At 66.8% G+C, this 109,723-nt stretch carries 114 protein-coding genes and 1 pseudogene (2 of these 115 cut by a window edge); 58 read left to right on the forward strand and 57 right to left on the reverse strand.

All coding sequences use genetic code 11. The features are described from left to right. Both Q8M85_RS11510 and Q8M85_RS11515 read left to right on the forward strand, forming a co-directional pair. On the forward strand, nt 1-260 hold the 3' end of the coding sequence (locus Q8M85_RS11510; RefSeq protein ID WP_305544457.1) for a M17 family metallopeptidase. It extends 1,135 nt beyond the left edge of the window; the window shows 260 of its 1,395 coding nt (coding positions 1,136-1,395); its start codon lies beyond the left edge, outside the window; the stop codon is at nt 258-260. A 47-nt stretch (nt 261-307) separates the two neighbouring features. Next, nucleotides 308-1,123 carry an NlpC/P60 family protein gene (locus Q8M85_RS11515; protein WP_305544460.1) on the forward strand — a complete coding sequence of 272 codons (816 nt, stop codon included), beginning with the start codon at nt 308-310 and terminating at the stop codon, nt 1,121-1,123. Nucleotides 1,124-1,212: 89 nt separating this feature from the next. On the opposite strand, the gene Q8M85_RS11520 is transcribed toward Q8M85_RS11515, so the two are convergent. Together Q8M85_RS11520 and Q8M85_RS11525 are read right to left on the reverse strand one after the other, a co-directional pair. Continuing rightward, nucleotides 1,213-1,557, reverse strand: coding sequence for a DUF2794 domain-containing protein (locus Q8M85_RS11520; protein WP_305544462.1), 345 nt, complete (start codon nt 1,555-1,557; stop codon nt 1,213-1,215). A gap of 30 nt (nt 1,558-1,587) precedes the next feature. Then, the gene (locus tag Q8M85_RS11525) at nt 1,588-2,595 is read right to left on the reverse strand and encodes an asparaginase (RefSeq protein WP_305544465.1); all 1,008 of its coding nucleotides are present in this window, start codon (nt 2,593-2,595) and stop codon (nt 1,588-1,590) included. A 168-nt stretch (nt 2,596-2,763) separates the two neighbouring features. Here Q8M85_RS11525 and Q8M85_RS11530 point away from each other — a divergent pair, with 168 nt between their 5' ends. The 11 genes from Q8M85_RS11530 (at nt 2,764) to Q8M85_RS11580 (ending at nt 12,183) form a co-directional block, all read left to right on the forward strand. Beyond that, entirely contained in the window at nt 2,764-3,294 is a 531-nt protein-coding gene (locus Q8M85_RS11530) for an invasion associated locus B family protein (protein ID WP_305544467.1), read from the forward strand. Between the two features lie 121 nt (nt 3,295-3,415). Further along, the gene (rlmN, locus tag Q8M85_RS11535; protein ID WP_305544470.1) at nt 3,416-4,591 is read left to right on the forward strand and encodes a 23S rRNA (adenine(2503)-C(2))-methyltransferase RlmN; all 1,176 of its coding nucleotides are present in this window, start codon (nt 3,416-3,418) and stop codon (nt 4,589-4,591) included. A gap of 61 nt (nt 4,592-4,652) precedes the next feature. After that, nucleotides 4,653-5,051, forward strand: coding sequence for a DUF6173 family protein (locus Q8M85_RS11540; RefSeq protein WP_305544473.1), 399 nt, complete (start codon nt 4,653-4,655; stop codon nt 5,049-5,051). Between the two features lie 73 nt (nt 5,052-5,124). Continuing rightward, nucleotides 5,125-5,274 carry an aa3-type cytochrome c oxidase subunit IV gene (locus tag Q8M85_RS11545; protein ID WP_305544476.1) on the forward strand — a complete coding sequence of 50 codons (150 nt, stop codon included), beginning with the start codon at nt 5,125-5,127 and terminating at the stop codon, nt 5,272-5,274. Nucleotides 5,275-5,291: 17 nt separating this feature from the next. Continuing rightward, complete coding sequence (locus Q8M85_RS11550) at nt 5,292-5,900, forward strand: hypothetical protein (protein WP_305544479.1); 609 nt, start codon at nt 5,292-5,294, stop codon at nt 5,898-5,900. Nucleotides 5,901-5,962: 62 nt separating this feature from the next. Next, nucleotides 5,963-6,550 carry a molybdenum cofactor guanylyltransferase MobA gene (mobA, locus tag Q8M85_RS11555; RefSeq protein ID WP_305544481.1) on the forward strand — a complete coding sequence of 196 codons (588 nt, stop codon included), beginning with the start codon at nt 5,963-5,965 and terminating at the stop codon, nt 6,548-6,550. Continuing rightward, on the forward strand, nt 6,547-7,038 hold the full coding sequence (gene mobB, locus Q8M85_RS11560) for a molybdopterin-guanine dinucleotide biosynthesis protein B (protein ID WP_305544484.1): 492 nt from the start codon (nt 6,547-6,549) through the stop codon (nt 7,036-7,038). The genes mobA and mobB overlap by 4 nt, the downstream gene beginning before the upstream one ends. After that, on the forward strand, nt 7,031-7,897 hold the full coding sequence (locus Q8M85_RS11565; RefSeq protein WP_305544486.1) for a molybdopterin guanine dinucleotide synthesis: 867 nt from the start codon (nt 7,031-7,033) through the stop codon (nt 7,895-7,897). The genes mobB and Q8M85_RS11565 overlap by 8 nt, the downstream gene beginning before the upstream one ends. Further along, the gene (locus tag Q8M85_RS11570) at nt 7,888-8,475 is read left to right on the forward strand and encodes a GNAT family N-acetyltransferase (protein WP_305544489.1); all 588 of its coding nucleotides are present in this window, start codon (nt 7,888-7,890) and stop codon (nt 8,473-8,475) included. The genes Q8M85_RS11565 and Q8M85_RS11570 overlap by 10 nt, the downstream gene beginning before the upstream one ends. 149 nt (nt 8,476-8,624) lie before the next feature. Next, a complete protein-coding gene (locus tag Q8M85_RS11575) occupies nt 8,625-10,070 on the forward strand; it encodes an aldehyde dehydrogenase family protein (RefSeq protein ID WP_305544492.1) in 1,446 nt (481 codons plus the stop codon). Between the two features lie 136 nt (nt 10,071-10,206). Beyond that, a complete protein-coding gene (locus Q8M85_RS11580) occupies nt 10,207-12,183 on the forward strand; it encodes an FAD-dependent oxidoreductase (protein ID WP_305544495.1) in 1,977 nt (658 codons plus the stop codon). An 830-nt stretch (nt 12,184-13,013) separates the two neighbouring features. Here the strand turns inward: Q8M85_RS11580 and Q8M85_RS11585 are convergent. From Q8M85_RS11585 to Q8M85_RS11615, 8 genes are all read right to left on the reverse strand, one after another. Further along, entirely contained in the window at nt 13,014-13,310 is a 297-nt protein-coding gene (locus Q8M85_RS11585; protein WP_305544498.1) for an acyl carrier protein, read from the reverse strand. Further along, nucleotides 13,307-14,254, reverse strand: a complete 948-nt coding sequence (locus tag Q8M85_RS23370) for an RHS repeat-associated core domain-containing protein (RefSeq protein ID WP_371135238.1) — start codon at nt 14,252-14,254, stop codon at nt 13,307-13,309. The genes Q8M85_RS11585 and Q8M85_RS23370 overlap by 4 nt, the downstream gene beginning before the upstream one ends. A 17-nt stretch (nt 14,255-14,271) precedes the next feature. Continuing rightward, nucleotides 14,272-15,318 carry a serine protease gene (locus Q8M85_RS11590; protein WP_305544501.1) on the reverse strand — a complete coding sequence of 349 codons (1,047 nt, stop codon included), beginning with the start codon at nt 15,316-15,318 and terminating at the stop codon, nt 14,272-14,274. Beyond that, a complete protein-coding gene (locus Q8M85_RS11595; protein WP_305544504.1) occupies nt 15,319-17,292 on the reverse strand; it encodes a caspase family protein in 1,974 nt (657 codons plus the stop codon). It abuts the gene before it with no gap. Between the two features lie 270 nt (nt 17,293-17,562). After that, entirely contained in the window at nt 17,563-18,990 is a 1,428-nt protein-coding gene (locus tag Q8M85_RS11600) for a patatin-like phospholipase family protein (RefSeq protein WP_305544506.1), read from the reverse strand. A 19-nt stretch (nt 18,991-19,009) separates the two neighbouring features. Next, complete coding sequence (locus tag Q8M85_RS11605) at nt 19,010-20,371, reverse strand: HAMP domain-containing sensor histidine kinase (protein ID WP_305544509.1); 1,362 nt, start codon at nt 20,369-20,371, stop codon at nt 19,010-19,012. Further along, nucleotides 20,368-21,057: a response regulator transcription factor gene (locus Q8M85_RS11610; RefSeq protein WP_305544511.1), complete on the reverse strand. Its 690-nt coding sequence runs from the start codon at nt 21,055-21,057 to the stop codon at nt 20,368-20,370. The genes Q8M85_RS11605 and Q8M85_RS11610 overlap by 4 nt, the downstream gene beginning before the upstream one ends. A 23-nt stretch (nt 21,058-21,080) precedes the next feature. Continuing rightward, on the reverse strand, nt 21,081-22,394 hold the full coding sequence (locus Q8M85_RS11615) for a S1C family serine protease (RefSeq protein WP_305544514.1): 1,314 nt from the start codon (nt 22,392-22,394) through the stop codon (nt 21,081-21,083). A gap of 151 nt (nt 22,395-22,545) precedes the next feature. Here Q8M85_RS11615 and Q8M85_RS11620 point away from each other — a divergent pair, with 151 nt between their 5' ends. Both Q8M85_RS11620 and Q8M85_RS11625 read left to right on the forward strand, forming a co-directional pair. Next, a complete protein-coding gene (locus Q8M85_RS11620; RefSeq protein WP_305544515.1) occupies nt 22,546-23,163 on the forward strand; it encodes a hypothetical protein in 618 nt (205 codons plus the stop codon). Beyond that, complete coding sequence (locus tag Q8M85_RS11625) at nt 23,163-25,214, forward strand: caspase family protein (protein WP_305544517.1); 2,052 nt, start codon at nt 23,163-23,165, stop codon at nt 25,212-25,214. Before Q8M85_RS11620 ends, Q8M85_RS11625 begins: the two co-directional genes overlap by 1 nt. An 80-nt stretch (nt 25,215-25,294) precedes the next feature. Here the strand turns inward: Q8M85_RS11625 and Q8M85_RS11630 are convergent, their stop codons facing one another. The 11 genes from Q8M85_RS11630 to mnmH all read right to left on the reverse strand — a co-directional run bounded on the left by Q8M85_RS11630 (nt 25,295) and on the right by mnmH (nt 41,865). Further along, complete coding sequence (locus Q8M85_RS11630) at nt 25,295-26,485, reverse strand: MFS transporter (RefSeq protein ID WP_305544519.1); 1,191 nt, start codon at nt 26,483-26,485, stop codon at nt 25,295-25,297. A 38-nt stretch (nt 26,486-26,523) separates the two neighbouring features. Next, nucleotides 26,524-27,930, reverse strand: coding sequence for an FAD-binding oxidoreductase (locus Q8M85_RS11635; RefSeq protein ID WP_305544522.1), 1,407 nt, complete (start codon nt 27,928-27,930; stop codon nt 26,524-26,526). Between the two features lies 1 nt (nt 27,931). Then, nucleotides 27,932-28,588, reverse strand: coding sequence for a cupin domain-containing protein (locus Q8M85_RS11640; RefSeq protein WP_305544524.1), 657 nt, complete (start codon nt 28,586-28,588; stop codon nt 27,932-27,934). Between the two features lie 72 nt (nt 28,589-28,660). Continuing rightward, a complete protein-coding gene (locus Q8M85_RS11645) occupies nt 28,661-29,221 on the reverse strand; it encodes a sarcosine oxidase subunit gamma (RefSeq protein ID WP_305544526.1) in 561 nt (186 codons plus the stop codon). Next, nucleotides 29,214-32,150: a sarcosine oxidase subunit alpha family protein gene (locus Q8M85_RS11650; RefSeq protein WP_305544529.1), complete on the reverse strand. Its 2,937-nt coding sequence runs from the start codon at nt 32,148-32,150 to the stop codon at nt 29,214-29,216. Before Q8M85_RS11650 ends, Q8M85_RS11645 begins: the two co-directional genes overlap by 8 nt. Continuing rightward, entirely contained in the window at nt 32,147-32,431 is a 285-nt protein-coding gene (locus tag Q8M85_RS11655; RefSeq protein WP_305544532.1) for a sarcosine oxidase subunit delta, read from the reverse strand. The genes Q8M85_RS11650 and Q8M85_RS11655 overlap by 4 nt, the downstream gene beginning before the upstream one ends. Before the next feature lie 12 nt (nt 32,432-32,443). Further along, on the reverse strand, nt 32,444-33,694 hold the full coding sequence (locus Q8M85_RS11660; protein WP_305544535.1) for a sarcosine oxidase subunit beta family protein: 1,251 nt from the start codon (nt 33,692-33,694) through the stop codon (nt 32,444-32,446). Nucleotides 33,695-33,799: 105 nt separating this feature from the next. Next, nucleotides 33,800-33,922 (reverse strand): hypothetical protein, encoded by a 123-nt coding sequence (locus Q8M85_RS11665; protein ID WP_305544538.1) that lies wholly within the window; start codon nt 33,920-33,922, stop codon nt 33,800-33,802. Between the two features lie 365 nt (nt 33,923-34,287). Then, entirely contained in the window at nt 34,288-37,743 is a 3,456-nt protein-coding gene (smc, locus tag Q8M85_RS11670; RefSeq protein ID WP_305544541.1) for a chromosome segregation protein SMC, read from the reverse strand. A 176-nt stretch (nt 37,744-37,919) separates the two neighbouring features. Continuing rightward, nucleotides 37,920-40,760 carry an error-prone DNA polymerase gene (locus Q8M85_RS11675; protein WP_305544544.1) on the reverse strand — a complete coding sequence of 947 codons (2,841 nt, stop codon included), beginning with the start codon at nt 40,758-40,760 and terminating at the stop codon, nt 37,920-37,922. 55 nt (nt 40,761-40,815) lie between these two features. Then, a complete protein-coding gene (mnmH, locus tag Q8M85_RS11680) occupies nt 40,816-41,865 on the reverse strand; it encodes a tRNA 2-selenouridine(34) synthase MnmH (protein ID WP_305544547.1) in 1,050 nt (349 codons plus the stop codon). 100 nt (nt 41,866-41,965) lie between these two features. Between mnmH and Q8M85_RS11685 the strand changes: the two genes are divergently transcribed. After that, nucleotides 41,966-42,571: a DUF1287 domain-containing protein gene (locus tag Q8M85_RS11685; protein WP_305544549.1), complete on the forward strand. Its 606-nt coding sequence runs from the start codon at nt 41,966-41,968 to the stop codon at nt 42,569-42,571. Between the two features lie 254 nt (nt 42,572-42,825). On the opposite strand, the pseudogene argE reads toward Q8M85_RS11685, so the two are convergent. Then, nucleotides 42,826-43,977 (reverse strand): annotated as a pseudogene (gene argE / locus Q8M85_RS11690) (acetylornithine deacetylase); the annotation flags it as partial. A 115-nt stretch (nt 43,978-44,092) separates the two neighbouring features. On the opposite strand from argE, the gene Q8M85_RS11695 reads away from it, so the two are divergent. Continuing rightward, nucleotides 44,093-44,773 (forward strand): hypothetical protein, encoded by a 681-nt coding sequence (locus tag Q8M85_RS11695; RefSeq protein ID WP_305544551.1) that lies wholly within the window; start codon nt 44,093-44,095, stop codon nt 44,771-44,773. A gap of 107 nt (nt 44,774-44,880) precedes the next feature. Beyond that, the gene (locus Q8M85_RS11700; RefSeq protein ID WP_305544554.1) at nt 44,881-45,696 is read left to right on the forward strand and encodes a hypothetical protein; all 816 of its coding nucleotides are present in this window, start codon (nt 44,881-44,883) and stop codon (nt 45,694-45,696) included. Nucleotides 45,697-45,915: 219 nt separating this feature from the next. Here the strand turns inward: Q8M85_RS11700 and Q8M85_RS11705 are convergent, their stop codons facing one another. Beyond that, the gene (locus Q8M85_RS11705) at nt 45,916-48,489 is read right to left on the reverse strand and encodes a cation-translocating P-type ATPase (protein ID WP_305544556.1); all 2,574 of its coding nucleotides are present in this window, start codon (nt 48,487-48,489) and stop codon (nt 45,916-45,918) included. 463 nt (nt 48,490-48,952) lie between these two features. Further along, nucleotides 48,953-49,147, reverse strand: coding sequence for a hypothetical protein (locus Q8M85_RS11710; protein ID WP_305544559.1), 195 nt, complete (start codon nt 49,145-49,147; stop codon nt 48,953-48,955). Nucleotides 49,148-49,182: 35 nt separating this feature from the next. On the opposite strand from Q8M85_RS11710, the gene Q8M85_RS11715 reads away from it, so the two are divergent. The 3 genes from Q8M85_RS11715 (at nt 49,183) to Q8M85_RS11725 (ending at nt 51,111) form a co-directional block, all read left to right on the forward strand. Beyond that, nucleotides 49,183-49,377: a hypothetical protein gene (locus Q8M85_RS11715; protein ID WP_371135239.1), complete on the forward strand. Its 195-nt coding sequence runs from the start codon at nt 49,183-49,185 to the stop codon at nt 49,375-49,377. A 188-nt stretch (nt 49,378-49,565) separates the two neighbouring features. Next, on the forward strand, nt 49,566-50,150 hold the full coding sequence (locus tag Q8M85_RS23375) for a hypothetical protein (protein ID WP_371135242.1): 585 nt from the start codon (nt 49,566-49,568) through the stop codon (nt 50,148-50,150). Nucleotides 50,151-50,553: 403 nt separating this feature from the next. Continuing rightward, nucleotides 50,554-51,111, forward strand: coding sequence for a DinB family protein (locus tag Q8M85_RS11725; RefSeq protein ID WP_305544561.1), 558 nt, complete (start codon nt 50,554-50,556; stop codon nt 51,109-51,111). Here Q8M85_RS11725 and Q8M85_RS11730 read toward each other — a convergent pair. Next, entirely contained in the window at nt 51,108-51,971 is an 864-nt protein-coding gene (locus tag Q8M85_RS11730) for a serine aminopeptidase domain-containing protein (protein WP_305544564.1), read from the reverse strand. The two genes, Q8M85_RS11725 and Q8M85_RS11730, sit on opposite strands and share 4 nt — an antisense overlap. Nucleotides 51,972-52,066: 95 nt before the next feature. Between Q8M85_RS11730 and Q8M85_RS11735 the strand changes: the two genes are divergently transcribed. Beyond that, on the forward strand, nt 52,067-52,633 hold the full coding sequence (locus Q8M85_RS11735; protein WP_305544566.1) for a TetR/AcrR family transcriptional regulator: 567 nt from the start codon (nt 52,067-52,069) through the stop codon (nt 52,631-52,633). A gap of 6 nt (nt 52,634-52,639) precedes the next feature. On the opposite strand, the gene Q8M85_RS11740 is transcribed toward Q8M85_RS11735, so the two are convergent. Continuing rightward, entirely contained in the window at nt 52,640-53,122 is a 483-nt protein-coding gene (locus tag Q8M85_RS11740) for a protein-tyrosine phosphatase family protein (RefSeq protein WP_305544766.1), read from the reverse strand. A 75-nt stretch (nt 53,123-53,197) separates the two neighbouring features. Between Q8M85_RS11740 and Q8M85_RS11745 the strand changes: the two genes are divergently transcribed. Genes Q8M85_RS11745 through recR form a run of 4 tightly spaced genes read left to right on the forward strand, consistent with a single transcriptional unit; the run spans nt 53,198 to nt 56,408 of the window. Further along, entirely contained in the window at nt 53,198-54,952 is a 1,755-nt protein-coding gene (locus Q8M85_RS11745) for a DNA polymerase III subunit gamma/tau (protein WP_305544569.1), read from the forward strand. Beyond that, complete coding sequence (locus Q8M85_RS11750; RefSeq protein ID WP_305544571.1) at nt 54,949-55,413, forward strand: GNAT family N-acetyltransferase; 465 nt, start codon at nt 54,949-54,951, stop codon at nt 55,411-55,413. The genes Q8M85_RS11745 and Q8M85_RS11750 overlap by 4 nt, the downstream gene beginning before the upstream one ends. 54 nt (nt 55,414-55,467) lie before the next feature. Then, nucleotides 55,468-55,812: a YbaB/EbfC family nucleoid-associated protein gene (locus Q8M85_RS11755; RefSeq protein WP_305544573.1), complete on the forward strand. Its 345-nt coding sequence runs from the start codon at nt 55,468-55,470 to the stop codon at nt 55,810-55,812. Continuing rightward, nucleotides 55,812-56,408 (forward strand): recombination mediator RecR, encoded by a 597-nt coding sequence (gene recR / locus Q8M85_RS11760; RefSeq protein ID WP_305544575.1) that lies wholly within the window; start codon nt 55,812-55,814, stop codon nt 56,406-56,408. Before Q8M85_RS11755 ends, recR begins: the two co-directional genes overlap by 1 nt. 23 nt (nt 56,409-56,431) lie before the next feature. Here recR and Q8M85_RS11765 read toward each other — a convergent pair whose 3' ends face one another. The 3 genes from Q8M85_RS11765 to Q8M85_RS11775 are packed head-to-tail and all read right to left on the reverse strand — an operon-like array spanning nt 56,432 to nt 58,916. Then, nucleotides 56,432-57,097: an HAD family phosphatase gene (locus Q8M85_RS11765; RefSeq protein WP_305544577.1), complete on the reverse strand. Its 666-nt coding sequence runs from the start codon at nt 57,095-57,097 to the stop codon at nt 56,432-56,434. Beyond that, complete coding sequence (gene rsmD / locus Q8M85_RS11770; protein ID WP_305544580.1) at nt 57,094-57,654, reverse strand: 16S rRNA (guanine(966)-N(2))-methyltransferase RsmD; 561 nt, start codon at nt 57,652-57,654, stop codon at nt 57,094-57,096. The genes Q8M85_RS11765 and rsmD overlap by 4 nt, the downstream gene beginning before the upstream one ends. A gap of 59 nt (nt 57,655-57,713) precedes the next feature. Continuing rightward, a complete protein-coding gene (locus tag Q8M85_RS11775; protein WP_305544582.1) occupies nt 57,714-58,916 on the reverse strand; it encodes an NAD(P)/FAD-dependent oxidoreductase in 1,203 nt (400 codons plus the stop codon). Between the two features lie 88 nt (nt 58,917-59,004). Between Q8M85_RS11775 and Q8M85_RS11780 the strand changes: the two genes are divergently transcribed. Next, the gene (locus Q8M85_RS11780; protein WP_305544585.1) at nt 59,005-59,490 is read left to right on the forward strand and encodes a peroxiredoxin; all 486 of its coding nucleotides are present in this window, start codon (nt 59,005-59,007) and stop codon (nt 59,488-59,490) included. A gap of 75 nt (nt 59,491-59,565) precedes the next feature. On the opposite strand, the gene Q8M85_RS11785 is transcribed toward Q8M85_RS11780, so the two are convergent. From Q8M85_RS11785 to Q8M85_RS11800, 4 genes are all read right to left on the reverse strand, one after another. Beyond that, nucleotides 59,566-59,916, reverse strand: a complete 351-nt coding sequence (locus Q8M85_RS11785) for a hypothetical protein (protein ID WP_305544587.1) — start codon at nt 59,914-59,916, stop codon at nt 59,566-59,568. A gap of 9 nt (nt 59,917-59,925) precedes the next feature. Next, a complete protein-coding gene (locus tag Q8M85_RS11790; RefSeq protein WP_305544589.1) occupies nt 59,926-60,699 on the reverse strand; it encodes a DUF6478 family protein in 774 nt (257 codons plus the stop codon). 6 nt (nt 60,700-60,705) lie between these two features. Continuing rightward, nucleotides 60,706-62,442: a dihydroxy-acid dehydratase gene (ilvD, locus tag Q8M85_RS11795; RefSeq protein ID WP_305544592.1), complete on the reverse strand. Its 1,737-nt coding sequence runs from the start codon at nt 62,440-62,442 to the stop codon at nt 60,706-60,708. 77 nt (nt 62,443-62,519) lie between these two features. Beyond that, entirely contained in the window at nt 62,520-63,536 is a 1,017-nt protein-coding gene (locus Q8M85_RS11800; protein ID WP_305544595.1) for a zinc-ribbon domain-containing protein, read from the reverse strand. Nucleotides 63,537-63,710: 174 nt separating this feature from the next. Here Q8M85_RS11800 and Q8M85_RS11805 point away from each other — a divergent pair, with 174 nt between their 5' ends. From Q8M85_RS11805 to Q8M85_RS11825, 5 genes are all read left to right on the forward strand, one after another. Beyond that, entirely contained in the window at nt 63,711-64,382 is a 672-nt protein-coding gene (locus Q8M85_RS11805) for a cell division ATP-binding protein FtsE (protein WP_305544597.1), read from the forward strand. After that, nucleotides 64,379-65,275: an ABC transporter permease gene (locus Q8M85_RS11810; RefSeq protein ID WP_305544600.1), complete on the forward strand. Its 897-nt coding sequence runs from the start codon at nt 64,379-64,381 to the stop codon at nt 65,273-65,275. The genes Q8M85_RS11805 and Q8M85_RS11810 overlap by 4 nt, the downstream gene beginning before the upstream one ends. Beyond that, complete coding sequence (locus Q8M85_RS11815) at nt 65,272-65,997, forward strand: 1-acyl-sn-glycerol-3-phosphate acyltransferase (protein ID WP_305544602.1); 726 nt, start codon at nt 65,272-65,274, stop codon at nt 65,995-65,997. The genes Q8M85_RS11810 and Q8M85_RS11815 overlap by 4 nt, the downstream gene beginning before the upstream one ends. A 20-nt stretch (nt 65,998-66,017) precedes the next feature. Further along, nucleotides 66,018-66,326, forward strand: coding sequence for a TfoX/Sxy family protein (locus Q8M85_RS11820; RefSeq protein WP_305544605.1), 309 nt, complete (start codon nt 66,018-66,020; stop codon nt 66,324-66,326). A gap of 86 nt (nt 66,327-66,412) precedes the next feature. Next, on the forward strand, nt 66,413-67,018 hold the full coding sequence (locus Q8M85_RS11825) for an MSMEG_1061 family FMN-dependent PPOX-type flavoprotein (protein WP_305544607.1): 606 nt from the start codon (nt 66,413-66,415) through the stop codon (nt 67,016-67,018). A gap of 169 nt (nt 67,019-67,187) precedes the next feature. Here Q8M85_RS11825 and Q8M85_RS11830 read toward each other — a convergent pair whose 3' ends face one another. The 6 genes from Q8M85_RS11830 to Q8M85_RS11855 form a co-directional block, all read right to left on the reverse strand. Continuing rightward, the gene (locus Q8M85_RS11830; RefSeq protein WP_305544610.1) at nt 67,188-67,673 is read right to left on the reverse strand and encodes a hypothetical protein; all 486 of its coding nucleotides are present in this window, start codon (nt 67,671-67,673) and stop codon (nt 67,188-67,190) included. Next, a complete protein-coding gene (locus Q8M85_RS11835; protein ID WP_305544613.1) occupies nt 67,670-67,984 on the reverse strand; it encodes a multidrug efflux SMR transporter in 315 nt (104 codons plus the stop codon). The genes Q8M85_RS11830 and Q8M85_RS11835 overlap by 4 nt, the downstream gene beginning before the upstream one ends. Further along, nucleotides 67,981-68,940, reverse strand: a complete 960-nt coding sequence (locus tag Q8M85_RS11840; RefSeq protein WP_305544616.1) for an acetyl-CoA carboxylase carboxyltransferase subunit alpha — start codon at nt 68,938-68,940, stop codon at nt 67,981-67,983. The genes Q8M85_RS11835 and Q8M85_RS11840 overlap by 4 nt, the downstream gene beginning before the upstream one ends. 81 nt (nt 68,941-69,021) lie before the next feature. Continuing rightward, nucleotides 69,022-69,789 carry an FCD domain-containing protein gene (locus Q8M85_RS11845; RefSeq protein WP_305544619.1) on the reverse strand — a complete coding sequence of 256 codons (768 nt, stop codon included), beginning with the start codon at nt 69,787-69,789 and terminating at the stop codon, nt 69,022-69,024. Between the two features lie 103 nt (nt 69,790-69,892). Then, a complete protein-coding gene (locus Q8M85_RS11850) occupies nt 69,893-70,546 on the reverse strand; it encodes an OmpA family protein (RefSeq protein WP_371135240.1) in 654 nt (217 codons plus the stop codon). A gap of 121 nt (nt 70,547-70,667) precedes the next feature. Continuing rightward, the gene (locus Q8M85_RS11855) at nt 70,668-71,498 is read right to left on the reverse strand and encodes a methylated-DNA--[protein]-cysteine S-methyltransferase (protein ID WP_305544625.1); all 831 of its coding nucleotides are present in this window, start codon (nt 71,496-71,498) and stop codon (nt 70,668-70,670) included. Between the two features lie 209 nt (nt 71,499-71,707). Here Q8M85_RS11855 and Q8M85_RS11860 point away from each other — a divergent pair, with 209 nt between their 5' ends. The 3 genes from Q8M85_RS11860 to Q8M85_RS11870 are packed head-to-tail and all read left to right on the forward strand — an operon-like array spanning nt 71,708 to nt 73,763. After that, nucleotides 71,708-72,097, forward strand: coding sequence for a DUF4087 domain-containing protein (locus Q8M85_RS11860; protein WP_305544628.1), 390 nt, complete (start codon nt 71,708-71,710; stop codon nt 72,095-72,097). A 41-nt stretch (nt 72,098-72,138) separates the two neighbouring features. Then, on the forward strand, nt 72,139-72,783 hold the full coding sequence (gene nth, locus Q8M85_RS11865) for an endonuclease III (protein ID WP_305544631.1): 645 nt from the start codon (nt 72,139-72,141) through the stop codon (nt 72,781-72,783). After that, nucleotides 72,780-73,763: an adenosine kinase gene (locus Q8M85_RS11870; RefSeq protein ID WP_305544634.1), complete on the forward strand. Its 984-nt coding sequence runs from the start codon at nt 72,780-72,782 to the stop codon at nt 73,761-73,763. Before nth ends, Q8M85_RS11870 begins: the two co-directional genes overlap by 4 nt. Here Q8M85_RS11870 and selD read toward each other — a convergent pair. Next, the gene (gene selD / locus Q8M85_RS11875) at nt 73,760-75,937 is read right to left on the reverse strand and encodes a selenide, water dikinase SelD (protein WP_305544637.1); all 2,178 of its coding nucleotides are present in this window, start codon (nt 75,935-75,937) and stop codon (nt 73,760-73,762) included. The genes Q8M85_RS11870 and selD overlap by 4 nt on opposite strands. 106 nt (nt 75,938-76,043) lie before the next feature. Here selD and Q8M85_RS11880 point away from each other — a divergent pair, with 106 nt between their 5' ends. Beyond that, complete coding sequence (locus Q8M85_RS11880) at nt 76,044-76,505, forward strand: N-acetyltransferase (RefSeq protein ID WP_305544640.1); 462 nt, start codon at nt 76,044-76,046, stop codon at nt 76,503-76,505. On the opposite strand, the gene Q8M85_RS11885 is transcribed toward Q8M85_RS11880, so the two are convergent. Then, nucleotides 76,481-77,539, reverse strand: coding sequence for an FAD-binding oxidoreductase (locus Q8M85_RS11885; RefSeq protein WP_305544643.1), 1,059 nt, complete (start codon nt 77,537-77,539; stop codon nt 76,481-76,483). The two genes, Q8M85_RS11880 and Q8M85_RS11885, sit on opposite strands and share 25 nt — an antisense overlap. Before the next feature lie 44 nt (nt 77,540-77,583). On the opposite strand from Q8M85_RS11885, the gene mnmD reads away from it, so the two are divergent. Then, the gene (gene mnmD / locus Q8M85_RS11890) at nt 77,584-78,321 is read left to right on the forward strand and encodes a tRNA (5-methylaminomethyl-2-thiouridine)(34)-methyltransferase MnmD (RefSeq protein ID WP_305544646.1); all 738 of its coding nucleotides are present in this window, start codon (nt 77,584-77,586) and stop codon (nt 78,319-78,321) included. On the opposite strand, the gene Q8M85_RS11895 is transcribed toward mnmD, so the two are convergent. After that, nucleotides 78,282-78,464 (reverse strand): helix-turn-helix domain-containing protein, encoded by a 183-nt coding sequence (locus Q8M85_RS11895; RefSeq protein WP_371135243.1) that lies wholly within the window; start codon nt 78,462-78,464, stop codon nt 78,282-78,284. The genes mnmD and Q8M85_RS11895 overlap by 40 nt on opposite strands. A 41-nt stretch (nt 78,465-78,505) precedes the next feature. Next, entirely contained in the window at nt 78,506-79,036 is a 531-nt protein-coding gene (locus Q8M85_RS11900) for a DUF2975 domain-containing protein (protein WP_305544652.1), read from the reverse strand. A gap of 68 nt (nt 79,037-79,104) precedes the next feature. On the opposite strand from Q8M85_RS11900, the gene Q8M85_RS11905 reads away from it, so the two are divergent. The 3 genes from Q8M85_RS11905 (at nt 79,105) to rlmH (ending at nt 80,663) form a co-directional block, all read left to right on the forward strand. After that, entirely contained in the window at nt 79,105-79,662 is a 558-nt protein-coding gene (locus Q8M85_RS11905) for a hypothetical protein (protein ID WP_305544655.1), read from the forward strand. 213 nt (nt 79,663-79,875) lie between these two features. Beyond that, on the forward strand, nt 79,876-80,193 hold the full coding sequence (rsfS, locus tag Q8M85_RS11910) for a ribosome silencing factor (RefSeq protein WP_371135241.1): 318 nt from the start codon (nt 79,876-79,878) through the stop codon (nt 80,191-80,193). Further along, the gene (gene rlmH / locus Q8M85_RS11915) at nt 80,193-80,663 is read left to right on the forward strand and encodes a 23S rRNA (pseudouridine(1915)-N(3))-methyltransferase RlmH (RefSeq protein WP_305544657.1); all 471 of its coding nucleotides are present in this window, start codon (nt 80,193-80,195) and stop codon (nt 80,661-80,663) included. Before rsfS ends, rlmH begins: the two co-directional genes overlap by 1 nt. Nucleotides 80,664-80,690: 27 nt before the next feature. Here rlmH and Q8M85_RS11920 read toward each other — a convergent pair whose 3' ends face one another. After that, the gene (locus Q8M85_RS11920) at nt 80,691-82,022 is read right to left on the reverse strand and encodes an amidase (protein WP_305544660.1); all 1,332 of its coding nucleotides are present in this window, start codon (nt 82,020-82,022) and stop codon (nt 80,691-80,693) included. An 80-nt stretch (nt 82,023-82,102) separates the two neighbouring features. Between Q8M85_RS11920 and Q8M85_RS11925 the strand changes: the two genes are divergently transcribed. After that, entirely contained in the window at nt 82,103-83,332 is a 1,230-nt protein-coding gene (locus Q8M85_RS11925) for a UbiH/UbiF/VisC/COQ6 family ubiquinone biosynthesis hydroxylase (RefSeq protein ID WP_305544663.1), read from the forward strand. On the opposite strand, the gene Q8M85_RS11930 is transcribed toward Q8M85_RS11925, so the two are convergent. After that, nucleotides 83,268-84,668, reverse strand: coding sequence for a cation:proton antiporter (locus tag Q8M85_RS11930; RefSeq protein WP_305544666.1), 1,401 nt, complete (start codon nt 84,666-84,668; stop codon nt 83,268-83,270). The genes Q8M85_RS11925 and Q8M85_RS11930 overlap by 65 nt on opposite strands. A 133-nt stretch (nt 84,669-84,801) precedes the next feature. Between Q8M85_RS11930 and Q8M85_RS11935 the strand changes: the two genes are divergently transcribed. After that, complete coding sequence (locus Q8M85_RS11935; protein WP_305544669.1) at nt 84,802-86,010, forward strand: winged helix-turn-helix domain-containing protein; 1,209 nt, start codon at nt 84,802-84,804, stop codon at nt 86,008-86,010. A 65-nt stretch (nt 86,011-86,075) separates the two neighbouring features. Continuing rightward, nucleotides 86,076-86,741: a hypothetical protein gene (locus tag Q8M85_RS11940; RefSeq protein WP_305544672.1), complete on the forward strand. Its 666-nt coding sequence runs from the start codon at nt 86,076-86,078 to the stop codon at nt 86,739-86,741. A gap of 17 nt (nt 86,742-86,758) precedes the next feature. On the opposite strand, the gene Q8M85_RS11945 is transcribed toward Q8M85_RS11940, so the two are convergent. Further along, the gene (locus Q8M85_RS11945; protein WP_305544675.1) at nt 86,759-87,580 is read right to left on the reverse strand and encodes an LOG family protein; all 822 of its coding nucleotides are present in this window, start codon (nt 87,578-87,580) and stop codon (nt 86,759-86,761) included. Between the two features lie 80 nt (nt 87,581-87,660). On the opposite strand from Q8M85_RS11945, the gene dapD reads away from it, so the two are divergent. Then, entirely contained in the window at nt 87,661-88,485 is an 825-nt protein-coding gene (dapD, locus tag Q8M85_RS11950; RefSeq protein ID WP_305544678.1) for a 2,3,4,5-tetrahydropyridine-2,6-dicarboxylate N-succinyltransferase, read from the forward strand. Nucleotides 88,486-88,488: 3 nt separating this feature from the next. Here dapD and Q8M85_RS11955 read toward each other — a convergent pair whose 3' ends face one another. Both Q8M85_RS11955 and Q8M85_RS11960 read right to left on the reverse strand, forming a co-directional pair. Then, nucleotides 88,489-89,439 carry a Hint domain-containing protein gene (locus Q8M85_RS11955; protein WP_305544681.1) on the reverse strand — a complete coding sequence of 317 codons (951 nt, stop codon included), beginning with the start codon at nt 89,437-89,439 and terminating at the stop codon, nt 88,489-88,491. After that, nucleotides 89,436-90,056 (reverse strand): choice-of-anchor L domain-containing protein, encoded by a 621-nt coding sequence (locus tag Q8M85_RS11960; RefSeq protein ID WP_305544684.1) that lies wholly within the window; start codon nt 90,054-90,056, stop codon nt 89,436-89,438. Before Q8M85_RS11960 ends, Q8M85_RS11955 begins: the two co-directional genes overlap by 4 nt. 195 nt (nt 90,057-90,251) lie before the next feature. Here Q8M85_RS11960 and Q8M85_RS11965 point away from each other — a divergent pair, with 195 nt between their 5' ends. From Q8M85_RS11965 to Q8M85_RS11985, 5 genes are all read left to right on the forward strand, one after another. Continuing rightward, complete coding sequence (locus tag Q8M85_RS11965) at nt 90,252-90,584, forward strand: hypothetical protein (RefSeq protein WP_305544687.1); 333 nt, start codon at nt 90,252-90,254, stop codon at nt 90,582-90,584. A 79-nt stretch (nt 90,585-90,663) separates the two neighbouring features. After that, nucleotides 90,664-91,815, forward strand: coding sequence for a succinyl-diaminopimelate desuccinylase (dapE, locus tag Q8M85_RS11970; protein WP_305544690.1), 1,152 nt, complete (start codon nt 90,664-90,666; stop codon nt 91,813-91,815). Then, nucleotides 91,812-92,228 (forward strand): GNAT family N-acetyltransferase, encoded by a 417-nt coding sequence (locus Q8M85_RS11975; protein WP_305544692.1) that lies wholly within the window; start codon nt 91,812-91,814, stop codon nt 92,226-92,228. Before dapE ends, Q8M85_RS11975 begins: the two co-directional genes overlap by 4 nt. 160 nt (nt 92,229-92,388) lie before the next feature. After that, on the forward strand, nt 92,389-94,632 hold the full coding sequence (gene rnr / locus Q8M85_RS11980) for a ribonuclease R (RefSeq protein ID WP_305544695.1): 2,244 nt from the start codon (nt 92,389-92,391) through the stop codon (nt 94,630-94,632). Between the two features lie 71 nt (nt 94,633-94,703). Beyond that, complete coding sequence (locus Q8M85_RS11985) at nt 94,704-95,891, forward strand: lytic murein transglycosylase (protein ID WP_305544699.1); 1,188 nt, start codon at nt 94,704-94,706, stop codon at nt 95,889-95,891. A 283-nt stretch (nt 95,892-96,174) separates the two neighbouring features. Here Q8M85_RS11985 and Q8M85_RS11990 read toward each other — a convergent pair whose 3' ends face one another. Further along, complete coding sequence (locus Q8M85_RS11990) at nt 96,175-97,407, reverse strand: RsmB/NOP family class I SAM-dependent RNA methyltransferase (RefSeq protein WP_305544702.1); 1,233 nt, start codon at nt 97,405-97,407, stop codon at nt 96,175-96,177. 69 nt (nt 97,408-97,476) lie between these two features. Between Q8M85_RS11990 and Q8M85_RS11995 the strand changes: the two genes are divergently transcribed. Continuing rightward, a complete protein-coding gene (locus tag Q8M85_RS11995; RefSeq protein ID WP_305544705.1) occupies nt 97,477-97,647 on the forward strand; it encodes a DUF1674 domain-containing protein in 171 nt (56 codons plus the stop codon). A gap of 268 nt (nt 97,648-97,915) precedes the next feature. Here Q8M85_RS11995 and Q8M85_RS12000 read toward each other — a convergent pair whose 3' ends face one another. The 3 genes from Q8M85_RS12000 to dapB form a co-directional block, all read right to left on the reverse strand. After that, nucleotides 97,916-98,332: a cupin domain-containing protein gene (locus Q8M85_RS12000; RefSeq protein WP_305544708.1), complete on the reverse strand. Its 417-nt coding sequence runs from the start codon at nt 98,330-98,332 to the stop codon at nt 97,916-97,918. A gap of 169 nt (nt 98,333-98,501) precedes the next feature. Continuing rightward, nucleotides 98,502-98,861, reverse strand: a complete 360-nt coding sequence (locus tag Q8M85_RS12005; RefSeq protein WP_305544711.1) for a dihydrodipicolinate reductase — start codon at nt 98,859-98,861, stop codon at nt 98,502-98,504. Between the two features lie 60 nt (nt 98,862-98,921). Further along, the gene (dapB, locus tag Q8M85_RS12010) at nt 98,922-99,731 is read right to left on the reverse strand and encodes a 4-hydroxy-tetrahydrodipicolinate reductase (RefSeq protein ID WP_305544713.1); all 810 of its coding nucleotides are present in this window, start codon (nt 99,729-99,731) and stop codon (nt 98,922-98,924) included. Nucleotides 99,732-99,827: 96 nt separating this feature from the next. Here dapB and rbfA point away from each other — a divergent pair, with 96 nt between their 5' ends. From rbfA to truB, 3 genes are read left to right on the forward strand one after another with little or no spacing between them, the layout of a single operon-like run. Further along, nucleotides 99,828-100,241, forward strand: coding sequence for a 30S ribosome-binding factor RbfA (gene rbfA, locus Q8M85_RS12015; protein WP_305544716.1), 414 nt, complete (start codon nt 99,828-99,830; stop codon nt 100,239-100,241). After that, nucleotides 100,238-100,960 carry a phosphodiester glycosidase family protein gene (locus tag Q8M85_RS12020; protein WP_305544718.1) on the forward strand — a complete coding sequence of 241 codons (723 nt, stop codon included), beginning with the start codon at nt 100,238-100,240 and terminating at the stop codon, nt 100,958-100,960. The genes rbfA and Q8M85_RS12020 overlap by 4 nt, the downstream gene beginning before the upstream one ends. 3 nt (nt 100,961-100,963) lie before the next feature. Continuing rightward, nucleotides 100,964-101,866 (forward strand): tRNA pseudouridine(55) synthase TruB, encoded by a 903-nt coding sequence (gene truB, locus Q8M85_RS12025; RefSeq protein WP_305544719.1) that lies wholly within the window; start codon nt 100,964-100,966, stop codon nt 101,864-101,866. A 15-nt stretch (nt 101,867-101,881) separates the two neighbouring features. On the opposite strand, the gene Q8M85_RS12030 is transcribed toward truB, so the two are convergent. The 5 genes from Q8M85_RS12030 to pyk all read right to left on the reverse strand — a co-directional run bounded on the left by Q8M85_RS12030 (nt 101,882) and on the right by pyk (nt 105,034). Further along, nucleotides 101,882-102,478: a histidine phosphatase family protein gene (locus Q8M85_RS12030; protein ID WP_305544722.1), complete on the reverse strand. Its 597-nt coding sequence runs from the start codon at nt 102,476-102,478 to the stop codon at nt 101,882-101,884. Nucleotides 102,479-102,646: 168 nt separating this feature from the next. Beyond that, nucleotides 102,647-103,009 carry a 50S ribosomal protein L20 gene (rplT, locus tag Q8M85_RS12035; RefSeq protein ID WP_305544725.1) on the reverse strand — a complete coding sequence of 121 codons (363 nt, stop codon included), beginning with the start codon at nt 103,007-103,009 and terminating at the stop codon, nt 102,647-102,649. Between the two features lie 12 nt (nt 103,010-103,021). Beyond that, a complete protein-coding gene (gene rpmI / locus Q8M85_RS12040; RefSeq protein WP_305544727.1) occupies nt 103,022-103,222 on the reverse strand; it encodes a 50S ribosomal protein L35 in 201 nt (66 codons plus the stop codon). Between the two features lie 108 nt (nt 103,223-103,330). After that, nucleotides 103,331-103,555 (reverse strand): hypothetical protein, encoded by a 225-nt coding sequence (locus tag Q8M85_RS12045; RefSeq protein WP_305544730.1) that lies wholly within the window; start codon nt 103,553-103,555, stop codon nt 103,331-103,333. A 33-nt stretch (nt 103,556-103,588) separates the two neighbouring features. After that, nucleotides 103,589-105,034 (reverse strand): pyruvate kinase, encoded by a 1,446-nt coding sequence (gene pyk / locus Q8M85_RS12050; RefSeq protein WP_305544733.1) that lies wholly within the window; start codon nt 105,032-105,034, stop codon nt 103,589-103,591. 149 nt (nt 105,035-105,183) lie between these two features. On the opposite strand from pyk, the gene Q8M85_RS12055 reads away from it, so the two are divergent. The 5 genes from Q8M85_RS12055 to Q8M85_RS12075 all read left to right on the forward strand — a co-directional run. Further along, nucleotides 105,184-105,936: an N-formylglutamate amidohydrolase gene (locus Q8M85_RS12055; RefSeq protein ID WP_305544735.1), complete on the forward strand. Its 753-nt coding sequence runs from the start codon at nt 105,184-105,186 to the stop codon at nt 105,934-105,936. Next, complete coding sequence (locus Q8M85_RS12060; protein ID WP_305544737.1) at nt 105,936-106,250, forward strand: DUF1244 domain-containing protein; 315 nt, start codon at nt 105,936-105,938, stop codon at nt 106,248-106,250. Before Q8M85_RS12055 ends, Q8M85_RS12060 begins: the two co-directional genes overlap by 1 nt. 61 nt (nt 106,251-106,311) lie before the next feature. After that, a complete protein-coding gene (locus tag Q8M85_RS12065; RefSeq protein ID WP_305544739.1) occupies nt 106,312-106,962 on the forward strand; it encodes a hemolysin III family protein in 651 nt (216 codons plus the stop codon). Nucleotides 106,963-107,132: 170 nt separating this feature from the next. Continuing rightward, complete coding sequence (locus Q8M85_RS12070; protein ID WP_305544741.1) at nt 107,133-108,323, forward strand: aminotransferase class I/II-fold pyridoxal phosphate-dependent enzyme; 1,191 nt, start codon at nt 107,133-107,135, stop codon at nt 108,321-108,323. Nucleotides 108,324-108,334: 11 nt separating this feature from the next. Continuing rightward, nucleotides 108,335-109,723, forward strand: partial view of a DNA translocase FtsK 4TM domain-containing protein gene (locus Q8M85_RS12075; RefSeq protein WP_305544744.1) — the 5' portion only. 1,560 nt of this gene lie beyond the right edge of the window; 1,389 of the gene's 2,949 nt are visible here — the first part of the coding sequence; it begins with the start codon at nt 108,335-108,337; its stop codon lies off the right edge, out of view.

A 109,723-nucleotide genomic window follows, 5' to 3' on the forward strand; every position in this document is an offset into this window, starting at 1 on the left:
TCTGGCGGCTGCCGTTCCATGACGCCTACGAGACAGTGATCGAGCCGGGGATCGCCGACCTCGACAATGCTCCGGGTTTCGGCTTTGCCGGGTCGATCACGGCGGCGCTGTTCCTGCGGCGCTTTGTGGACGGACCGCGCTATATGCATTTCGACATCTACGGCCACATGCCCGGCGACCAGCCCGCACGGCCGAAGGGCGGGGTCGGTCAGGGGGCGCGGGCGGTGCTTGGGGGATTGGGCGCCATGTTGGCGCTGTAGGGCCCGTTGCGACGGGCCAGGGTGGGGAACGAGTTGGAGAACACGTGATGGACAGACGGCTGACGCCCTATTCGGGACGGGTGGCACATGTCTCGCTGAGCGGGGTGGTGGAAGCCCCGCTGACCGAAGGATTGCAAGCGCAGGTCATCGTGCCCTTGGCAAACCTGCGGGCCAGCCCCGGCGGTGCGCGGGACCGGCAGCTTTTGCTGGGCGATGCGGTGACGGTGATCGACCGCGACAAGGGCCATGTCTTCCTGATCTCGGCAAAGGACGGCTATTGCGGCTGGACGGCGGAAAGCGACTTGGGTCAGGGACCAGCCCCGACGCATTGGGTCGCCGTGCCGGGGACGCATCTTTACACCGAGCCGCAGGTTCAGGCCCCCGAGAAGGCAGCCCTTAGCCTTGGCTCACGGCTGGCCATGATCGGGTCCTGGGGCGCCTGGGCCAATACGCCGCATGGTTACGTCCCGATCCGCCACCTGCGTCCCTTGGGCGAATGGGCCGATGACCCGGTGACGGTGGCGGAAGGCTTGCTGGGGACGCCGTACCTGTGGGGCGGCAATTCCCGCATGGGGGTGGATTGCTCGGGCCTGGTGCAGCTGGCAATGCAGGCCTGCGGCAAGGCCTGCCCGGGCGACAGCGACATGCAGATGGCGCTTGGCCGCAACCTGCCTTCCAACGAAGCGATGAAGCGCGGCGATCTGATCTTCTGGAAGGGCCATGTGGCGCTGGTGGTCGACAAGGACCGGCTGATCCACGCGAACGGGCACACGATGTCGGTGGCCTATGAGGGAATCCGGGAGAGCGTCGCGCGCATCTCGGCCGGTGGCGGCGGGCTGGTGCTGGCACGCCAGAGGATGTGACCCGACCGCTCGTCGATGACTGCGTCACTCCTCGCTGCGATGGGTCGGCCCCCTGCGACGAGAAGACGAAGTCGCACGAGGAGCTTTCCTCAGACCGGGCCGATCAGCCGCTTTTCCAGCACCTTAAGGACCTGGTCCAGATCATGACCACGGCGCAGGACGTGGCCGTCCATGCCCACAACGGCGTAAAGCCCCTGTTTGGCTCGCAGCTTGGGTCGCTTTTCAATCCGGTACAGAGGTGTTTCTGCGGTGCGGCGGAAAATCGCGAAGACCGCAAGGTCGCGCATCGCGGCAATGGCATAGTCGCGCCACTCCCCGGCGGCAACCATCCGGCCATAGACACGCAGGATCTGGCCCAGCTCCTTGCGGTCGAAACTGACCTGATCCGGGATCTGGCCGGACTGCGGAAACGGGATCGGCGCTTCGGCGTTCATTGCGAAAGCTTACCCGCTTCCCCCTTCAAATCAACCGGGAAAGCCGGAAGCCAGTCGGTAGACCCCCGTCTCCAGTCCGCGCCAGTTGCGTTGCACGCCCGCCATGCGCTTCACCGCCGCAGGATGGGCCGGGTCAAGGACACCGATCCTCGCCAGCAGGGCCGCCACCGCCGCCTCGGAGCCGCGATAGCCGCCATCCAGCACTTTCAGCGCGATGCCAAGGCCCCTGTCCGGCACGATCGCGATATAGACGGCCTCGGCGCCGCCCTTGATCGCAACGCGACCGTCCATCGCCCGCATCAGCTCGGTGCAGGCCTGCCCCTCGCCCGAGATCAGGTGCGGATGTGCTGCCATCGCCCGGGTCAGCCGGTGCATCGCATCCTCGCGCGCGCCGTGGCCTTCACGGGCCGTGGCGAATTTTGCCATGCCGCGGGCCAGAGCGCCGACCGACATCGCGAAGTTCGGGGCCGAGCAGCCGTCGATGCCCCAACCCGCCGAAGTCTCCTCGGTGACCTCTTCGGTCGCGGCACGGATGGCCTTCTGCAAGGGGTGGTCGATCTCGATGTATTCCGGCCCGGCTTTCAGGTGCTGGGTCACCGTCAGAAAGCCCGAATGTTTGCCCGAGCAGTTGTTGTGCAACTGACAGGGCTTTTCGTCCGCGCGGATCAGACGGTTGCGCTCCTCGATGTCGCCGGGTTCATGGGCGCCGCAGCGCAGGTCCGCCTCCGACAGCCCGAGGTCCGAGATCCAGCGTCCGGCCAGATCGACATGGACCTGCGCCCCCCGATGGCTGGCGCAGGACAGCGCCAGGTGTTCTTGGGAAAGCCCGCGTGCGTCAGCAGCCCCCGTCTCGATCAACGGCAGCGCCTGCAGCATCTTGGCCGACGACCGCGGGAAGATCACCGCCTCGGGGTTGCCCCAGGCGGCGACGATTCCCTTCGCATCGCAGATCACCGCATGTCCCAGATGCGTGCTTTCCAGAAGGCCACCGCGCCAGACCTCCAGCACCGGCACCGCACCATCGTTCACCTTTGCCATTCCCGGCCTCCGTCACATGTGCGCGAATTGTCGCCCACGGGGCTTTCGCGGCTAAGCGCTTTTGATTATGGCTGGAATATCGGGTAGAACGGCACCGCGCCAGTCAAAAGGGCCGCAGCGGCCCGGCGCATGGCAGGAAACGAAGACAGCTTGGAGGCTGCGTCAGACATGACTTCCTTTTTCGGTCGCACGCTTGCGGTTGCCGCGATCACTCTTGCAGGGGCGGCGGCTCAGGCGCCTGTGATGGCCCAGGAATCCACCAATCGCGTCGCGACGATGACGGACTGGAACGTCTTCACCGAGGAAAGCCCCAAAGAGTGCTGGGGCGTCTCGAAGCCGAAGGAGACCGTGAACACCCGCGACGGCCAGCCTGTCAGCGTGCGGCGCGGCGATATCCTGCTGTTCGTCACCTTCCGCCCCGGCAAGCCGGGCGAGATCAGCTTTACCGGCGGCTATCCCTTCGCGGGCGGCTCGACGGTCGAAGTGGTGGTGGATGGCCAACCCTACCAGCTGTTCACCGATGGCGAATGGGCCTGGCCGGGCAGCGCCGCGGATGACGCGAAGCTGCTGGCCGCCCTGAAGGCCGGGACGACGGCGACCTTGACTGCGCGTTCGGGCAAGGGGACCCAGACCAAGGACACCTTCAGCCTGCGCGGCTTCACCGCCGCGATGGAAGACGCCGGGAAGCGCTGCCAGTAATCCGACTTCCAGGACCAGGGGCGCCCCCGTCGCGGGGCGCTTTTCTTTTGACAACGCCGCGCCTATATCCGCCCCAGCTTCAGATCGCCTGTGACAAGGCCCCGTGAAAGGATCTGCCCGAATGACCGCCCCGATCACTCAGGACGTTCTGACCCTGCCACGCAAGTTGCCGGTGTCGGACAAGACCAACATCGTTGGCCTGACCCGCCCTGCCCTGCGCGAGGCATTGATCGCGGCCGGCACCCCGGAAAAGCAGGCCAAGATGCGGGTCGGTCAGGTCTGGCAATGGGTCTACCACTGGGGGGTCCGCGATTTCGCGCTGATGACCAACCTTGCCAAGGACTACCGCGCGCTTCTGGCCGACAACTTCACCATCGAGATCCCCGAGGTCGTCACCCGCCAGATTTCCGGGGACGGCACCCGCAAGTATCTGGTCCGCATCGCTGGCGGGCATGAGGTCGAGGTGGTCTACATCCCGGAAACCGACCGGGGGACGCTGTGCATCTCGTCCCAGGTCGGCTGCACCCTGACCTGTTCGTTCTGCCACACCGGCACGCAGAAGCTGGTCCGCAACCTGACGGCGGCGGAAATCGTCGGCCAGGTGATGATGGCCCGCGACGACCTGGACGAATGGCCGGTGCCGGGGGCGCCGAAGGAAGAGGTGCGGCTGATCTCGAACATCGTGCTGATGGGGATGGGCGAGCCGCTTTACAACTTCGAGAACGTCCGCGACGCGATGCAGATCGTGATGGACGGCGAGGGCATCGCCCTTGGCCGCCGCCGGATCACTCTGTCCACCAGCGGCGTCGTGCCGGAGATTGCCCGGACGGCGACGGAAATCGGCTGCCTGCTGGCCGTCAGCTTCCACGCCACCACGGACGAAGTGCGCGACCAGCTGGTCCCGATCAACAAGCGCTGGAACATCGCCACGCTTCTGGAGGCGCTGAAGGCCTATCCCGGCCTGTCGAACTCTGAGCGGATTACCTTTGAATACGTCATGCTGGACGGGGTGAACGACACGAAGGAAGACGCCTATCGGCTGGTGCAGCTGCTGGAAGGCATCCCGGCGAAGGTCAACCTGATCCCGTTCAACGAATGGCCCGGTGCGCCGTACAAGCGGTCGTCCGGGAACCGGATCCATGCCTTTGCCGATATCATCTACAAGGCTGGTTACGCCTCGCCGATCCGCACGCCGCGGGGCGAGGACATCATGGCCGCATGCGGGCAGTTGAAATCCGCGACCGAACGGGCGCGGAAGTCGAAGGCGCAGATCGAGGCCGAAGCCGGGTTGGCCTGACCCCCTTGCGGGGCGGTCGTATTTGCGTTGAGGTCTGCCGCCCAGACAAAGGAGCCGCCCGATGGCCAAGGCCGCCGCCAAGAAACCCCCCGTGAAGAAGCCCGCCGCCAGTCCCAAGCCGAAAAGTCCCGCCGAATGGGCGCATGACCGCCTGGTGATGTACATCCGCGACTTCGAAAGCGGGCTTGATGCCGAGCAGGAAATCGCGATGGGCTTCGCCTCGGACGAGACGGGCGTGCTGCGGATCGAGGGCCTGGGTTTCTTCGAGCCGGACATCATCACCTTCTACGGTCGCGATGATGACGGCGCGAAGACCCAGCTGATCCAGCATGTCAGCCAGCTTTCCGTCACCCTGCGCGCCATTCCAAAACAGGCGGACACCGACCCGCCGCGCCGGATCGGCTTTCACCTGACTCCGGGCTGGATCGGCGGCGATTCTGGCGACGGATCGGCGGGTTAAGACACCGCGACCCCGTGACAGGCCCCGGTGAATCGGCTATGGGCTTTTGCAAAGAGATAACTGGGGAACCAAGATGGCCGACCACAAGACTTCCGAACACGCCCACGGCTCGATGGACATCCGCGCGCAGGAAAAGACCTTTGCGGGATTCATCCGGGTGACGGTTTGGGCAAGTGTAGCCATCGTCGTGATCCTGGTCTTCATGGGTCTGGTGAACGCCTGATCGCGGGACCCGGCCGGATGCGCCTTCTTTTCTGCCTGATCGCCCTCTTGGGCCTTGCCGCCTGCGGCGCCGAGCCGAAATGGGCTCCGCAGGAACACGTGGATGCCGTCCGCTTCGTCGAGGGGCCGCCGAACTACATCACGCTTTACACCGTGGTGAACAAGCGGACGGGATCGGGCGCTCATTCGGCGATCCTGGTCAATGGCTCGGAACGACTGATATTCGACCCGGCCGGGACCTGGTATCACCCGAAGCTGCCGGAACGGAATGACGTCCATTTCGGCATGAACGACAAGGCGCTGGCCTTCTACATCGACTACCACACCCGCGTCACCTACGACACGATAGAGCAGACGATCTATGTCTCGCCCGAGGTGGCCGAGCAGGTGCTGGCCCGGGCCAGGGCCTACGGCGCGGTGCCCAAAGCGATGTGCACCCAGGCGACCTCATCGATCCTGCGCGGGGTCTCGGGGTTCGAAGGCCTGCCACAGACCTTCTATCCCAAGAAGCTGTCGGCCGCCTTTGGCAAGCTGCCGGGTGTCACGACCCGCGTCATCACCGACGATGACGACGACGACAACCACGGCGTCCTTCTGGTCCAGCACGACGGCACGCCGCTGCCGTGAGCGTCCCTTGAACCGGGCGCGCGATGCGTTAGGCTTGGCCTTCGACGCGAAAGGCATGTGATTTGCGCATTTTCGGGGTGATCCTGGCAGGCGGTGAAGGCCGGCGAATGGGCGCGGACAAGGCTTTTGTCCAGCTGGCCGGTCGCCCGTTGATCGGTCACGTTCTTGACCGGCTGGAGCCGCAGGTGGACCGCGTGCTGATCTCGGCCAACGGCGATCCGGCGCGATTTGCCGGGTTCGGCTGCCACGTTGTCGCTGATGTGGCGCCACAGGGGCCGCTGTCGGGCGTGTTGGCTGCACTGACTGTGGCGGCGGCGCAGGGGGCGACGCACCTGGTCTCTGCCCCGGTCGACACGCCGTTTCTGCCGGGCGATCTTGTCCCGCAGCTTCTTCTTGCCGCAGAAACCTCACCCAACGGCTTGGCGCTTGCTGCCGACGCAACCAGCCCCCACCCGGCCACTGCGATCTGGCCGGTGGGACTGGCCCCTGCCCTTGCAGCCTTTCTGGCAGAGGGCCACGCCAAGGTCACCCGCTTTACAGAGGCTCACCATGCAGCCCACGCCGTATTTCCCGACCCCCGCGCCTTCCTGAACCTGAACACGCCCGAAGACCTGGTTCAGGCCGAGGTCCTTCTGAAGGGTGCGGCATGAAGGTCTACGGCGTGATCGGCTGGAAGAACTCGGGCAAGACCAGCCTGATGGAGCGCCTGGTGGCCGAGATCACCGGGCGGGGGGTCTCTGTCTCTACCGTCAAGCACGTGCATCATACGGTGGACCTGGACCAGCCAGGCAAGGACACCTTCCGCCACCGGCAGGCCGGCGCGCGCGAGGTGGTGCTGGCCTCGGCCGACCGGCTGGCGATCCTGGTGGAACACCGGGGGCCGGAACCGGAGCTTCCGGCGGTGCTGGCCCGTCTGGCCCCGGTCGACCTGGTGCTGGTCGAGGGCTACAAGCGCGACGCCCATCCGAAGGTCGAGGTCTGGCGGGCCGAGACAGGTCAACCGCTGATCCAGCCCGGCGATGCGTTGGTGCGGGCGGTGGCCACGGACGCTGCGCTGAGCCTGCCGGTCCCGGTGCTGGACCTGAACGACACGAAGGCCGTCGCCGATTTCATCCTGCGCGAGGTCGGGCTTGTTTGATCGGGTGATCGTGGTCGACTGGTCGGCGGCGAACCTGCCCACCAGCCCGACCAACCGGGCCAATGCGGTCTGGATTGGCTGCCACGATGCCGAGGGCGGGGCCGAATGGCACCACCGCACCCGCGCCGGGGCCGAGGCGCAACTGCGGACCCTGATCGACACCGCCCGCGCCGAGGGGTTGCGGGTTCTGATCGGCTTCGACTTTGCGATGGGCTACCCGGCAGGCTTCGCAGCCCGCTTGACCGGCGAAGGACGCGCCGAAGCCGTCTGGCGCTGGCTGGACGCGGCAGTCACCGACATCGACAACCGCAACAACCGGTTCGAGGTCGCGACCCGGATCAACGCCCTCTTCCCCGAGGGTCCCGGTCCGTTCTGGAGCCATCCGTCAGGGCAAAGCTGGCCCGGCCTCCCGTTCCGACGGACGGGAATCGACTACGCGACCCTTGGCCTGTCCGAGACCCGCGCCGCCGAGGCCGCCGTCCCGCGTGCGAAAAGCCCCTGGATGCTGTTCAACCCCGGCTCTGTCGGGTCGCAAAGCCTGCTTGGCCTGCCGATGATCCATCGCCTCTCGCAACTCCCCGGCGTCGCGGTCTGGCCCTTCGCCGCCCCCGACGCGCCGGTTGTGCTGGCCGAGGTCTACCCGTCGCTGCTTGCCGGGCCGGTGGCGATTCTCGCGAACGGCGAGGGGCTGACGGCCGACCAGGCGCAGGTCCGGCTGCTGTCGCGGGCGCTGTATCGGCTGGCACTGGCGGACCGGCTGGCCCCACTTTTTGACGCGCCCCCGGAAGCCGCCGAAGAAGGCTGGATTCTCGGCGCCCACCACGGCGTCCAGCTCGCCGAGGCCTTGGCATGGGCGTGACGATCTTCCGCGGCCTGCACTCCCAACTCCGCCCCCAGGCGGCGCAGCTTTACTGGGAGGCGTTCGGGGGCAAGCTTGGCCGGGTGCTGGGGCCGGATGAGCGGGCGCTGCGGTTCTTTCAGCGGGTTATCCGGGGGGACCTGTGTTTCTCGGCCGTGGGGGACGGGGGGGAACTGATCGGGCTTGCCGGCTACAAGACCCCGACGGGAAGTTTTGCCGGGGGCAGCTGGGAGGACCTGACCGAGGTCTATGGTCGCATCGGCGGACGGTGGCGGGGCAGCGTCCTCTGGGCGCTGGGGCGCGAGGTTGACAACGACCGCTTCCTGATCGACGGGATCTGCGTCGGGAAGGCCCACCGGGGCAAGGGGGTGGGGTCGATGCTGCTGGCGGCCCTGTATCACGAGGCAGCGGAGCGCGGCTATGGCTCGGTCCGGCTGGATGTCGTGCAGGACAACTTCCGGGCGCGGGCCTTGTACGAACGGCAGGGGTTCCGGGCAGTGCGGACCGAGGAGCTTGGGATGCTGCGGTTCCTGTTCGGATTCGCATCCTCGACGACGATGGTGCGGCCGCTGAGCTGATGTGTCCACGGTGGACAGATTTCTGGACCCAGGAAAATCAATGACTTGAATGCGGACGTTAAGGACTTGGCAAGCTTTGCCCCCGGCCCTTGTGGCCCCTGCCCGCACCTGTCAGGATATGATCAAATTCAATCCCTCGGAGGCCAGCCATGATCACGAAACGTGAGTTCTACATCGACGGGAAATGGGTCGCTCCGCTGGCGGCACAGGATTGCCCAGTCATCGATCCCTCGACCGAAGAGGCCTGCGCGGTGATTTCCCTGGGGTCCGAGGCGGATACCGACCGGGCCGTGGCGGCGGCGAAGGCGGCGTTTCCGGGCTGGGCTGCGACCGATCCGGCGGAACGGCGGCGGCTGGTCGAGGGCATCCTGGACCAATACAACAAGCGCAAGGAAGAGATGGCCCATGCCATCAGCATCGAGATGGGCGCGCCGATCGACATGGCGCGGAATGATCAGGCGGAATGCCTGCCCTGGCATCTGAAGAACTTCCTCAAGGCCTTCGATCACATGGACTGGATCAGGCCGCTTGGTCCCCACGCGCCCGACACGATGATCGCGCTGGAACCCATCGGGGTTGTCGGCCTGATCACGCCCTGGAACTGGCCGATGAACCAGGTGACGCTGAAGGTGATCCCGGCGCTGTTGGCGGGTTGCACATGTGTGCTGAAACCGTCCGAGGAATCGCCGCTGTCGTCGATGCTGTTTGCCGAGTTCTGCCATGACGCGGGCATCCCGCCGGGCGTGTTCAACCTGGTGAACGGTGACGGAGCCGGGGTCGGCCAACGGCTGTCCAGCCACCCCGATGTCGAGATGATCAGCTTTACCGGCAGCACCCGTGCCGGGCGGGCGATTTCCAAGGCGGCGGCTGAAACGCTGAAGCGGGTCACGCTGGAATTGGGCGGCAAGGGCGCGAACCTGGTCTTCGCCGACGCCGATGCCCGTGCGGTGGAACGCGGCGTGCGGCACTTGATGAACAACTCGGGCCAAAGCTGCAACGCGCCGTCCCGGATGCTGGTGGAACGCGGGTTCTACGACCGCGCGGTCGAGATTGCGGCCGAGGTGGCGAACGGCATCAAGGTCGGCCCTGCCAGCGAGCCAGGCAAGCACATCGGGCCGGTGGTGAACAAGCGCCAGTGGGAGCAGATCCAGGGTTACATCCAGAAGGGCATCGATGAGGGCGCGCGGCTGGTGGCCGGGGGGCTGGGCCTGCCAGAGGGGATGAACAAGGGCTTCTACGTCCGGCCCACAGTCTTTGCCGATGTGAAGCCCGGGATGACCATCGAGCGCGAGGAAATCTTCGGGCCGGTGCTGTGCATGATCCCCTTCGACAGCGAGGCCGAGGCGGTGCAGATCGCCAACGACACGCCCTACGGGCTGACCAACTACGTCCAGTCGCAGGATGGCGCGCGGCGGAACCGACTGGCGAGGGCCTTGCGGGCGGGGATGGTGGAGATGAACGGCAAGTCCCGGGGGGCGGGCGCACCGTTCGGGGGCGTCAAGGCCAGCGGTCGGGCGCGCGAGGGTGGCGTCTGGGGGATCGAGGAGTTCCTGGAGGTCAAGGCGATCTCGGGCTGGGACGTGGCGGCGGAGTAAGGGTCGGGCCAGGCGCCAAATTCCTTCGAAGGAATTTGCAATTTTCTTCTAAGAAAATTGGCACTGGCTGACACGTCGCGCTAAAACTTGACACAGGTGTCGAGAATTGCTGACATGCGGGTCAATGGAGGCCCGCATGACCCAGCATCCCCGCCTGATGTCCCCGCTGAAACTGCGCGACCACACCCTGCGCAACCGGATCGTGTTCGGAGCGCATACGGCGAACATGTCGGACCAGGGGATGCCCGGTCCGCGCTTTGGCAAGTACCTGTTGGAGCGCGCCCTGGGTGGGGCCGCGATGGTGGTGGCCGAACCCGTGCCGGTGCACCGGACGGGGGTGCTGACGCGGGGCAATTTCCTTCATTCGGATGACGCGGTAATTCCGGCCTTTCGCGCGATCACCGACGAGGTGAAAGACGCGGGAGCGGTCATCATCCAGCAGCTTTACCACATCGGCGCGCATGGCGATTCCGACCTGAGCTTTGCGCCGCACTGGTCTCCGTCCGGGGGGCCGTCCTACCACGACAGCGACGGCAGCCATGCGATGACGGGGGCCGAGGTCGAGGAGTTGCTTGACGCCCATGTCGCGGCGGCGGTCAGGGCCAAGGCGGCGGGGTTTCAGGGGGTGGAGGTCTGGGCGGCGTATCATTCGCTGCTGGACCAGTTCTGGACGCCCTGGTCGAACCAGCGCACCGACCAGTGGGGCGGCGGGCTGCAGGGGCGGACGCGATTTTCTCGGGAGCTGATCGAGAGGGTGCGACGGGCCTGTGGGGAGGAGTTCGTCGTCGGCTTGGCGGTGAGCTACTCCGAAGCCTACGAGGTGACTTTGGGAGCCGAGGCTCTGACCGAAATTCTGGAGCTGCATGACCGGACCGGGCATGTGGATTACGTCACCGTGGGCGCCGGGTCCTATCTGGAATTCGAGTCGATCATCCCGCCCTTCACGCATGGCGAGAAGCTGACGACTCCGCTGACCGCTCAGCTGAAGGGGGTCTTGCAGCACGCCGTGGTGACGTCGGAGGCGGGGGTGCGGACACCGGAGAATGGCGAGGCGATCATCGCCTCGGGGCTGGCGGACCTGGTGTCGATCGTGCGGGGTCAGATCGCCGATCCGCATCTGGCGCTGAAGGTGGCGGAAGGGCGTGCCGGGGATGTGCGGGGGTGTATCAGCTGCAACCAGATGTGCTGGGGGCGCAGGAGCCGGGACTACTGGATTTCCTGTCTTATCAATCCGAGTGCCGGGCGGGAGTTCGAGTGGGGTGGAGATCGGTTCTCGCCTGCGGCCGACGCGAAGGACGTGCTGGTGGTGGGCGCGGGGCCTGCGGGGCTGGAAGCGGCGCGGGTCGCGGCTGAGCGGGGGCATCGGGTGGACGTGGTCGAGGCCTCGGGTGTGGTCGGCGGGCAGTTTAGGCTGGCCGGGATGCAGCCGCGGCGGGGGCAGATCCTGGAGCTGATGGACTGGTATGAGCGGCAGTTTGACAAGCTGGGGGTGCGGCTGCGGCTGAACACCTTCCTGGAGGCGGAGGAAGTGGCGGGGCATCGGGCTTCGGTCGTCGTGGTGGCGACGGGGTCGTTGCCGGACGAGACCGGGTTCCAGCGGTGGGTCCCGCAGGAGGCTTCGCTGCCGGGGATCGAGGCGGGGGGCGTGTGGTCGCCCGAAGCGGTCCTGCGGCGCGAGGCGCGGCTGGGCGATGCGGTGGTGGTCTATGATGAAGGCGGGAACTGGCGGGGGGTAGGGACGGCCTGGGCTTTGGCCGAGCAGGGGAAGAAGGTCACCATCGTCACGCCGGGGGCCTTTGTCGGGGCCGCGCTGGCGCGGACGGCGGCAGACGGGTCGGTGCGGCGGCGGCTGGGGGCGCTGGGGGTGCGGATGCTGGCGGAGCATCGGCTGGTCAGGTGGCACGGGAACGGGGTGACGGTGCGGTCGTTCCTGACCGGGGAGGAAGAGGTGATCGCGGCCTCGGCCCTGGTGATGGCGACGACGAACCGGGCGTTCGATGTGCTGCCAGAGGCGATTCCGGGGAAGGTGCTGCACCGGATCGGCGACTGCGCGGCGCCCCGGCTGGCGGCCTATGCGTTCCATGAGGGGCGGAAGGTGGGGATGGGGATCTGAAGGCGTGTCCACGCGGGACGGGTTGGCGAGTTCATTTAATGTCAACAGGTTGTCTGTGGCCGTTAGGGTGGCGTTAGGGAAGATGAGGCACCCCAGCGGGTCGGCCTGGAGGTATCTCCCGGTCGTCGGGTCGTAGTCGCGCATCCAGATTTGGTGGATGCGTTCGCCGGGTGATCGCTCCACTGGAGCGCTCACTGATCCGGCTCACCGGACTGGAACCACTGGCCGGGGAAGCGGGCGGAGGGGGGCGCTGGGGTGGAGGTGTGGACGCCGCCGAAGGGGGTGAGGGGGATCAGGAAACGCTCCAGTGGAGCGTTTTCCCCCCGAACGCCCGAGCACGCCTGCGAGGGCCGGGGTGGCAGTCCAGGTTTTGACTCCGCTGGCGTTGGTCGCGAAGACCGGGCGGGTGATGTGACAGGCCACGGACGAAGGAGATGACGCCGCCTTGGGTCACGGCGATGGGGGTCCGGGCGGGCCGGAGGGGGTCGTGGGTCAGGGGGCCGGTGGGGTGGTTGTCCTAGGCGGCGCGGCGAATCGGGGGAGGGGGACCGGGGGCGGCGCGGTGAGGGGGCGGATGGAGGGGACGCGAGGGAGGGTTTTGCGGCCTCAGGGGAGAGGTGTCCACGGTGGACAGTTTCGATAAATGTTGCCAGATCAATGGCTTGATCGCGGGCGTTAGGGTGATGTTAAGGATTGGGAGGGAGTACGGACGAGTGTGGGCGGGGGAAAGGACTCGGCACCTTTCCGCCTGTAAAATGGTGCGTGAAATCACGCACCCTAAGGCTGGCTTTATGCATAGTCGTACGTGCCGCTTGGACGAGCTTCCGAGATCACATATCTGGCGGGTCGCTATTCATCGTGGGAGTGGCCATTAGCTCAGCTAGTTTTGAAAGACTTAGATCCTCCTTCCATCCAGAAAACAGGTTTTCACCAGAGAAGTAGCGTGCGAAGTCGAGATCTATTCTTCGGCCCATCCGAGTCTCAATCATTTCTAACAATTCAAGCGCATCGTCACCATCAATTCCGAGGTCCCGGTTTACGCGTGTCTTGGGATCAAGTTTTGAGATATCGACTCGAAAATGATCCCGTAAGATCTCTACAAGATCCTCTGGAAGAACCACACTCATTTGGTCAGACACCTTATGATACGGAGAGCGTCATATCCCATCATCGCGTAGCCCGCCACGGGCAGCCATCGACCTGCTGCCGCGCCGACGCCTGCTGTCTTCGGCCAAGGCCATCGTGCGCTTGGAGTGTAGACAGGTTTTGGTAGGCGTTGCGGAAGCAAGGTTCTCAGGGCACTACTGAGAATCGACGTGCCTTTTGTTGCGCCAGAGAATTTGGCTCGCGTTGGACCGGCTGCTGCACTCCCATCAGCTGCACTAGCACCGGCAAATGCGCTTAGAAGATCAGAGTTCCAAAGTGGTGTGCAAGGCCCGCAACCCGCTTCATCCTCCAGGTAATCAGCCCATTGGTTAAGTAGATACCCCAACACGGCGCCGCCCGCTGCAACAGCTGCTGCCGCACACCACGGGCACTCGCCGGTCGGGTCTGTGAGCATCATGGGCGATTGGCGAACGTAGCCGTAGACCGACGCCCCATCGATCAGCCCCAGCGGGTCGGCCTGGAGGTACCGCCCCGTCGTCGGGTCGTAGTCGCGCATCCAGTTCTGGTGGAGGCCGGATTCGCTCTGGAACCACTGGCCGGGGAAGCGGGCGGAGGGGGGGCGCTCTGGTGGAGGTGTGGACGCCGCCGAAGGGGTGAGGCGCGCCCGGACGGCCTTCCAGTGGAAGGACGTCAGCGCCGAACGCCCGAGCACGCTTGCGAGGGCCGGGGTGGCGGTCCAGGTTTTGACTCCGCTGCCGTTGGTGGCGAAGACCGGGCGGTCGATGTGACAGGCCACTGACGAAGGCGGCCAGAGCGCCTTCGATGACCGCGGCCCCCGAACCCGTCGGGCGTGCTCGGGCGTTCGGCGTTGATGCCTGCTATTGGATGTCGTCGGGACGCGCCTGATCGGGATCGCAATCAGCCCCCACCCCCATCCCCTCCCCACGAGGGGAAGGGGAGGCACCGGGAATGGCGTTGTGCCTACGGGTTCGCCGCGATGGTCTGGTTCAGCCAGGGGACGAATTTCGAGATGTCGGTGTAGGCGGAGAAGAGCGCGGTTTCCTCGCAGCCGCGGCCTGTCGTGGCCGACAATCCCCAGCTGACGATGCCGGCCTGGATGTAGCCGCCTCCGTCCACGGGCACGACCAGCGGACCGCCGCTGTCGCCGTTGCAGGAGGTCTTGCCGCCCTCGAAGGTGCCGGAGCAGATCATGTTTTCGCTGACCGGCTTCGGGGCGCGGGCGATAAGGTCATCCCAGATCGCGTAGGCGTCGGTTTCCGCAAGGCCGAGTGTCTGGACGGCGTAGCCGAAGCCGCCTGCGGCATCCTGGGCGCGGGCTTCCAGCATGGCGGTGTTGCACAGCTCTCGGTCGAGGACCTGGATCTGGGCCTGGCGCAGTTCGGGCGAGGGTTGTGCGCCCTCTTGCAGACCCCAGCCGGTGACGATGGTGGTGACGCCCTGCTTGTTCAGAAGGTCACCGTATTCGGCGTCGGGGACCTCGACTGTCTGGTAGGGCACCTGCGGCGCGCGGGAAAGCTTGATCAGCGCGATGTCGAAGTCGAACTGGGTGCCGGAGTAGGACGGGTGGCGGAAGATCGCTTCGGCGGGGATCAGGTCGCCGGAGCCGGGCACAAGGGTGTTGGTGCCGACGAGGACCGAGACCTCGGACGGGGCGAGGTCGGCGAAGCTGCCGTCGTCCTTCGGCATGTGGATGCAGTGGGCGGCGGTCAGGACCCAGCGGTCCAGCACCATCGAGCCGCCGCAGAATTGGGACTCGGTCCCGACAGGCGCGCCGCCGATCAGCAGGGCGACCTGCCAGGGCCAGGCACCTTGCGCGGCAACCTCGCCGCCGATGACCTTGGCACCAGACTGTTCTGCCGTCTTGCCGCGTTCAGCCTTGGCCCCTGATTTGGCATAGGCGAAGGGAGAGGCGGTGACCGGGTCGGGGGGGGCGAATTGCGCCTCCTCGGCCAGCGCGGGGGCGGCGAGAAGGAGGGCAAGGGCGGCGGGAAGGAACCGGGACGACATTCAGTTCTCCATCGTGGCGGGGGCGGTGTCCCCGGGGGTCAGGCGCACCACCTGGCGCAGCATCGTCAGTGGCGCGGGTTTCAGGGTGAAGCCCCGGCTGGTGGCGTCGGGGTCGAGGCGGGTTTCCAGCCAGGCGGTCATCGGATCGGGCGGCGTGGCGCGGGTGGTGTCGGTGCTGGCCAGCCGGGTGAGGTCGACGCGGGGCGCGTCTGGGCTTGCGGGGACGGCGAGGACCCAGATCTCTTCCAGCCCGGCGCTGCTGCCGGGTTCGATCTGCAGTCCGACGCGGGCGCTTTCGCCGGGGGCGAGGCGATTGGACAGGTTCTGCGCGGGCCAGATCGGCTGGACCCGGAAATCGGCGGTGAAGTAGAGGACCGAGACGTCCTGGGCGGCTCCGCCGGTGTTGGTGAGCGTAAGCCAGAGCTGGTCGCAGGGGGCGACGGCTTGCGCCGGGTCGAAGGGGGTGGCCTCCGCGACCTTGTCGCAGGCGCCGGTTGCGGCGCGGCGGTCGATGGACATGCTCAGCGGGGCTTTGCCGGTAAGGCTGCGACCCGTAGCCCCGGCGAGGACGGCGCGAAGTCGGAGGCCGTGGGCGGCTTGCTCCAAGGTGCGGGCCACGGCATCCGCCTCGGTCTCGCCAGGTTCCAGGCGGATGCGGGGGGTCGAGCCGGGACCTTCGGGGTCAAGGACGCCGTCCGCGCTTGCGAGGGCGACGGTGCCCTCGGTCAGGATCGGGATCAGGTCGGGGTTCAGGCCGGGGTTCTGGCCGGGGTTCTGGCCGGGCTCGGGAAGGGTAACGGTCCAGGCGGTGTAGTCCTGCCCGTCGTCGGAGTGGGCGCGGACCGGGGCGGCAAGGACAAGGGGCGCGGGCGGCGGACTGGCGACCAATTCGGCCCAGAGGGCGGTGGCAGGGGGCGGCGCGGAAAAGCTGGCGGTGCGGGCGGTGACATGGGCAAGGGTCAGGTGTGCGAGGGGATCGCCGCCGCTGGGGGCGGCGTAAAGGGCGAGTTCGGCACCGCCGGCGAGGCCGTGCAGAAGGCCCGCATCAAGGGTGCCGTCCTTCACCGGGAAGCGGTCGGTCGCGCTGGCGGTGCCGAAGACGGCGGCGGTCAGGAGCGGGCCTTCGCCGTCGGGCATCTGGCGGGCGGGGCCTTGCACCATCGCCTCGGTGGTGGCGGCAAGGAGTTGCGCCCAGCTGGCGTCGGGGGCGTCGCGCAGGGTTTGTGCAAGCCGCAGGGTGAATTCGCCGTGCCAGGTGCCGTCGGCCATCGGATACTCGAAAGACCGCTGGTCGGACTGCGAGGAGTAGAGGAAGACGAAATCCCCGCTTAACGGCGCGCCGGGGGTGCCCGCGATCGGGGTGACGTCGTCGGGGATGCCAAGCAGGCCTTCGTCGATGACCTTGGGCACCCCCTGCCCTGCCACGGCCCGAAAGCCGGTGGCGGAGTGGCAGGCGTCGATCAGGCCGATCACCTGCACGCCCTTTGACAGGGTTGCCTGCGCCCAGGACTGCAGTTCGTCGTCGAGGATGGCGTTTTCGACAGCACCGATCGCGCCCTTCCAGCCTGCGGCGTCGGCGGGCAGGAGGAGTTCATCGTAGCCGCCGCCTTCGTCGCCGGACAGGTCGGGGGCCTGCGCGCCGTGGCCGGAGAAGAAGAAGACCACGGTGTCGCCTTTGGCGGAGGCCCGGGCGGTGGCCTTCAGGGCATCGAGGATTGCGCTGCGGGTCGGCTGGCCGGTCTGGGTGCCCGTGGGCAGGCCGGTGGGATCGGAGGCCAGGACGGTGATCTGCGCGGCGTTGACGCCACGGGCGATCAGCGTCTCGGCCATCAGGCGGGCGTCGTTCGACGGGCCGTTCAGGTCGGCGTCGAGGGTGAGGTAGTCGGAGACACCGACGATGACCGCCCGGATCTCGGCATGGGCCGGCGCCAGGGTCGCCATGGAAATCGCAAGTGAGAAGAGGACCGTGCGCATGATGCCGGCAGATTACCTTGGGTGCGGCATCTCACAAGGGGTGCTTCGCGGGTGACGTGATTTGTCATGCCCAGCGGCGGCTTTCGAATTGAGCGCTGACGCGCAAGCCTTTTGTCTCGCCGCTTTGCGTGAAGGACGCAAAGCGGCTCGGGTTTTGCCTCCGGCGGGGATATTTGGGCAAACGTGAAAGGAGGGGGGGTGTTCAGGCGGTGCGGCGGTGGCGCCTGCGAGTGGAGTGGCGCGGTTCAGGGGCAGGACCAGGGGGTCCGGTCAGTTGAGGGGCGTCACGCGGCGACCTCCGGCGGCGATGCCGGTCTGGATGCGGGTTTCGATCGGGTTGGCGCCGAGCGAGGCGAGAAAGCCGTTGAATTCGGGCGTCGCGCGGGTGGCCTGGCGGCCGGCTTCAATGACCATGTCGACTTGAGAGGTCGGGAGTTTGAGGCGGGTCGGGACGGCGTCAAGCTGGTCGCGCGTCGCCTTTGGCAGCGAGGCGAAACTGGCCTCGCCGACGAAAAGCTTCACATCCTTGCAGTCCCAGCCCTGCGTGCTGCCGCGCAGTCTGCGGACCTCTGCCAGCGGCAGGGCGCAGCGCCATTCGATGAGTTCGGCTTCCCACAGGCGCAATTCCCCGCGCATGGAATCGTAGCCGGAGCGCGAGGCGGCGGACATGGCGGATGTGGCGATGGACATGGCAAGGTTGACGCCTCCGGGGCCTTCGACGCGACGGGTCCAGTCGTAGTCCTTGTCGACGCCGGCATTGGCGACGAGGAACAGCATCCGTTTCAGCTTGACGGCTTCCTGAGCAGTCAGGGGCGCGTAGGGGACCTGGGCGCGGGCGCGTTCGACGGCAAGGCCCGTGGTGCCGAAGTTGTCGGTGATGCCGCCGTCGAGGAGTTTGACGAACTTGACCTCCTCGGGGTTGGTGTAGCTTTCCAGGGCGCGGGCATGGGCGCGCATGGCGGCGGTGGCTTCGGGGTTGTAGCGGGCCGCCGTCAGCCAGTCGGGTTCGCGGTAGGTGCATTTGCCCTGGTGGGCCTTGAGCACGATGGGGGTGAAGACGAGGGGGAAGGCGGCGGAGGCGGCGACGGCTTCGGACAGCTTGACGCGCGAGAGGTCGGAACAGAGGGCGTCGAAGGTCTCCGGGGAAAACAGGAACGGCGTGTTGTTCGCCATGTCGGTGGCGTTGATCCAGGTCTTGATGTGGGATCGGCGCAGGTCGGCGAAGGTGGCGCCGTGGAACAGGGTCTCGTCAAGATAGCGGCCGAAGGTATCGCGGCCGTTGACGCCGCCGGCCACGCCCTTGGCGATGGTCAGCGGGTTCAGACCCGAGGTGGTCATATGGGTTTCGGCGTTGGTGATCAGGAATTTCTCGCGGAGCCCCGTGATGCCTTCGGGGCCCTTGAGGCCAAGCTGCGCGGCCATGACCGACCCGCCCGAGACGCCGGAGACGAGGTGGACGTTGTCGAGAAGCCCGTACGGAGTGCCGGTCTGCGCAGCCTGGAGTTCCTGCAGCATCCCGTAGGCGAAAGCCGTGGCGCGCATCCCGCCGCCGGAAAAGGCGAGGCCGATGTAAAGCTCGCCATCGCCGGGGGCCGGGTCGGAGAGGGGCGCGTTTTCGCCCTGCAGGGGCTGGTTCTGCGGCTGGTTCCAGGGGGCGCAGCCGAGGAGCAGGAGCAGGGGAAGGAGGGCGCGGCGCATCTGGGGTCCGTGGTTCGGGTCAGTCCGATTGCTGCAACCTGGGCCAGCGGATTTCAAGCGTGAAACCCCTGGTCGTGGGCGGAAGCGTGAGGCGCGCGCCATGGCGGGCCGCGATGGCGCGGACGAGGGCGAGGCCGAGGCCGTGGCCGGGGGTAGAACGGTCACGCTCGGCGCGGGTGAAGCGGTCGAAGGCCTCGGGTTTGAGATCGTCGGGCAGGCCGGGGCCGGTGTCGGCGACGCGCATCAGGATGCGGTCGGCGTCTGGGGCAAGGTCAAGGGTCAGGCGGTCACCGGGGGCGCAATACTTGATGGCGTTGTCCAGGAGGTTCGACAGGACCTGCGCGATGAGGTTGCGGTCGCCGAGGATGTGCAGGTCGGGGGTGATTTGTGCCTTGGTCAGCAGGCCCTTGTCCTCGGCGAGAGGGTCGTAGAGGTCCCAGACCTCGGTCGCGACGGCGGAGAGATCGACGGGGACAAGGCCGCCGCCGGTGCCTGCATCCGCTTCGGCGCGGCTGATGTCCAATAGGCTGTCGAACATGCGGATCGCCTGGCGCATTTCGGATTTCAGGTCGGCGGTGAGATCGTCCTGGCCTTCTATGCGGCTCAGCTTCTGGAGCATCCGGTTGAGGGGGGTGCGCAGTTCGTGGGCGATGGTGTCCGACAGCCGGTGCGTGGCGCGGTTGAGGTTCTCGATCCGGTCGAGCATGGCGTGGACATGGGTTTCCAGAAGGCCAAATTCGTCGGCGGTGCGGATGCCGGGGAGACGGGCGTCGAGTTGGCCTTCGGCCACGCGGTCGGCGAGGGTGTTGATGCGGTTGATCCTGGTCATCACGCTGCGGGCGGCAAGCCAGCCGACAAGCGCGCCTGCGACGAGAAGGGCGCCGAGAAGGGCGAACATGCCACGTCGCAAGGCCGCGAGCGTGTCGTCCACCGGCTGCAGGCTGCGGGCGACGAGGAGCGGGAAGCCGCCTGGCAGGGTGCGGGCGACGGCGAGCCAGCGCGTGCCACCTTCGGTGAAGGTTGTGGGGTTTTCGCTGGTGAAGCCTTCGCCAGCGGGGGCGAGGTTGGCGGGCCACTCGGGGCGGGTTCCGGCAAGCGTCGCGCCGTTCCGGTCCAGAAGAAGCAGCATCTCCTCGCCCGTCGCGGCGGTGGCGCGGTAGTCGATCGCTTGCCGCAGCGCGATGATGCGGCGTTGGTCGTAAAGTGCGGCGAGGCCGTTGAGGTCGGCGGCCAGCAGGTCCTGCTGGGCGGACATCAGGCGGGATTCGACCAGGCGGTACTGCAGAACCATCGCGGACAGGGAGAGGATGGCCACGGCCAGCGCCATTGCCGCTGCAAGGCGCAGGGTTGCGCGGGCGGCGATGGGCCTTGCTGTCGTCACGCGGACGCCGGGAGGGGCGCGAAGATATAGCCCTCGCCCCGAGCGGTCTGGATCGCGGTCGCCCCGGCCTCTTCCAGCTTGCGGCGCAGGCGGCCGACGTGGACATCGACGACATTGGTGCCGGGGTCGAAGTGCAGGTTCCAGACGTTTTCCAGAAGCTGCATCCGGGTCACGACCTGGCCGGCGTTGCGGGCGAAAAAGGTGAGGAGTTCGAATTCCTTGGGGCTGGTCGGGACATGGGCGCGACGCACGTGGACAGTGCGGGCCTTGAGGCGGATTTCAAGGTCGCCGAAGGCGAGAAGGTCATTGTCGAGAACCTGGATCGTGCCCCGGCGCAGAAGGGCGCGGAGGCGGGCGCGAAGTTCCTCGGGCTCGAAGGGTTTCGGGAGATAGTCGTCTGCGCCCCTTTCCAGGCCTTCGACGCGGTTGGCGGCGCGACCGAGGGCGGAAAGGATCAGGATCAGCGCGGTAGAGCCGCCAGCGCGGATGCGGGCCATCGCGTCCACCCCGTCGCCGCCGGGAAGCATGCGGTCGAGGACGATAACCTTGTAGCTGTCGCCGGTGGCGGCTTCGATGCCTGCGGCGAGGGTGTCGCGGTGGTCGGTGGCGCAGCCCAGGGCCTCGGCCTCGGCGCGGACGGCGGCGGCGGTTTCGGGGTCGTCCTCGATGATCAGGATGCGGTCCATGCCAAACCTCGCTTCGACGTCATTCAAAACACGACCACGTCGGGGTCAAGCACATTCGCCCCGCCAATGGGCCGGACGCCCTCGGGCGCATGCCAGGGGTCAAGCCGGATGTGGCGGGTCGTGCCGCCGGGGGCTTCGAGCAGAAGGAGGGCAGCGGCGGTTAGTTCGTAAGTGGCAAGGTCCTGCGGGCTGCCGTTGATCGCCAGGATGCGGTCGCCCTTGGCCAGCCCGGCAAGGAGGGCGGGGGAGTTGTCGGTCAATGCGGTGATGGTGCCTTGGGGGTCAAGGGTCACGCCCAACGCGGCGAAGGTGTAGGCGGGAACCGTGGCCGGGGCGCGGGCGACCTCGCGGGTGCGCAGGCCGGTGGGTTCGGCTTGGGTCAGCGTGAGGGTCAGGGTCTGGGACTGCCCGGCGCGGATGACGGTGAGCGTCGCCTGACCCACGGTGCTGGCGGCCTCGATGGCAAAGGCGAAGTCGCCGGGATTGGTGAGGGGCGTGCCGTCGGTGGTGGCAAGGATGTCGCCCGCATGCAGGCCAGCTGCTTCGGCCAGGCTGCCGGGGGCGATGGCGTCGATCAGAAGACCACCGGGCTGGACGCCCAGCGTCCTTGCGATCTGGCGGTCGACCGGGCGGACGGTCAGGCCTAGGGTCGGGAACGGGAGCAGGGTTTCGTCGATCAGCCCGGTGACGATGCGCGTCAGTTCCGCCGAGGGGATGGCATAGGCGATGCCGACGAACATCCGGCTGCCGTCGGCGATGCGGGAGTTCATGCCCAGAAGGCGGCCTTCGGCATCGACCAGCGGCCCTCCCGAAGAGCCGGGGTTCACGGCGGCGTCGTGCTGCAGCATCAGCATCGGGACGGCGATGTCGGTCTGGCGCGCGAGGGTGGAAATGCGACCCTCGGTCAGGGTGAACTCGATCCCCAGGGGCGCGCCAAGGGCGAAGACCTCGTCGCCCAGATGCGGAGCGGTCGGGGCGAGGGGCAGGCCTGGGGCGTCCATCGGCAGCGAGATCACGGCCACGTCGCGGACGGGGTCGCGGGCGATGACAAGGGCGGTCAGGTCGGTGCCGTGACGGTCGATCAGGCGAACTTCGTCGGCGGTGCCGACGACATGGGCGTTGGTCACGGCGACGGTGCCGTCGGTCCAGACGAAGGCCGAACCGAGGAAACGGTCCTGGGCATCGGCGGAGCGGACGGTGAAGACCTTGTCCATCGCGGCATCAAGCGGCGAGGCGCTGGCCGGGCTGAGGAGCGCGACCAGCGCCAGGACCACAAGCGCGGCCAGCGCCTCGATGAATTTCAGCGGTCTTTGCCGCTTTTCCGACTTTGCCTGCATTGGGGAAACCCTTGATCTGCCTCGATGCGCCGTTGCTAGCGGGGCGGGTGCGGCGGGTCCCGTGACAAAGGCTGTCATCTGGAATTCCTGCATTTACAGGGGCGAAGTGGGGCCGCATGGTCGGTGCAACAAAAGCCGGACGAGTATTCCCATGCGCCAATTCCTTGCTGCCTGTCTTGTGACCGTGTCCCTGCCCGCCTGGGCCGAGGGGCCGTCGCCGGTGAAGATCGCCGAAGTGTCCGCGCGGCTTTATGCGGCGGGGATGGACGCGGGTGATCCGATTCTGGTCCTGTCGGCGGCAAAGCTGCGCAAGGGTCTGGGCTTGGTTCCGGGTGATCGGGTGGCGGTGGACGGGGTGGCCGGACAGGGCGCGCCGCTTGGCTGGGAGGAGATGCTGGCCCAGGCCACCGCTTTGGCGGCGGGGGATGAGGTGGTGCTGGGGCTGATCGAGGATGCCTCGGTCGAGATGTCGAAGGGCGTCGCCTCGGGGCCGGTCTACAACATCGGGTCTTTGGGGAACGGGAAAGGCGACACCTATCCGCCGATCGAGTTCCGGGGTGGGGAATATGCCGAGGTGTATGTTGAGGCGAAGGCGGCCACGAACCTGAACCTTGCGATCTATGACGACAGGGGGCGGCTGGTCTGTTCGGACACCGACATCAGCCATATCGCCTATTGCGGCTGGACCCCGGCCAGCGCTGGGAGTTTCACGCTGAAAGTGGAAAACAAGGGTCCGGCGGCGGCGGACTATGCGTTGATGACGAACTGATGAAAACCTTTTTCATCATTGCCCTGTGCCTGACCGCCCTGCCCGCCCTGGCGCGCGAGAACCATGCGCTGCTGATCGGGGCGAACCAGTATCCGGCGCTGGAGGAACGCTGGTGGCTTAAGGGGCCGGCGAATGACGTGCAACTGGTCGCGACCTATCTGACCAGCGAGGCGCCCGTGCGCTTTGCCGTCGAGAACGTGACGGTGCTGTCGGACGGCGTAGCGGGGGCCGAGGCCCCGACGCTGGCGGCGATCCGGGGGGCGTTTGCGGAATTGACGGCAGAGGTGCAGCCGGGGGATTTCGTCTACCTGCATTTCTCGGGCCACGGGACGCAGGCCCCGGCGCTGGACCCCGCGACGGAACTGGACGGGTTGGACGAGTTGTTCCTGCCGGTGGACATCGGGCCGTGGTCGGATCAGGTGGGCGCGGTGGAGAACGCGCTGGTCGATGACGAGATCGGGGCGCTGATCGACGGGCTGCGGGCCAGGGGCGCGCATGTCTGGGCGGTGTTTGATTCGTGTCATTCGGGGACAGCGACGCGGGCGGTCGAAGCCGGGGATGAGGTCAGGGTCCGCCAACTGCCGCCCGAGGCGCTGGGGATTGACATGGATGGGGTTGAGGTCACGCGCTCGGTCGAGCCGCGGGCCACCGAGGCTCCGTTTGATGCGGGCACGGGTGAGGGGTCGTTCGTCGCCTTCTTCGCGGCGCAGACCAACGAGGTGACACCGGAAAAGAACCTGCCCAAGGGCAAGCCGGGGCGGAAGCCGCAGGGGGTGTTCACCTGGACGCTGATGGAGGTGCTGGCAGAGTATCCGAACGCGACCTATGGGCAGGTCGGGCAAGAGGTGCTGCGGCGCTATGCGGTGAAGAACCTGGCGAAATCGACGCCGCTGTTCGAGGGCGATCTGGATCAGGTGGTCTTTGGCGGTGCGGGCGGGGCACGGGTCTCGCAATGGCAGGCGGAGGTTTCCGACGCGGGCTTTACCATCCCGGCGGGGGTCTTGCATGGGTTGTCCGAGGGCGCCGTGCTGGCAGTGATGGGCAGCGCGGCGGATGCGGATGCGGACGCGCTGGGGTTTGTGGAATTGACGTCGGTGGAGACCTTTGCCTCGGTTGCGGTTGGGGTGGAAAAGGATGGGAAGGTCCTGCCCGCCGACCTGCCCAGGGGCGTCACGCTGCGCAAGCTGGATGAAGCCTTGGACTTTACCCTGACGGTGGCGCTGCCACCCGCAGGCTCGGCCCCTGCGGATGCCGTGCTGGCGGCGCTGGAGGCATTGCGGGTGGCTGCCGGTCCTCGGCTGAGTTTCGTGGCGGCAGACCAGGACGCTGACCTTCGCCTTGCCGTGTTGCCCGACAGCCCAAGGCAGGATGCCGTCTGGGTGCTGCCCGCGACCGGGCTGGCGGAGGATCTGGCGACGACCCCCTCGGTTTCGACCGGAGACAAGGACGGGGCGGAACTGGCGGCGGTGCTGGCCGATACGCTGGTCACGATGGCGCGGGCGCAGAACCTGCTGAAGCTGGCGGGGGCGGTGGGGGCCTCGAACCCGGATGTAAGGGTCGAGTTGCTGACGCGCACGCCCGAGGATCGCACCTTGCGCCCGCTCCCCTTTGCGCCGGTGCCAGTGCTGTTGCCGGATGACGAGGTGCATGTGCTGGCCCGCAACACCGGCGACGGGCCGGTGGACGTGAACGTGTTGTACATCGGCGCGGACTGGTCGATCAGCCACTGGTTCTCGGGCCGGTTGCAGCCGGGGGACGAGTTGAAGAAAGGGCTGTTCAAGATTTCTGCCGATGTGCTGGGGCAAGAGCGGATGCTGGTCGTGGTCACCCCCGCGCGTCCGCAAAGCCCGGTCGAGGATCTGAGCTATCTGGCGCAGGACGCGCTGGACCGGACGCGGGCGGTGGGCGGCTCGGCCTTTGGTGACGCGCTGGCAGAAGCCGGGTTCGGCATCACGACACGGGGCGCGGTGGCCTTGACGGATGAGAGCGCGGTCGGCGGGCCGGGGCCTGCGATCCTGCAGCTTGAAGTGCGGACAAGGGCGGCGGAGTGATCCTTGCAAGTGATTGATCTGGTTCACTTGCTGCGCAGCATTGCCGCAGCATTGCCGTAGGGTTTCTGCGCAGCGAAACCCTAGCGGCGGTCGGCGACCCAAAGCGCGGTGGCGCCGATCAGCGAAGCGGCCACCCCCAGAAGCGCGACGGCTCCATAGCCTGCCAGAGTTGTGCCCAGGGCAAAGCAGGTCGCGGCGGTCACGTCCCCGGCCAGCCGTTGCACCGCCATGAGCGAGGCCCCGGCCCCGGGCCGGTCGGCCAGCAGGTCCTGCAGATAGGCAATGGGGACGGTCAGGGTCACGGCGCCCCCGATTGCGCCGGGCAGGACCAGAAGCCAGACGAAGGGTGAGCCCGCAAGGACCGGCAACAGGGCGACATGCAGGCTGTAAAGCGCCGCCCCGGCGAAGATCAGGCGGGTGCGGGGGATGCCGCGCGTGAGGCTGGGGATCAGCAGCATGAACGGCACCTCCAGCCCGGCTACAAGGCCGACGTACAGCGCCACATCCGCCGTCCCTCGTCCGACCGCAGGCACCATGATCAGCGAGATGATCGCCATGTACACGGTCGAGGCGCTGAAGACCGCGCCCAGGGCAAAGACCCTGGCGGCGATGCGGGGGCGGCCGATCTCGGCCAGGGCGGCGCGGAAACTGAGGCCGCTGGGGCGGTCGTCCCAAGGCACCGACCTGTCGGCGGGCCAGAGGCGGAGGACGGCCAGCAGCATCAGCGCGGTAAGGGCCATGCCGACCGGAAAGATCATCGTGATCCTGGCCCCGGCGGCGAAGGCCAGGGACCAGAGCGGCAAGACGACGACGAAGGGCGCGGCGAAAAGGGCGCGGATCACCGCCATGATGCCGTCGCGCTGGTCGACCGGGTGGCGGGTCGCGGCAAGGCGGGCCAGGGCAAAGACCTGGCCGAAGGTGATGCTGCTGACCGGAACCAGAAGTGCCACGGTCAGGGCAAAGAACCAGGGGCCGGGCGTGACGGTCATCAACCCTGTGCCGAGGAGAAGCGACAGGACGGCGGTCAGCGTCACCTTGCGGCGGTTCGCGGTCTGGTCGGCGCGGATGCCGCCGATGACCGAGGCTGCCACGGACACCAGCGACGACAGCGCGAGAAGGACGGCATAGCCCCGGTCGCCAAAGCCGAAGGTATTGACGGCCAGGGTCGAGATATAGGGGCCGAAGGCGCAGGCCACCGCGCCCTGCAATGCCATGATCAGGCCTGCTGCACGCAAGGCGGGGTCGGTCAGGCACAGGCGGATGGCGGACATGGGCCGTTGGCTATCCCGGCGCTTCTGCCGCCGCAAGGTCAGTCGGGAATGACCTTGCCGGGGTTCATCAAGTTCTTCGGGTCAAGCGCGTGTTTGACGGCCCGCATCACGTCCAGCGCCACGGGGTCCTTGCGGCGTCGCATCGACGGCAGTTTCGACAGGCCAACCCCGTGTTCAGCCGAAAAGCTGCCGCCGAGGTCAGAGACCACATCCTCGATGGCTTCCAGCACCGTGTCCTTGAGTGCCTTGTCATCGCGGGTCGGATAGGCGGTGAAATGCAGGTTGCCGTCGCCCAGATGCGCGACGGTGATGGTCCGCGCGCCGGGATCGAGGGCTTCCAGTCGCGCAATGGCACGGGTCAGGAAGGGTTCGACCTTGTCGAGCGGCAGGCAGACGTCGGTGTCCACCTCGGGATGCAGCCCGACCCCGATTTCGGCTGCCGCTTCGCGCCGCGCCCACATCGCCCGGCGCTGCTGTTCGTTGCGGGCGAGGACGGCGTCGGTGACAAGGCCTGCCTCCAGCATCTCGGCCAGGATGGTTTCCAGCGTGGTGACAAGGGGGATCTCGCCATTGGCGTCGGGGGTGGCCTCTGCAGGGACAGTGGTCGCGGCCTCGATCAGGATGGTGACGTCGGGGATGTGGTCGAACGGCAGGCCAAGGTCGGGGCGGGCTTCACGGAGGCGCTCGGAGTAGGTGCGGGGCATGAATTCGAACGCCTCGACCCGGTTTCCAGTGGCTTCCTGCACGCGGTTCAGCAGGGTGAGCGCATCGGTCAGCGACCGGGCGGCGACAGTTGCGGTGGCATGCGCCCTGGGCGCCGGAACCAGCTTCATCACGGCGGCGGTGATGATGCCCAGGGTGCCCTCGGCACCAATGAAAAGGTTTTTCAGATCGTAGCCGGAGTTGTCCTTGTGCAGTTCGGACATCAGGTTCAGCACGCGGCCATCGGGCAGCACCACCTCCAGCCCCAGGCACAAGCCGCGGGTCGAGCCATAGCGCAGCACATTCGACCCGCCCGCGTTGGTGGCAAGGACCCCGCCCAGCATCGCCGACCCCCGGGCGCCGAACCAGAGCGGGAAGTAAAGTCCTTCCTTTTCAGCGGCTTCATGCAGACGGGTAAGGATGACGCCTGCCTCGACGATCACCAGCCTGGCGTCGCGCTTGACCTCGCGGATACGGTTCAGGCGTTCCAGCGAGAGGAGAATCCCGCCCCGCGTCATCGTCCCCCCGACAAGGCCAGTGTTGCCGGAAATGGGGATGACGGCGACGCCATGTTGCGCAGCAATTCGGACGCAGTCAGCGACCTCGGCGGTTGATCCGGGACGGGCAACGGCCACGGGAGACCCCTGGTAGCGACCCATCCAGTCACGCGCATAGCGGTCCATGTCGGAGCCGGTCAGGAGGTTGGCGGCACCGACTGCGGCAGCAAGTTCAGTGGTCAGCATGTCAGCCCTGCGGATAGGCGATCACCGACAGGTAGCGCGCCGGCAGCTTGACCAGCGTTTCCGGCCCGTGTGGGGAATCGGCGTCGAAGAACAGGCTGTCGCCGGGTTTCAGCGGGTAAACCTGGTCGCCATGCCGGTAGTCGACCTCGCCCTCAAGCATGTAGAGCAGCTCCAGCCCCTCGTGCTGGAAGGCGGGGAAGGTGTCGCTCTCGGTCGTCAGGGTGATGATGTAGGGCTCGACCACCACGCCCGAGTTGTTCGAGCCGATGTGGCCCAGCAGGTTGTACTGGTGGCCGGCGCGGGTGCCGCGACGTTCGATTTCCACATGCTCACCGGCGCGGACGTGCTGCGCCTCGCGGCGTTCCTCATAGCTGCGGAAGAAGGCGGTGACGGGGACGGAAAAGGCGTGGCTCAGGACCTGAAGCGTGGTCAGCGAGGGCGAGGTGTTGCCGTTCTCGATTTTCGAGAGCATGCCGATGGACAGGCCGGTGACATTGGCGAGGTCCGCGACAGTCATTCCCTGCTGGCGGCGGAAATTTCGCACCTCGCGCCCGATGGCGGCTTCCAGGTTGCGCTCGGTGATCTCGCGGACACGGTGCGGGTCCTGGTCGAAGGCGGGTTTGCCGCGCGGAAGCGAGTTGGCGGTGCCATCGGACATGAGGAAACCCCGCAGTGAAACCAATACCTCTGATTTCACTACCGGGAAACACGCCGTCAGGCAAGTCTGACGCTACCAGAGCGCGTGTGCGGCGGTCTCCACTGCGTGCAGCAGGCTTTCGGCGCTGGAGCGGGGGCCATAGATCCGGGCGGTCCCAGGGCCGTGCTTGATCAGGTAGACGCCCAGATGTTCGATCACCGTGCGCGTGGCGTGGCCTTGCGGGACGGCGGGAAAATCCACGTTGCAAAGCCGCTCCAGCAGCGGGGCCAGATCGGGGGCCGCAACGTCGAAGGCCACCCAGGCGTCGGTCTGTTCGGTAATACTGGCTGCATCGCCAAGGGCGGCTTTCAGCATGTCGGCAATCAACTCGTGCGAGGCGAAAGGGGCCTCGACGAACCACATCTCGGGGGCGACCCAGAAGGCGCTGTAGGGCGTGCCTTGGCTGTGCGTGGCCGGGCCGGGCAAGTGTAGACCGGCGGCCCGTGCGGAAGCCGACAGGTTTGCCATCCGGCCCTTGCGGGCGGCGACCGAGGCCAGGGCGACGTCGGTCCGTTCGCTGATGGTCAGCGGGCCGTGTGTGACGGTCGCGGGGTCCCGCCGCCCAAGTGCGGTCATTGCCATGAGACTAGCCACGGAGACGCTCTCCTTCCGGGTCGAACATGTGGGGCGAGATGATCTCGACCTCGGTATCCAGACCGGCCAGCAGGTTCACGATCCGCATGCGCTGGCCGATCTTCTTGTCGCCCGCTTTCAGGTAGCCAAGGGCGATGTCGCAGCCAAGATGCGGCGAGTAGACTTTGGAGGTCAGCCAGCCGCCATCGTTCGCGGCCACCGGGCCAGCACCCTTTTCCAGGAAGTGACTGCCGGCGGTCAGCTTGGCCTGCGGGTCCACGGGCTTCACGCCGACAAGACGGTAGCCGGTTTCGTCCGTCAGACCTTCCCGCTGCGACAGGACCATGCCGATGGAGTCCTTCTTCTTCGACACCATCTTGCCCAGACCCATGTTCAGCGCGGTGGACTGACCGTTCAGCTCACCGCCCGCGACGTGGCCCTTCTCGATCCGCATGACGCCCAGGGCTTCGGTACCATAGACGATCGGGTCGTATTCCGCGCCCTTCGCCAGCATCTCGCGCAGAAGCGCGTCGCCGTAGCGGGTGGGGACGGCGATTTCATAGGCCAGCTCGCCCGAGAAGCTGATGCGGAAGAGCCGCGCGCGCAGGCCGCCGACGGTGATGTTGCCCGCTCCCATGTAGGGGAAGGCGGTGTCGGAGATGTCCTGGTCGACGACTTTTGCCAGCAGGTTCCGCGCGTTGGGACCGGCGACCGAGAATTGTGCCCAGGCCTCGGTGGTCGAGATGAGCTGGACGTCCATCTCGGGCCAGAGGACCTGGCGGCAGAATTCGAGGTGCCGGAAGACCGTCACGGCGTTGGCCGTGGTGGTGGTCATGACGTATTCATGCTCGCCCATCCGGGCGGTGGTGCCGTCGTCGAAGACGATGCCATCCTCGCGCAGCATCAACCCGTAGCGGCACTTGCCGACGGCGAGCGTGCTGAACGTGTTGGCGTAGACTTTGTCCAGGAACGCGCCAGCGTCAGTGCCCTGGATGTCGATCTTCCCCAAAGTGGTCACGTCGCAGATGCCGACGGATTTGCGGGTGGCCAGAACCTCACGGTCGACGGACTGGCGCCATTCGGTTTCGCCCGCCTTCGGGACCCATTGGGTGCGCAGCCAGTTGCCAACCTCGACAAAGATCGCGCCCTGTTCCTTGGCCCAGTGGTGCGAGGGAGTGAGGCGGAAGGGTTTGAATTCGCGGCCCCTTGAGCGCCCGGCGAGGGTGCCCATCGCGACGGGGGTGTAGGGCGGGCGGTAGATCGTGGTGCCGGTTTCCGGGATCGAGCGGCCGGTAAGCTCGGCCATGACGGCCAGGCCGATGACGTTGCCGGTCTTGCCCTGGTCGGTGGCCATGCCAAGCGTGGTGTAGCGCTTGAGATGCTCCACCGAGGTGAAGTTCTCTTGCTTGGCCAGCTTCACATCCTTGACCGTGACGTCGTTCTGCTGGTCGATCCAGGCGCGGCCCTTTCCGTAGGCGACGTGCCAGAGCGGGGTGATCCTGACGGGAGCGTCCTCGGCCTGCGGCAGGTCGGGGCCGGTCGTGAGGTCAAGCGCGGCGATGGCGGCGTCGCGTCCCGTGCGGAGGGCAGCGTGGGTGGACATCTGGCCTGCGGCGGCCCCGGCGACCAGAAGGCCGGGGGGACCGTCCTTGCCCGGGACGAAGGCAGCGATAGCGGCGTCGTAGACGGGGCGCGAACGGTGATGTGAATGAATGTTCACATTCGGGTTCCAACCGCCCGAAACTCCCAGCGCATCCACGGCGATGCTTTCCGAACGACCGTTCGCTTGACGGATGGTGATGGAGGTGAGACCCAGCTTGCCGGAGGTGTCGATGACCTCGGCGCCCTGCAGATGGCGGATGCCGGGGAGCAGGTCGCCGCCTTCGCGGCTGTCGATCACGGCCACCACGTCAACGCCCTTGGCCTTCAGGTCCTGCGCGGTGCGGATGCCGTCGTCGTTGTTGGTGAAGACCGCGATGCGCTCACCGACCTTGACACCCCAGCGGTTGGCATAGGCGCGGAGGCTGCCTGCCATCATGATGCCGGGGCGGTCGTTGTTCTCGAACGCGATGGGGCGTTCGGTGGCCCCTCCGGCGAGGATCGCCTTGGCGGAGTAGATGCGCCAGAGGATTTGCCGGGGTTTGCCCGCAGCGGGGGTGGGGAGGTGGTCGGAGACCCGCTCGACCGCAGAATAGATGCCGTGGTCGAAGGCCCCGACGACGGTGGTGCGGGTCATCAGGCGGACGTTGGGCAGGGATGACAGCTCGGCCACCGTGGCCGCCGCCCAGTCCGCACCTTGGCTGTCACCAACCGCAAAAGTCTCGGCGTTCAGGCGGCCGCCCATGCGGAAATCCTCGTCCGCCAGGATCACCCGCTTGCCCGCACGACCCGCAGTCAGGGCGGCCATCAGGCCCGCTGGGCCAGCCCCGATGACAAGAAGGTCACAGTGCAGGAAGCCCTTGTCGTAACCGTCAGGGTCCTCTTCGCGGGTGACGGACCCAAGGCCAGCGGCGCGGCGGATGATCGGCTCATAAAGCTTTTCCCAGAAGGACTTGGGCCACATGAAGGTCTTGTAGTAGAACCCCGCCGCGAAGAAGGTGGAGAGCTTGTCGTTGATCCCCATCGCGTCGAAGCGGAGGGAGGGCCAGCGGTTCTGGCTGTTGGCGGTGAGGCCGTCGTAAAGCTCGGCCACCGTGGCGCGGGTGTTCGGCTCCTGCCGTCCGTCGGTGCGGAGTTCGACGAGTGCGTTCGGTTCTTCGGAGCCCGAGGAGATCGGCCCGCGCGGGCGGTGGTATTTGAAGCTGCGGCCCATCAGGCGGACGCCGTTGGCCAAAAGCGCCGAGGCGAGCGTATCGCCGGGATGGCCCTGGTAGGGGAGGCCGTCGAAGGTGAAGTGGAGCGTCTTGCTGCGGTCGATCTGGCCGCCGTTTATGCGATGCGACTGGCTCATTTTGTCCGCCCCCGTGCGCGCGCCACATCGCGGGCGAGTTCGACCTTGGTGATCTCATGCGTGACGGTGTTGCGGGTGACGACCAGCCAGGAGCGGTCGCCCTGTTCGTGATACCAAAGCTCCTGGTGCTCACCCGCCGGGTTCGTGCGGTTGTAGAGATAGTCGTGGAACGCCTCGACCCCGGCGGTCATGCCGTCGGGCCGGTCGATGAGGGAGGCATCGCCGAGATAGACGAATTCCTGCGCATCGCGGGGTCCGAGGATCGGGTGGTGAATGATCATTCGTATTCGCCTTCAGTGCAGGTTCGGCTGGGCGCCCTGGCCCTTTTCGTCGATCATCCGGCCCTTGAGGAACCGGTTGAAACGATAGGCCGTGGCGGTCTTGTGGGGTTCGTCCTTCGCCAGCAGGTGCGCGAAGGCCCAGCCCGAGGCCGGGGTGGCCTTGAAGCCGCCATAGCACCAGCCGCCGTTGAAATAGAGCCCCTCGACATGGGTTTTGTCGATGATCGGCGAGCCGTCCATCGACATGTCCATGATCCCACCCCAGCTGCGCAGAAGCCGCACGCGACCGATGGCCGGCATCAGGGCCATGCCGCCTTCGGCCACGTCCTCGATCACCGGCAGGTTGCCGCGTTGGGCGTAGGAGTTGTAGCCGTCGATGTCGCCGCCGAAGACAAGGCCGCCCTTGTCGGACTGGCTGACGTAGAAGTGCCCCGCGCCGAAGGTCATCACGCCGTTGATCAGGGGTTTCAGGCCCTCGGAGACGAAGGCTTGCAGGACATGGCTTTCGATCGGCAGGCGCATCCCGGCATGGGCCATGACCTTGGAGGACGACCCCGCGACAGCGACGCCGACCTTCTTCGCGCCGATGAAGCCGCGAGTGGTTTCCACGCCCTTGATGCGGCCATTTTCGATCCGCATGCCGGTGACTTCGCAATTCTGAATGAGGTCCACGCCGCGTTGATCGGCCCCGCGCGCATAGCCCCAGGCGACGGCGTCATGCCGCACCGTGCCGCCGCGTGGCTGCATCAGCGCGCCCTTGATCGGGAAGCGGGCGTTGTCGAAGTTGAGCCAGGGATACATCTGGCGGACGTCTTCACGGGACAGAAGCCGGGCGTCGGCGCCGTGCATGATCATCGCGTTGCCGCGCCGGGTGGCGGCATCCCTTTGGGCATCTGTGTGGATCAGGTTGATGATCCCGCGCTGGCTGACCATCGCGTTGTAGTTGAAGTCCTGCTCCAGCCCCTCCCAGAGCTTCAGGCTGAACTCATAAAACGGCTCGTTCCCGTCGAGGAGGTAGTTCGACCGGATGATCGTGGTGTTGCGGCCCACGTTGCCGCCGCCAAGGTAGCCCTTTTCCAGCACGGCGATGCGGGCCTGGCCGAATTCCTTGGCGAGGTAATAGGCCGTGGCAAGTCCGTGCCCACCGCCGCCGATGATGATGTAGTCATAGTCGGCCTGGGGGGTGGGGTCGCGCCAGACGGGTTTCCAGCCTTTGTGGCCGGTCAGTGCCTCGGCGATAACGCGAAATCCGGAATAGCGCACGGTGGTCTCTCCTGCTTCCCCCGGTTCTAGGCCGGTCGGGTCACAGGATGCCGTCGGTTTTCGCCATGCGCGCCGCCGTTTTCGCCACGGCGCGGGATCGTGAGGTCAGGGGGCGACCGAAGCCGCGATCGCTGCGAAGGGAGACCACGCGGGAGGAAGCTTGGCGACTTCCTCTTGCGCCCAGGCGAAGAGGACAAGGATCGTGGTGGCGGAGAGGAGCATCTGCATGTTCAGGCCCTGAGTACGGTTTGTTCACGTACCGTTCTGACTGATTCTGCTTTCTGCTTGGTTAACCATGCGCCCGCGTCGGGCTTTACAATTTGGTGGGAATGTCCATCATTCTTGCCATTCGGTAGTGACTATCTTTCAGGGTCCTCACCTTGAAAACGACCCGGCGGAGGGCCAACTCCGCCGGGTCTCCTTCATTTCAGGGTCAGGCCCCGATCAGAAGGCGGATGATGGTGACCAAAAGCGTTGCCGCCGCGATCCACACCATCCACTTTCGGTAGTGGTTTTCCTCCAGTTTCCTCACCTTCGTTCTCCGCAAGGGATTGCGGCGGGGTCAGGGGTAGTGAGGGAAGGTTAACTGCGGCTTATGCCACCAGCGCCTCGGCCTTCTTGAGGTCGACGCTGACCAACTGGCTGACCCCCTGCTCCTGCATCGTGACGCCGTAAAGGCGGTCCATCCGGGCCATCGTCACGGCGTGGTGGGTGATGATCAGGAAGCGGGTGTCGGTGCGGCGGGTCATCTCGTCCAGAAGGTCGCAGAAGCGGGTGACGTTGGCGTCGTCCAAAGGCGCGTCGACCTCGTCCAGCACGCAGATCGGGGCGGGATTCGCAAGGAACACGCCGAAGATCAGCGCCAGCGCGGTCAGGGTCTGCTCGCCGCCGGAAAGGAGGCTGAGGGTGGCAAGCTTCTTGCCGGGCGGCTGGCAGAGAATCTCCAGCCCCGCCTCCAGCGGATCGTCGGATTCGACCAGAACCAGTCGCGCCTCGCCACCGCCGAAGAGGTGGGTGAAGAGGGTCGAGAAGTTGGCGTTCACCTGTTCAAAGGCGGTCAGCAGGCGTTCGCGGCCTTCCTTGTTCAGTCCGGCAATCCCGGCGCGCAGCTTCTTGATCGCCTCTTCCAGGTCCGCCTTCTCGCCGGCCAAGGCGTCGTATTCCGCCTCGACGGTCCTCGCGTCCTCTTCCGCCCGCAGGTTGACCGCACCCAGCGCCTCTCGCTGACGTTTCAGGCGGCCAACGTCCTGGTCCAGCGTCTCGGCGTCGGGCATCTTGTCGGGGTCGGTGCGGAGGCTGGTCAGCAGTTCGTCTGGAGTGCGGTCGTCCTCCTCGGCGATCCGTTCCGCAGCCAGCGCCAGGCCTTCCCGTGCAGCATCAAGCCGCGCTTCGGCCCGGGCGCGGGTCTCGCGGGCTTCGCCGGCCAACCGTTCCGCATCACGCTCGGCCATCGCCGCGTCGCGCAGGGCACCCTCGGCTTCGGCCAGCGTATCCGCCGCCTTCCGCCGTCGCTCCTCGGCGTCGGCAATCGCCTCGACCAGATCGTCGCGCTTGGCGGCGATCTCTTCGGGGGCGAGCATCGCCTCGGCCAGTTCCTCCTCGGTCTCGGCCCGCCGTTCGGTCAGTTCTTCCGTGCGCTTCGACGCCGTTTCCAGCCGGTGCTTCCAGCCCGAAAGCTCCTTCACCGCCTCCTGCCGCCGCCGCACCCGAGCCTCGCCCTCACGGCGCACTTCGTCCTGGGACGAGCGGCGGGTCATCATTGTGATCCGCGCCGCCTCGACGGTGATCTTCGCGGCCTCCACCGCCCCCCGCGCTGCGTCAAGATCACCAAGCTCGGCCACCGCTGCTTCGGCCTCCCGCAGCCGGGCGCGGGCGGCCATCGCTTCGTCCTCGAACCGGCTGACGGCCAGCTTTGCGGCCTCCAGCTTGCCCCCGGCGATCGAGCGGTCCGCCTCGGCGCGGGCAAGGGCGCGGTTCGCCTCGGCCAGCCGGGCATCTGCCGCCCGCCGCGCATCCCGCGCCCGCTGATCCGCCGTCGCCAGTTCCGCCAGCCGGGCCTGCAACGCCTCATGCGCCTGCCGCGCCCCATCGGCCCGGGCCGCCACGTCTTCCAGATCGCGCTTCAACTGCACCAGCCGGTTCAACTGCTGCAGGCGCAAGGCCGCCGCAGAGGGGGCATCCTCGGCCCCCGCGCGGAACCCGTCCCAGCGCCAGAGGTCGCCCTCGATGCTGACCAGCCGCTGGCCGGGGCGCAGAGCCGCTTGCAACACAAACCCCTGTTCGCGGGAGACAAACCCGATCTGCGAAAGCCGCCGCGCCAGGACTGCAGGCGCCTTCACATGCGCCGCCAAAGGCTTGGCGCCTGCTGGCAGGGGTTGCGCTTCACCATAGGGGGCAAGCACCGCCCAGCCCGACCGCGCCGCCGCTTCCACCTCCGGCGCGCGAAGGTCATCGGCCAGCGCCGCGCCCAGGGCCTTCTCGAACCCTGGTTCCACCTCCAGCCGGTCCAGAAGCTGATGCCCCGCCTGCGACTCGCGTTCCACAAGGCGTGCCAAAGCCGCCACCTCGGCCCGCAAGGCGTTGGCCTCGCCCTCGGCCGAAGACCGTGCCGCCCGGGCTTCGGCCTCGCGGCCCTGCGTCTCGCCCCGCGCCACCTCGGCTGCTTCCAAAGCCGCCTCGGTCGCCTCGCCCTCGGCAAGGGCCGCTTCCTGCGCTTCCTCAGCCGCCTCGAAGGCCTCCCCCGCCGCTTCCAACGCGCCCGCCGCAGATGCCACCGCCTCGCGCGCCGTCCCGGCCTGATCTTCCGCACGCTCCAGCACCGACCGGGTATCCGCCAGCATCCGCTGCGACGACTGGTGGCGCGCTGCCAGCCGCGCCGCATCCTCGGTCAGCTCGGACAGCGCGGCCTCGCGTTCGGCCAGCACCGCCCCGGCTTCACGCGCCGCTTCCACGGCGTCGGCCAGCTTCTCCTCGTGCCCGTCATGGGCGCGGGCCAGATGCTCGATCTCCCATTCCAGCCGCTCGATCACCTCACCGGCATCGCGGTTCAGGCCCGCCTCCCGCTCCATGTCGCGGGTCAGCTGGTCGATCCGGCTGTTCAGCGCGTCGATCTGGGCCAGGGCACGCGCTTCCTGATCGCCCAACGCATCGCGTTGCAGCACAAGCCGTTGCAGAATGGCCGCCGCGATGGCTTCCTCTTCCCGCTTCGGCGGCAGCGCGTCCTCGGCCGCTTCCCGAGCCTTGCCCGCACCACGCGACGCCGCCTCGGCCTGGGCCTGCGCAATCAGCCGTTCGCGAAGCGCGCCCTCGGCCTGCGACCGCGCTTCATCCGCTTCGCGCCAGCGCCGCCAGAGAAGCATGCCCTCCGACTTGCGCAGGTCCTCGGAAATCTCGCGATACCGTGCCGCCTGCTTGGCTTGCCGGGTCAGCACCGACAGCTGCTGCGCCAGGTTTTCCAAGACGTCATCGACGCGCAACAGGTTCTGCTCGGCCCCCGACAGCTTCAGCTCGGCCTCGTGCCGCCGTGCGTAAAGCCCGCTGATCCCGGCGGCTTCCTCCAGCACGCGGCGGCGGGCCTTGGGCTTGGCGTTGATCAGTTCGGAAATCTGGCCCTGACGCACCAGCGCCGGGCTGTGCGAGCCGGTGGAGGCATCGGCGAACAGCATCTGCACGTCGCGGGCGCGGACGTCCTTGGCGTTGCAGCGATAGGCGCTGCCCGCATCCCGGGTGATCCGGCGGACGATCTCGATCTGGTCGGCATCGTTGAAACCCGACGGGGCCAGCCGGTCCTGGTTGTCGATCACCAGCGCGACCTCGGCAAAGTGCCGGGCACCCCGCGTGGCGGCGCCGTTGAAGATCACGTCCTCCATCCCGCCGCCACGCATGGCACTGGGGCGGTTTTCGCCCATCACCCAGCGCAAAGCCTCCAGCAGGTTCGACTTGCCGCAGCCATTGGGGCCGACAACGCCGGTCAGCCCCTCATGGATCACCAGATCCGTGGGGTCGACAAAGCTTTTGAAGCCGTTGAGACGCAGTTTGGTCAGGCGCAAGGGGACACTTCCGAGTCGGGTGCGCGATGTTCCCGCCGGGGCGCGCGGGAGTCAACCCGAACCCCCCCGCATATCGCCGATCCCTGCCCCGTTATCCCCAAGATGTTGCGGTTTCCGCCTGTCCTGCGGATGCGCCGTTGGCGGGGCCTCGATGGCCTCGACGACGGCTCCCCCGTTCAGGCAGCGTCCAGCCAGGGCCGCAAGAGCGCCATCGGATGCGCGCGGAGCGTCAGGCGCATCGCCACGTAATCCTCGACCACCGCCTCGCCTGTGGTCATCTCGCGGAAGCGGACGGCGGGCTCAATGATCCCCTCGCCTTCGATATCACCCGCAAACAGCGGCAACGGTTCGTCCTTGGCCAGCGCCGCCGCCGCCCACAGCGCATCGCGGCGGCCAAGGCCCAGCGCGGCGAAGGCATCCGCCTCGGCCAGGCGGCTCAGCGTCGCGGGGCCGACTCCTGCACGGCGCCAGACATCCTCGACCGTCAGATAGCCATTGCCCCGCGCCCCGGTGATCCAGCGGGCCTCCTCCTCGGCGATGCCCTTGATCTGGCGGAATCCCAGCCGCAGCGCCAGGTCGGGCGCCTGGCCTGCGCGGTTGATCCACTCCATCCGGTTGTCCCAGTGGCTCGACTGGATGCAGGGCGGCAGGACGGTGACACCATGTTCCCGCGCGTCACGCACGATCTGGGCGGGGGCGTAGAAGCCCATCGGCTGCGAGTTCAAGAGCGCGCAGGCAAAGATGCCGGGATGGTGGCGCTTGATCCAGGCGCTTGCGTAAACGAGAAGCGCGAAGCTTGCCGCATGGCTTTCGGGGAAACCGTAACTCCCGAACCCCTCGATCTGCGCGAAACAGCGGCGGGCAAAATCCTCGTCATAGCCCCGCGCCAGCATACCCCCGATGAAGCGGTCGCTGAATTCGCTGACGTTGCCATGCTTCTTGAACGTCGCCAGCGACCGCCGCAGCCGGTCCGCTTCGTCCGGCGTGAACCCCGCGCCGACGATGGCGATCTGCATCGCCTGTTCCTGAAACAGCGGCACCCCCAGCGTCTTGCCCAGCACCTTTCCCAACTCGTCCGAGGGGAAGCTGACCTGCTCCTGCCCGTTACGCCGCCGCAGGAACGGATGCACCATATCCCCTTGGATCGGCCCCGGCCGGATGATCGCCACCTGGATCACCAGGTCGTAGAAGCACTTCGGCTTCATCCGCGGCAGGAAATTCATCTGGGCGCGGCTTTCCACCTGGAACACCCCCAGCGAGTCCGCCCGGCAGAGCATCCGGTAGGTCTCCGGGTCCTCGGGCGGCAGGGTGGCAAGCGAGAACCGCTGGTGGTGGTGCTTGTCCAGAAGGTCAAACGCCTTGCGGATGCATGACAGCATCCCCAAGGCCAGGATATCCACCTTCAGGATCTTCAGCGTGTCGATGTCGTCCTTGTCCCAGGGGATGACCGTCCGGTCCTCCATCGTGGCGTTCTCGACCGGGCACAGCTCATCCAGCCGGCCTTCCGTGATGATGAACCCGCCGACGTGCTGCGACAGGTGCCGCGGAAAGCCCTGGATTTCGTCGATCAACTGCATCGTCTGGGTCAGCCGGTGGTCCGTCGGGTCCAGCCCGATCTCGCGCAGCCGGGTTTCCGTCACCGCGCCCGGCCCGCCCCAGCCCCAGATCTGGCTGGACATGGCGGCCAGAGTATCCTCCGACAGCCCCATCGCCCGGCCCACCTCGCGCACCGCCCGCTTGCCGCGATAGTGGATCACCGTCGCGCACAGCCCCGCGCGGTGGCGGCCATAGCGCTCATAGATGTGCTGGATCACCTCTTCGCGCCGCTCATGTTCGAAATCCACATCGATGTCGGGCGGTTCATTCCGCGCCTCCGAAATGAACCGCTCGAACACCATCGTCCCGATTTCCGGGCTGACAGAGGTCACGCCCAGCGCATAGCACACGACCGAGTTCGCCGCGGACCCCCGCCCCTGGCAGAGGATCCCCCGCTTCCGGGCAAAGTCGACGATGTCGTGCACCGTCAGGAAATACGGCTCGTACCGCAGCTTCCCGATCAGCGCCAATTCATGCGCCATCTGCGCGCGCGCCCGGTCGGGGGGGCCTTCGGGATAGCGCCACTCCAGCCCCGTCTCGGCCAGCCGCGCCAGGCGCTGCGAGGCAGTCTCGCCCCCCGAAACCTCGGACGGATATTCATACTGCAACTCGTCCAGCGAAAACGCCGCTCGCGCCGCAACCTCCCCTGCCCGCAAAACCGCCGCCTCGTGCCCGGCGAAAAGCCGCAGCATCTCCCCCTCGCTCCGCAACCGCCCCTCGTTGTTGGGCAGCGCCTTGCGGCCCAGCCTGTCCACCGGCACCCCCAGCCGGATCGCCGTCAGCACATCGGCCAAACGCCGCCGCCGCCCGTGGTGCAGGGACGGCAGCGCCGTCGCCACCAGCGGCACGCCCAGCGCCGCAGCCGCCTTCGCCAGCCGCTGGAACCGCCCCGCATCCTGCCCGTCATAGCGCGGGGCCATCCCCAGGCTTACCTGCCCCGGAAACCGCGCCGCCAACTTCTGGACATGGCCGCGCCAGAGCCGCCCGTCCATCCCGTCGCCCACCGCCGCAAGCGTCAACCGCTGGTCGGGGGGCAGGACGAGCAACTCCATCCCGTCGCCCCACTCCAGCAGGTCCGCCAACTCCAGCCGACACTGGCCCTTCACCGCCCGCAACCGGCCCTTGCTCAACAGCCGCGACAGCCGTCCCCACGCCGGTCGGTCGCGCGGCAGGCAGGTCACCTGGAACCCGTCCGCCAGCACCACCCGCGCCGCCGGAATGAGCCGCACCTTCGGCCCGCCATCCCGCGCCATTTCACGTGATTTGGTATGCGCCCGCACGATCCCCGCGACCGAGTTCACATCGGCCACCGCAATCGCGTCCATCCCCATTTCGGCGGCGCGCAGGACCATCTCCTCGGGGTGCGACGCCCCGGTGAGGAAGGTGAAATTCGTCAGGGCAGAGAGTTCGACAAAGGGCACGGGCAGCGACTCAGGTTAGGAACAAAGGCAGAACATTCTGCCATGTTCCGCCGCTTCAGACCAGCCGCTTCACCGCTTCGGCCACCTGGGAGGCGATCCCCGGTAGTGCCTCGGGCCGCAGGTCGGGCGCTGTGACCTCTACCAAAGGCACCGCCATCCGGTCGCGGTGCTTGCCATAGCGCGGGTCGTAATGCCGCTCCATCAGCCCGTCGGCCAAAGCCGCAAACTGACCCGAGGCCGCCAGCCCCAGCCACTCCTCGATCACATCGGCCGGATGCGCCGGGCGAAGCATCCCCACGGTCGCCGCCAACCGCCCGGCGTCCGAAGTCAGGTCGGCATAGGCCCGCGCCAGATACTCCGCCCGCACCGGACGGGGCGCCGCAATCGCCACGCGCGGGGCGGCGACCATCGCCTTCCAGATTTCCGGCGGCAAGCGGCAGTTGCCGATCTTCGAACTTTCCGCCTCGACCACGACCGGACGCGAGGGATCAAGCCCCGCCAAGGCCAGCGCCAAAGCCCCCTCGAAGGCCTTCTGCGATGGCTGCGGCCCGACCGACCCGAACAGCGAACCGCGATGCCGCGCCAACCCCTCCAGGTCGATCACCTGCACCCCGAACCCCGGCAACAGGTTCAGCACTTCGGTCTTGGCCGAGCCGGTATTGCCGTCCAGCACCACCACGGGCGCCCTCACGGGGGTGTCATAAACCTCATGCACCACCAACCCGCGCCAGGTCTTGTAGCCGCCGACCAGCGTCTCGACCCGCCAGCCGATCTGGGACAGGATCGTCGCGAAAGACCCCGACCGCTGCCCACCCCGCCAGCAATAAACCAGCGGACGCCAGCCCCCCGGCTTGTCGGCCAAAGGCCCCTGCAAGTGGATCGATGCGTTCTTCGCCACCAGCGCCGCACCGATCTTGCGGGCGGAAAAGGGCGAGACCTGCTTGTAGATCGTGCCGACCCGCGCCCGTTCCTCATCGTCCAGCACGGGCAAAGAGATCGCATCGGGCAGGTGATCCTCGGCATATTCGGCCGGCGCGCGCACGTCGATGATGTCATCGAAGCCATGCGCCGCAAGGTCCGCCAGGGAGGTGAGTGTAACAGCCATCACGGAACTCTTACCGGGGCCGGCGGAAAGGTGCCAGCCCGTCGCGATCACGGGAAATCCGCACTACCCACGGGCGCGTGAACAGGGCATGATTCGCTTCATGCGTTCTTTCGCCCTGATCCTGTCCCTGGTGCTTGCCGCCCCGGCCTTCGCGGGGTCAGAACCGTCGCGCCTGACTGCCGCCGCGCGCGATCAGGTCGGCGTGACCCTGACCTACGACCCGGCCTATGTGGCGCTGGCGTTTCCGGGCGGCGACCTTCCCCGTGACCGAGGCGTCTGCACCGACGTTGTGATCCGCGCCCTGCGTGACGCCTGGGGGATCGACCTGCAGCTGGCAGTGAACCGGGACATGAAGGCCGACTTCGCGGCCTACCCGGCCTTCTGGGGGCTGGACCAGCCGGACCGGAACATCGACCACCGCCGGGTGCCGAACCTGGCTACGCTTTTCGCCCGCATCGGGGCCGAGGTGCCGCTGGACCAAGGCCCGACCCCCTATCTGCCCGGCGACATCATCAGCTGGAAGCTGCCCGGCAACCTGGACCACATCGGCATCGTCTCGGACCGCCGCACGGACGCGGGCGTGCCGCTGATCCTGCACAACATCGGCGCCGGGGCGCAGGAAGAGGATATTCTCTTCGCCTATCCGATGACCGGCCACTACCGCATCGGCAAGGCCGAGGCCGAGAAGCTGAAGGCCTTGCAATAGACCGCGATCGGCGCGCTGTTCCACCTCGCCCGGACGCGCTCCCATCGGTGCGGCGGGCATCCCCCAATCGCTGAACATTGCCTGAAATTGCGCTTTCATCTTTGCACAAATATCCCACGGGGGGCCGGGGGGTGTGACACCCCCCGGGGCCAGCCAAGGGACCCGGGACCAAACCATTAAGAAACTCCCAAGGCCAAGGCTTAAATATTTGATTCTAATAGATTTACAGACTTTGTCCACCGTGGACAGAGCCGCTAGAACCCCGCCTCCAGCCGGTCCACCAAGGCGGCCAGCATCGCGCGGCACCGCTCGACCTGCTCGACCAGGACGAACTCGTCCGGCTTGTGCCCCTGGGCCATCGACCCCGGCCCGCAGATCACCGTCGGGATGCGCAGTCGGGCATCGAACAGCCCGCCCTCCGTCCCGAACGCGACCTTGATCGTCCCGTTCGCCCCCGTGAGCCCCTTCACGAACCGCACCACCTCGGCATCGGATGGGGTGCCCAGACCCGGGTAATCCCAAAGCCGCTCCACCCGGATCGCTGCTTCCGGGAACTCTGCCCGATGCGGCGCGACGATGGCCTCTGCCTCTGCTTCCAGCCGCCGGATCAGTCCCGCCACATCCTCGCCTGCCAATGACCGGATCTCGAAATCCAGGCTGGCATGGTTCGGCACGATGTTGACCTGCACCCCGCCGGACATCTTTCCCACATGCAGCGTCGTGTAGGGCACGTCGTAGTCCCCGTCCCGAAGCCCGGTCTCCGCCACCTCGGCCTGAACCCGCCGCACTACCGCGAGGAAATCCCCCGCCAGATGCAGCGCGTTCAGCGCCAGCGGCGCAAGCGCCGAGTGTCCCTCGCGTCCCACACAGGTCGCCCGCAGCGCGACCTTGCCCTTGTGACCCGTTGCGACCTGCATCCCCGTCGGTTCCCCCACGATGCAGAACCGGGGCTTCACCGGAGCTGCTGCAAGAAGGTCGATCAGCGACCGCACGCCCATGCAGCCGATCTCTTCGTCGTAGGACAGCGCCAGATGCAGCGGAACCTTCAGCGGGCGGTGAGATGCGACCAGCATCGCCTCGATCGCACAGGCAACGAAGCCCTTCATGTCCGCCGCCCCCCGGCCAAAATAGCGCCCATCGGCCTCGGTCAGGGCAAAAGGGGGCCTGGTCCAGACCTGGCCCTCCACCGGCACGACATCCGTGTGACCTGACAGCATGACGCCCCCTTCCGTCACCGGTCCGGTGGAGGCGTACAGGTTCGCCTTGCCTCCTGCCGGATCGGGGATCAGGACCACGCGCAGCCCGGCGTCCTCCAGGAGACCCTGGACATACTCCATCAGTGCCAGGTTCGGCTTCGAGCTGACGGTGTCGAATGTCAGCAGGCGTTCCAGGATCTCGCGCATCGTCCCCTCCGCGTTTCGCTTCTGCTAGCGCGAAACCGGACGGGCGGAAAGCTTTCCGCTCTTGTTCCCATCGGCCCGCTTTGCGAGACTCGACGGGCTACCCGAATGAAAGCTTCCAATGCGTTCCCCTGTCCTGACAATCGCCGTGCTGATTGCTCTGGCCTGCCCCGCCCCGGCCGAGGCCCCGAACCTGACGTCCGATCAGACCAGCGAGACGGGCTCTGCGGCCCGGCTGATCCTTGCGCAACGCAGCTATGAGGTGGCGCTTTCCAGTGGCGACCCGGTGATTCTGATCAGCGCGATCAGCATGGCTCGCAAAGTGACACTGCGCGCACCGACTGCCTGGACGAAGACAACAGACGGAGACCCCGCGCCTGGCGCGCCAGAGGGCCGGATCGCAGCGACGGACCCTGCCGGACCGGAGGCAATCGCCATTGCCCGGGGCCTTGCAGGAGATGACCCGAAGCTTCAGGATCTGGTCTACGACCTTGACGCGCAGCTGCCGCATGGTCGCTGGCCGACGGCCGTAAATGCGACAGCGACGCTGGACCCAGACCAGACGGACATCTGGACGCTTGTCCTGGCAGGGGAAGTCGCTGCCGAAATCGGCCTGATCGGCGACGGAGACACGGCGCTTGGCCTGGCGATTTCCGACGAAAGCGGCGCTGTCGTCTGCGCACTTCCCGCTGCAAGGGCCGCGGCGCTTTGCCGGATCACCCCGGCGCGGAACGGGTTCTTCACTGTGAAGGTGCACAACCCTGGCCTGGTCCGAAACACCTACCGGCTGGTCGGCAACTGATGCAGATGACGGAATTTGTCATGGATACCTGCCTTCTCAAATCGTGAGAGCGATGCGACTATTGCGTCATCCGTCCTTGGCAGGACGGCCAACACATAGAGGCCGACATGACGTTCAAAGAAATTTCGCTTACCCTTGCCACCACGGCTTTGGTTGCCGTAGCCCTTCCCTCTTTCGCGCAGGACAAGTCGGGGCCGAACGTCGGCGCCGCGGCGGAAGGGGCTGCTCCGGGGGCTGCTTCAACGATTGCGCTGGCTCAGGACCTTTACGCAACGGGCGCGGCTCAGGGCGATGCCGTGACCGTGCTTGCGGCTGCCAAGCTTGCAGCATCCATCGACGTCACGTCGGCCGAGCCGGCGGCGCTTGATCCGGCGAAGGTGACGATCGACCAGGCGGCCTTTGCGAAGAAGGCGGCCCCCTCTCCCGTCCCGGCGGCACCGGCCCCCATGATGAACGACGGCAGCCCGCGGGCCGTCGGCAAGGCCACGTTCTTCAACGCTGCAAACGACGACGAGGGGGCCTCGGAAGCCCCGGTCACAGCGGAGGCAATGTTTGCCAAAGCCAAGGAACTGGCTGCGGATGACGAGGCGCTTCTTGGGGTGATCGCTGATGCAATGGCCGAGACCGGGCGAGGCCGGATCGGTGGGGCGGTGGAATGGATGTCGCGCCTGCCGGCAGGTCAGACCGATGTCTGGGAGATCCCCTATTACGGCAATTCCTACGCCGAAGTTGCGATCGTCGGCGACGGTGACGCGAACCTGGACGTCGCAGTGACGGACGAGAACGGCAATGTCATCTGCTACGACGTCAGCTGGTCGGACAAGCTGTATTGTGACTGGACCCCGGCCTGGGACGGCTACTTCTACGTTACCGTGCAGAACATGGGCGGATCGCGGAACAGCTACTACCTTTTGACCAACTAAGCCGATGCAACCAGCGGTTCAGCGCGGTCCTGATGCGCTGCGCCGCTGGCCTGCCGCACCCACCTTGGCAAAGCGATCAGTCCCTGTGCCACCCAAGTTCGCAGGGGCCAACCCGACGGCAGCCTCGCACATTCGGGCTGCAGCAGAAGTCGCCTGCAGCGCCGGCAAGGACCAGCCCGCCGTCACGGGCAGATCAAGTCCGGGACGGGCTGCCCGAGATCAACGGGTCACGCCCTTCCCAGAGGGCAGTGCCTCGCGCCCCCCGTTGTCACGCCGCACCGCCCAGTGCCAGATCGGCTTCAGCACCTCGAGCGCGACCAGAACCGTCACGCCCGCCAGCGGCGGCACGGCCAGGTGCGCCGGATCAAGGGCGGCAAAGCCGAACAGGTCGCGGGCTGGAGGCCAGAACAGGGTGACGGCCAGCACGGCCCCCACGAGGGGCAGCACCACGGCCAGCGCCCGGTTGGGGCGGGTAAAGGCCATCAGGATCGAGGAGGAGCGCGACCGGTCCACCAGAATCAGCGCCACGATGGCGAAGACCAGCGCGGCAAAGGTCATCCCGCGCACCTGATCGGTTGTCAGGCCAAAGTCCGGGGCCAGCACAAAGATCGTCGCGGTCACGGCCAGCACCAGCGCGCCTTGCACCAGACTCCAGACGATTGTCGGGCCGGAAAACAGCGGCTCGGTCGGTGGGCGCGGTTTGCGCCTCATCGCGTCGTCCTCCTCTGTCTCGGCCTCGAAAACAAGGGAGCAGACCGGGTCTATCACCATCTCCAGAAAAGCGATGTGCATGGGTCCGAAAAGGATCGGCATCCCGAACAGAAGCGGCATCAGCGCCAACCCCGCGATGGGGATGTGGACGGCGAGGATGAAGCTCATCGCCTTGCGCAAGTTGTCATAGATGCGACGGCCAAGGCGGACCGTGGTGACGATGGAACCGAAGTCATCGTCCAGAAGCACGATGGAGGCGGCCTCTCGCGCCACATCTGTCCCACGCCCGCCCATCGCGATACCGATATGCGCAGCCTTGAGCGAGGGCGCATCGTTTACCCCGTCGCCGGTCATCGCCACGACAGCGCCTGTGGATTTCAAAGCGGTCACGATGCGCAGTTTCTGTTCCGGCATGATGCGGGCGAAGATGGTGACGTCCCTGACTGCCGTTGCCAGTTTGGCATCGGTCATGAGGGCCAGGTCCGGCCCGGTGATGACCCGGTCGCCCTGCAGACCAGCCTCGGCCGCGATGGTCTGGGCTGTTGCCGGATAGTCGCCGGTGATCATGATGACCCGGATCCCCGCGCTGCGGCATTGGGCGACTGCATCGGGGACCGAGGCGCGCAGCGGGTCAGCGAGACCGACAAGGCCCAGAAAGCGAAACTGGAAGTCGCGGGGATCGTCGGGCAAGGTGCCGTTGTGCGACGCCTCGGCCACACCCAGGACGCGCAGACCGTCGCCTGCCATCTGATCGACCTGCGCTGTCAGCTCTGCAAGGGTTGCGGCATCCATGCGGCAGAGGTCGGCCACAGCCTCTGGCGCGCCCTTGGCCGCGATCTGCCAGCCGGGGTCCGCCTCCCACGCCTGCGACATGGCCAGAAGCTGCGGTGAAACAGAATAGCTCCGCGCCAGTTGTCGCCCCGCGCCAGGCAGCGTCTCACCGTCGCGCAGGTCGGCCGTGGACAAAGCGTGGAACGCCTTTTCCATCGGGTCAAACGGGTCTGCGGCCGAGGCCATCACCCCCGCCGCCGCCAGTTCCCGGAACACCTCGGGCAGGGCCGCGCCACCTTTGGCTGCGGTTCCATCGGCCAGGCGCAACTCTACAATCGTCATGCGGTTTTCGGTCAGGGTGCCGGTCTTGTCCGTGCAGAGGACCGAGGCCGCGCCCAGGGTTTCAATCGCCGACGCCCGTCGCGTCAGCACCCGCACCTTGGAAATCCGCCAGGCTCCCATCGCCATGAAGACGGCCAGCACCATCGGAAACTCTTCGGGCAGCATCGACATGCCCACCGCGATCCCTGCGAGCACCCCATCCAGCCAACCGCCCCGCAAGAGGCCGTAAAGCACCACGACCGTCCCGCTGACCGCCGCCCCCACAGCGGCAAAGATGATGACCAACTTGCGCATCTGGCGTTGCAGGTGCGGCGTCTCGGTCTTCAGTTGATCCAGCGAGGTGCCAATCCGCCCGATCTCGCTGGCGGCGCCGGTGGCCGTGACGCAAGCCAGCCCCGTACCCCGCACGATCAGGCTGCCAGAGTAGACCATCGGCTGATCCTCGCCCCCCGGTCGCGACATGGTCGCTGCGCCTGCGACCTTGCGGACCGGCACCGCCTCGCCGGTCAGCAAGGATTCGTCCGCCGACAGGTCCTGCGCCTGGATGAGAGCTGCATCTGCGGGCACCCGGTCCCCCTCGGCCAGCACGATCACGTCGCCCCGCACCACATCGCGCCCGGCGATCCGCTTGCGCGTGCCATCACGGATGACCAACGCTCGCGGGCTGGTCAGATCGCGCAAGGCCTCGAGCACGCGTTCGGTTCGGGCCTCCTGCACCACGGTGATGCCCACCGACAGGCAGGCGAAGCCCAGCAGGACCAGCGCCTCTTCCCGGTTGCCCAGCAAGAGGTAGACCGCTCCCCCGGCCAGCAGCAGCGCCAGCATCGGCTCGCGCAGAACCTCGAACACGATCTGCAAAGGCGACCGCCGCCGCGCCTTGGGCAACTCGTTGAAGCCTTCGGCCGCAAGCCGGGCGTCGGCTTCGGCTTGCGTCAGGCCAACAGAAAGGGACGTGGCTGGGTCTGTCATGGCCTTCACATGGTCGGCGCGGTCTGGCGCGCAGGACATCCTGGCACGTTCCGGGACCTGACCGCGTTGACCTGGATCACTGGCCGCAGACCGGAAACGGCACGGCATCCCCCCATCCGGCATCCTTTCCCTGGGGCCGTGCTGACTGGATCATCCCGGCAGTCACATATGCCCGCGCGCCGTCCCAGGCCTCCACGCCGCGACGAAGGCGGCACCGCAGGGACTGTTCGATGTTCTTCGGTTCCCCATCGGCGGGTCCCGTGATCCTGAGGCCCGCCCATGCGGCAAGCCCTGTTGGCGATGTCCTGTCTGAGCTGCCCGCCGTCCGTGGACAGGTTTCCAGCTGGTTCAGACGAAGGTCACCGGGCCACCCGCCCCGGCGGACTTCGTTGCGGCTTTTGCCTGGGCCAGCTCGGCAATACCGTCATCCAGCGTCACCGGGAGGAGCCGTCAAAGGCGGCAGTTACAAAGGCGGCCAATCGGCGGCGTAGGCCTGCATCAAGCGTTCGAGGTAGAAGTAGGTGGACCTCGCGACGGCCATCGTGGATTTCGCCAAAGTGTTCACCAGCATGTTCTGCGCCTGGGTGAGGCTCTCCGCTTCCAGAAGTTTGACGCGCTTGTCGCAGCCATAGACGGCGCGGCGCGAGTTCTTGATCACGGCGATGCCAATGCCCGTTATCCCGAGGGTGCCGAATGACCGCGAAACCGTCCCCCACCCAGATTGCCTGGCGCGCGGCGCAAGGCATCGGGGACGGTGTCTATGTCAGCCTTGGCATCGGCTGCTCGGAAATGGTGGCAAAGTTCCAGCCTCCCGGTCGGCAGGTCCCGCACACCCTTCGTCATGCCCAGGGCCGACACCGCCTTTTCCCGCAACGCCGAAATCCATGACACGGCGATCGGCTGGTGGTTCGTGAGCCCGGCGATGGAAAAGGTCTAAGCGCCGACTCGATGCCGCAGATCAGGCAGAACGTCACCGACGACTACGGCATCAGCCCCGAGGCTCATGGTGCGATGGCCTGGCCAGCAAGACAAGGGCTGCGGCAGTACAGAAGAACGGGCAACTGGCGCAGGAAATCATCCCGGTCCCCCTTCCCCAACGCAAGGGCGACCCCGCTACCGTCGACCGCGATGAACACCCCCGCGCCACGACGACAGAGGCGCTGGCAAAGCTGAGACCCCTGCTCCCGAACGGCTCGGTCACCGCAGGAAATGCCTCGGGCGTGAACGACGGCGCGGCGGCGCTGATCCTTGCCTTCAAAGCGGCAACACGGACGCACGGCCTTCGCCCGATCGCCCGCATCCTTGGCGGGGCCACGGCGGGCGTCCCGCCAAGGATGCGGGCGATGGGGATCGGCTCGGCATCTGTCAGTCAGAAGTCCGCGCACCAAGCCTGGCCACCTCACAGCAGGCCAAAACGGGTGCCAAGCTTGCGCAGGGCCTCGGTGCTAAGGCCGCAGGGGAAAATTCCGTCGCGGCCATGCACACGCCCACGGGTTTCAGCGAAAAGGCGACGGGGATCCACGGTCAGACAGAAGGCGCGGCAAGACCACGATCACCACACCGAAACTGCGGCCCGAGGTCATCCTCTACGACGCCGAACGCAGGCGCTGCGGCAATTGCTGCGGGATATTTGGTCAGGCGTCACCCCCATTGGCCCCTGATGTCTTGACTCGGCTCAAGGCGCTTGAGGTAGCTCCTGCCTAACTGGTGCGACTTGCTGTCGGCGCGACGGCAGGGAAGCAGCATCTTGGATCGAGGTCGTCCGCGTCATCCTTGACGGCTCTGACCCGCAGGCGACACCTGCGCCCATCAGGGCTCTGCGGCTGCTGCACGACAGATGAAATGGGATAAAGCGACTGTCAGCCGTTTCCGGGGATTCCGGCGCGTCGAAGGCAGCTGGCGCCCTTGCATATACGCAGGACACGAGCGATCCTTCCCTGCCAGTTGGCGACTTCATGTCGGACTCTGTGCAGTGCCCTGCGCCAGCTTCGACCCTAAGTCATTGATATCAAGTGGTCACATGAGCTTTCCGGCCTCTCATCCTCGCTTCGCACTGGGAATGGAATGACCGATCCCATCCGCACCTTCCGCAAGCTTGCCCTAGCCAATCGCCTGGCCAATGCCCGCCTGCACCGGGCTTGTGCGGCGCTCGATCAGGTCGAGATGACTGTTCCACGCCCCGCCTTCTTCGGGTCGATCCAGGCTACCCTGAACCACATTCTGCTGGTCGACCGCTTCTACCTTGGTGCCCTGGAAGGTTGTCCGCTGGACCAAGCCAGCCTCGACGAGGCGACCCTTTGCCCGGACCTGCCTACCCTTGCAGCCTGGCAAGCCAACAGCGACCTGGCACTCCTTGCGCATATCAAATGCCAGACGGCCGAAACCCTGGAGCGGATCGTCACCATCGACCGGGGCGCGCGGGTCCAGCACGATCGGCGCGACGACATCCTCTCGCACCTCTTCCAGCACCAGACCCACCACCGGGGCCAGGTCCACGGCATGCTTTCGGCGACGTCGGTGAAACCGCCGCAACTGGATGAATTCATCGTCGGCGACGATCACGCCGCCCGGGCAAAGGACATGACGCTGCTGGGCTGGTCCGAAGCCGATCTGATGCGCTAGTCCAGGATCGCCGGCCACAGGACCGCATTGCGCCGGGTGAAGGGCGGAATGTGGCCGATGCTTGCCAGGCCGAAGTCAGCGGGACGCAGCACCCGCTGCTCTTTCATCGCCTCTGGATACAGCGCCCGCGCCCGCCAGACCGCGTCGGGCGGCACCAGGTCATCATCCGCCACCGCGATCATCCGCAGCCGTGCGGTCACGCGCGCGGGGTCGGGCAGGGGCAGCGTCCGTCCCACGTCAGACAGGTGCCAGCCCCGCGTCGTGCACCAGCGCCGCCAGTCCTCGTAGACCCCGCGCGGCAGGTCCGCTCCCAGGCCCACCAGCCGACCCGGCAAATAGCCCGCCACCCCCGCCAGCGCCCGGACCGGCGGCGACCAGAACACCCGTGCCTTCCACTGATACCGCCAGGGATGATCGCTGACATGCGTCAGTCCTGCGCCGATGGTGATCGCCCGGCTGACCCGCCGCATCGCCTGATGCCAGCCCATCCACAAGCCCCCGACCGAGTGCCCCAGCACCCAAAGCGGCACATCTGGGAACATCCGCGCCAAGTGGGCCAGCGCCGCGCCTTGATCCAGCCGTCCCCAGTCCGCCAGCGTCGCCTTCGACCCCCGGATCGGTCGCCGCAAGGACGCCCCGAAATCGCGATAGTCATAGGTCAGGACCGCCAGGTCCCGCTCTCGCGCCGCCCATTCTGCGAAGCCCCGATAGAAACCGGCAGGCGCACCTGTCGCCCCATGCACCACCATCGCTGCACGCACGCTGCCTTTCGGTCGCACGATCCGCCCGCGCAGCACCGCGCCGTCGCTGCGAATGTCCAGGTCCTCACCGCCGACCGCAGGGTAAGTCGCATCCAGCATGTCTGCCTCCGCCAATAGACCGTTTGGTCTAGTAACACGCCTAGACCAATCGGTCTAGTCTTTCCGCGCAGCGCCTTACCCCCTATGTTGCAGCGATGAACGACGAACCCTCCACCCGCGACCGCCTGGTCCAGGCCGCCACCCGGCTTTTCCGCCAGCGTGGCTATGACGGCACCGGCCTGACCGAGATCCTGACCGAGGCCGGGGTTCCCAAGGGCTCGCTCTACCACCACTTCCCCGACGGCAAGGCCGACCTCGCCTGCGCAGCCGCAGACTGGACCGCGTCCGAGATCATCCGCGTGATCGACGACAGCTTTCGCACAGCGCCCGACTGGCGCCACGGGGTCACGACCTTCTGCTACAAGATGGCAAAGCTGTTCGACATCCTGGAAAGCGCCGACGCCTGCCCGATCTTCGGCCTTCTGTTCGAGGGCCCCGACCAGGACCGCTTCCGCGCCCAGGCCGAACACTCCTTCGACCGCATCATCGCCGCCGCCACCCGCTACGGCGAAGGCCTTGGCCTGACCCACGAAGCCGCCCACGACGCCGCCGAGACCTTCATCATCGGCTTCCAGGGCAGCTGGACCCTGGCGCGCACCCGCCGCAAGAGCGACGTCCTGCGCGGCCTTCCCGCCCGCCTATACGGCCCGCTCACGGCGTAGGGTGCGCTACAGCGCACCGCCCGCCGCAGCCCAGGAAAACTGCTCCGGCGTCTCGACCGCACAGGGCCGCACCGCCCGCAGCCGTTCCAATGCGGTGGACGGCTCCTCTCCCGCCTCGACCATCAGCCGCAAGGCCGCCGTCCCCGACCGCCCGCAACCGCCCAGGCAATGCACCCAGACCCGGCCACCCGCCGCAAGCACCTGCCGCGCCCTTGCCGCGGCTTCCGGCCATGCCGCCAGTGTCTCTCCGGTCGGGGCGCCGAAATCCCCGATCGGCAGGTGGACCCACGTGACCCCAGCCGCACCAAGGTCGCCCGGAATACATCCCGCACCCTTTGCCGCCAGTTCCTCGGACGTGGTCATCGTCAAAACCATGTCGGGCGCCCAGTCCAGAAGGTCCGCCAGGTCGGCCACATAGGCCCCACCGCGCCCAGGCATCGGGCCGATCCCCAGCATCCCACCGCCCACCGCCAACTCTGCGATCACCATTGCCACGCGCGCTCCCTTCCCGGTGGACCTTCCGTCCCCTGCGCCCTAATCTGCCCCTGACTGAACGAGGGTTCCATGTCCGACGAGAAAGCCTACCAGGTCCTTGCCCGCAAGTACCGACCACAGACTTTTGCCGACCTGATCGGGCAAGAGGCGATGGTGCGCACCCTGAAGAACGCCTTCGCGGCGGACCGGATTGCCCATGCCTTCGTGATGACCGGCGTTCGGGGCGTCGGCAAGACCACCACCGCGCGGATCATCGCCAAGGGCCTGAACTGCATCGGCCCCGACGGCAAAGGCGGCCCCACTACGGAACCCTGCGGCGTGTGTGAGCCCTGCATCGCCATCGCCGAAGGCCGCCACGTCGACGTGATGGAGATGGACGCGGCCAGCCGCACCGGGGTCGGCGACATCCGCGAGATCATCGACAGCGTGCACTACCGGGCCGCTTCCGCGCGCTTCAAGGTCTACATCATCGACGAAGTGCACATGCTGTCGACCGCCGCCTTCAACGCGCTGCTGAAGACGCTGGAAGAACCCCCCGCCCACGTCAAATTCATCTTCGCCACCACCGAAATCCGCAAGGTCCCGGTGACGGTGCTTTCCCGCTGCCAGCGTTTCGACCTGAAGCGGATCGAGCCGGAAGTCATGATGGCCCACCTGTCCAGGGTGGCCGACCTTGAAGGGGCGAAGCTGGCGCAGGACGCTCTCGCGCTGATCACCCGCGCCGCCGAAGGCTCGGTCCGCGACGCGATGAGCCTGATGGACCAGGCCATCGCCCACGGCGCGGGGGAAACGACCGGCGAACAGGTCCGCGCCATGCTGGGCCTGGCGGACCGGGGCCGGACGCTGGACCTGTTTGATCTGATCATGAAAGGCGATGCCGCCACCGCGCTGTCCGAACTCAGCGGCCAGTATGCCGACGGTGCCGACCCGATGGCCGTCCTCCGTGATCTGGCCGAGATCACGCACTGGATTTCGGTCATCAAGATCAACCCCGCCGCTGCCGAGGACCCGACCACCCCCCCCGACGAACAGTCGCGCGGTCAGGACATGGCCAGCCGCCTGCCGATGCGCGCGCTGACGCGGATGTGGCAGATGCTGCTGAAGGCCATCGAAGAGGTCGCCCTCGCACCCAACGCCATGATGGCCGCCGAGATGGCCGTGATCCGCCTGACCCATGTCGCCGACCTGCCCGATCCCGAAACCTTGGTGAAAAAGCTCCAGGACTCGCCCCGCCCGCCGACTGGGGGCGGCGGCATCGCGGGCGGAGCCCCCGCCGGTGGCTCCACCGTTCACTCGCCCCGGATGGCCCCGGTCCACTCGGCCCCCACGCGCGGCCCGACGATGACCGCCACCGCCCCGGCCCTGGCCGAAGGGCAGCTTCAGGTCTACGCCTCCTTCGAGCAGATCATCGAGCTGATCCGCCAGAAGCGCGACATGCTCCTGCTGAACGAGGTCGAGACCGGCCTCCGCCTCGCCCGCTATGCCCCCGGCCGGATCGAGTTCGAACCTGCCCCCGGCGCGAAACCCGACCTCGCCTCTCGTTTGGGTCAGCGCCTGCAAGGCTGGACCGGCGCGCGCTGGGGCGTCTCGGTCGTGGCCTCCGGTGGGGCTGCCACCATCGCCGAAACCCGCAATGCCGCGCTTCAGCAAGTCCGCACCGAAGCTGCCGACAACCCCCTGGTTCAGGCCATCCTGACCGCCTTCCCCGGCGCAAGGATCACGGAAGTCCGCTCCCCCGAAGCCATCACCGCCCAGGCCGCGGAAGCCGCGCTGCCCCAGGCCGAGCCCGAACTGGACGACGATTGGGACCCGTTCGAAGAATGATCCCCCGGCGCGCCACGCCCGCCGACGCGGCAACGCTGGCGCGGCTCAATGCCCACGTGCAATCCTGGCACGCTGCGCACTACCCCGAAGTGTTCTTCCCCAACCCCGAGCCTGCAGCGCTCACGCAATACTTCGCCGACCGCCTGGCCGACCCCGCCTGCACCGCTTTCCTCACCGGCCAACCCGCCACCGGCTACGCCCTCTGCCAGCTTCAGACCCGCGAGCGGTCGGTCTTCTCGCCCGGCTACCGCCGCCTGATGATCGACCACATCGCCGTCGCCCCCGAAGCCCGCCGCCAGGGCCAGGGCCGCGCGCTCCTGCATGCCGCCCGCCAACTCGCCCGCGACCTTGAAGCCGACGAGATCCTGCTCGACACCTGGGACGCCAACACCGACGCCCACGCCTTCTTCCGCGCCAACGGCTTCACCCCCCGCCGAATGCTCTTCCGCGGGACGCCCTGACCTTGCACCCTGCCCCTGCAGCCCGTATCTCATAAGAAACAGACGGAGAACGACATGCTGAAAGGTCTGGGCGGACTTGGCGACATGGCCAAGATGATGAAAGCCGCGACGGAAATGCAGGGCAAGCTGGCCGAGATGCAGGAAGACCTCGCCCGCATCGTCGTGGTGGGCGAAGCCGGGGCCGGCCTGGTCAGGGCCCGCGCCACGGCGAAGGGTGAGGTGACGGGGCTGGACATCGACCCCTCGATCCTGGTCGCCTCCGAGAAGGAGGTCGTCGAGGACCTGATCCTCGCCGCCATCCACGATGCGCAGCTGAAAGCCAAGGCGCGCAGCGAACAGGAAATGTCCCGCCTGGCCGAGGCGATGGGCATCCCGCCCGGCATGAAACTCCCGTTCTGATGAAGGACGAGACCGGCATCGAGGCACTGATCGAGCTGATGGCCCGGCTTCCCGGCCTTGGGCCAAGGTCCGCCCGCCGCGCCGTCTTGGTCCTGTTGAAGAAGCGCGCGCAACTGATGGCCCCCCTCGCCCAGTCCCTGGCCGAGGTCGCCCTTGCTGCCAAGGAGTGTAGTCTCTGCGGCAACATATCGACGACCGAGGTCTGCAGCATCTGCACCAACCCAGCCCGCGCGACCGGCGAGATCTGTGTGGTGGAAGATGTGGCCGATCTCTGGGCGATGGAACGGGGCCAGGTCTTCAAGGGCCGCTACCACGTCCTTGGCGGCACGCTCTCCGCCCTTGACGCCATCGGCCCGGACGAGCTTGGCATCCCCCGCCTCGTCGCCCGCGTGGCAGAGGAGGCTGCAAGTGAGGTGATCCTGGCACTGAACGCCACCGTCGACGGCCAGACTACCGCCCATTACATCGCCGATGCGCTTGCCGGGACCGATGCCCAGATCACCACGCTCGCTCAAGGTGTCCCCATCGGCGGCGAGCTTGACTACCTCGACGACGGCACCATCGGCGCCGCCCTCCGCGCCCGCCGCAAGCTCTGATGCTGGTTCAAGCGTAGGGTGCGCTACAGCGCACCGATCCCCAGCAACCCCGGCAGATCCTCCATCCGATGAAAGAGCGGCACCCCAAGCGCCGCCACCGACCGTGCCGTGGGCGTTTTGTGGCCATGCGCCGCATAGCCAAAGCAGCGCATCCCCGCCGCCAGGGCCGCGCGTGCCCCCATCGCGCTGTCTTCGATCACCACGCAAGCTTCGGGGCGCACGCGACAAGCCGCAGCCGCCGCCAGATAGACATCCGGCGCGGGCTTCGGCGCACCAAGAGCTTGCCCCGAAAGCACAGCGCGAAACCGTCCCTCGATGCCGTGCTGACCCAGCGTGATCTTCATCTTGGCGAGCGACCCGTTCGATCCCATCGCGTAAGGAACGCCGACCGCATCCAGCCGGTCCAGAACGGGCAGCACGCCCGGCACCAAAGGCACGCCGGCGATCAGCAGCTCGTTCATCCGACTGTAGAAATGCGCCACCCATCCCTGCGGCAATCGCGCGCCTGCCGCAGTCGCCTGCCGCGCCACCATCTCGACCGTCTGCCCCAGGTAATCGGTCTCGAAATCCTCCAGCGTCAAGGGCAAGCCATGCGCGGCAAGCTCCTCGACAAACAGCGCCAACGTCGGACCCTCGCTGTCCACGACCACGCCATCGCAGTCGAACAGCACGGCTTCCGGGCGGATCATGTCGGTGCTTTCAGAAGGGTCACAACGGTGTCGCCGTAGGTTCGTTGGTCCACCTGCACGAACCCTTCCGGCACCGATGGGGCCACCCCTTCCTCCCACACGACCATCGCCCCCGGCGAAAGCCAGCCCCCCTTCTTCACCTCTGCCAAGGCCACCGCCCCCATCCCCTTGCCGTAAGGCGGATCCAGGAATACCAGTCCGTACCCCGCCCCTGCATTGGGCCCAAGCCGCCGCGCGTCCTGCCGGATCACCCGCGTCTCTGCCTCGGCGCGCATCTTGGCGATGTTCGCCCGGACCAGCGCCAGCGCCTTCGCACCATCGTCGACGAAGGTCACCTGCGCCGCCCCCCGGCTTAACGCCTCCAGCCCAAGGGCACCGGTCCCGGCGAACAGGTCCAGCACCCGTGCGCCGGTGACCGGGTTGCCGTGGGCGTTGATCAGAAGATTGAAGATCGCCTCGCGCACCCGGTCCGAGGTCGGCCGCAGATGCGCCGCCGCGTCGCCCTCGCCTAGGTCTGCAAGCTTCAGGCCACGTCGGTTGCCGCCAATGATCCGCATCTGGTCTCCGTGAACACTCCCTCTCCCGTTCGGGGAGAGGGATCGGGGGTGAGGGGGGGTCAGGCCTTGAGCAATGCCTTCAGGTCCGGGGTCGAGACAATCACCTCGGGCGAAGGGGACTTGCCCATTTCGATCAACCTTTTGCCCACCATATAGGCCCGGCTGTCGTTCATCGCGTCTACCGCCAGCAAGTCTGCGCCGCGATAGTACCAGAAGCTTGCCACGTCACCCTCGCCCTGCCGGGTGACGATGTGGTCATAGCCGGTGTTAAGCCCGGCGATCTGCAGCTTCAGGTCGTACTGGTCCGACCAGAACCACGGCTTCGCCTCGTAGGGCGCAGCGGCCCCAAGGATATTCGCCGCCACCGCCTCGGCCTGGTCGATGGCGTTGCCCACTGACTCCAGCCGGATGCGCCCGTCGTTCCAGGGAAAGGACGCACAGTCCCCCGCCGACCAGATCGAGGGGTCCGAGGTCCGGCCCTGCTCGTCCGTCGCAATGCCGTTGTCTATGGTCAGCCCGGCGATCTCGGCCAGTTGAGTATTCGGCGTGATCCCGACGCCCACGATGACAAAATCCGCCGGAAGCTGGCGCCCGTCCGTCAGCAGCGCGCCTTCGACCCGATCGTCACCGATCAGCCGGTTCAGCCCTGTCGCCTCCAGCACCTTCACCCCATGCGCCTGGTGCAGCGCGCGAACATAGTCCGACGTCTCGGGCGCGGCGACGCGCTGAAGGATGCGTGGCGCCATTTCCAGCACAGTCACATCAAGTCCCAGCTTCGAGGCCACCGCAGCCGCCTCCAGCCCGATATAGCCGCCGCCGACGATGATGACCTTGCGACCCGGCTGGAACTCGGCCCGCATCGCGTCGACATCGGCCAGCCTGCGGACCGTGTAGACGCCTTCCAGCGACCCGCCGATGGAGGCAGGCAACCGCCGAGGCGTCGAGCCCGTGGTAAGCGCCAGATGATCATACTCCAGCACCTCGCCACCCACCGTCACCGCCTTTGACGTGGGGTCGATGGCTGTCACCGCCTGCCCCAGCCGCAGTTCCACCTCGTTCTCGGCCCAGAACTCAGGCGCGCGCAGCCAGAGGCGGTCTTCCTCCATCTCGCCCAGAAGATAGGCCTTGGACAGCGGGGGGCGCTGGTAGGGCGGCGCGGGCTCGTCGCCCAGCATGACAATCTCGCCCCGGTGGCCCAAAGCCCGCAGCTTTGCGGCCAGTGCCGCCCCCGCCTGCCCGGCCCCCACGATCACCACCCGCATGGCACTTCCCCCTCTGGCATGTTCCGCGCCGGACCCTATAACCCAAGCGACAGAAGGTGCAACGCGCCGCTACCATGAGGAACTGAAAATGACGATTGCCGAAGGTAAGAGCCTCCCCGACGCCACGCTTCTGCACATGGGCGACGCCGGGGCCGAGGCGGTGAAACTTTCCGACAAGCTGACGGGCCGCAAGGTCGTGATCTTCGGACTGCCCGGCGCCTACACTGGGACCTGCTCCACGGCGCATGTCCCAAGCTTCATCCGCACCGCGCAGAAGTTCGCCGACAAGGGCATTGACGAGATCATCTGCGTGGCCGTCAACGATCCCTTCGTGATGAAGGCCTGGGGCGAGGCGACCGGGGCCATCGCCGCCGGGATCACCATGCTGGGCGACGCCGACGCCAGCTTCTCGAAGGCCATCGGCCAGACCTTCGACGTGCCGCACCTTGGGTTCTTCGCACGCTCCAAGCGTTATTCGCTTCTTGCCGAGGACGGGGTGGTCACGAAGTTCAACCCGGAAACCGGCCCCGGCTGCGAGATCTCGGCGGGCGAACACCTGCTTTCCCAGCTCTGACCCAAGGCTCGTCGTCGACTTCGTCGCTCCTCGCGGGTGCGCCCCCGAGGAGAAGACGAAGTCGCACGACGAGGCTTAGCCCTCGCGCACGTGGCGCTGGAAGGCCCGCTTCAATAGGTCCAGTTCGGCCCGCAGAAGGCTTAGTTCCGCGCGGATATCCCCGTCCAGCGGCTGACCGGCGACCAGCGTCACCGCCGTCACTGTCTGCCCGCCTGACTGAACCAGGATCGTCTGCAGGCCCTCGTTCAGGACCCAGGCCGGGATCGGCACCCGCAGGGCAAAGCGTCCGGGCTGACCTGGCACGGGCTGGACCTGCACCCCCTCCACCACCCGTCCGCCATGCAGCGCCTCGATGACCGGAGGATCGGTCGCTGTCACCATCGCTTCCCAGACGCCGCCCGCTATCCTGCCCTCGTCAACCTTCATCCTTCACCTTTACAATTCGGCCCTGGGCCTGCGGCTGACCACCAGATCGCGGATCACGATGCGGGTCATGGCCGCCTCGTTCAGGATCAGGTCCAGCCAGGCCCTCTCGATCCTTCTGTCGTTCAGGTCGGCATAGGCCAGGTCGAACTCTGCCACCTTGTCGCGGCCCGCCTCCGGCAGGGCGCTGACCGGCTGCGCGACGTTCGGCCCGTGCTTGATGTTCAGCCGGGTAAAGGCCTTCACCGGGACGTCACTGTCGATCACCATCTCGGCGCGCACCAGATGGCGCGCCTTAAGTCCCTCGACCGCTGCGACTGGCAGGTTCAGCGCCAGCGACAGGAAACTGCCCTTGAAGCCGAAGACGTCGATGGCCAGCCCGTAGGGCGCACGGTCCTCGGTCCTGTCGTTGCGGACCTGTCGCACCACGACCTCGCCCAGCGGGCAATCATGATACAGCGCCACGCCCTCGCCCAGCGGCGTCCTGTCGCCGGACGCGACGGCTCCGGGATCTGCAAGCGCCCCGCGCCAGAGGTCGGGCCGCCAGGACCAGTCGGTGCCCAGCGGCATCTGCGGCAGGCCGGCGGTCAACGCCGGCACCGCCAGCCGCATGTCGGCCACTTGCAACACCCGGTCCAGCTGCCGCCGCATCCCCCGCGCTTCGGCCCGCACGGCGCGCAGCTCGAAGCTTTCCAACTCTGGCGCCGCCTCGGCCAGCCGTTTCCACCGCCCTTCGGTCCGGCGCTGGTGCCAGCCCTCCAGAAACTGCGCGATGCGACCGGCCATCGGCCCTTACTGGTCCATGTAGACGTGGCTTTCGCCCTTGCCGCCCGGATGCGTCACCGCCCCCCAGCGCGCCCCACCGCACAGCTTTGCAAACTTGTGGACCGCGCCCGAGGTGTAGGCCGTCTTGCGCGGCCCTTTCCATTCGGCCTTGCGTTTTGCCATCTCCTCATCCGAGACGTTGACGGACAACTCGCCCGTCAGCGCGTTCAGCGTGATGATGTCGCCGGTCTTCAGCAGGGCAATCGGCCCGCCATGTGCCGCTTCCGGCCCGACGTGACCCACGCAGAAGCCGCGCGTCGCGCCACTGAACCGGCCGTCGGTGATCAGCGCGACCTTCTTGCCCATGCCCTGACCGGACAAGGCCGCGGTGGTCGACAGCATCTCGCGCATCCCCGGCCCGCCCGCGGGGCCTTCGTTGCGGATGACGATGACCTCGCCTTCCTTGTATTCCCGTGCCTTCACGGCGGCAAAGGCATCTTCCTCACATTCGAACACCCGGGCCGGGCCGCTGAAGACCTGCTCGGCCTCGCTCATGCCGGCGACCTTCACGATGGCCCCATCGGGTGCCACATTGCCCTTCAGGCTGACCACGCCGCCCGTCCTGGTGATCGGCGAGCCAATGTCATAGATCACCCGGCCATCCGCTTCGCCTCGGATTTCGTCCAGGCTTTCGCCCAGCGTCTTGCCGGACGCGGTCATGCAATCCAGGTGCAGCAGGCCCGCTTTCGCCAGTTCCTTCATCACCACGGCCACGCCGCCCACCTCGTGCAGGTCCTTGGCGACATATTTCCCGCCCGGCCGCAGGTCGACGAAGTACGGAGTGTCCTTCATGCAGGCCGCCACGTCGAAGAGATCGAAGTCGATCCCCGCTTCGTGCGCCATTGCCGGCAGGTGCAGCGCCGCGTTGGTCGACCCGCCCGTGCAGCCCACAACACGCGCGGCATTTTCCAGCGACTTGCGCGTCACGATGTCCCGCGCGCGGATGTTCTTCTCGATCAGGTTCATCACCGCGACGCCCGAAGCCTCGCCATACTGGTCGCGGCTTTCATAGGGCGCCGGGGCGCTGGACGAGTTCAACAGCGCCAACCCGATGGCTTCTGACACGCAGGCCATCGTGTTCGCCGTGTACTGGGCACCGCAGGCACCGCTCGAGGGGCAGGCCACCCGCTCCATGATCTCCAGTTCCGCGTCCGACAGGTTTCCGGCCTGGTGCTTGCCCACGGCCTCGAACATGTCCTGCACGGTGATGTCCTGGCCCTTGTAGCGGCCCGGCAGGATCGACCCGCCATAGATGAAGACCGACGGCACGTTCAGCCGGATCATCGCCATCATCATCCCCGGCAGCGACTTGTCGCAGCCCGCAAGGCCCACCAGCGCGTCATAGCAATGACCGCGCATCGTCAGTTCCACGGTATCCGCAATCGCGTCGCGCGACGCCAGCGAGGAGCGCATCCCCTCGTGCCCCATCGCGATGCCGTCCGTCACGGTGATCGTGGTGAACTCGCGCGGGGTGCCGCCGCCCTTCTTGACGCCGTGCTTCACGATCTGGGCCTGACGGTTCAGCGCGATGTTGCAGGGGGCCGCTTCGTTCCAGCAGGTCGCGACACCCACCCAGGGCTGGTGGATTTCTTCCTCGGTGATCCCCATCGCGTAGAAATAGCTGCGATGCGGAGCGCGCGCCGGACCTTCGGTCACGTGGCGGCTGGGAAGCTTCGACTTGTCGAAACGCTGGTTGGTGGACATGACGGCTCCTTGCGGGAAATGGCTTGGCCGCAAGGGATAAAGGCGCGCCCGTTTGGGGGCAAGCCGAATTGGCGGCGTCAGGTGCCGTTGATCGCCACGGTCGCGCTTTGCATAAGCCCGTCAAGCTGCAGCCGAAGGCTGTCCACGAACCCGACATAGCTTTTCAACACGCCGGTCAGTGCCGGAACAGCCTCGGCTATCGCATCCGCGCTGCCATAGACGGCCGAGCCCAGGATCGCGACTGAAAGAACCATCAGGAACCCGCTGCGAAAGCTGCTGCGGCCCTCTGCCGCTGCCTGCGTGGTGCCGTCCGCGGCGTCTTCTGTTACCGTCTCGGCCGGGCGCAGCGTCGAGTTGATCTCCTCGACATCGGGCAGCCGCGCGCGACGGGCCGCCAGAGTCGTGTCCTCGTAGACCGGCTGGTGCGGCAGGCTGATCTGGGGCACGGCCTGCTCGATCCCCAGTTCGGTCTGGGTCTCAAGCGGCTTCGCTGCCTCGGCCTTGCGGGCCTTGGCCTCACGCTCGGCCTCCTCGCGCAGGATGGCCAGGACAGAGTCGTCAACCGCATAGGCGGCAGCGACCGCACCGGCGGCAGGCGCCGGAGGCACGTCGTCAACTTCGGGCGCAGGATTCGGAATGGTCTCGGCACCCTCTGGCGCGGCCCCGGTGTCAGTCGTGACCGCCTCAACTGCAACCGGGGGTTCAGGATCGGCGGGCGTCGGCTCTGGCTCGTCGGCCGGAACCGTCGCTTGGACAACAGGCGCGGCTGCGGCCATGCCCGGCGTCTCGTCCTGCTGCACTGCCACGTCGACAGGGGTCACATCATCGGGCACCGAGGCGACCACTTCAGGCTCCGGCTCCGGCGGAGGTGCTGCCGCCTCGACGGGCACTTCTGCGGCTGCGGCTGGCGCAGGGGTGACCGAAACTGGCGCAGACGCTGCTGCCACAGGGGTCTCCGACGTCGCCGCCCGCGACCGCATCTGGTACCACGAATGTCCGCAGTTGGCGCATTGCACGTCGCGTCCGGTCTCCGGGATCGCGTCTTCCGGGACCTCGTACTTCGCCTCACAGTTCGGACAAACCAACCGCATCATCGTCCCTCAAGCCTGTTTTTCCCGGCTGCCGCACTTGTTGTAATCGCTAATTCCTGTCGTTCCAAGGGTTTGTCGCTTACCCTTGTGCAATCGTTTCCCCCTGTGCGATGGAAAGCGCAGTGGCAGCGGCCCGGATGCCGCTTTTCCAGACGCAGCGGGCAGCAGGGGACAACCGTGATCAGCTTCGAGAACGTGGCCTACAGCTATGGCGGGGGCGAGCTTCTGTCGGATGTCTCGCTCAAGCTTGCACCGGGGTCCTTCCACTTCCTCACCGGCCCATCAGGCGCGGGCAAGTCGACCTTCCTGAAACTCGCCTATGCCGAGCTGAAACCCACTGCGGGCCGCGTCACCCTGTTTGACAACGATGTGACCAAGCTCTCGCGCGATGACGTCGCCCGCACCCGCCGCCGCATCGGAATTGTCCACCAGGACTGCAAGTTCCTCGACCACATGACGCTGGCCGCCAACATGGCGCTCCCCTTCACCGTATCGGACCGCGAAAGCGACCCGCGCGACCTTGACGACCTCCTCTCCTGGGTCGGCCTCAAACACCTGGCCGATGCGCTTCCCCCCCAACTCTCTGGCGGCGAACGCCAGCGCGCCGCCCTGGCCCGCGCCGTCATCGTCGACCCCGACGTGATCCTGGCGGACGAGCCGACCGGCAACGTCGACTGGGAGATGTCCTTGCGCATCCTCACCCTGCTGGTGGAACTCAACAAGATGGGCAAGACCATCCTCGTCGCCACCCACGACCTGAACCTCATTCGCCAGGCCAAGGCGCAGATCCAGGCCCGCGTCCTGCGCATCGCCAAGCATCGGGTGCAGCTTGCGGGGGCCGACCTGTGAAGTTCCCGACCGCCAAGCCCGCCTCGCCCGCCACCCGCGCGCTGGAAGTCGTCCCCCCTTCCGGCCCGACCGCCTGGCTGACGACCTTCACCGCCGGCGCGATGACCTTCCTCTGCGTCTTCGCCCTTGCCCTCTCGCTTGCCTCCGGCCGGCTCGCGACCCGCTGGTCCGAGGCGCTGGCCAAGACCGCCACCATCCGCCTCTCGGCGCCCGAGGAACAGGTCCAGATCCAGACCGACGCGATCCTTGCCACCCTTGCCACCACCCCCGGCATCGCCAGCTACCGCCTGATCGACGACGACGAGACGCGCACCCTTCTGGAACCCTGGTTCGGCCCCGGCCTGCCCGTCGAGGCCCTGCCGATCCCCCGCCTGATCGAGGTCGTGGAAGCCGACCCGCCCTATGATTCCCTTGGCCTGAAACAGCGCCTGACCGCCGAGGCGCCCGGCGCGATCCTCGATGACCACACCCGCTGGCGTCGCCCGCTCGCCGAGGCCGCAAGCCGCATCCGCCTTCTTGGCGTTCTCTCCATTGCGCTGATCGGTGCGACGATGGCCGCGATGATCACGCTTGCGGCCCGCGCCGCCCTTGCCACCAACGCGCAAGAGATCCGCGTCCTCCGTCTGATCGGCGCACGCGACAGCTACATCGCCCGCGCCTTCGTGCGCCGCTTTACCCTGCGCACGCTGGGCGGGGCGGCCATCGGGGCCGCTGCCGGGCTTCTTGGTGTCGCAGCCCTGCCCGCCGCCGATGCCGCCGGGGGCTTCCTGACCGGCCTCGGCTTCACCGGCTGGGGCTGGCTCTGGCCCTTGGCGCTCCCGACGCTTGCGGCTATCGTGGCCTTCCTCGCCACCCGCCGCGCAGCCTTCCAGAAACTGCGAGAGCTGACATGACCCCGATCCGCTGGCTGCTCTCGCTGGTCTTCATCATCCAGATGTATCTCGCGATGGCGGTCATCGCTGTCCTTTTTGCCCCCTGGGCGCTGTTCTCCCGCACCGGGGCACGCGCGGCCTGCAAGACCTACTGCCGCTGGGTGATCTTCACCCTCCGCCTCCTCTGCGGCACCCGCTGCGAGGTCCGGGGCACGCCCCCCACGGGCGAAGCCGTGATCGCCGCCAAGCATCAAAGCTTTCTCGACATCATCCTGATCTTCAACGCCGTGCCCGCCGGCAAGTTCATCATGAAGCGCGAGCTGATCTACACCCCGTTCCTCGGCCAATACGCGCTGAAGATCGGCTGCGTCCCGGTGAACCGGGGCAAGCGCGGCGCCGCCATCCAGAAGATGAAGGCCGACGTCGCCGCCGGAGCCGCCGAGCCGGGCCAGCTGATCATCTACCCGCAAGGCACCCGTGTCGCGCCTGGCGACCAGAAGCCCTACAAGGTCGGCACCGGCCTTCTTTACGAACAGCTTGGGCAACCCTGTATCCCGGTCGCCACCAATGTGGGCGTCTTCTGGCCGAAGCGCGGCATCCTGCGCAAACCAGGCCTTGCCGTGGTGGAATTCCTCGACCCCATCGACCCCGGCCTGAAAGTCCAGGACTTCATGGCCCGCCTGGAAGCCGAGGTTGAAACCCACTCCAACCGACTGATGGCGGAAGCCGGGTTCCGCGCCTGATGGGCACCAGGGCCGAAACCATGAAGCATATTCTCGACGCCCTCGCGCCCCTGGCCCTCAGCGCCCGCAAGATGTTCGGCGAATATGCCCTCTACCTCGACGGCAAGGTCGTGGCGCTGGTCTGCAACGATCAGCTTTTCCTCAAGCCCACTCCGGGCGCGCAGGCCGCCCTCCCAGGCTCCGCGCAGGGTGCACCCTACCCCGGCGCTAAGTCGCATCTTCTCGTCACCGATACGCTCGACGACCCGGAATCCGTCGTCAGCGCCCTGAAGGCCATCGCCGCCGCGCTGCCCGCCCCGAAGCCGAAGCCGAAGAAATCCAAAGCCTGACCCAAGACAGCATTCACCTGTTCACAAGTATCCCACGGGGGTCTGGGGGTGTGAAACCCCCAGCCGCCAACCAAAGGCGCCACGCCATGAACTGGATCACCACCCTCGACGATCTCCACAGCCATTACGGCAAGCCCGGGGAGGCGGCGACCGTCAAGGTCACGCCGCATCTCACGCCCGCCTACCGCGCCTGGCTCGACCGCTGCCGCTTTTGCATCCTGACCACGGTGGGACCGGAAGGGACCGATGGCTCCCCCCGCGGAGACGAAAACCCGGTGGTCACCGTCCTCGACCCGCAGACGCTGGCCCTGCCCGACTGGCACGGCAACAACCGCATCGACAGCTTGCGCAACATCGTCCGCGACGGCCGGGCAAGCCTGACGTACCTGATCCCCAGCGCGACCAATGCGCTGCGCGTCAACGGCACCGCAAGCCTCACCGCCGACGACACTCTCCGGGCCGACTTCGACCGCGACGGAAAGCAACCCCGCACCGTCATCGTGATCCGCATCAGCGAGGTCTACTGCCAATGCGCCCGTGCGCTGATCCGCTCGGCCCTCTGGACTTCCGGCGACCAATCCCGGGGCCTGCCCACGGTGGGCGACATGCTGCGCGAGATCACGGAAGGGCGGGTGGATGGCAAGGCCTACGACGCGGACTGGCCCGGACGTGCCGCGCAGACCCTGTGGTGAAAGCTCGTCGATGCCGTCGTCACTCCTTGCGGCATCCCTCCCGACGAGAAGACAAAGTCGCACGAGGAGGCGTCCGAAAGGGCAAGGCCAGAAGTTAACAAACTCCTGACAGAAAAATGCAAGCTATTGATTTTAAGTAGTTTAATGAAATTGTCCACCGTGGACAAGATCAACTCAGCGGGCAGTCTGCGACCGCCAGATCCAGCGCCAACCTTGCCTCCGGCCCGTACCCCAGCCCCGACACATTGATATACAGGGCCCCGGTCTCCGCCCAGATTTCGATCACCTTCAGCGTCGTTCCAGCCGGATCGACCGATACCCTCTCGAACAGCGCACAGTCCGTTTCGAACCGCAGGACATAGCCGTTGAACCCGGCCTCATAGAACCGCCCGATCCCCTTCGGATAGCTCAGCTCGATCCGGGTCGGTCCGATCTCCACCGTGACCGGCACCACGTCCAGCCCGCCCGTGAACCCCTCCGGCCCCAACCCGAACTCGGTCCCTTCACCCACCGTCACCGTCCGCCCTCGCGCCACCAGCATCGGGGCCTCGCGGTCGTTCCAGGTCTCGACCGTGAAGGTCACCAGCCGCCCCTCCAGAGTCCCCGCCGTGACCGGAGCAACCAGCAGGACCGCAAGAAGCAGCCCCCGGATCATGCGAACTTCAGCGCCGCGATCCCGGCAAGGATCAAGAGCACCCCCACCACCCGCATCAGGTTTACCGGTTCGTTGAACAGGAACACCGCCGCGATGGCGGTGCCGACGGCCCCGATCCCGACCCAGACCGCATAGGCGGTGCCGACCGGCAGCGATTTCATCGCCACCGACAAGAGGTAAAACGACCCCAAGGCCAGCACGATCGTCACCGCAGACGGCACCAGCCTGGTGAAGCCGTCGGAATACTTCAGGCCCAGCGCCCACCCGGTCTCCATCAGCCCCGCAATCGCGACGATCATCCAGGGGTTCAAGCGGCCAGCCCCTTCGCACCCATGTCGATGAACTTCTGCCGCCGATCCTTGATCAACGCCTCGGGCTTCTTGCCCGACAGATCGCCCAGCATCGCCTCGATCGCCTTGCCAACGGCGTCCACTGCCTCCTTGGGCGACCGCTGGGCGCCGCCCAGCGGTTCCTTCACGATGCGGTCGATGATTCCCAGCTTCTGCAGATCCTGCGCGGTCAGCCGCAACGCCTCGGCCGCCTCGCGCATTTTCTCGGCGTCCTTCCACAGGATCGAGGCGCAGCCTTCCGGCGAGATCACCGAGTAGACCGAGTGTTCCAGCATCGCGACCCGGTTCGCCGTCGCGAACGCCACCGCCCCGCCCGACCCACCCTCGCCGATCACCACGGAAATCAGCTGCACCCCGATGGACAGGCACTTCTCCGTCGACCGCGCGATGGCCTCGGCCTGACCGCGTTCCTCGGCGCCCTTGCCGGGATAGGCACCAGCCGTGTCGATCAGCGTGATCACCGGAACACGGAACCGGTCGGCAAGGTCCATCAGCCGGATCGCCTTTCGGTACCCCTCGGGCCGCGCCATGCCGAAATTGCGCTGGATGCGGGACTTGGTGTCGTTGCCCTTCTCATGGCCGATGATCATCACCGGCTGATCGTTGAACCGCGCCAACCCACCGATCACCGCGTGATCGTCGGCAAAGGCCCGGTCGCCCGCCAGACTGGTGAACTCGGTGAACAACTGATCAATGTAATCCTGGCAATGCGGCCGGTCCGGGTGACGCGCCACCTGGCACTTCTGCCAGGCGGTCAGATTCTTGTACAGATCGCGCAGCGCCGCATCGGCTTTACGGTCCAGCGCCTCGGCCTCTTTGGCCATATCCATTCCTGGACTCGTCTTGGCCATCGCGCGAAGCTCTTCCGCCTTGCCTTCGATGTCGGCGAGGGGCTTTTCGAAGTCGAGGTACTGCATGGCGCTTCCTTTTCGGGACCGCCTCTATATGCCCGCGGGGAAAGGCTGATGCAACTCGCCAAGCGGGCAGGCGACGGGAGGCTAGCGGCTTGCCTCTTGCTCCAGCCGCTGGCGAGCTATGGATTCGTGCTTCTCGGCGCGCATCTGATCGTGGAAGGCCTGCTCGACAAAGGCCATGTGCGCCGCCACCGTTGCCCGCGCAGCATCTGGATCGCGCGCCTGGATCGCCGCGTTGATCGCCCGGTGCTGGTCCAGAAGCTGATCACGCGTGATCCGGTTTCTGAACATCATCTGGCGATTGTAGAAGACCCCCTGCCGCAGAAGATCGAACATCGACCGCAGCATGTGCAACATGATGACATTGTGGCTGGCCTCGATGATCGCCATGTGGAACTCGGCGTCCAGCTGTGCCTCGTCCGAGGGGTCGCGCTTCTGGTGGGCGGCTTCCATCTTGCGGTAGATCGTGTCGATCAGCTTCAGGTCAGTCTCGGACCCGAAGATTGCCGCCCGTTCCGCTGCCAGCCCCTCCATGTCGCGTCGGAAACTGATGTAATCGAAGACCGCTTCGTCGTGGGTCGAGAAAAGCTGCGCCAGGGCGGGAGAGAAGGCCGACCCCAGCATCTCGGCCACGAAGATGCCCGACCCCGCCCGGCTGACCAGAAGGCCACGCTCGGCAAGGTCGGCGATGGCATCACGCAAGGACGGGCGCGAGACGCCCAGCTTGTCGGCAAGCTCACGTTCGGATGGCAGGCGTTCACCGGGGCGCAGGATCCCGCGCAGGATCAGTTGCTCGATCTGGCGGACGACCGAATTGGACAGTTTCTCGGGCGTGACTTTCAGAAATGGCATGGCGGACCCTGGTTATTGGTCCAGAAATATGACCGATTTCGCCAGGATCACAATGAAAAAGGGGGCCAGCCGAAGCTGACCCCCGTGTCGTGAGGATGTGCGATCAGCGGGTGGGGCGGATGATGATCTCGACCCGGCGGTTCTTGGCACGGCCTTCCGGCGTCAGGTTCGACGCGACGGGTTGGTCCTCGCCCCGGCCAAAGGCCGCGACCCGGCTTCCCGGCACGCCGCTTTCACGCAGCACGCTGGCTACCGCAACGGCGCGACGCTGTGACAGGTCCTGATTGTAGGCCGCGCTGCCGGTGTTGTCGGTGTGCCCGATCACCTCGATCCGGCTGTTCGGGTATTTCAGCAGGCTGGACGCCACGGTGTTCAGGTCGCGGCGCAGGTCCGGGCGGACCGAAGCGCTGTCCGTCGCGAACAGCAGATCCTGCGGCATGTTGACGATCAGATAGTCGCCGGTGTTGGTGACCGAGATGTTCGAGTTCAGCGAGCCGCGGAGTTCGGCCGCCTGACGGTCAAGGTCGGCTCCGATAATCGCGCCGGTTCCCGCACCAAGTGCGCCACCGATGATCGCGCCCTTGAGCTCATCGCCGTCACCGGAAACTGCCACGCCAGCCACGGCGCCGGTCAGGCCGCCGATGATCGCGCCTTGACGCTGACGCGCGTTCGGATCGTCGGGATAGGCATTGGGGTCGACACATGCGGTCAGCGCCAGCGTGCCGGTCACAGCCAGGATCAGGGGGGTCTTCTTCATCATTTTTGCTCTCGCCTCGATAGTTCGCCCATTGGTGGGCCTGTGCTCAGACCCGTGCCACAATACACCAACGGCGTCGAGAGGCTGCTGGTTCCCAACAGCTTCGGCAGGGTTCCGCGCATCACAAATCTGTGCGGGCGGCCTCCCAGGCCAACATCGCGCGTTTGCGAGGCAGGCCCCAGTGATATCCGCCAAGGCCGCCGTCGCGCCGCAATGCCCGGTGGCAGGGAATGAGAAAGCTGATCGGATTGCGCCCGACCGCCGTGCCGACCGCCCGGTGCGCCTGCGGATGGCCGATCGCCCCCGCGATGTCGGCATAGGTGGTGACATGGCCGCTGGGAATGGCCAGAAGCGCCTCCCAGACCTTGATCTGGAAGGGTGCCCCGATCAGGTGCAGGCTGGTCGCCTTTTCGCCGAAGGCAGCATCGACAAGCGGACGCAGGGCCGTGGGGTCGTCGACATAGGTCGCCTTCGGCCAGCGCCGCACCAGGTCTTCCAAGGCCGCCTCGGCCCCCACCTCGTCGGCAAAACCCATGCCGCAGATGCCCTTCTGGGTCGCCATGACCAGCGCCGGCCCGAATGGGCTTTCGAACCAGCCCCAGCGGATCTCCAGCCCCGCGCCACCCTTTGCATAGTCACCGGGGGACATCGCCTCCCAGGTCAGGAACAGATCGTGCAGGCGGCCTGGCCCCGACAGCCCCGTCTCCAGCGCCGTGCCCAGCATCGTGTGCCGTTCCGCCAGCAGACGGCGGGCGTGACCCAACGTGAGGTATTGCTGATACCTTTTCGGACTGACGCCGACCCACTGGCTGAAGACGCGCTGGAAATGCGCTGGGCTCATCTGCATCCTAGCCGCGAGGTCGTCCAGCGTCAGCGCCGGGCCGGTCGCGTCGATCACCTCAAGCGCGCGGGCGATGACCTGATAATGGTAGGCGGGGGATTGGTCGGTCATGTGCGACTCCTTGGCGGCGGCTCGTCGCGCGACTTCGTCTTCTCCTCGCGCGTCTGACCTTGGCGAGGAGAAGACGAAGTCGCACGACGAGCCCTAGCTGTAGCCGCCCCGCCACATTTGCGCGACCCGCTTCCTGCGCATCCGGTTTTCCCGCCTTGTCCGGCGCGACCGGCCGTGGTCCCTGGCAGCACCCGTCACACGAGGCCCCGATGCTGCGTCCGCTGGTTCTGCTCTTGTTGGCTGCCCCCGCCCATGCCGAAACGCGTTGCGGCTGGTTCGACCATCCCAGCCCGAACCTTGTTGACCTGATTGACGCCGATGGGCTTTGGTCGATTGCGTGGCCGGGATCTGGCACCGTGTACTACCCGCCCGGCTACGACGAGGCCTACACCCGCGCCTTCGACGACCGTGTGCGCATCAATTCCAGCGGTGAAATCATCACCGAAGGCGCCGGCTACGGATACAGCTGCGCTTGCGTGGAGGGGGAGTTCGACCGCAACAAGGGCGAGGCCCTTTCGATCTCGCGGTTGACAGAGCTTCCCCTCGCGCAGTGCAAGGCCGATCCGAAGCTTCCCGACATGAACCCTTGGGTCCATTAGCGCCGGTTGCGTCACCGCCCCTGCGCTGGCAAAAGGGCGCCATGACGCCGCAGCTTCCCTATTCCGTCCTGAAGCAGGTCTTCGCGCGCTTTGCCGAAGTCGAGCCCGAACCGAAGGGCGAGCTGGAGCATGTGAATGCCTTCACGCTTCTGGTCGCCGTGGCGCTGTCGGCTCAGGCGACGGATGTGGGTGTGAACAAGGCGACCCGCAAACTGTTCCAGATTGCCGACACGCCGCAGAAGATGCTGGATCTTGGGGAAGATGCCTTGATCGAGCACATCAAGACCATCGGCCTGTTCCGCAACAAGGCGAAGAACGTCATCAAGCTGTCGCGCCTTCTGATCGACAACTTTGGTGGCGAGGTGCCGTCTTCCCGCGCCGCGTTGGTGACCCTGCCGGGCGTCGGGCGCAAGACGGCGAATGTGGTGCTGTCGATGTGGTTTCACCACCCGGCGCAGGCCGTCGACACCCATATCTTCCGCGTCGGGAACCGCTCCGGCATTTGCCCGGGACGCGACGAGACCGCGGTCGAGCGCGCCATCGAAGACAATGTGCCGGTGGAATACCAGCACCACGCGCATCACTGGCTTATCCTGCATGGCCGGTATATCTGCGTTGCGCGCAAACCCAAATGCGGCATCTGCCCGATCCGGGACTGGTGCCTTTACCCGGAGAAGACCGCATGAAGTCCTACCAGGTCGTCGGCATCGGCAATGCCATCGTCGATGTGTTTTCCTCGGCTGACGACAGCTTCCTGGACCTGATGGGCATCCAGAAGGGCATCATGCAGCTGGTCGAACGCGAACGCGGGGAACTTCTCTACGGCGCGATGACCAACCGGCAGCAGGCCCCCGGCGGGTCGGTGGCGAACACCTTGGCGGGCCTTGGCAGCCTTGGCCTGACGACGGCCTTCATCGGTCGGGTCCACGACGACGCCTTGGGCCGGTTCTACGCTCAGACAATGGCCAACGAGGGCACGGATTTCGTCAACCCGCCCGTCCCAGGCGGTGAGCTTCCGACGTCTCGATCAATGATCTTCGTCTCGCCGGACGGGGAGCGGTCGATGAACACCTACCTCGGGATTTCGTCCGAGCTTGGTCCCGATGACGTCTCCGACAGCGTGGCGGGCAGCGCCGAGATCCTGTTTCTGGAGGGCTATCTTTACGACAAACCGAAAGGCAAGCAGGCCTTCGAGCGCGCGGTCGAGCTGTGTCACAAGGCTGGCGGCAAGGCCGGGATCGCGCTTTCCGACCCGTTCTGCGTCGACCGGCACCGCGACGACTTCCGTCGGCTGGTCAAGTCGCTGGACTATGTGATCGGCAACGAACACGAGTGGTCCTCGCTCTATCAGACCGACCTTTCCGCCGCGCTGGAACAGGCCGCCCAGGATGCGGGCCTCGTCGTCTGCACCCGCTCGGGCCATGACGTGATCGTCGTCCGCGGCGATGAGGAAGCCGTGGTCCCGGTGAAACGCGTCGTGCCCGTGGACGCCACCGGCGCTGGTGACCAGTTCGCCGCCGGGTTCCTCTATGGCCTCGCCACGGGCCAATCCCTCGCCACGTCCGGCCGCATGGGCTGCGTTGCTGCGGCCGAGGTCATCAGCCATTTCGGTGCGCGACCCGAGACCGACCTTAGGGCGCTGTTCCGCAAGGAAGGACTGATCTAGACCACGATCAGACGCGGCACCCCGGCGATGACCTCGCCGATCACAGCCGCTTCATGTCCCGCTGCGCGCAGCGCCGCAAGAACGGCCCCGGCCCGCGCAGCGGGAACCGACGCCAAGAGCCCGCCGCAGGTCTGCGGGTCGGTCAACAATCCGACCCGGGCGTCCTGCGGGGCTTCCATCCGCCAGCTGACCGCCGCCAGGTTTGACGGTTGCAGGGATGACCCCAGGCCCGCCCTGGCCAGCTCCGCCGCCCCCGCCATCAACGGCACATCGTCAAGCCGCAGCCGCGCGGCAGCACCCGAGGCCCCCAGCAGCTCAAGCAGATGCCCGGACAGCCCGAATCCCGTCACATCCGTCATTGCCCTGGCAACAGGTCCAAGGATTGCCGCCGCCGTCCCCTGCGGCACCGACATCTGCGCGATGCATGCGGCCCAGACCTCGCCCAGAAGCAACCCCGGCACCGGCGCCAGCGACATCTCGGCCGCCAGGATCGTCCCCGACCCGATGGGTTTGGTCAGCACCAAGGCATCCCCCGCCTGCGCCCCCCCCTTGCCGACGGGCCGGTCGGCCAGCCCTGTCACCGTGAAGCCGATGGTAAGCTCTGCGCCCTCTGTCGAATGGCCGCCGACCACATCCGCTCCGGCTGCGCGGAACACTGACCCGGCCTCTTCCATCACCTCGCCCAGCATCCGGGTCTGCAAGTCCGGCCCCAGCGGGGGCAGCGTCACCTGCGCCAGAGCCACCTGCGGCGCGGCACCCATCGCCCAGATGTCGCCAAGCGCGTGAATCGCCGCCAGGCGGGCCATCAGCCTTGGATCGTTACAGAAGGCGCGCAGGTGGTCGGTGGTCAGCACCTGCACCCCCGCGCCCGACGCCAGTACCGCCGCATCGTCACCCGGACCCGACAGGACCTCTGACCTGACGGGCGCAGGCACGGATCCAAGCGCCGAGGCCAGCACCCCCGGCCCCAGCTTCGCCCCGCAGCCGCCGCAGAGAGGTCGTCTGCCCAGCTGCCCCGCCAATCCCTCGGTCGAATTCGGCGGCACCTCCGGGGCAGCCATCCCCGGATACTCTGCGAATTTTTCCATGAATTTCCGGTCGATCCGGTCCTTCAGCCGCCACCAGCGCGGGCCCGAGGCAGCAATGCCCCACTTCTCTGCCACCGCAGACCGCTCGCCCAGCGAGACAAGCTTGAGGTAGTCCCCCTGCGGTCGGAACGGCGCAAGGGGCTTGCCCATCAGCGCCGCCCGCAGGTTGGCGTGCAGCACCTTCGCCGCCCGCACCGCGAAAACCCCCGCCTTGGGGCGCGGATCGCCCTCGATCCCGGCGCAGTCGCCACTTGCGAAGATCGCCGGGTCCGAAGTCCGCAAGGTCGCGTCGGTGACCAGGAACCCACCCTCCTGCCGCAGGCCGGTCTTTGCCAGCCAGCCATGCGGGCGCGCGCCCGTGGCGGTCAGCGTGAAATCCGATCCGATGACCTCGCCGCTCTCCAGCGTCACGTCCGTCGGCCCGATGCCGACGACCCTTTCGCCAAGCCGCAGGACCACCCCGGCGGACTGTAGCCGCGCCGCCAGAACCTGCCGTGCTTTCAAGGACAGCGCGGACAAAATCTGAGGTGTCTGGTCCAGGAGGGTCACCTGCGACCCAGTGCCCAGCCGATGCGCCGAGGCAAGTGCAAGCTCCACTCCGCCCAGACCTGCACCAAGGATCACAACTCGCGGACGCGGAGGTGGATTTGCCACGAAAGCCGCCCAGGCGGTCGCATAGCGGCCCAGGGGCTTGGCGGCGACGGCATGGTCCAGCGCACCCGGCAGTGACGGCAGGTCGGACGTAATCCCCACATCGATCGCCAGCAGATCGTAGGCGACCGGAGGACGCCCGGCCAGATGGACCAACCGCGCATCGCGGTCTATCCCCGTGGCCCGGTCCAGGATCACGCGCGCCCCGGCAAAGCGCCCCAGCCGAACAAGGTCGATCATCAACTCTTCGCGTCGGTAATGCCCCGCGATCAGGCCGGGCAGCATCCCCGTGTAGGGCGCAACCGGGTTGGGGTCGATCACCGTCACCCGGGTGCCCGGCAAGGGGTCCATCCCCCACATCCGCAGAACCAGCGCATGCGCGTGACCGCCACCGATCAGCACGAGATCACGGATCTGGGGATAGGCTGGGGTCATTCCGGCTCCTGAACGCGACTTGCGGCAGGCTTACCCGAGCCCGTGGGGAAAGGCGAGAAGCGGGCCGGTTCTTGCGATCCGATGCCGCAGCGGCCAGTCTGTCCACATGACCCCGCAGCTTGCCACCGATCCCGCCCTCTGGCCCGCGATTCTTGCGCTGCTGCACGAGGCCTTTGCCTATATGGAGGGGCGGATCGACCCGCCGTCTTCCCTGCGCGACCTGACGCCCGCGGCCCTGTCCCGGCAGGCGCAGTCCGGGGAAATCTGGATCATCGGCGCGCCAGTGGCCTGTGTGTTCCTGACGCCGAAGGCCGGGGCGCTTTACGTGGGGAAGCTGGCCGTGGCGCAGGGTTGGCGGGGTCAGGGCCTGGCGCGGCGATTGCTTGACCAAGCCGAGGATCGGGCCCGTCAATGCGGGCTTCCGGCTTTGGAATTGCAGACCCGCGTCGAACTGGTCGAGACCCAGGCGGCCTTCCAGAGGCTGGGGTTCAAGGAGGTTGGCCGCACCTCTCATTCCGGCTACGACCACCCGACCTCGATCACCTACTTTCGTCCGGTCGCGTTCTGAATCAGGGCCTCGACCCGGAAATCCGGCGGAATGGTGTCGCGCGCCTCCAGCACCAGTTCCGCCATGATCTCGGCCACCTTCGGAGCCATGCCGAAGCCGATCTTGAACCCGCCATTGGCGATGTAATGGCCCGGACGTCCGGGCCACTGGCCAAGCACCGGCGCGCGGCTGGCAGCCCTGGGACGGATTCCCGCCCAGCGGTCGATCACCTCGGCCCCGGCGAGCGCCGGCACCGCCGCGACGGCCCTGGCCATCAGACCGTCGAGTTGGGCGTCGGGGCCGTCCTGTGTCCAACTGCTTTCGGACGTCGAGCCGATGGCGACCGTCCCGTCGGCATGCGGGACGATGTGCAGGCCGTCGACGAACAGCTGAGGCTGGTCGCGGGCATCGAAGCGCAAGGCGAGGGCCTGGCCCTTCACGCCCGAGCCGACCTCTGCGCCCAGGGCTTGCGAGAGTTCGGCCAGCCCTGCGATGCCGGTCGCGTGGACGACGGCGCCGACATCAGCGCTTTCACCCACCAGGACCTCGGCGCCCTGCGACCTTAGCGCTGCGGTCAGTGCGGCCAGACCCATGCGGGGCGACAGCCGGGCGGAAAGCGTATCCTGCACCAGCCAGCCGCTGGGCGTGACCGGCTCCCAGGCGGCGCCGGTCGCGGGGACCACCCGCCAGACCGCCTCTCCGCGCCAAAGTTCCGCCGCCCCGGTCTCGCGCCGCCGCGCCGTCTCGACCGCCCGGTCGTCGGGAAGGGGCTGCAACCGGCCAAGCCGGGCATACCCCGAGGCCAGGCCCGAGGCGGCCTCGACTTCGGCCCACCAGTCCTGAGCCATCAGAAGGCTCTCCAGCTGGAACGCCTTCTTTCCATTCCAGGCATCGGGCACATGCGGCGAGAGCGCGCCGACCACTCCGCCCGAGGACCCAGCGCCAAGGGCGACGGTTTCGATCACCCGCACTATCGCGCCGCGCCGCAAGCAGGCCCAGGCGATGGAAAGTCCGAAGATCCCCCCGCCTCTGACCGTCACGTCCACCCTTGCCATTCCGCCGCCCCGCGCCCATCACCAGATGCAAAGGACTAACCCCGATGGCGAGCCCCGACCAGACCCCCGGCCAGACCTCCGACCAGACCTCCGGCCAAACGCCAACGCTTGACTGGCGTGACGAGACCATCCCCGTCTCGCGCCGGTTCGACGATCCCTACTTCTCATTGGCGGGCGGGCTGGACGAGACGCGGCATGTCTTTTTGGCCGGGAACGGCCTGCCGGGGCGGTTCTGTGACGGGTTCCGCATCGCCGAGCTTGGCTTCGGCACCGGGCTGAACTTGCTGGCGGTCCTTCTGGCGCACCAGGGGCCGGGGCATGTGCACTACACCAGCTTCGAAGCCTTCCCGTTGCCCGCCCGGGACATTGCCCGCGCCCTGCAACTCTTCCCCGAAGTCGCAGGCGTCGCCGATGCCTTCCTGGACCAGTGGGAAGCGGGTGCAACGATTCTCCAGTTTCCGCACCTGACTGCGACCGTCATCCTGGGCGATGCGCGTGAAACGCTTCCAGCCTGGGAAGGCCAAGCCGATGCCTGGTTCCTGGACGGCTTCTCGCCCGCGAAGAACCCCGAACTGTGGTCCCCAGAGCTGATGGTCGCGGTCGCAAGGCACACCGGGCCTGGGGGTACGTTTGCCACCTACACAGCCGCAGGACATGTCCGCCGCGCACTGTCCGAGGCAGGCTTCCGCGTCACGCGACAGCCAGGGTTCGGCCGTAAGCGGCACATGTCTACCGGCATGATTCACGCATCGGTCACCGCTTCAAGGATATCGCCAGGCTGACAGTCAAGCGCCGCACAGATCGAGGCGAGTGTCTCGAAACGGATTCCCTTCACTTTCCCCGACTTCAGAAGGCTGAGGTTCTGCTCGGTGATTCCGATCCTTTCGGCCAGATCGCGCGAGCGCATCTTGCGACGGGCGAGCATGACATCCAGACGCACGACGATGTGCACGGTTGGGGATTGCATCAAATGAACCCTTCGTTCTCGGCCTTGACCTGAGCGGCTTCCCGCAATGCCCAGCCGATCACAGTCAGAAGCCCAGCCGTTACAAGAAAGCCAAGCGTGCCCCCGTCCAGCCCGATCGCAAGAATCTTTTGCGGCGCGTTCCAGCTGAGGACAAGGGTTTGCAGCGTCGGGACCAGCACCGCAAACAGCGCGACAAGAAGCAGGTTGCGGCCAATCCGCAGGATGGTTGCAGAATTCTGGACATTCAGAACCTCCCCGGCGCGGTAGTTGTCGAAGAGCCGCACCATGCCCCGCAGGGCGGCGACCATCGGCAAGACCGCCACCAGGGCCAGCGCCGAGACAAGACCGGCCTGTGCGGACGTGACTACCGTTCCCGCCGGAACCGACGGCGCGCGGGAAAGAAGCGAGGCAGGGTCGGTGACCGCCTTGCCCGCGTAGATCAGGATGATGACTGGCAAAAGAACCGAGAGGCCTAGCGCAACCCAGTAAAGTGCCCCGGACAGTCTTTGCAAGCGAAGTCGCTCTGGCATGGATTACCTCTTTCACAGTTATAATTTATCGTATTACATTAAATTATAGGTGTTCAAGGAGAATCTGCATGTACCCCCGTTTCGCTATTGCCGCCAGCCTGCTCGCGGCCGCCTGCTCTGAAATCGTGCCCTCGACCGTGGCGCGGCTTGCGTCGGTCGACCCGTTGGCCGCCGACCCTGCCGCCCTTGAGCTTGTGGTCATCCTTCCGCCCGGCCTGGCAGTTACACCCGGAACTGCGACGCTTGAAATCGGGGCTGTCCGTGGCGAAGACACGGCTGTTGGCAGCTTCCGGCTGGAAGACCGCCGTGCCCCGGAAGGCATTGCTGTCAGAGAAGGCGCCACAGCGCGCGGATTTGCATTGTCCGCATCAGACGCCCAGCGGATGCGCGAGCTTCAGGAGCAGATCGACGGATGGAAGCGCGATGGCAGCGCAAGCGGCTCGTTCGGGTTCGGCCTTGGCGGTTGCACCATCGGCAACGGACCGGCGCCGGACGCGACGGGCTCGGTGCTGATCCGCATGACTGCCGATGGCACTTTCCTGCCGCTGATCCGGGAGGGACGGCTCTCGGAACTTCTTGGTCCGAAGGTGCTTGCCGCGATCAAGCCTTGCCAAGGCGCGGAATAAGGCGTACCCGCCCGCCTTCGGTTGAGATTGGCCCGCCCCGGTGCTAGGCTTGGCCCATAGGCCCGGCGCGGGGGCCCTAAGTCCGCGCTTCCTCTGGAGGACCTGGTCCTGTCGCATTCTGATCCTGCTACCGGCCTTCCGGTCGGTCCGCGCCCGAAACCCAACGACGCCGCCCCGCAAGACTATCGGTCCGAGGACGTGCTGGCCCTGGTCATGAAGTCCGTTGACGATGACAAGGCCGAGGAGATCGTCCAGATCGACCTGCGTGGCCGGTCGGACGTGGCCGATTTCATGGTCATCTGTTCGGGCCGCTCGTCGCGTCAGGTTGCCTCGATTTCTGAAAAGCTGGCCGACCGACTGAAGCAGGACATGCGAATTTCAGTCCGCATGGAAGGCAAAGAGACCGGCGACTGGGTGCTGATCGATGCGGGTGACGTGATCGTCCACGTCTTCCGCCCGGAAGTGCGCGACTTCTACCAGCTGGAAAAGATGTGGCTGCCGACGGGGACGACCCGCTCCGCCCAGGTCTGATGCGCCTGCACCTGTGCGCCGTGGGCCGCCTGCGGGCGGGACCAGAGCGCGAGTTGGTGGATGATTACCTGCAACGGCTGGAGCGGACGGGCCGCCCCTTGGGGCTGGGTCCGGTGACCGAGCATGAGGTCGAGGACAAGAAGGGCGGCGGCATGGCGGCCGAGGGGCTCTTGTTGTCCCGCGCAATTCCCGACGGCGCGGCGCTGTGCATGCTGGACGAACGGGGCAAGACGCTTTCCAGCCCCGAATTCGCGCAAGCGCTGGCCGGGTGGCGCGACACAGGCCGTCAGGATGCAGCTTTCGCAATCGGCGGGGCGGACGGGGTGGACCCTGCCCTGCGCGCCCGGGCTGACCTGACGCTCAGCTTTGGCCGCATGGTCTGGCCACACATGCTGGTGCGGGTGATGCTGGCCGAACAGCTTTACCGAGCGGCGACGATCCTGGCAGGCTCGCCCTATCACCGGATGTAAGGGCAAGCTCGTTCCAGGACGAGCGGGCTATTGCAGCGCCCGTTCCGCAGCAGCACCCAGCCGCAAGAGCCGCGCCTCTTGCCCTGGGCCACACATCAGGCTGATCCCGCAGGACGGCTGCGAGGTCGGCAGGGTCAGGACACACAGACCCAGCATGTTGCCGATCCGGGTGTTGCGCAAGGCCAGCAGATTCTCGGTCACATAATACGCGTCATCGGTCATCAGCCGATTCGCATCGGGCGGCAGGATGGGCGACGTCGGCAGGATCACGGCATCATAGTGGGACGCGCGGTCGGCCCAGCTGGCCCGGATCTGCCGCAACCTTCTCCAGGCCGCGACATGGTCCACCGCACTGATCTGCCCGCCCGAGCGGAAGCGGTCCAGGATGCGCGGAAACATCTTGTCCGGCGCGGCTTCGATGGTCGCCTTCCAGATGCCGTAAGCTTCGGCGGTGCAGACTATGCCCGCCAGGGCCACCGCCTCGGCCGCTTCCGGCGCTGCAAGATGATGGATTTCGGCACCTGCCTTGGCGAAGCGCCGCGTCGCATCCTCGAATCCCTGGGCGGGACGCTCGCGCACATCGTCAAGCGCCAGCGTCTCCAGAATGGCAATGCGGGTGCCCGAAAGGCTGGCGCCGCCAAGGTCGGCCGCCGTATCCCCGCTAAGCGCGGCAAAGAGCTGGTTGCAGTCCTCGACCGAATGGGCAAGCGGGCCGATCGTGTCGAACGCCTCGAACAAGGGGACAACACCCGTCATCGGCAGACTTCCCGCCGTCGTCTTCAGCCCCACCAGATCGTTCCAGGCTGCGGGAATCCGAACCGAGCCTCCCGAATCCGAACCGATGGCCGCCGGAGCGAGTCCGAAGGCAACAGAAGCCGCGGCGCCCGAGGATGACCCGCCTGGCACGGCCCTGTCGTCATTCAGACAGGGCGGCGTGGCCGTCACCGGGTTCAGCCCAAGGCCCGAGAAGGCCAGTTCCGACATATGCGTCTTGCCCAGGCAGACCAGACCCTGCAGCGTCGCAGTCTCCAGCACGGCAGCATCACTGTTCGGCGTGCGGCCTTTCAGCAACGCCGAGCCCGCCTCGGTCGCCACGCCTGCCGTATCAAAAAGGTCCTTCCAGCTGACGGGCACCCCGTCCAGCACCCCCTTGCGCAGGCCCGCCTTGGCCCGGGCAGCCGCCGACATCGCCTCTCCCCGTGCCCGTGCTGGCGTGACACGGGCATAGATGCGTCCCGCAAGCGGATGGCTTTCGATCCGGTCCAGGAAGAACTCGGTCAATTCCACCGGGTTGATCCGGCCCTCGCCAATCTCGCGACCCAGCTCGGCCGCGGTCATGTGTGCCCAGGTTCCGCTCATTCCCGCCCCCCGTTTTGCAGGGAAGGGTAGCGGCTTGGCGACGCATGGACAATCCGTTCCAAGGGGGCCAAGAAAGGGACATGACCTGGGACACCGACATCCTGATTGCGGGCGGGGGGCTGAACGGCCCGGCGCTGGCGCTTGCCCTGGCCCATGGGGGCTTCCGTGTCACCGTGATCGACGCCCGCCCGGCGCCGGACCGGGCGGAGGCGGGCTTTGATGGCCGGGCCTATGCGCTGGCCATCGCCTCGGTGCGGCTCTTGAAGGCCATCGGCGTCTGGGACAGCGTGGCGGACAAGGCGCAGCCTATGCTGGAGATCAAGGCCAGCGACGGCCGCGCTGGCGAAGGGGCCGCACCCTTCTTCCTGCACTTCGACGCCGCCGAGATCGAAGAAGGCCCAATGGGACACATGCTGGAGGATCGCTTCCTTTATGCGGCCTTTCTCAATGCGATGCAGCATACTCCGGGGATCACCTTGCTATCGGGCGAGACGGTGGTGGCGCAGGAGGTCAAGCCCGATGGCGTCACCGTGACGCTTGCCTCGGGGCGCAAGTTGGCGGCAGGGCTAATGGTGGGCTGCGACGGGCGCGGCTCGGGCACGGCCACGCGCGCGGGCATCCGGCGCGTGGGCTGGGGCTACGGCCAGACCGCGCTGGTCACCGCGATCCGGCACGAACATGACCACCACGGCATCGCGCAGCAGTTCTTCATGCCGTCGGGCCCGCTCGCGATCCTGCCCCTGAAGGGCGGACACCATTCCAGCATCGTCTGGAGCGAGACCGACGCAAACGCCGCCGCAATCCAGGCCCTGCCGGATGCCGAGTATCTTGAGGCACTGCGCCCCCGTTTCGGCGATTTCCTGGGCGACATCAGCCTTGCCGGGGCGCGCTTCACCTATCCGTTGTCGCTGTCATTGGCCGAACGCTTTATCGCGCCACGACTGGCGCTGGTAGGCGATGCGGCGCATGGGGTGCATCCGATCGCGGGCCAGGGGTTGAACCTTGGCCTCCGCGACGTTGCGGCGCTGGCGGAGGTCCTGATTCTGGCCCGCCGTCGCGGCGACGAGCCGGGCAGCCCCACCGCGCTGGAGGAATATCAACGCTGGCGCCGGTTCGATGCTACGGCGCTCGCCTTGGGTATGGACACGGTGAACCGGGTTTTTTCCACCGACAACCCACTCCTCCGCGTCGGCCGCGACCTTGGCATGGGGTTTGTGAGCGCCGTGCCCGGCCTGCGGCGCGGCTTCATGCGGCAGGCGGCAGGCCTGACGGGAGAGCTGCCGAAACTGCTGACGGGTCGACCGATCTGACCTCGGCCGGGCCGTCGCCGGGGTCGTCCTGCCGGTCCCCGGATGGCACCGCGGCCTTGCGCGCGTCGCGGCGATCCAGAAGGTGAAACAGAAGTGGATTGACCAGGATCGAGATCATCGCCCCCGCCACCACCAGATCCCGCGCTTCGGAAGGAACGATGTCCAGCGTCACCGCCATCGTGATGAGAATGAACGAAAATTCCCCGATCTGCGCGAGGCTGGCCGCAATGGTCAGCGCTTTGTCATGGCCGTGGCCGAAGGCTTTCACGATGTAATAGGCCGCGACCGACTTGACCAGGACGATGATGAGAACCGTTCCCAAAAGCGCAAGCGGCGAGGCCAGAATGACCCCGGGATTGAACAGCATCCCGACCGAGACGAAGAACAGCACCGCAAAGGCGTCGCGCAAGGGCAGCGTCTCGCGCATCGCCTGCTGGGATAGCGTCGACGACGACATGACCATCCCTGCGAAGAACGCCCCCAGCGCGAAGGACACGCCGAAGAAATGCGTCGCGCCATAGGCCACACCAAGGGCGATCGCCAGGACCGCCAGCCGGAACAGTTCACGCGAGCGGGTCTGTGACACGAAATGCAGGATCCACGGCACGACGCGCTGGCCGACGATCAGCATCAGCGCCACAAAGGCCGCCGCCTTGGCCAGGGTGATCAGCACCGTCGCCGCGATGGGCCCGATGCCGATGTTGCTGGTCACTTCGGCCATTGCCTCGGCCTCTTCCGCGACGGGCATTGCCGTGCCTCCCAAGAGCCCGGCCAGCGGCGGGATCAAGACCAGCGAAATGACCATCACCAGGTCCTCGACGATCAGCCAGCCCACGGCCACACGGCCCTTGTCCGTGGTCACCAGTTCCCGATCCTGCAGTGCGCGCAGCAACACCACGGTCGAGGCAACCGACAGCGCCAGCCCGAAGATCAGCCCTGCCCCCAGGCTCCACCCCAGGGCCCACCCCATCGCGGTCCCAAAGGCCGTAGCCACCGCAATCTGCCCCAGGGCCCCCGGAACGGCGATGGCCTTCACCGCCATGAGGTCACGCGGCGAGAAGTGCAGACCCACCCCGAACATCAGCAGAATGACCCCCAGTTCGGCCAGTTCTGTCGCCAGATCCATGTCCGCCACATAGCCCGGCGTGAACGGCCCGATCAGCACTCCGGCCAGCAGGTAGCCCGCGATCAGCGGCAGTTTCAGCCGCTGCGCCAGCAGGCCGAACAGGAAGGCGAGTCCGAACCCGGCAACCAGAGTGGTGATCAGGGGCGTGTCATGCGGCAATGCTTCGGTGGTCCTTTCCGGCCCGACCTCGGCAGATCCGGGTTTGGCCAAGCGTGTGTCTGGGATTTGTGTCAGGAGACAAGCAGATAGTAGGGATTCGCAGGGGCTTGTCCAACGGCTTCACGGCAGAAAGCGGCACAAATCCGGCATTTGCTGTAACCTTCCGCAATGTTACGCCTAGGCGATGCCCGTCCTGATCCCGAACACCCCCGCGCGCCGTCTGTTTCTTGACCGTCACGCCCTGTCGCAGGCGCCGTCCGGTCCTGCTTCCGGCCAAAGCCTGCACGATCTGGTCGAGCGGATCGGGTTCGTTCAGGTCGACAGCATCAACACTGTCGCCCGCGCGCATGACATGATCCTGTGGTCCCGGCGGCAGGCGTACCGGCCCCCTGCCCTGAAGCGGCTGCTGGAGCGGGACCGCAGCCTTTGGGAGCACTGGACGCATGACGCCTCGATCCTGCCGGTGCGGTTGCATGGGGTCTGGCAGCACAGGTTCCAGCGCGATGCCGTGCGGCTGGAGGCGAACTGGAAGCGCTGGTTCCGGGACGGGTATGAGGCGCAATTTGACAGTATTCTCAACCGGATAGCCAAGGATGGGCCGGTAGGGACGGCGGACGTTGGCGAAGGTGAGGTCCGGGGAAAGGGCGGCTGGTGGGACTGGCATCCGTCGAAGACCGCGCTGGAATGGCTGTGGCGGACCGGGCGGCTGGCGATCACACGGCGCGACGGGTTTGCCAAGATCTACGACCTGACCGAACGGGTGATCCCCGAGGCACATCGCGCGCCGGTGCCAGAGGAGCAGGTGACCGACTGGGCTTGCCGGTCGGCCTTGCGGCATCTGGGCTTTGGCACCTCGGGCGAGATCGCGGCCTATTGGAATACGGTCAGCCCGGAGGCCGCAAGAGACTGGTGCCGGGCGGCCCTGGCGCGGGGCGAGATTGTGGAGGCGGAGGTCGAGGGTGCCCTGGGCCAGCGCCGCAAGGTTTTCATTTTCCATGATATTCTGGACGAGAAGCCCCCCGAACCGACCCCCCGCCTGCGTATCCTGTCGCCTTTCGATCCAGCCCTGCGGGACCGCAACCGGGCCGAGTTCCTGTTCGGGTTCACCTACCGGATCGAGGTCTTTGTGCCGGAACCGAAGCGGGTCTACGGCTACTACGTCTTTCCGGTGCTGGAAGGGGAGCGGCTGGTGGGGCGCATAGACGTGAAGGCGTTCCGCGATGCGGGGGCCCTGCGGGTCAAGGGGTTCTGGCCCGAGGTCGGGGTGAAGCTGACAAAGGGTCGGCGGGCGAAGCTGGAGGCGGAACTGGACCGGCTGGCGGCGTTTGCGGGGTGTGACAGGGTGGAGTTTCTGGACGGATGGGAAAGGGAGGCGATAACCCGGTCCGCATGACGGAAAAAATTGGAAAAACACAAAACGGCTTTGCCTTGCGCATCGCTCTCGGGAAAGCATGACCCATGTTCGGCCTGCCACTGCTTCAGCATTTTGTAACGGTAACGACCTCCGAGGCGTCCAGCCCCGGCACGCCGGTGGGCACTCCGGTCATCCTGTTTCTGCTGATTTTGGTAGTCCTTGGCAGTCTCCGTTTCCTGGTTGAGGTCTTCCGCAGCCCTGCGCAAAGGGGCCGTCGGCCAAAACGACGGCCACGCGGACAGCGCCCGCCGGTTGCAGGACGGCCCGCAAGCGACGGCAGGCAGACCGTCCTGATCGACGGGTCGAAAGTCATCTACTGGCTGGACAACACGCCCCAGCTCGCCCCGCTGTTGCAGGTGGTGCATGACCTGTCGCGCCGGGGGCTGAAACCCGGCGTCGTGTTCGATGCCAATGTCGGCTACAAGTTGATGGGGAAGTTCATGGGCGAGCGCGATCTTTCGCGACTTTTGTCCCTGCCGAGGGATCAGATCCTTGTGGTGCCCAAGGGTCAGCAAGCCGACCCTTTCCTGCTGGAGACGGCCCGCGACCTGAAGGCCCGGATCGTGACCAACGACCGCTTCCGGGACTGGGCGGACCGATATCCCGACGTCGCCCGTTCGGAGATGCTGGTCACCGGAGAAATGCGGGACGGCAGAGTGTCGTTGCGGGGACTGGAGATGAAGGCGGGTGAAAAGGTTGGTACGCTGTAGCGCACCCTGCGCCTGCGTCAGGCCGGAACCGTCCAGCCGTCGATCACACTGACGGCCTCTTCCGCCGTTTCGACCATGGCGAACAGCGACAGGTCCTCGGGGCTGATGACCCCCGCCTCGGCGAGGTGCTGCCAGTTCACGATGGTCTCCCACCAGTCGCGCCCGAACAACAGAAAGGGGATCGGCTTCATCCGGCCGGTCTGGATCAGGGTCAGGCTTTCGAACATTTCGTCCAGCGTGCCGAACCCGCCGGGGAAGACGCAGACGGCCTTGGCGCGCATCAGGAAGTGCATCTTGCGGATGGCGAAGTAGTGGAAGTTGAACGACAGGTCCGGCGTGACATAGGCGTTCGGGGCCTGTTCGTGCGGCAGGACGATGTTGAGGCCGATGCTTTGCCCCCCGGCCTCGTCCGCGCCACGGTTGCCGGCCTCCATCACGCCGGGGCCGCCGCCGGTGCAGATGACATTCTCGCGGCCATAGCTTGCAAGGCTCCGCTCGGTCATCAGCTTGGCGAAACGGCGGGCCTCGTCATAGTAGTGCGACAGGTCGGCAAGGGTCTTGGTGCGGGCGGTGTCGCGGTGTTCGGGCGCGGGGATGCGCGCGCCGCCGAACATGACGATGGTCGATTCGATGCCGCGTTCGTCCATGACAAGTTGCGGCTTCAAGAGTTCCAGTTGCAGCCGCACCGGGCGCAGTTCGTCCCGCAGCATGAAATCGCGGTCGGCGAAGGCAAGGCGATAGGCCGGAGCCCGGGTCTGTGGCGTATCGGGGATGCGCTTGGCGGCGGCGATGTCCTCGACACTGTCGCGGAACGGGTGGGTGCGGTGGTCTTCGGTCATCAAGTCGCTCACGTTGCATGGGTCTTGCCCAAGGCTTATAGGGTCGGGACCCGAGTGACCAACCGAAAAGGGAATTCCCCATGTCCAACGCCGCGCTTGAAGCCGCCATCGAAGCCGCCTGGGAGGCGCGCGAGGGGATTTCGCCCGCCACCAAGGGCGAGGTGCGCGATGCCATCGAGGCGACGCTGACGGCGCTGGATTCCGGCGCGCTGCGGGTGGCGGAAAAGCGGGGCAGCGACTGGCATGTGAACCAGTGGGCGAAGAAGGCGGTGCTGCTGTCGTTCCGCCTGACCGACATGTACGAGATTTCCGGGTCGAATGGCGGGTCGAACTGGTGGGACAAGGTGCCGTCGAAGTGGCAGGGCTGGACGGCCGAGGACTGGCGCAAGGCCGGCTTCCGGGCGGTGCCGGGGTCGATCGTGCGGCGGTCGGCGTTCATCGGCAAGGGCGTGGTGCTGATGCCGTCCTTCGTGAACATCGGCGCCTATGTCGATGAAGGCAGCATGGTGGACGGCTGGGCGACGGTCGGGTCCTGCGCGCAGATCGGCAAGAACGTGCACCTGTCGGGCGGTGTGGGCATCGGCGGCGTGCTGGAACCGATGCAGGCCGGGCCGACGATCATCGAGGATGACTGTTTCATCGGCGCGCGGTCCGAGGTGGTCGAGGGCTGCATCATCCGCGAAGGCTCGGTCCTTGGGATGGGGGTGTTCATCGGCAAGTCGACCAAGATCGTCGACCGGGAAACCGGCGAGGTGATGTATGGCGAGGTTCCGGCAGGGTCGGTCGTGGTGGCGGGGTCGATGCCGTCGAAGGGCGGGATCAACCTTTACTGCGCGGTGATCGTGAAGAAGGTCGATGCACAGACCCGGTCGAAGACCAGCATCAACGAACTTTTGCGAGACTGACACCTACGCAACCAGAAGGGCCGCGACATGGGCGCGGACTTCCGGGCGCGCGGCGGGGCCATAGCTTTCGGGGTCGGTGGCAAGCTCGGGGAACAGTGTCAGCAGTTCATCCTGCACCTCGGCATCGTGGCCAGAAAGCGTGGTCGGGCCGGGAAAGTAGCTCTCGCTCCACATTCCTTCGGCGCAAAGGATCTCATGCCTGCCGAAAAGCAGATGGTGGTAGGTCACCATCGCGCCGGACTGGTCCTGCGCCAGCCGCCCCGCGCGCACCAGATGGATCGCCTTGACCAGAACCTCTTCCTCGCCCGCGTAAAGCTGGGCGCGCCAGCCGGAGAAGTGCAGCCGGTGCTGCGGCGAAACGGCAAGTGCACCGTGGTCGCCGAATGTGCCGGCGGGAATCTGTACCGCGGCCATCGCGCCCTGCGAGGGCACCTGCCGCACCCCGTGCCAGACGACCGGCTGGAAGCCGTGGTCCAGGGTCAGCACCAGGTCGCCCACGGCGATGTCTTCAACCGGGACGGGGCCGCGGACCGTCTCGATCCGGGTGCCTTCGACGAAGCAGGGAACGACTTCGCCGGTGACAAAGCCCACATCGGTAATGCCGTTCTGGTTGGTCACCTCGTAGGAAAAGCTGGTCTCGCCGAGGGGGTCGTTCCAGTCCGAGACGGCCGTGATCGTGCCGTCGGCGTTCACCACGATTTCCAGGCCCGAGGGCAGGATCACATGGTCACCTGCCTGAACGGCCACACCGTTGATCTTGGTGATCGTCAGCATGCCGCCGGCCGTGTTGGTATCGTTCGCGACCAGATTGACGGTGGCTTGGCTGTTCAGGCCGACGGTGAAGACGTCTGCCTGCGCGATGACGCCAGTCTGGATCGAGTCGCCCGCGATCAACAGATTGCTGTCGTAGGCCGTGTCCCCGCCATCGGCGATGCCGATCTTGATCGTGTTCACCTGCCCGGAATGACCGGCGCTTTCAGCGTCAGGGTGACGGTGAACCCGTCCATTTCGGTGTTGTAGATGCTTTTGGCGTTGTCGACGTAGAGGTTGCCGTTGGTCGTCGGGTTGATGTTGTTGATCGAGATATCGCCGTCGCCGACCGTCAGCTGCGCCTTCTGCCCGTTGACCCAGATGCCGACCGCGTCGTTGAAACCCGACCCGACGAATTCCAGGTACTCTTCGGACGAAAAGGTGATCTGCATGGTCAGGGTCGACCCTGCAGGGATGAAGCTGGCCTCGAAAATGGCGCCGTCAAACGTCGCTGTGCCGGCAATGTCGTTCAAGCCGCTGTCGCCGTCGACCCCGTCGGTGTCTGTCGTCGTCGCAGATGAACCGTTGGCCGCTCCCGATGTATTGGTGAAGTCCGTGGCCCGGCCGGTCGACAGGATGACGCCGCTGTCGGCGGGCGTGACGTCGGGCGCGACGGTATCGCCCTGGGTATAGATGCCGGCCGAGGCAGGATCGCCCCGGTAGGTGGCGCTGACGATCTGGATGCCGGTGCCAAACATCGCCTCGGCCAGCTGCAGTGCGCTGACATGTGTCTGGATCGGCAGTTCCATTGCCTCGGCCATGCGTCCCTCACGTTTCTGCAAAGCTTGGCGGGCAGATTGGCGGGGAACACCTCAAGAACGGTTAACGGATCCATCCAGGATGTCTAAAGTTGTTCGGAGTGGCGCCGACTGACGGTCATCTTCTGTAGCACCCCGTGAAGGGTGGCGAAGCAGGATGGCTTCCGCTATGCCTGTGCGGGCCTTTTGGAGAAAGCCATGTCGGACGACGCCAAGCCCAAACGCCCACAGCAGGTCTATTCCCTGATCGTCGAGGTCGGCCGCAAGGAAGGCGACGGGTTGCCCCCCAAGGCCACGGGGGCGGCGCTCTTGTGCTATGCCTCGGGCGTGGACGAGGCCGAGGCGGTGCGCGAGACGGTGGCGATCCTGAAGGAGGCCGAGCTGGCTCCGCTGGAGGTGCAGGGCCTGGGCACGCTGGAGGAACGGCTGAAGGCCAGCGAAGATATCGACGACGAGGAACGGTTCCTGATGGAACGCGCGCTGAAGGAAAACTCGGTCATCGTGGCCGAGATCACGCCATTCTTCGACTGACGCGCCGGAAGACGCCTTCCGGTTGCAGGACCCCGGCCAAGCGGCTAGGGATCATGCGCGCCCCAACCTGGACCTGATGATGCCCTTCGAGCCCGTAGACCCGGTGGAACTGACCGCCAAGCTGATCCGCTGCCCATCGGTCACGCCGGCCGAGGGCGGGGCGATCGCGCTGCTGGAGGGGATTCTGGCGCAGGCCGGGTTCACCTGCACGCGGGTCGATCGGGGCGGGATCGCCAACCTGTATGCCCGCTGGGGCAAGCAGGGCGCAAACCGGGCGTTCGGGTTCAACGGACATACCGACGTGGTGCCGGTCGGCGATGCCGAAGCCTGGCGTTTCGACCCGTTCGGGGCCGAGATCCGTGACGGTTTCATGTATGGCCGGGGGGCCTGCGACATGAAGTCGGGCGTCGCGGCCTTTGTCGCGGCGGCCATGGATTTCGTGCGCGAGACCCCGCCCGACGGGGCGGTGATCATCACCATCACCGGCGATGAGGAAGGCGAGGGCAAGGACGGGACCGTGGCGATCCTGGACTGGATGGCCTTCAACGGCGAACGGATGACGCATTGCCTGGTGGGCGAGCCCACCTGCCCGCACGAGATGGGCGAGATGATGAAGATCGGCCGCAGGGGATCGCTGACCTGCGACATCACGGTCGAAGGGGTGCAGGGCCATTCCGCCTATCCGCACCGGGCGAAGAACCCGCTTTCGGCGCTGGTAAAGCTGCTGGGCAAGCTGGAGGCCGAGCCGCTGGACCGCGGCACGCCGCATTTCGACCCCTCGACCCTGGCGATCACCACCATCGACTGCGGCAATCCTGCAGGCAACGTGATCCCGGCTCGGGCCACGGCACGGGTCAACATCCGCTTCAACGACACCCATTCGGGCGAGACGCTGGCTTCGTGGCTGCGCCATGAGGCGGAAGCGGTGGCCGAGGCGGCGGGGGTGGAGATCGCGCTGAAGATCCATGTCTCGGGCGAGGCGTTCCTGACCCCGCCGGGCGAGTTGTCGGCGCTGGTGGCAACGGCGGTGCAGGCCGAGACGGGGCGAAAGCCGATGGCCTCGACCTCTGGCGGGACCTCGGACGCGCGGTTCGTGCGCGAGCATTGCCCGGTGGTGGAGTTCGGCCTTGTCGGCAAGACGATGCACCAGGTCGACGAGTGCGTGGCGGTGGAGCAGATCGACCAGTTGAAGGCGATCTACGGCCGCATCCTGCGGGACTATTTCGCGTGAAGATCGAGGTTACCCGCGACATCGCCACCTGCCAGCGCCTGCGCCGGGCGGTGTTCATCGACGAGCAGGGCGTTTCGGAGGCCGATGAGGTCGACGGGCTGGACGAGACCGCGATCCACCTGCTTGCCTTCGATGGGCAGGGGCCGGTCGGGACGGCCCGGCTCTTGGTCAAGGGCGCGACGGGCAAGATCGGCCGGGTCTGCGTTCTGCCTGCCGCGCGGGGCACGGGCCTTGGCGCGGCGTTGATCGAGACGGCCTTGCGGGTGCTGCAGGACCAGCCGGGCGTGACCGAGGCCTGTCTGGGGTCGCAGTCCCATGCGACGGGGTTCTACGAGAAGCTGGGCTTCGCCGTGGAAGGCGAGGAATTCCTGGACGCCGGCATCCCGCACCGCCACATGCGCCGCGCCCTCTGACCGGCGGTTGCCATGCAGAGCGCCTTGCGGCGCGTGTCTTTCGTCTCATCGTCGGGCTTGCGCCCTCCTCCTCGGGTTTGCCTCCGGCGGGGATATTTCATGCCAGGTGAAAGGGCTGTCCGGGTAGTCTTGTGCGGGAGGCCGTGTTACGTCTGCGGGCATGAAACCTTTGCCCTCCAAGGATGAAATCCGTCAGTGGATTTCCGAAAACCCCGGCCTTTCGGCCAAGCGCGACATTGCCAAGGCCTTCGGGATCAAGGGCGATGCGCGAATCGAGCTGAAGCGGCTTTTGCGCGAGTTGGAAGGCGAAGGGGTGGTGGAGAAATCCGCCCGCCGCTTCCGTGAGCCGGGGGTGCTGCCGCCGGTGGCCGTGCTGCAGGTGCTGGCCCCGGATGCGCAGGGCGACCTTTACGCGAAGCCGCTGGAGGAAGGCGTGGACGACGCTCCGCGCATCCTGGTGATTCCGCAGAAGGGAGACCCGGCGCTTGGCGCAGGCGACCGGATCCTGGCGCGGTTGGCGAAGGTCGATCTGGATGATTACGCCTATGAGGCGCGGCTGATCCGCAAGCTGGGATCTAACCCGACGAAGGTTCTGGGGGTGTTCCGGTCCAACGCCGAAGGTGGCCGCATCACGCCCATCGAAAAGGGCAGCGACAAGGAATGGCGGGTGGCGTCCGACATGACGGGCGGGGCGAAGGATGGTGAACTGGTCGAGGCTGAAGCCGTGGGGGCGCGGCGGCTGGGTCTGCCGGCGGCCCGAGTGCTGGCGCGGCTGGGCGATCCGGCGGGACCGCGGGCGGCCAGCCTGATTGCCATTCACCAGCATGGCATCCCGGATGTCTTCCCCGACGCGGTGATAGCCGAAGCCGACCGGGCCGAGCCCGTCGGGTTGCAGGGGCGTGAGGACCTGCGCGAGGTGCCGCTGCTGACCATCGACCCCGTCGATGCCCGGGATCGGGACGATGCGGTCTATGCCGAGGCGGACAGCGATCCGGGCAACATCGGCGGCTTCGTGGTCTGGGTCGCGATTGCCGATGTGGCGCATTTCGTGACCCCGGGCAGCGCGCTGGACCGTGAGGCGCGGCGGCGGGGCAATTCGACCTATTTCCCCGACCGGGTGGTGCCGATGCTGCCGGACATCCTGTCGGGTGACCTCTGCTCGCTGCACGAGGGCGTGGACCGCGCCTGTCTGGCGGTGCGGATGGTGATCGACGCAGGCGGTCACAAGCGGAGCCATCGGTTCCTGCGCGGCATGATGCGGTCGGTCGGGTCGCTGCACTATGCCCAGGTGCAGGCGGCGGTGGATGGAAGTCCCGATGACAAGACCGCACCGCTGGTCGAGCCCATCCTGAAGCCGCTTTACGCCGCCTATGCCGCGCTGAAGCGGGCGCGCGAGGTGCGGCAGCCGCTGGACCTTGAACTGCCGGAGCGGAAGATCGAGCTGGACGCCGAGGGCCGCGTCGCCTCGGTCGCGTTCAAGGAGCGGCTGGAGGCGCACAAGCTGATCGAGGAGTTCATGATCCTCGCCAATGTCGCGGCGGCGGAGGAGCTGATCCGGCTGAAGCGTCCCTTGCTGTTCCGGGTGCACGAGGAGCCGTCGCCTTTGAAGCTGGAGGGCTTGCGCGAGGTGGCCGAGGGTGCCGGGATGACGCTGGCCAAGGGGCAGGTGTTGCAGACCCGGCACCTGAACCGGCTGCTGGCCCAGGCGCAGGGGACCGAATTCGACGAGCTGATCAACCTGTCCACCCTGCGGTCGATGACCCAGGCCTATTACCACCCGGAGAATTTCGGGCATTTCGGGCTGGCGCTGCAGAACTATGCGCATTTCACCAGCCCGATCCGGCGCTATTCCGACCTGATCGTGCACCGGGCTTTGATCACGGGCCATGGCTGGGGCCCCAAATCAGGCGGGGACGGGTTGTCGGTCTGGGATATCGAGAACCTGGAGGAGACAGGCAAGCTGATCTCGGAGGCCGAGCGGCGCAGCATGGCGGCGGAACGGGATACCAATGATCGCTACCTTGCGGCCTATCTGGCGGACCGGGTGGGCGCGGAGTTCGCGGGGCGGATTTCCGGCGTGCAGCGGTTCGGGGTGTTTGTCCGGCTGGACGAGACCGGGGCGGACGGGCTGATCCCCGTGCGGGCCCTGGGGCGGGAATATTTCAACTATGACGAGGGCAGCCAGACGCTGATGGGGTCGGAGACCGGGCTGGTGCTGGGGATCGGGCAGAAGGTCATGGTGCGGCTGGCCGAGGCGGTGCCGGTGACGGGCGGGCTGATCCTGGAGTTGCTGTCGGTCGAGGGCGCCGTGGTACGGCCTTCGCGACGGTCGGGCGGGAAGTATCACCCGAGAAAACCCGCGCAGGCGGCGGCGAAGCGGCGGCTGGTGCGCAAGCGGAGATGAGGGGGGCAAGACTTTTCGAAAAGTCTTGCAAAATCCTTCGAAGGATTTTGGTCGCGCTTGGGGCGAGCGTGGTGCTGGGTCTTTCGGCGCCGGCGCAGACGATCCTGCCCGATCCGGTGGCGGGGATGGAGGGTGAGATGGGGTCGCAGGCTGGACTGGACGCTTGGATCGAGGGGTTCAGGCCCCGGGCGCTGGCGGCAGGGGTGTCCGCCGCAGCCTTCGACGCGGCGATGCGGGGGGTCGAGTTCAACTCCAAGGTCGTGGAGCGCGACCGCAACCAGAATGAATTCTCCAAGACGATCTGGGACTACCTGGATACCGCCGTGTCGGAGGACCGGGTGGCGCTGGGGCTGAAGGCGCTGGAGCGGAACCGGGCGCTGCTGGACCGGATCGAGGCGGAGTTTGGCGTCGAAAAGGAGGTCGTCGCGGCGGTCTGGGGGCTGGAGAGCGCCTTTGGCACCTATCGGGGCGACCTTTCGGTGCTGGGGTCGCTGGCGACGCTGGCCTATGAGGGACGGCGGGGGGCGTTCTTCGAGGCAGAGCTGATTGCGGCCTTGCGGATCGTCGAGGGTGGGCATGTGGAGCGGTTTGCCGGTTCCTGGGCAGGGGCGAGCGGGCACACGCAGTTCATGCCCTCCAGCTGGGAGAAATTCGCGGTCGATTTCGACGGGGACGGGAAGCGGAACCTGTGGGGGGAGGACCCGGGTGACGCGCTGGCCTCGACGGCGAATTATCTGCGGCACTGGGGCTGGACGAAGGGGCAGCCCTGGGGGGTGGAGGTGCGCCTGCCCGAGGGGTTCGACCATGACCAGACGACCGAGCGGGTGGTGAAGCCGGTCAGCGAATGGCAGGCGATGGGGGTCAGGACGGTCTTCGGCGCTGACCTGCCAGACCATGGGCCGGGGTCGATCCTGCTGCCGGGGGGGCACCGGGGGGCGGCGTTCCTGATCTGGCCGAATTTCCAGGTGATCGAGAAATACAACACCGCCGATGCCTATGTTCTGGCGATCGGGAGCCTGGCGGACCGTCTTGCCGGACGGGCGGGGATACAGTCGGGCTGGCCGCGGGAGCTGCGGGCACTGACGCTGGAGGAGCGGCGGGAGTTGCAGGATCGGCTGGGTGGGGCGGGATTCGATCCGGGGGGCGTGGACGGGCGGATGGGGCCGAAGACCGTGGCTGCCGTGAAGGCGTTCCAGAAAGCGCGGGGGCTGGTGCCGGATGGGTATCCGAGCCTGGAAGTGCTGGAGCTGCTGCGGTAGGTGTCCACGGTGGACAATCTCTGATGATCTATCCTTGTCAATGACTTGGTCGCGGGTGTTAGGGGTTTCTTAACCCGCGACCCTTGCCTTTTCCCGGGCCTTGTCTTCGGGTGGAGCGACGGGGCGTTGGGGGTGGATCGGGCGCGCCGGAGTCCGGCATCGCGCGGGTTGGGGCGGCTTTCGACGGGCGCGCGGGCGCGGGTGACAAGCTTGGACATTGGGGGTTTTCCACCCCCAAACCCCCGGAGGATATTTGTGCAAAGCTGAAAGGGTGATTGTCCGGTCAGGCCGACTTGCGCAGGCAGGCGAGGAAGAAGCCGTCCATACCGCCCGTATCGGCCCAGTAGTCCGGGCGCAGGCGGAGGGCGCCTTCGGGGGTCCACCAGCCAGGGGCGACGCCGGCGAGGTCGCGGCGTTCGGCGGTCAGCGCCGGGTGGCGCGTGAGGGCCGCGGCGAGTTGGGCCTCGCCTTCCTCGGGGAGAAGCGAGCAGGTGGAGAAGACGAGGCGGCCGCCCGGTTTCAGCCAGGCAAGGGCGCGGTCGATCAGTTCGGATTGCAGGCGCGTCAGGGTTGCGAGTTCCGAGCCGTCCTTGACGAAGGGCAGGTCCGGGTGGCGGCGGATGGTGCCGGTCGCCGAACACGGGGCATCGAGGAGGATGGCGTCGAATTGTGCCTCGGGCTGCCAGTGCAGGGCGTCGGCGATGACGAGGGTTGCCGTCAGGCCAGTGCGGGCGAGGTTCGCCTGGACACGGGCCATGCGGGGGGCGGAGATGTCCAGCGCGGTCACCTCGGCCCCGGCAGCGGCGAGTTGCAGAGTCTTGCCGCCGGGTGCGGCGCAAAGATCAAGGATACGCTCGCCGGGTTGCGGTTGCAGGAGGTTCGCGGGGAGAGCGGCGGCGGCGTCCTGGACCCACCAGCCCCCCTCGGCGTAGCCCGGCAGGGTGGAAAGCTGGCCGGGGCTGCGGAGGCGGAGGCTGCCGGTGGGCAGAAGCTCGCCCTCGGGGTGCGGAAAGCCTGGGCGCAGGGTCAGGTCGAGCGGGGGCTCCTGGCCGTGGACCGTCTCGATCGCGGTGACGGTGTCGCGGCCAAAGGTATGGACAAGTGGTTGGCGGAGCCAGCGGGGCAGCTTCTGCGGCGGCAGGGTGACGGTCTCGGGCAGCGCGCGAAGGACGGCGTTCACCAGACCTGCGAGGTGGGCGGTGCGTTTGCCACCCTGGCGGGTGATCTCGACCGCTGCATTGACGACACCGTGGGCGGGGGCACCTTCGGCGCGTTCGACCAGGGCGAGGCGGAGGGTGTTGCGGACGGTCAGCGGCGGAGCTTTGCGGAGGTGCTTGTCAAGGAGCTTGTCGGCGGGTTCCAGGTGGCGCAGGACCGTCTCGGCCAGCCGCAGCGCGCGGGCGCGGTCGGCGGGGGCGAGATCGCCGCCGGAGAAGTCCGACAGCATCCGGCCTTCGCCGAGGACGCCGTCCAGGATTGCCACTGCGGTGGCGCGCGCCACGACCCCTTCGGCCATTGCCGTCCCCTTGCTGGTTCGGGATGCGGGTTATATCAGGTTGGGGGGCCACACAAGGAAGGGTCGGACATGCACGATGATCTGCCACCCGCCGCGAAGCGGGCGCTGGCCGAGGCGGAAGCGCGGCGGAAGGCGGCTGCGGCCAATGAGCCGCTGCCGAAGGAGCTGGGGGGCCGGGAGGGACCGGAACCCGTGCGCTACGGCGACTGGGAGAAGAAGGGGCTGGCGGTCGATTTCTGATCGTTGGAGCGGGGGTGTTCCTCGTGCGACATCGTCTTCTTGTCGCCTGTCCACACTGGTCGGTTTCGGGTTGCCTTTTGCAGTCAAGGGTTTGGTTGTGGACGTTAAGGATCTGGCAAGGTCTGGCCAAGGGGACGGCTGCAAATCGCTGCCCCTTGGGGACGCCAGAGGGTCGGGCGGTGTTTCCCGGTTGTGCGGGAGGCCCCGGCGCGGGGCCGGGCCGGGAAGGCCCTGGATCGCTGGCCCTTTGTAGATGGAAGGGCCGACGTCAGCCGGTCGGGTCCAGCGGATCGGCGCCGTAATCGGAGTCACTGACCAGGTCCAGCCAGTCGACGCTGCGGCCGTCCTGGACCTCGTGGATGGCAATATGGGACATGCCGTGGTCGGGGGCAGCGCCGTGCCAGTGTCGTTCACCGGGCGCAAAGGTCACCACGTCGCCGGGGCGGATGACCTGGACCGGGCCGCCTTCGGACTGACAGCGGCCAAGGCCCGCCGTCACGATCAGAGTCTGGCCGAGGGGGTGCGTGTGCCAGGCGGTGCGGGCGCCGGGGTCGAAGGTCACCAGCGCGCCCTGCACCCGGTCGGGCGCATCTGGGTTGAAGAGCGGGTCGATCCGCACTTGTCCGGTGAACCAGTCGGCAGAACCGGAGCGGGAAGGGGCGTGGCCTGGGGGGTGAATCTTCATGCACGTCTCCCGGACTGCGATATGTTGCAAGCAGCCTAGCAGGGTTTCGGGCCGGGTCACCGTCGGTTCTGCGGCAGAGGCTGCTCCTCGTGCGACCTCGTCTTCTCGTCGCAGGGTCGCCCTTGGTGGACCCGCAGCGAGGAGGGACGCAGTCCACGACGAGCGGAGCCTAGCGCAGGCGGAAGGTCGCGCTGTCGCCCTTGCCCTGATCGACGGTGAAGCGCAGCTTCTGAACGCCGTCAGCTTCGACCAACTGGCAGTTGTAGCTTATGGGGGTGCCGCTCCAGTCCATCTCGCGGCAGAAGTAACCGTCTTTCCAGGACCAGTTTCCGGTGATCTTCCAGCCCAAGGCCGATCCGTCGATGCGACCGTCGGGCAGGACGTTGAGCGACAGGTTGTAAAGGCCGATCCTGAGTTCGCGGTCTTGGACGATGTCGAGGAAGCGGTTCTTGTCCTTCACTGGCGTGAAGCCTTCGGCAGCGGCAGCAGACGGCAGCGCGAACATGAGCGCAATGCACAGGCGAAGCATGGCATCTCTCCAGATCCAACTGGGAAAGTATACGCCACGAGTGCCGAGTCGGATCAATCGTCAGATGCCGAGGACATCCATCATGTCGTAGTGGCCGGGCTTCTGGCCCTGGCCCCAGACGGCGGCCCGCAGCGCGCCACGGGCGAAGATGGCGCGGTCGGTTGCGATGTGGCGGAGGATGACGCGTTCGCCCTCGCCCGCGAAGATCACGTCATGTTCGCCGACGATGTCGCCGCCGCGGATGGCAGAGAAGCCGATGGACCCCCTGGCGCGCGCGCCGGTTATGCCGTCGCGGCCCGAGACCTTGGTATCGTCGAGGCTGACGCCCCGGCCCTCGGCGGCGGCGGCACCCAGCATCAGGGCGGTTCCCGAGGGGGCGTCGACCTTCATGCGGTGGTGGGCCTCGACGATCTCGATATCCCAGTCGGCGTCAAGGGCGGCGGCGACCTTCTGGGTCATGCGGACCAGAAGGTTCAGGCCAAGCGACATGTTGCCCGCGCGGATGATGGTGGCGTGGCGGGCGGCGGCGTCGATCCGGGCGATGTGGTCCGGTTCCAGGCCGGTGGTGCCGATGACGTGGACGGCGCGGGCCTGGGCGGCAAGGGCGGCGAACTCGACCGAGGCGGCGGGTGAGGTGAAGTCGACGACGGCCTGGGCCTTGGCGAAGGCTTCCAGCGCGTCGTCGGTGACCTTGACGCCGATCGGAGAGCCGCCCATCGCGTCGCCCACGTCACGGCCGATCCAGGGGTGGCCGGAGCGTTCGACGCAAGCGACGAGGTGCAGCTTGTCGGAAGCTTGTGCCAGACGGATCAACGTCTGACCCATCCGCCCCGAGGCGCCAGTGACCACCAGTCCCGGACCATTGCTCATGCTTCACCCCCTGCCTTTGGCCCTTCCCTAGCCGGTTCCCGCAGGCGTGAGAAGCCCGGCGTTGCGGGCGCGTGCGAAACGGCATAAAGGGGCGGAATGTCGAACAAGCGCTTCAATACCGGGTCCGGGCCGTCGCAACGCCAGCTTCGCGTGGGGGAACTGATCCGCCGCACACTGGCCGATGTGCTGAACCGGGCCGAGATCCATGACCCCGAGCTGAACGCCATGTCGATCACGGTGGGCGAGGTGTCGTGCTCGCCCGACCTGAAGGTGGCGACGGTCTATGTGATGCCGCTGATGGGGTCGGTTCCGGTGCAGGACGCGATCACGGCGCTGGCGCGCAACAAGGCCGAGCTTCGGCACCGGATCGCCAGCGAACTGACGCTGAAATACGCGCCCGACCTGCGGTTTCGCGCCGACGAGACCTTCGACCGGCTGGACGAAACCCGGCGCCTGTTTTCGGACCCCGCGGTGCAGCGCGATCTTGGCGCGGCGGACGACGAGGAATGAGGCTTCTGGCCTGGGCCTTCCTGCTGGCGCCGGTGGCGGCGGAGGCAGCCGATTGCCGGGACACCAGCTTTGAAGGCGCGTCATACACCCTGTGCGACGTGACGCTGGGCGAGGACCTGCGGCTGTTCCATTCCGGGTCGGACGGGGCCTATGGCAGTTTCCGCCGCGTGAACGAGGCACTCGAGGCCACGGGCACGACGCTTGGCTTCGCGATGAACGCCGGGATGTATCACCGCGATCTCGCTCCGGTGGGGCTGTATGTCGAGGACGGGGTCGAAAAGTCGGCCATCGTCACCAGCGACGGGCCGGGAAACTTTGGCCTGTTGCCGAACGGGGTGTTCTGTATCGGAGATGGGTTCCGGGTGATCGAAAGCCGGACCTTCAAGCGGGACCGGCCCGAGTGCCGCTATGCGACGCAGTCCGGGCCGATGCTGGTGATCGACGGCCAGCTGCACCCCAAGCTGCTGCCTGGCAGCGACAGCACCTATATCCGCAATGGCGTGGGGGTTTCGGAGGACGGCACGCGGGCCGTGTTCGCGATTTCCAACGATGCGGTGAATTTCCATTCCTTCGCGCGGCTCTTCCGCGATGAGCTGGGGCTATTCGAGGCGCTTTACTTCGACGGCAATATCTCGCGGCTGTATGCGCCTTCGCTTGACCGGCATGACGGAGGGTTCCCGATGGGGCCGATTGTCGGCACCGTGGTTCCGAAGGGATAAGGCATGGGGCGCGTGAAGAAGGGCCGGGCGGTTTCGGGCTGGCTGATCGTGGACAAGCCCGCCGGGCTGACCTCGACGGCGGTGGTCAACAAGGTGAAGTGGGCATTTGGGGCGCAGAAGGCGGGCCATGCGGGGACGCTGGACCCGGATGCGACGGGCGTGCTGGCGGTGGCCCTGGGAGAGGCCACGAAGACGATCCCCTACATCACCGACGCGCTGAAGTGCTACCGCTTCCGGGTGGTATTGGGCGCGGCGACGGATACCGACGATGCCTCGGGTGCGGTGATTGCGACGTCGGCTGTGCGGCCGACCGATGATCAGATCGAGGCGGCGCTGGGGGCGTTTCGGGGGAATATCCAGCAGGTGCCGCCACAGTATTCCGCCGTGAAGGTGGACGGCGACCGCGCCTATGATCTTGCGCGCGAGGGCGAGGCGATGGACCTGGCCGCCCGGCCCTTGTGGGTGGAAAGCCTGCTGGTTTTGGGTCGCCCGGATGCCGACCATGTCGACCTGGAGATGGTCTGCGGCAAGGGCGGCTATGTGCGGTCGATCGCGCGGGACCTGGGGCAGGCCCTGGGATGTCTGGGGCATGTCGAATGGCTGCGGCGGACGTGGTCGGGGCCGTTCGAGGCCGAGGACGGCGTGACCCTGGCGACCATCGACGCCGAGGCGAAGACCGATGCGCTGGATGCGCACCTTCTGCCGCTGGAGTTGGGGTTGCAGGACCTGCCCGAGTTCACCGCAACGCCTGAAGGCGCGGCGCGGCTGCGGAACGGCAATCCGGGGCAGGTGATCGGTCACGCCGACTGGGGCACCGAGGGCTGGGCCAGTCTGGATGGGCTGGCGGTGGCCGTGGGGCACTACCGGGGCGGAGAGTTGCACCCGAGCCGGGTGTTCAATCGCTGAACAGCGGGGCCGCCATCAGCCGCCCTGTGCCAGGCTCTCCATGACTCGCCAGGGGTGCGGCGGTCGACGGTCTGTGCTGTCGAATTGAAACCAGCATCCACCGCCGCCGGGACCCTGGTCATGGCTGCGGTCAATCTTCTTGCCGGTCAAGGCGCAAAAGAGCAAGGTGCCGACCCCGCCATGTCCGACGAAAAGCACGTCCCCCCCGACGCCATCGCTTAGACACAGTTCGACTTCAGACACGATCCGCCGCTGGGCGTCATGTGCGGTTTCCCACCCCAGGATACTTAGGGACGGATTGGCGAAGAACGCATCGGCGACTTTCTCGAATTCCTCCGGCGGCAGGAAGCCAGTGGAACTGCGATCATTCTCATGCATCAGCGGGCGAATTTCCAGGCTGACCCCGAGGGCCGTCGCAAGCGGGCCAGCCGTCTCCAGCGCCTTTCTTTCAGCGCTGCTGATGACCCTTTTCGTCGCGGAAAGTGACCCCAGCTGTTTGGCAAGGGCGGTCACGCGGGCAGTCCCGACACTGTTCAGCGGCCAGTCGGTGATTTCCCTTGAAGGGTCGATCAGGACCTGCGGATGCGTCAGGTAGCGAACAGTCTTAGTCATCATCGCCTTCGTCAAAAGAAGCCTGATGGTCTGCAATGTAGCCGAGACCGGCGATCCACCAAAGGGCTGCAACCCTCCGAGGGTGTAGCAGATACAGCACGAAGCCCCCTGAAACAGAAAAGGCCCCGCGTCGCCGCAGGGCCTTTCCCTAGTCTTGGACCGGACCGATCAGGCCAGAGCGGCCTTGGCTTGGCCGGCGATGGCGTTGAACGCCTCGGGCTCGTGAACGGCGAGGTCGGCGAGGACCTTGCGGTCAACCTCGATGCCGGCTTTCGACAGGCCGTTGATCAGACGCGAGTAGGTCATTTCGGCGTCGAACAGGCGAACGGCAGCGTTGATCCGCTGGATCCACAGCGCGCGGAACTGGCGCTTGCGGACCTTGCGGTCGCGGGTGGCGTACTGCTGGGCCTTGTCGACGGCCTGAGTGGCGGTGCGGAAGTTCGTGGAGCGGGCGGCGTAGTAGCCAGCCGCAGCCTTGATGACCTTCTTGTGACGGGCGTGCGTCACCTTGCCGGATTTAACGCGGGACATCTGGTGCTCTCCTTACCGGTCGTAGGGCATGTATTTCTTGACGATCTTCGCATCGCTGTCGTTCAGGATCATGGTCCCGGCCGAGTTGCGGACGAATTTCGCCGTGCGTTTGATCATGCCGTGGCGCTTGCCGGCAGGACCGGCCTTCACCCGACCGGAGGCCGTGAAGCTGAAACGCTTCTTCGCCGCCGACTTGGTCTTCATCTTGGGCATTTCCATCTCCGTGGTTTCAGGCACGACTCGGCATGCCACTGTGGCCGGCCGTGCGGGTAATCGAGCGGTTCCTATAGGGGGAGGCCGGTCAAGGTGCAAGGGGCAACGTCAGTCGAAGAAACCGATGAGGACGTTGATCATTACGCCGGGCACCTCCCGGAAGGCGTAGCCGCCGGGATGGGTGGTCAGGGCGTAGAGGATCAACGCCCCCGCCCCGATGAACAGGATGGCCCCCAGCCGCGGGGCGCGGCTTTCGACCCAGGCCGACAGCAAGGACGGGACCGACAGGACCAGAAGCAGGATGCCAACGGTCAGTGCGAGATCAGTATCCATGACGCCCCGCCATTACGCCCAAGCACGCGAAGCCTACTCGGGGTCGACGCGCGAGATCAACCGTTCGTCGCAAGGCGCCACACGCAGGATGTTGGTGGTGCCCTTGACGTTGAAGGGCACGCCTGCGGTGACGACGATCTGGTCTTCCTCGGTCGCGAAGCCGTCGGCCCGTGCGGCACTGACTGCGGCCAGAACAGCGCCCTTGAAGCGGTCCTGCGGCGGGGTGATGACGCAGTGCGCCCCCCAGGTCAGCGCCATCCGGCGGGCTGTGGACATCAGCGGAGTCAGGGCGATGATCGGGACATGCGGGCGTTCGCGGGCGACGAGGCTGGCCGTCGTCCCGGTCTGGCTGAAGCAGCAGATCGCCTTGATGTTCGTCGCCTCGGCAATTTCGCGGGCAGCGGCGACGATGCCGTCGGCCACCGATTCGCGGCGGACCTGACGGCTGGCCTCGATCACCGAGCGGAAGGTCGGGTCCTTCTCGACGCTCATCGCGACGTCGTTCATCGTGCGGACCGCCTCGACCGGGTATTTTCCCGCGGCGGATTCGGCCGACAGCATGACGGCGTCCGCGCCTTCGTAGATGGCGGTGGCGACGTCCGAGACCTCGGCCCGGGTGGGCACGGGCGATTCGATCATCGATTCCAGCATTTGCGTCGCGACGATCACCGGCTTGGCCGCAGCACGCGCGCCACGCACCAGGCGCTTCTGGATCGGCGGGACCGAAGTGACGGGCAGTTCCACGCCAAGGTCACCGCGCGCCACCATGATCCCGTCCGAGACCTGGAGGATCGCATCATATGCCTTTACGGCGGCGGGTTTCTCGATCTTGGACAGGATGGCGGCACGGCCCTTGGCCAGGGTCCGCGCTTCGATCACGTCCTCGGGACGCTGGACAAAGGACAGGGCCAGCCAGTCCACGCCGAGCTCGCAGACGAATTCCAGATCGCCCCGGTCCTTTTCGGACAGCGCCGCCACCGGCAGCACGACATCGGGGACGTTCACGCCCTTGCGGTTGGAAATCGTCCCGCCGACGACCACGGTGCAATCGGCGAAGTCCTTGCCGCAGGCATTGACATGCAGGCGGATCTTGCCGTCGTTCACCAGAAGCGAGGTGCCGGGTTCCAGTGCCGCGAATATTTCGGGGTGTGGCAGGTTCACACGATGGACGTCGCCGGGCACGCTGGACAGGTCCATGCGGAAGGCCGCGCCCTCGACCAGTTCCTCGGCGCCGTTGGCAAAGACGCCCACGCGCAGCTTCGGGCCCTGCAGGTCGGCCAGGATGCCGATCGGGCGGCCAAGGTCCTTTTCGACCTGGCGGATGATTGCGTGGCGCTTGGCGATATCCTCGTGGACGCCGTGGCTCATGTTCAGGCGGAACACATCGGCCCCCGCCTCGAACAAGGCGCGGATCATCTCGTAGCTGCTGGATGCCGGGCCAAGCGTGGCCACAATCTTCACGTTGCGGTGACGGCGCATCGCCATCCTCCTGCTGATAAATTCCGGTTCATGTGGGCCGAGGGCCTTATGGCGCAACTCTGGACATCCCGCAACGCTTTCCCGCCGCTCTTCGCTGCCTTTCAGTTGCTCATCGCTGGCGTCCCGCGAAGAACGACCTTAAGGGAGGGATGAGCAGCCACGAGAGAATTGCCTTGGCCTTCAGGATCGATGGAGAGCACCGGCCCGGCCGCTGGCTGGTGACCTGCGACCACGCGTCGAACCGGGTGCCGGACTGGGTGAACGGCGGCGATCTGGGCATCCCGGCCGAGGACATGGCGCGCCATATCGCCTGGGACGTGGGCGCGGCGGGGGTTGCATCGGCGCTGGGGAGGTTGCTGGACAGCCCGGCGATCCTGTCGGATTTCAGCCGCCTGGTCATCGACCCGAACCGGGGCGAGGACGACCCGACCCTGGTGATGAAGCTGTATGATGGCACCATCATCCCGGCCAACCGTCATGCGGGACCGGAGGAGGTCGAGCGGCGGCTGGACCGGCTTTATCGCCCCTATCACGCGGCCTATGCCCGCCTTGCGGCGCTGAGGCCGGACCGGGTGATCGTCGCGGTCCATTCCTTCACCCCCTGCCTGCGGGGGCGGGCCTTGCGGCCCTGGCATGTCGGGGTGCTGTATTCCCATGTGGACGAACGCTTTTCGAAGCCGCTGATCGCGCGCCTGCAGGCCGAGACCGACCTGTGCATCGGCGACAACGAGCCCTATTCGGGCCACCTGCCCGGCGACGCGATCGACCGGCACGCCTTGCGTCTGGGGCGGCACAACACACTTATAGAAGTAAGGAACGACCTGATCGCCACACCCGCCGAGCAGGAGCATTGGGCGACGCGGCTGGCGGGGATCCTGACCGAAGTGCTGGAGGACCTGTGATGGACGACGCAACCCGGACTGAACTGGAAGCCGCGGCCTTCCGCGCGCTGGTGCACCACCTGATGGTCAAGCGACCCGAGGTGCAGAACATCGACCTGATGAACCTGGGCGGGTTCTGCCGCAACTGCCTGAGCCGCTGGTATCGGGAGGCCGCAGCCGAGCGCGGCATCGAGATGACCAAGGACCAGGCGCGCGAGGTGGTCTACGGGATGCCCTATGCCGATTGGGTGGCCCGGAACCAGACCGAGGCGGATGCGGGCAAGGAGGCGGCGTTCCAGAAGGCGTTTGCCGAAAACGTCGGCAAGACCGACTGACACCGCATTTGTGATCGGGGGTCGAATCGCGCCCGGGAGCCGTTTCTGCTAGGGTGCGGGTATGCTTCTGGATTCCCGCCACCAGTATTCCCGCGCTGAACGTCTGAGCGATGCCATCGTGCACGCCCTGGGGATCGGTGCGGCGCTGATCGCGGTGCCGGTCCTGATCGCGCTTGCGGTAATCCTGCGCGGCGATGCACCTGCCGTCGCCTCGACCACCATCTACGGACTGGCGCTGCTGACGATGCTGGTCTTCTCGGCGCTGTTCCATCTGACGACGCGGCCCCGCCTGCGGCGGGTGTTCCGCAGTCTGGACCACACCGCGATTCTGTGCCTGATCGCTGCGACCCATACACCGTTCGTTCTGTTGTCAGGGGCCGACGCGACGGGGCTTCTGGTCGCGCTCTGGGTCGCGGCCCTTGCTGGGGCCGGCCTGCGCGCCTTTGCGCCTGACCGGCTGAAACTGGTGGCCATCGCTCTGGCGCTTGGGATGGGCTGGGCCGGGCTGATTGGCGGGGGTGCGCTCTTTGCGCTTCTATCGACCCCGGTGATGGTGCTGATTACCTTTGGCGGCGTGCTTTACACGGTGGGAGTGGGATTCTGTGTCTGGGAGCGGCTGCCGTTCCACTACACGATCTGGCATCTGTGCGTGCTTGCCGCGAGTGCGGTTTTCTATGCCGCCGTCACGGTGCAACTGGTGCAGTCGGCGTGAAGTCTGACGCGGGCGTAGGGTGGGCGATCCGCCCACCCTCCCCACTCTAGCGCAAAAGCCACAGGGCAACCCCAAGCCTCTCAGCGGGCAGGGTTTTTTGTGGACCTCTCGCGCGTGACTGGCTATCGTTCGTGCAAACGGGGCGGATAGACCCTGCGATTGAGGCAGTAATGGCGTTTCCTGAGCGGTTTTCGAACCTGCCGGACTATGCGTTTCCGCGTCTGCGGAAGCTTCTGGACGCACATCCTCCGGGTGGTGCGCCCATCGCCATGACCATCGGCGAGCCGCGTCACGCGATGCCGGATTTTGTCGGGCCGATCCTTGCCGCCAACCTGTCGGGCTTCGCCGTCTACCCGCCGAACGACGGCACACCCGAGCTTCTGGCGGCCATCGCGGGCTGGATCGCCCGGCGCTATGGGGTGGCGGTGGCCGAGGACCGGCTGATGGTGCTGAACGGCACCCGCGAGGGCCTTTTCAACGCCTGCATCGCCCTGTGTCCCGAACAGAAGAACGGCCAGAAGCCGGTCGTGCTGATGCCGAACCCGTTCTATCAGGTCTATGCGGTGGCCGCGCTGACCGTCGGGGCCGATCCGGTCTATGTTCCCGCCACCGCCGCCAATGGCTTCCTGCCCGATTATGGCAGCCTGCCCAGGGACGTGCTGGACCGGGTGGCAGTGGCCTATATCTGCTCGCCGGCCAATCCGCAGGGGGCGGTGGCGTCGAAGGAGTATCTGGCGGACCTGCTGGTTTTGGCCGAGAAGCACGACTTCAAGGTGCTGGCCGACGAGTGCTATTCCGAGATCTGGCGCGAAACGCCGCCTTCTGGTCTCTTGCAGGTCGCGGCGCAGCAGGGCGCGGACCCGGAGCGAGCGGTGGTCTTCCATTCGCTGTCCAAGCGGTCGAACCTGCCCGGCTTGCGGTCGGGCTTCGTCGCGGCCGGACCGCAGTCGATGCTGCGTATCCGGCAGTTGCGCGCCTTTGCGGGTGCGCCGCTGCCCCTGCCCCTGCAACGGGTGGCCGAGGCATGCTGGCAGGACGAGGCGCATGTGACGGCGTCCCGCGCGCAGTATCAGCAGAAGTTCCGCGATGCAGACCAGATTTTCGCAGGGGTGCAGGGCTATCAGGCGCCGGAGGGTGGGTTCTTCCTGTGGCTGCCGGTCGAGGATGGCGAGGCGGCGGCTTTGAAATTGTGGCGCGAGACGGGGGTGCGGGTTCTGCCCGGCGGCTACCTCTCGCGCGATGCGGGGGGCCAGACCGGAGTGGCCAACCCCGGCAAGGGATATATCCGGGTGGCGCTGGTCGCTGCTCAAGAAGAAACGCAGCGCGGGCTGACTTTGCTGCGCGACTGCATCTACGGGTGAGTGAGGGACGAATGGCTTCGTATCAGGCACGGCAGCGCGATCCGCTTCTGGACCAGGGCACACAGGCGATGCTGGAACGCCGGGGGCGCGAGCTTCTGGGGCTGGTTCTGCTGCTGGCAGCGCTGGGGTTCACGCTGATGCTGTGGAGCTACTCGCCCGAGGACCCGGGCTGGATGGTGGCGACCGAGGAACCGGCGCAGAACATGTTCGGGCGGTTCGGGGCGGCCGTCGCCTCGACCCTGATCATCCTGATCGGCAAGGGCGCCTGGACGATCCCGCTGATCTTCGCGGCCTGGGGCCTGCGCTTCATGGCCCACCGGGGCGGCGAGCGGGCCATCGGTCGCGTCGTGTTCGCCGTGATCGCAGTGGCCTTCGCAGCGGTTCACTGCGCGACGCTGGTGCCGGGGAACGACTGGACCCACACTTTCGGCCTTGGTGGCCTGTTTGGCGATACGGTCACGGGGTCGCTTCTGGGCATGATCCCGGGAAGCGCGGGCTTCGGGCTGAAATTCCTGTCGCTGCTGACCTTCGGCGGCCTGATCGCGATGATGCTGTTCGTCACCGGGTTCGACATGGACGAGCTTAGGACGATCCAGCGCTTCCTTCTTCTGGGGTCGATCCTGGGCTACTCCGCGCTGCGGCAGGCGCTGGGAAGCGGGGCGCGCGGCGCGTTGAGCGGGGCCGCGGCCTTGCAGGACCGGGCGCGGACGCGGTCGGCCAACATCACTGCGGCACGGGGGTATGAGCCTCCGGCGGCGATGGGGCGCGATGTGCCCGTCTCGCGTCGGGTCATGCCGCCGGTCACGGGGGCAATGGCGCCCGAACCGCTGCGGGCGGCACCTGCGCGGGCGATGCCGGCCTCATTGCGGTCCGAGCCGCGTCCTGCGCCGGAGCCCGAATATGCCCCCGCCCCCGTCAAGGAGAAGCTGGGTCTCTTGGAGCGTCTGCGTCGCAAGGCCCAGCCCGAGCCGGAACTGATCGAGGTCGAGCCGACCTGGGACGCCGCAATGCCGCAGGAGGACCGGATCAAGGCGCGGATTTCCGATGTGATCCGCACCCGCGTGATGCGGACGCCGGACTTCCCGGTCGCCCCGCCGCCACTGCCGACAGCCGCGCGTGTGGAACCGCCGGTGATGCGGCCGAAGGGACCCGTGGTGCTGATGGCCGACACGCGGCCCCTGCCCCGGACCACCCCGCCCGCGGCTGTTCCTGCCTGGGAGCCGGAGGTCGAGGAAGATGAACCGCTCGCCTATACCGAGGCAGCGGCCTGGGATGATCAGGACGATCTTGCCGATTATCCGCTGGACGATCTGGAGGACGAACTGCCCCCCGCCCGTCCGATGGTCTTTGCGCCCGATCGCAAGGCCGTGGTGCAGCATGCGGTGAAGAAGGCGGCCCCA

The organism is Tabrizicola sp., assembly GCF_030694085.1.
In the GTDB taxonomy this organism is placed as follows: Bacteria; Pseudomonadota; Alphaproteobacteria; order Rhodobacterales; family Rhodobacteraceae; genus Tabrizicola.

Bases quoted from the DNA above. Each gene is read 5' to 3' on its own strand.
- Q8M85_RS11515 (WP_305544460.1), top strand. From the start codon at position 308: ATGGACAGACGGCTGACGCCCTATTCGGGACGGGTGGCACATGTCTCG.
- Q8M85_RS11520 (WP_305544462.1), bottom strand. From the start codon at position 1,557: ATGAACGCCGAAGCGCCGATCCCGTTTCCGCAGTCCGGCCAGATCCCG.
- Q8M85_RS11525 (WP_305544465.1), bottom strand. From the start codon at position 2,595: ATGGCAAAGGTGAACGATGGTGCGGTGCCGGTGCTGGAGGTCTGGCGC.
- Q8M85_RS11530 (WP_305544467.1), top strand. From the start codon at position 2,764: ATGACTTCCTTTTTCGGTCGCACGCTTGCGGTTGCCGCGATCACTCTT.
- rlmN (WP_305544470.1), top strand. From the start codon at position 3,416: ATGACCGCCCCGATCACTCAGGACGTTCTGACCCTGCCACGCAAGTTG.
- Q8M85_RS11540 (WP_305544473.1), top strand. From the start codon at position 4,653: ATGGCCAAGGCCGCCGCCAAGAAACCCCCCGTGAAGAAGCCCGCCGCC.
- Q8M85_RS11545 (WP_305544476.1), top strand. From the start codon at position 5,125: ATGGCCGACCACAAGACTTCCGAACACGCCCACGGCTCGATGGACATC.
- Q8M85_RS11550 (WP_305544479.1), top strand. From the start codon at position 5,292: ATGCGCCTTCTTTTCTGCCTGATCGCCCTCTTGGGCCTTGCCGCCTGC.
- mobB (WP_305544484.1), top strand. From the start codon at position 6,547: ATGAAGGTCTACGGCGTGATCGGCTGGAAGAACTCGGGCAAGACCAGC.
- Q8M85_RS11570 (WP_305544489.1), top strand. From the start codon at position 7,888: ATGGGCGTGACGATCTTCCGCGGCCTGCACTCCCAACTCCGCCCCCAG.
- Q8M85_RS11575 (WP_305544492.1), top strand. From the start codon at position 8,625: ATGATCACGAAACGTGAGTTCTACATCGACGGGAAATGGGTCGCTCCG.
- Q8M85_RS11580 (WP_305544495.1), top strand. From the start codon at position 10,207: ATGACCCAGCATCCCCGCCTGATGTCCCCGCTGAAACTGCGCGACCAC.
- Q8M85_RS11585 (WP_305544498.1), bottom strand. From the start codon at position 13,310: ATGAGTGTGGTTCTTCCAGAGGATCTTGTAGAGATCTTACGGGATCAT.
- Q8M85_RS11590 (WP_305544501.1), bottom strand. From the start codon at position 15,318: ATGTCGTCCCGGTTCCTTCCCGCCGCCCTTGCCCTCCTTCTCGCCGCC.
- Q8M85_RS11595 (WP_305544504.1), bottom strand. From the start codon at position 17,292: ATGCGCACGGTCCTCTTCTCACTTGCGATTTCCATGGCGACCCTGGCG.
- Q8M85_RS11600 (WP_305544506.1), bottom strand. From the start codon at position 18,990: ATGCGCCGCGCCCTCCTTCCCCTGCTCCTGCTCCTCGGCTGCGCCCCC.
- Q8M85_RS11610 (WP_305544511.1), bottom strand. From the start codon at position 21,057: ATGGACCGCATCCTGATCATCGAGGACGACCCCGAAACCGCCGCCGCC.
- Q8M85_RS11615 (WP_305544514.1), bottom strand. From the start codon at position 22,394: ATGCAGGCAAAGTCGGAAAAGCGGCAAAGACCGCTGAAATTCATCGAG.
- Q8M85_RS11620 (WP_305544515.1), top strand. From the start codon at position 22,546: ATGCGCCAATTCCTTGCTGCCTGTCTTGTGACCGTGTCCCTGCCCGCC.
- Q8M85_RS11625 (WP_305544517.1), top strand. From the start codon at position 23,163: ATGAAAACCTTTTTCATCATTGCCCTGTGCCTGACCGCCCTGCCCGCC.
- Q8M85_RS11630 (WP_305544519.1), bottom strand. From the start codon at position 26,485: ATGTCCGCCATCCGCCTGTGCCTGACCGACCCCGCCTTGCGTGCAGCA.
- Q8M85_RS11635 (WP_305544522.1), bottom strand. From the start codon at position 27,930: ATGCTGACCACTGAACTTGCTGCCGCAGTCGGTGCCGCCAACCTCCTG.
- Q8M85_RS11640 (WP_305544524.1), bottom strand. From the start codon at position 28,588: ATGTCCGATGGCACCGCCAACTCGCTTCCGCGCGGCAAACCCGCCTTC.
- Q8M85_RS11650 (WP_305544529.1), bottom strand. From the start codon at position 32,150: ATGAGCCAGTCGCATCGCATAAACGGCGGCCAGATCGACCGCAGCAAG.
- Q8M85_RS11655 (WP_305544532.1), bottom strand. From the start codon at position 32,431: ATGATCATTCACCACCCGATCCTCGGACCCCGCGATGCGCAGGAATTC.
- Q8M85_RS11665 (WP_305544538.1), bottom strand. From the start codon at position 33,922: ATGCAGATGCTCCTCTCCGCCACCACGATCCTTGTCCTCTTCGCCTGG.
- mnmH (WP_305544547.1), bottom strand. From the start codon at position 41,865: ATGGCTGTTACACTCACCTCCCTGGCGGACCTTGCGGCGCATGGCTTC.
- Q8M85_RS11685 (WP_305544549.1), top strand. From the start codon at position 41,966: ATGCGTTCTTTCGCCCTGATCCTGTCCCTGGTGCTTGCCGCCCCGGCC.
- Q8M85_RS11695 (WP_305544551.1), top strand. From the start codon at position 44,093: ATGCGTTCCCCTGTCCTGACAATCGCCGTGCTGATTGCTCTGGCCTGC.
- Q8M85_RS11700 (WP_305544554.1), top strand. From the start codon at position 44,881: ATGACGTTCAAAGAAATTTCGCTTACCCTTGCCACCACGGCTTTGGTT.
- Q8M85_RS11705 (WP_305544556.1), bottom strand. From the start codon at position 48,489: ATGACAGACCCAGCCACGTCCCTTTCTGTTGGCCTGACGCAAGCCGAA.
- Q8M85_RS11715 (WP_371135239.1), top strand. From the start codon at position 49,183: ATGACCGCGAAACCGTCCCCCACCCAGATTGCCTGGCGCGCGGCGCAA.
- Q8M85_RS11725 (WP_305544561.1), top strand. From the start codon at position 50,554: ATGACCGATCCCATCCGCACCTTCCGCAAGCTTGCCCTAGCCAATCGC.
- Q8M85_RS11730 (WP_305544564.1), bottom strand. From the start codon at position 51,971: ATGCTGGATGCGACTTACCCTGCGGTCGGCGGTGAGGACCTGGACATT.
- Q8M85_RS11735 (WP_305544566.1), top strand. From the start codon at position 52,067: ATGAACGACGAACCCTCCACCCGCGACCGCCTGGTCCAGGCCGCCACC.
- Q8M85_RS11740 (WP_305544766.1), bottom strand. From the start codon at position 53,122: ATGGTGATCGCAGAGTTGGCGGTGGGCGGTGGGATGCTGGGGATCGGC.
- Q8M85_RS11745 (WP_305544569.1), top strand. From the start codon at position 53,198: ATGTCCGACGAGAAAGCCTACCAGGTCCTTGCCCGCAAGTACCGACCA.
- Q8M85_RS11750 (WP_305544571.1), top strand. From the start codon at position 54,949: ATGATCCCCCGGCGCGCCACGCCCGCCGACGCGGCAACGCTGGCGCGG.
- Q8M85_RS11755 (WP_305544573.1), top strand. From the start codon at position 55,468: ATGCTGAAAGGTCTGGGCGGACTTGGCGACATGGCCAAGATGATGAAA.
- recR (WP_305544575.1), top strand. From the start codon at position 55,812: ATGAAGGACGAGACCGGCATCGAGGCACTGATCGAGCTGATGGCCCGG.
- Q8M85_RS11765 (WP_305544577.1), bottom strand. From the start codon at position 57,097: ATGATCCGCCCGGAAGCCGTGCTGTTCGACTGCGATGGCGTGGTCGTG.
- rsmD (WP_305544580.1), bottom strand. From the start codon at position 57,654: ATGCGGATCATTGGCGGCAACCGACGTGGCCTGAAGCTTGCAGACCTA.
- Q8M85_RS11775 (WP_305544582.1), bottom strand. From the start codon at position 58,916: ATGCGGGTGGTGATCGTGGGGGCCGGGCAGGCGGGGGCGGCACTGGCC.
- Q8M85_RS11780 (WP_305544585.1), top strand. From the start codon at position 59,005: ATGACGATTGCCGAAGGTAAGAGCCTCCCCGACGCCACGCTTCTGCAC.
- Q8M85_RS11785 (WP_305544587.1), bottom strand. From the start codon at position 59,916: ATGAAGGTTGACGAGGGCAGGATAGCGGGCGGCGTCTGGGAAGCGATG.
- Q8M85_RS11790 (WP_305544589.1), bottom strand. From the start codon at position 60,699: ATGGCCGGTCGCATCGCGCAGTTTCTGGAGGGCTGGCACCAGCGCCGG.
- ilvD (WP_305544592.1), bottom strand. From the start codon at position 62,442: ATGTCCACCAACCAGCGTTTCGACAAGTCGAAGCTTCCCAGCCGCCAC.
- Q8M85_RS11800 (WP_305544595.1), bottom strand. From the start codon at position 63,536: ATGATGCGGTTGGTTTGTCCGAACTGTGAGGCGAAGTACGAGGTCCCG.
- Q8M85_RS11815 (WP_305544602.1), top strand. From the start codon at position 65,272: ATGACCCCGATCCGCTGGCTGCTCTCGCTGGTCTTCATCATCCAGATG.
- Q8M85_RS11820 (WP_305544605.1), top strand. From the start codon at position 66,018: ATGAAGCATATTCTCGACGCCCTCGCGCCCCTGGCCCTCAGCGCCCGC.
- Q8M85_RS11825 (WP_305544607.1), top strand. From the start codon at position 66,413: ATGAACTGGATCACCACCCTCGACGATCTCCACAGCCATTACGGCAAG.
- Q8M85_RS11830 (WP_305544610.1), bottom strand. From the start codon at position 67,673: ATGATCCGGGGGCTGCTTCTTGCGGTCCTGCTGGTTGCTCCGGTCACG.
- Q8M85_RS11840 (WP_305544616.1), bottom strand. From the start codon at position 68,940: ATGCAGTACCTCGACTTCGAAAAGCCCCTCGCCGACATCGAAGGCAAG.
- Q8M85_RS11845 (WP_305544619.1), bottom strand. From the start codon at position 69,789: ATGCCATTTCTGAAAGTCACGCCCGAGAAACTGTCCAATTCGGTCGTC.
- Q8M85_RS11850 (WP_371135240.1), bottom strand. From the start codon at position 70,546: ATGAAGAAGACCCCCCTGATCCTGGCTGTGACCGGCACGCTGGCGCTG.
- Q8M85_RS11855 (WP_305544625.1), bottom strand. From the start codon at position 71,498: ATGACCGACCAATCCCCCGCCTACCATTATCAGGTCATCGCCCGCGCG.
- Q8M85_RS11860 (WP_305544628.1), top strand. From the start codon at position 71,708: ATGCTGCGTCCGCTGGTTCTGCTCTTGTTGGCTGCCCCCGCCCATGCC.
- nth (WP_305544631.1), top strand. From the start codon at position 72,139: ATGACGCCGCAGCTTCCCTATTCCGTCCTGAAGCAGGTCTTCGCGCGC.
- Q8M85_RS11870 (WP_305544634.1), top strand. From the start codon at position 72,780: ATGAAGTCCTACCAGGTCGTCGGCATCGGCAATGCCATCGTCGATGTG.
- selD (WP_305544637.1), bottom strand. From the start codon at position 75,937: ATGACCCCAGCCTATCCCCAGATCCGTGATCTCGTGCTGATCGGTGGC.
- Q8M85_RS11880 (WP_305544640.1), top strand. From the start codon at position 76,044: ATGACCCCGCAGCTTGCCACCGATCCCGCCCTCTGGCCCGCGATTCTT.
- Q8M85_RS11885 (WP_305544643.1), bottom strand. From the start codon at position 77,539: ATGGCAAGGGTGGACGTGACGGTCAGAGGCGGGGGGATCTTCGGACTT.
- mnmD (WP_305544646.1), top strand. From the start codon at position 77,584: ATGGCGAGCCCCGACCAGACCCCCGGCCAGACCTCCGACCAGACCTCC.
- Q8M85_RS11895 (WP_371135243.1), bottom strand. From the start codon at position 78,464: ATGCTCGCCCGTCGCAAGATGCGCTCGCGCGATCTGGCCGAAAGGATC.
- Q8M85_RS11900 (WP_305544652.1), bottom strand. From the start codon at position 79,036: ATGCCAGAGCGACTTCGCTTGCAAAGACTGTCCGGGGCACTTTACTGG.
- Q8M85_RS11905 (WP_305544655.1), top strand. From the start codon at position 79,105: ATGTACCCCCGTTTCGCTATTGCCGCCAGCCTGCTCGCGGCCGCCTGC.
- rsfS (WP_371135241.1), top strand. From the start codon at position 79,876: ATGAAGTCCGTTGACGATGACAAGGCCGAGGAGATCGTCCAGATCGAC.
- rlmH (WP_305544657.1), top strand. From the start codon at position 80,193: ATGCGCCTGCACCTGTGCGCCGTGGGCCGCCTGCGGGCGGGACCAGAG.
- Q8M85_RS11920 (WP_305544660.1), bottom strand. From the start codon at position 82,022: ATGAGCGGAACCTGGGCACACATGACCGCGGCCGAGCTGGGTCGCGAG.
- Q8M85_RS11925 (WP_305544663.1), top strand. From the start codon at position 82,103: ATGACCTGGGACACCGACATCCTGATTGCGGGCGGGGGGCTGAACGGC.
- Q8M85_RS11935 (WP_305544669.1), top strand. From the start codon at position 84,802: ATGCCCGTCCTGATCCCGAACACCCCCGCGCGCCGTCTGTTTCTTGAC.
- Q8M85_RS11940 (WP_305544672.1), top strand. From the start codon at position 86,076: ATGTTCGGCCTGCCACTGCTTCAGCATTTTGTAACGGTAACGACCTCC.
- Q8M85_RS11945 (WP_305544675.1), bottom strand. From the start codon at position 87,580: ATGACCGAAGACCACCGCACCCACCCGTTCCGCGACAGTGTCGAGGAC.
- dapD (WP_305544678.1), top strand. From the start codon at position 87,661: ATGTCCAACGCCGCGCTTGAAGCCGCCATCGAAGCCGCCTGGGAGGCG.
- Q8M85_RS11960 (WP_305544684.1), bottom strand. From the start codon at position 90,056: ATGGCCGAGGCAATGGAACTGCCGATCCAGACACATGTCAGCGCACTG.
- Q8M85_RS11965 (WP_305544687.1), top strand. From the start codon at position 90,252: ATGTCGGACGACGCCAAGCCCAAACGCCCACAGCAGGTCTATTCCCTG.
- dapE (WP_305544690.1), top strand. From the start codon at position 90,664: ATGCCCTTCGAGCCCGTAGACCCGGTGGAACTGACCGCCAAGCTGATC.
- rnr (WP_305544695.1), top strand. From the start codon at position 92,389: ATGAAACCTTTGCCCTCCAAGGATGAAATCCGTCAGTGGATTTCCGAA.
- Q8M85_RS11990 (WP_305544702.1), bottom strand. From the start codon at position 97,407: ATGGCCGAAGGGGTCGTGGCGCGCGCCACCGCAGTGGCAATCCTGGAC.
- Q8M85_RS11995 (WP_305544705.1), top strand. From the start codon at position 97,477: ATGCACGATGATCTGCCACCCGCCGCGAAGCGGGCGCTGGCCGAGGCG.
- Q8M85_RS12000 (WP_305544708.1), bottom strand. From the start codon at position 98,332: ATGAAGATTCACCCCCCAGGCCACGCCCCTTCCCGCTCCGGTTCTGCC.
- Q8M85_RS12005 (WP_305544711.1), bottom strand. From the start codon at position 98,861: ATGCTTCGCCTGTGCATTGCGCTCATGTTCGCGCTGCCGTCTGCTGCC.
- dapB (WP_305544713.1), bottom strand. From the start codon at position 99,731: ATGAGCAATGGTCCGGGACTGGTGGTCACTGGCGCCTCGGGGCGGATG.
- rbfA (WP_305544716.1), top strand. From the start codon at position 99,828: ATGTCGAACAAGCGCTTCAATACCGGGTCCGGGCCGTCGCAACGCCAG.
- Q8M85_RS12020 (WP_305544718.1), top strand. From the start codon at position 100,238: ATGAGGCTTCTGGCCTGGGCCTTCCTGCTGGCGCCGGTGGCGGCGGAG.
- truB (WP_305544719.1), top strand. From the start codon at position 100,964: ATGGGGCGCGTGAAGAAGGGCCGGGCGGTTTCGGGCTGGCTGATCGTG.
- Q8M85_RS12030 (WP_305544722.1), bottom strand. From the start codon at position 102,478: ATGACTAAGACTGTTCGCTACCTGACGCATCCGCAGGTCCTGATCGAC.
- rplT (WP_305544725.1), bottom strand. From the start codon at position 103,009: ATGTCCCGCGTTAAATCCGGCAAGGTGACGCACGCCCGTCACAAGAAG.
- rpmI (WP_305544727.1), bottom strand. From the start codon at position 103,222: ATGCCCAAGATGAAGACCAAGTCGGCGGCGAAGAAGCGTTTCAGCTTC.
- Q8M85_RS12045 (WP_305544730.1), bottom strand. From the start codon at position 103,555: ATGGATACTGATCTCGCACTGACCGTTGGCATCCTGCTTCTGGTCCTG.
- pyk (WP_305544733.1), bottom strand. From the start codon at position 105,034: ATGCGCCGTCACCGCAACGTGAAGATTGTGGCCACGCTTGGCCCGGCA.
- Q8M85_RS12055 (WP_305544735.1), top strand. From the start codon at position 105,184: ATGAGCAGCCACGAGAGAATTGCCTTGGCCTTCAGGATCGATGGAGAG.
- Q8M85_RS12060 (WP_305544737.1), top strand. From the start codon at position 105,936: ATGGACGACGCAACCCGGACTGAACTGGAAGCCGCGGCCTTCCGCGCG.
- Q8M85_RS12065 (WP_305544739.1), top strand. From the start codon at position 106,312: ATGCTTCTGGATTCCCGCCACCAGTATTCCCGCGCTGAACGTCTGAGC.
- Q8M85_RS12070 (WP_305544741.1), top strand. From the start codon at position 107,133: ATGGCGTTTCCTGAGCGGTTTTCGAACCTGCCGGACTATGCGTTTCCG.